The sequence below is a fragment of the Phreatobacter cathodiphilus genome (assembly GCF_003008515.1).
Taxonomy (GTDB): Bacteria; Pseudomonadota; Alphaproteobacteria; order Rhizobiales; family Phreatobacteraceae; genus Phreatobacter; species Phreatobacter cathodiphilus.
This window is the reverse complement of record NZ_CP027668.1, coordinates 1,141,493-1,252,405: the sequence shown is the minus strand read 5'-3', so window position 1 is coordinate 1,252,405 and position 110,913 is coordinate 1,141,493. Positions and strand designations below refer to the sequence as shown.

General features: G+C 69.3%; 110 protein-coding genes, 4 tRNA genes and 1 riboswitch (2 of these 115 only partly in view). Of the genes, 51 read left to right on the top strand and 63 right to left on the bottom strand.

Annotation, left to right across the window (positions count from 1 at the left end; translation table 11 throughout):
* From nusG to tuf, 4 genes are all read right to left on the bottom strand, one after another.
* Nucleotides 1-517 carry the 5' portion of a transcription termination/antitermination protein NusG gene (gene nusG / locus C6569_RS06065; RefSeq protein ID WP_106747998.1) on the bottom strand. The gene continues 14 nt to the left of window position 1, outside the view, so the window shows 517 of its 531 coding nt (coding positions 1-517); the start codon lies at nt 515-517; its stop codon lies beyond the left edge, outside the window.
* Between the two features lie 12 nt (nt 518-529).
* Complete coding sequence (gene secE / locus C6569_RS06060) at nt 530-727, bottom strand: preprotein translocase subunit SecE (protein ID WP_106747997.1); 198 nt, start codon at nt 725-727, stop codon at nt 530-532.
* A gap of 218 nt (nt 728-945) precedes the next feature.
* Nucleotides 946-1,021 (bottom strand) — tRNA-Trp (locus C6569_RS06055).
* A gap of 121 nt (nt 1,022-1,142) precedes the next feature.
* Nucleotides 1,143-2,333 carry an elongation factor Tu gene (tuf, locus tag C6569_RS06050; protein WP_106747996.1) on the bottom strand — a complete coding sequence of 397 codons (1,191 nt, stop codon included), beginning with the start codon at nt 2,331-2,333 and terminating at the stop codon, nt 1,143-1,145.
* Between the two features lie 242 nt (nt 2,334-2,575).
* On the opposite strand from tuf, the gene cysG reads away from it, so the two are divergent.
* Nucleotides 2,576-4,039: a siroheme synthase CysG gene (cysG, locus tag C6569_RS06045; protein WP_106747995.1), complete on the top strand. Its 1,464-nt coding sequence runs from the start codon at nt 2,576-2,578 to the stop codon at nt 4,037-4,039.
* Between the two features lie 58 nt (nt 4,040-4,097).
* Here cysG and C6569_RS06040 read toward each other — a convergent pair.
* A tRNA-Gly gene (locus C6569_RS06040) sits at nt 4,098-4,171 on the bottom strand.
* 157 nt (nt 4,172-4,328) lie between these two features.
* Between C6569_RS06040 and C6569_RS06035 the strand changes: the two genes are divergently transcribed.
* On the top strand, nt 4,329-5,555 hold the full coding sequence (locus tag C6569_RS06035; protein ID WP_106747994.1) for an MFS transporter: 1,227 nt from the start codon (nt 4,329-4,331) through the stop codon (nt 5,553-5,555).
* 91 nt (nt 5,556-5,646) lie between these two features.
* A complete protein-coding gene (gene hmgA / locus C6569_RS06030) occupies nt 5,647-7,011 on the top strand; it encodes a homogentisate 1,2-dioxygenase (protein WP_106747993.1) in 1,365 nt (454 codons plus the stop codon).
* Nucleotides 7,012-7,066: 55 nt separating this feature from the next.
* Here hmgA and C6569_RS06025 read toward each other — a convergent pair whose 3' ends face one another.
* Nucleotides 7,067-7,747 (bottom strand): DUF2848 domain-containing protein, encoded by a 681-nt coding sequence (locus tag C6569_RS06025; RefSeq protein ID WP_106747992.1) that lies wholly within the window; start codon nt 7,745-7,747, stop codon nt 7,067-7,069.
* A 187-nt stretch (nt 7,748-7,934) separates the two neighbouring features.
* Here C6569_RS06025 and C6569_RS06020 point away from each other — a divergent pair, with 187 nt between their 5' ends.
* On the top strand, nt 7,935-8,390 hold the full coding sequence (locus tag C6569_RS06020; RefSeq protein ID WP_106747991.1) for a cupin domain-containing protein: 456 nt from the start codon (nt 7,935-7,937) through the stop codon (nt 8,388-8,390).
* On the opposite strand, the gene C6569_RS06015 is transcribed toward C6569_RS06020, so the two are convergent.
* Nucleotides 8,391-9,314: a DMT family transporter gene (locus C6569_RS06015; protein WP_146144745.1), complete on the bottom strand. Its 924-nt coding sequence runs from the start codon at nt 9,312-9,314 to the stop codon at nt 8,391-8,393.
* A 26-nt stretch (nt 9,315-9,340) separates the two neighbouring features.
* Nucleotides 9,341-10,588 (bottom strand): flavin-dependent oxidoreductase, encoded by a 1,248-nt coding sequence (locus C6569_RS06010; protein WP_106747989.1) that lies wholly within the window; start codon nt 10,586-10,588, stop codon nt 9,341-9,343.
* A 186-nt stretch (nt 10,589-10,774) separates the two neighbouring features.
* On the opposite strand from C6569_RS06010, the gene C6569_RS06005 reads away from it, so the two are divergent.
* Nucleotides 10,775-11,419, top strand: a complete 645-nt coding sequence (locus tag C6569_RS06005; RefSeq protein ID WP_106747988.1) for a hypothetical protein — start codon at nt 10,775-10,777, stop codon at nt 11,417-11,419.
* A 6-nt stretch (nt 11,420-11,425) separates the two neighbouring features.
* Here C6569_RS06005 and C6569_RS06000 read toward each other — a convergent pair whose 3' ends face one another.
* The 7 genes from C6569_RS06000 to C6569_RS05970 form a co-directional block, all read right to left on the bottom strand.
* A complete protein-coding gene (locus C6569_RS06000; protein WP_106747987.1) occupies nt 11,426-12,424 on the bottom strand; it encodes a YcjF family protein in 999 nt (332 codons plus the stop codon).
* Nucleotides 12,421-13,857 carry a YcjX family GTP-binding protein gene (locus tag C6569_RS05995; protein WP_106747986.1) on the bottom strand — a complete coding sequence of 479 codons (1,437 nt, stop codon included), beginning with the start codon at nt 13,855-13,857 and terminating at the stop codon, nt 12,421-12,423. The genes C6569_RS06000 and C6569_RS05995 overlap by 4 nt, the downstream gene beginning before the upstream one ends.
* Nucleotides 13,858-14,394 (bottom strand): SixA phosphatase family protein, encoded by a 537-nt coding sequence (locus tag C6569_RS05990; protein WP_245898251.1) that lies wholly within the window; start codon nt 14,392-14,394, stop codon nt 13,858-13,860.
* Nucleotides 14,395-14,441: 47 nt separating this feature from the next.
* Complete coding sequence (locus C6569_RS05985; RefSeq protein ID WP_106747985.1) at nt 14,442-15,326, bottom strand: DMT family transporter; 885 nt, start codon at nt 15,324-15,326, stop codon at nt 14,442-14,444.
* A 99-nt stretch (nt 15,327-15,425) separates the two neighbouring features.
* Entirely contained in the window at nt 15,426-15,746 is a 321-nt protein-coding gene (locus tag C6569_RS05980) for a 2Fe-2S iron-sulfur cluster-binding protein (RefSeq protein WP_106747984.1), read from the bottom strand.
* Nucleotides 15,747-15,908: 162 nt separating this feature from the next.
* Nucleotides 15,909-16,277 (bottom strand): Hpt domain-containing protein, encoded by a 369-nt coding sequence (locus C6569_RS05975; RefSeq protein WP_181313932.1) that lies wholly within the window; start codon nt 16,275-16,277, stop codon nt 15,909-15,911.
* Between the two features lie 187 nt (nt 16,278-16,464).
* On the bottom strand, nt 16,465-16,767 hold the full coding sequence (locus C6569_RS05970; RefSeq protein WP_106747982.1) for a hypothetical protein: 303 nt from the start codon (nt 16,765-16,767) through the stop codon (nt 16,465-16,467).
* 193 nt (nt 16,768-16,960) lie between these two features.
* Here C6569_RS05970 and C6569_RS05965 point away from each other — a divergent pair, with 193 nt between their 5' ends.
* Complete coding sequence (locus C6569_RS05965; RefSeq protein ID WP_106747981.1) at nt 16,961-23,338, top strand: apolipoprotein A-IV repeat region-like domain-containing protein; 6,378 nt, start codon at nt 16,961-16,963, stop codon at nt 23,336-23,338.
* A gap of 85 nt (nt 23,339-23,423) precedes the next feature.
* Here C6569_RS05965 and C6569_RS05960 read toward each other — a convergent pair whose 3' ends face one another.
* The 4 genes from C6569_RS05960 to C6569_RS05945 all read right to left on the bottom strand — a co-directional run bounded on the left by C6569_RS05960 (nt 23,424) and on the right by C6569_RS05945 (nt 27,332).
* Nucleotides 23,424-24,035 carry an ABC-type transport auxiliary lipoprotein family protein gene (locus tag C6569_RS05960; protein WP_245898250.1) on the bottom strand — a complete coding sequence of 204 codons (612 nt, stop codon included), beginning with the start codon at nt 24,033-24,035 and terminating at the stop codon, nt 23,424-23,426.
* A 36-nt stretch (nt 24,036-24,071) separates the two neighbouring features.
* Nucleotides 24,072-25,409 (bottom strand): MlaD family protein, encoded by a 1,338-nt coding sequence (locus C6569_RS05955; protein ID WP_106747980.1) that lies wholly within the window; start codon nt 25,407-25,409, stop codon nt 24,072-24,074.
* Nucleotides 25,410-25,428: 19 nt separating this feature from the next.
* Entirely contained in the window at nt 25,429-26,139 is a 711-nt protein-coding gene (locus C6569_RS05950; RefSeq protein WP_106750920.1) for an ABC transporter ATP-binding protein, read from the bottom strand.
* Nucleotides 26,140-26,222: 83 nt separating this feature from the next.
* On the bottom strand, nt 26,223-27,332 hold the full coding sequence (locus tag C6569_RS05945; protein WP_245898248.1) for an MlaE family lipid ABC transporter permease subunit: 1,110 nt from the start codon (nt 27,330-27,332) through the stop codon (nt 26,223-26,225).
* A 172-nt stretch (nt 27,333-27,504) separates the two neighbouring features.
* On the opposite strand from C6569_RS05945, the gene dgcN reads away from it, so the two are divergent.
* Nucleotides 27,505-28,563 (top strand): N-acetyltransferase DgcN, encoded by a 1,059-nt coding sequence (gene dgcN, locus C6569_RS05940; RefSeq protein WP_106747979.1) that lies wholly within the window; start codon nt 27,505-27,507, stop codon nt 28,561-28,563.
* Nucleotides 28,564-28,576: 13 nt separating this feature from the next.
* Nucleotides 28,577-29,560, top strand: coding sequence for an N-acetyl-D-Glu racemase DgcA (gene dgcA, locus C6569_RS05935; RefSeq protein ID WP_106747978.1), 984 nt, complete (start codon nt 28,577-28,579; stop codon nt 29,558-29,560).
* Here the strand turns inward: dgcA and C6569_RS05930 are convergent.
* Complete coding sequence (locus tag C6569_RS05930) at nt 29,530-30,732, bottom strand: MFS transporter (RefSeq protein WP_106747977.1); 1,203 nt, start codon at nt 30,730-30,732, stop codon at nt 29,530-29,532. The two genes, dgcA and C6569_RS05930, sit on opposite strands and share 31 nt — an antisense overlap.
* Before the next feature lie 76 nt (nt 30,733-30,808).
* Between C6569_RS05930 and C6569_RS05925 the strand changes: the two genes are divergently transcribed.
* A complete protein-coding gene (locus C6569_RS05925; protein ID WP_106747976.1) occupies nt 30,809-31,804 on the top strand; it encodes a hypothetical protein in 996 nt (331 codons plus the stop codon).
* Between the two features lie 19 nt (nt 31,805-31,823).
* Here C6569_RS05925 and C6569_RS05920 read toward each other — a convergent pair whose 3' ends face one another.
* Entirely contained in the window at nt 31,824-32,798 is a 975-nt protein-coding gene (locus C6569_RS05920; RefSeq protein WP_106747975.1) for a threonine ammonia-lyase, read from the bottom strand.
* Nucleotides 32,799-32,974: 176 nt separating this feature from the next.
* On the opposite strand from C6569_RS05920, the gene C6569_RS05915 reads away from it, so the two are divergent.
* Entirely contained in the window at nt 32,975-34,171 is a 1,197-nt protein-coding gene (locus C6569_RS05915) for an MGDG synthase family glycosyltransferase (RefSeq protein WP_181313931.1), read from the top strand.
* 7 nt (nt 34,172-34,178) lie between these two features.
* On the opposite strand, the gene C6569_RS05910 is transcribed toward C6569_RS05915, so the two are convergent.
* Entirely contained in the window at nt 34,179-35,084 is a 906-nt protein-coding gene (locus C6569_RS05910) for a LysR family transcriptional regulator (RefSeq protein ID WP_181313929.1), read from the bottom strand.
* Nucleotides 35,085-35,226: 142 nt separating this feature from the next.
* On the opposite strand from C6569_RS05910, the gene C6569_RS05905 reads away from it, so the two are divergent.
* Nucleotides 35,227-35,853 carry an FMN-dependent NADH-azoreductase gene (locus C6569_RS05905; protein ID WP_106747973.1) on the top strand — a complete coding sequence of 209 codons (627 nt, stop codon included), beginning with the start codon at nt 35,227-35,229 and terminating at the stop codon, nt 35,851-35,853.
* Between the two features lie 47 nt (nt 35,854-35,900).
* Here the strand turns inward: C6569_RS05905 and C6569_RS05900 are convergent, their stop codons facing one another.
* Nucleotides 35,901-36,944 (bottom strand): LacI family DNA-binding transcriptional regulator, encoded by a 1,044-nt coding sequence (locus C6569_RS05900; protein ID WP_106747972.1) that lies wholly within the window; start codon nt 36,942-36,944, stop codon nt 35,901-35,903.
* A 134-nt stretch (nt 36,945-37,078) separates the two neighbouring features.
* Between C6569_RS05900 and C6569_RS05895 the strand changes: the two genes are divergently transcribed.
* The 3 genes from C6569_RS05895 (at nt 37,079) to map (ending at nt 39,529) form a co-directional block, all read left to right on the top strand.
* Nucleotides 37,079-37,978, top strand: a complete 900-nt coding sequence (locus tag C6569_RS05895; RefSeq protein WP_106747971.1) for an NAD(P)-dependent oxidoreductase — start codon at nt 37,079-37,081, stop codon at nt 37,976-37,978.
* Nucleotides 37,979-38,043: 65 nt separating this feature from the next.
* Nucleotides 38,044-38,619 (top strand): DUF3916 domain-containing protein, encoded by a 576-nt coding sequence (locus C6569_RS05890; protein WP_106747970.1) that lies wholly within the window; start codon nt 38,044-38,046, stop codon nt 38,617-38,619.
* A gap of 109 nt (nt 38,620-38,728) precedes the next feature.
* Nucleotides 38,729-39,529 carry a type I methionyl aminopeptidase gene (map, locus tag C6569_RS05885; protein WP_106750917.1) on the top strand — a complete coding sequence of 267 codons (801 nt, stop codon included), beginning with the start codon at nt 38,729-38,731 and terminating at the stop codon, nt 39,527-39,529.
* On the opposite strand, the gene C6569_RS05880 is transcribed toward map, so the two are convergent.
* Together C6569_RS05880 and C6569_RS05875 are read right to left on the bottom strand one after the other, a co-directional pair.
* Nucleotides 39,530-39,985, bottom strand: coding sequence for a hypothetical protein (locus tag C6569_RS05880; protein ID WP_106747969.1), 456 nt, complete (start codon nt 39,983-39,985; stop codon nt 39,530-39,532).
* Nucleotides 39,986-40,065: 80 nt separating this feature from the next.
* Nucleotides 40,066-40,755: a cation efflux transmembrane domain-containing protein gene (locus tag C6569_RS05875; protein ID WP_106747968.1), complete on the bottom strand. Its 690-nt coding sequence runs from the start codon at nt 40,753-40,755 to the stop codon at nt 40,066-40,068.
* A gap of 76 nt (nt 40,756-40,831) precedes the next feature.
* On the opposite strand from C6569_RS05875, the gene C6569_RS05870 reads away from it, so the two are divergent.
* Nucleotides 40,832-41,254 carry a MerR family transcriptional regulator gene (locus C6569_RS05870; RefSeq protein ID WP_106747967.1) on the top strand — a complete coding sequence of 141 codons (423 nt, stop codon included), beginning with the start codon at nt 40,832-40,834 and terminating at the stop codon, nt 41,252-41,254.
* Between the two features lie 4 nt (nt 41,255-41,258).
* Here C6569_RS05870 and C6569_RS05865 read toward each other — a convergent pair whose 3' ends face one another.
* Entirely contained in the window at nt 41,259-42,131 is an 873-nt protein-coding gene (locus tag C6569_RS05865; protein WP_106747966.1) for a sterol desaturase family protein, read from the bottom strand.
* A gap of 53 nt (nt 42,132-42,184) precedes the next feature.
* The gene (locus C6569_RS05860) at nt 42,185-42,982 is read right to left on the bottom strand and encodes a transglutaminase-like domain-containing protein (RefSeq protein ID WP_106747965.1); all 798 of its coding nucleotides are present in this window, start codon (nt 42,980-42,982) and stop codon (nt 42,185-42,187) included.
* Between the two features lie 105 nt (nt 42,983-43,087).
* Between C6569_RS05860 and C6569_RS05855 the strand changes: the two genes are divergently transcribed.
* From C6569_RS05855 to C6569_RS05805, 11 genes are all read left to right on the top strand, one after another.
* A complete protein-coding gene (locus C6569_RS05855) occupies nt 43,088-43,855 on the top strand; it encodes a FadR/GntR family transcriptional regulator (RefSeq protein ID WP_106747964.1) in 768 nt (255 codons plus the stop codon).
* A 223-nt stretch (nt 43,856-44,078) separates the two neighbouring features.
* Nucleotides 44,079-45,425: an ABC transporter substrate-binding protein gene (locus tag C6569_RS05850; protein WP_342750255.1), complete on the top strand. Its 1,347-nt coding sequence runs from the start codon at nt 44,079-44,081 to the stop codon at nt 45,423-45,425.
* Nucleotides 45,426-45,492: 67 nt separating this feature from the next.
* Nucleotides 45,493-46,389, top strand: coding sequence for a branched-chain amino acid ABC transporter permease (locus C6569_RS05845; protein WP_106747963.1), 897 nt, complete (start codon nt 45,493-45,495; stop codon nt 46,387-46,389).
* Nucleotides 46,389-47,351 (top strand): branched-chain amino acid ABC transporter permease, encoded by a 963-nt coding sequence (locus C6569_RS05840; protein WP_106747962.1) that lies wholly within the window; start codon nt 46,389-46,391, stop codon nt 47,349-47,351. The genes C6569_RS05845 and C6569_RS05840 overlap by 1 nt, the downstream gene beginning before the upstream one ends.
* A complete protein-coding gene (locus C6569_RS05835; RefSeq protein ID WP_106747961.1) occupies nt 47,348-48,109 on the top strand; it encodes an ABC transporter ATP-binding protein in 762 nt (253 codons plus the stop codon). Before C6569_RS05840 ends, C6569_RS05835 begins: the two co-directional genes overlap by 4 nt.
* Nucleotides 48,106-48,777: an ATP-binding cassette domain-containing protein gene (locus C6569_RS05830; protein ID WP_106747960.1), complete on the top strand. Its 672-nt coding sequence runs from the start codon at nt 48,106-48,108 to the stop codon at nt 48,775-48,777. Before C6569_RS05835 ends, C6569_RS05830 begins: the two co-directional genes overlap by 4 nt.
* Nucleotides 48,767-50,413, top strand: a complete 1,647-nt coding sequence (locus C6569_RS05825) for a class I adenylate-forming enzyme family protein (protein WP_106747959.1) — start codon at nt 48,767-48,769, stop codon at nt 50,411-50,413. Before C6569_RS05830 ends, C6569_RS05825 begins: the two co-directional genes overlap by 11 nt.
* 162 nt (nt 50,414-50,575) lie before the next feature.
* Nucleotides 50,576-51,598, top strand: coding sequence for an ABC transporter substrate-binding protein (locus C6569_RS05820; RefSeq protein WP_106747958.1), 1,023 nt, complete (start codon nt 50,576-50,578; stop codon nt 51,596-51,598).
* A 79-nt stretch (nt 51,599-51,677) separates the two neighbouring features.
* A complete protein-coding gene (locus C6569_RS05815) occupies nt 51,678-52,430 on the top strand; it encodes an ABC transporter permease (RefSeq protein WP_425440712.1) in 753 nt (250 codons plus the stop codon).
* Nucleotides 52,418-53,185, top strand: coding sequence for an ABC transporter ATP-binding protein (locus C6569_RS05810; RefSeq protein ID WP_106747956.1), 768 nt, complete (start codon nt 52,418-52,420; stop codon nt 53,183-53,185). Before C6569_RS05815 ends, C6569_RS05810 begins: the two co-directional genes overlap by 13 nt.
* A gap of 96 nt (nt 53,186-53,281) precedes the next feature.
* On the top strand, nt 53,282-55,642 hold the full coding sequence (locus tag C6569_RS05805) for a DUF3772 domain-containing protein (protein WP_146144744.1): 2,361 nt from the start codon (nt 53,282-53,284) through the stop codon (nt 55,640-55,642).
* Between the two features lie 59 nt (nt 55,643-55,701).
* On the opposite strand, the gene C6569_RS05800 is transcribed toward C6569_RS05805, so the two are convergent.
* Nucleotides 55,702-55,786: transfer RNA gene (locus C6569_RS05800), tRNA-Tyr, on the bottom strand.
* Nucleotides 55,787-55,919: 133 nt separating this feature from the next.
* Here C6569_RS05800 and rlmB point away from each other — a divergent pair.
* Nucleotides 55,920-56,753 carry a 23S rRNA (guanosine(2251)-2'-O)-methyltransferase RlmB gene (rlmB, locus tag C6569_RS05795; protein WP_106747954.1) on the top strand — a complete coding sequence of 278 codons (834 nt, stop codon included), beginning with the start codon at nt 55,920-55,922 and terminating at the stop codon, nt 56,751-56,753.
* Here the strand turns inward: rlmB and C6569_RS05790 are convergent, their stop codons facing one another.
* From C6569_RS05790 to C6569_RS05765, 6 genes are all read right to left on the bottom strand, one after another.
* Nucleotides 56,754-57,200 carry a hypothetical protein gene (locus C6569_RS05790; protein WP_146144743.1) on the bottom strand — a complete coding sequence of 149 codons (447 nt, stop codon included), beginning with the start codon at nt 57,198-57,200 and terminating at the stop codon, nt 56,754-56,756.
* A gap of 124 nt (nt 57,201-57,324) precedes the next feature.
* Nucleotides 57,325-57,696 carry a hypothetical protein gene (locus tag C6569_RS05785; protein ID WP_106747952.1) on the bottom strand — a complete coding sequence of 124 codons (372 nt, stop codon included), beginning with the start codon at nt 57,694-57,696 and terminating at the stop codon, nt 57,325-57,327.
* A gap of 102 nt (nt 57,697-57,798) precedes the next feature.
* Nucleotides 57,799-58,140 (bottom strand): hypothetical protein, encoded by a 342-nt coding sequence (locus C6569_RS05780; protein ID WP_106747951.1) that lies wholly within the window; start codon nt 58,138-58,140, stop codon nt 57,799-57,801.
* 1 nt (nt 58,141) lies between these two features.
* Complete coding sequence (locus C6569_RS05775) at nt 58,142-58,444, bottom strand: YggT family protein (RefSeq protein WP_106747950.1); 303 nt, start codon at nt 58,442-58,444, stop codon at nt 58,142-58,144.
* A gap of 97 nt (nt 58,445-58,541) precedes the next feature.
* Entirely contained in the window at nt 58,542-60,527 is a 1,986-nt protein-coding gene (locus C6569_RS05770; protein ID WP_106747949.1) for a sodium:solute symporter family protein, read from the bottom strand.
* 10 nt (nt 60,528-60,537) lie between these two features.
* Complete coding sequence (locus C6569_RS05765) at nt 60,538-60,792, bottom strand: DUF4212 domain-containing protein (protein ID WP_106747948.1); 255 nt, start codon at nt 60,790-60,792, stop codon at nt 60,538-60,540.
* A 395-nt stretch (nt 60,793-61,187) separates the two neighbouring features.
* Here C6569_RS05765 and C6569_RS05760 point away from each other — a divergent pair, with 395 nt between their 5' ends.
* From C6569_RS05760 to C6569_RS05750, 3 genes are all read left to right on the top strand, one after another.
* Nucleotides 61,188-62,864: an MFS transporter gene (locus tag C6569_RS05760; RefSeq protein ID WP_181313928.1), complete on the top strand. Its 1,677-nt coding sequence runs from the start codon at nt 61,188-61,190 to the stop codon at nt 62,862-62,864.
* A 190-nt stretch (nt 62,865-63,054) separates the two neighbouring features.
* Nucleotides 63,055-63,873, top strand: a complete 819-nt coding sequence (locus C6569_RS05755) for a CoA transferase subunit A (protein WP_106747947.1) — start codon at nt 63,055-63,057, stop codon at nt 63,871-63,873.
* A complete protein-coding gene (locus tag C6569_RS05750) occupies nt 63,870-64,640 on the top strand; it encodes a CoA-transferase (RefSeq protein ID WP_106747946.1) in 771 nt (256 codons plus the stop codon). The genes C6569_RS05755 and C6569_RS05750 overlap by 4 nt, the downstream gene beginning before the upstream one ends.
* A gap of 3 nt (nt 64,641-64,643) precedes the next feature.
* Here the strand turns inward: C6569_RS05750 and C6569_RS05745 are convergent, their stop codons facing one another.
* Both C6569_RS05745 and C6569_RS05740 read right to left on the bottom strand, forming a co-directional pair.
* Entirely contained in the window at nt 64,644-65,843 is a 1,200-nt protein-coding gene (locus C6569_RS05745; RefSeq protein ID WP_106747945.1) for a CaiB/BaiF CoA transferase family protein, read from the bottom strand.
* Nucleotides 65,844-65,857: 14 nt separating this feature from the next.
* Nucleotides 65,858-66,343: a MaoC/PaaZ C-terminal domain-containing protein gene (locus C6569_RS05740; protein WP_106747944.1), complete on the bottom strand. Its 486-nt coding sequence runs from the start codon at nt 66,341-66,343 to the stop codon at nt 65,858-65,860.
* A gap of 103 nt (nt 66,344-66,446) precedes the next feature.
* Between C6569_RS05740 and C6569_RS05735 the strand changes: the two genes are divergently transcribed.
* Nucleotides 66,447-67,163, top strand: a complete 717-nt coding sequence (locus C6569_RS05735; RefSeq protein ID WP_181313927.1) for an enoyl-CoA hydratase/isomerase family protein — start codon at nt 66,447-66,449, stop codon at nt 67,161-67,163.
* A 24-nt stretch (nt 67,164-67,187) separates the two neighbouring features.
* On the opposite strand, the gene C6569_RS05730 is transcribed toward C6569_RS05735, so the two are convergent.
* From C6569_RS05730 to C6569_RS05720, 3 genes are read right to left on the bottom strand one after another with little or no spacing between them, the layout of a single operon-like run.
* Nucleotides 67,188-68,165 carry a Bug family tripartite tricarboxylate transporter substrate binding protein gene (locus tag C6569_RS05730; RefSeq protein ID WP_106747942.1) on the bottom strand — a complete coding sequence of 326 codons (978 nt, stop codon included), beginning with the start codon at nt 68,163-68,165 and terminating at the stop codon, nt 67,188-67,190.
* Between the two features lie 47 nt (nt 68,166-68,212).
* Nucleotides 68,213-69,772, bottom strand: a complete 1,560-nt coding sequence (locus C6569_RS05725; RefSeq protein WP_106747941.1) for a class I adenylate-forming enzyme family protein — start codon at nt 69,770-69,772, stop codon at nt 68,213-68,215.
* A complete protein-coding gene (locus tag C6569_RS05720) occupies nt 69,769-70,908 on the bottom strand; it encodes an acyl-CoA dehydrogenase family protein (protein ID WP_106747940.1) in 1,140 nt (379 codons plus the stop codon). Before C6569_RS05720 ends, C6569_RS05725 begins: the two co-directional genes overlap by 4 nt.
* Before the next feature lie 112 nt (nt 70,909-71,020).
* Between C6569_RS05720 and C6569_RS05715 the strand changes: the two genes are divergently transcribed.
* The gene (locus C6569_RS05715; protein WP_106747939.1) at nt 71,021-71,788 is read left to right on the top strand and encodes an IclR family transcriptional regulator; all 768 of its coding nucleotides are present in this window, start codon (nt 71,021-71,023) and stop codon (nt 71,786-71,788) included.
* Nucleotides 71,789-71,795: 7 nt separating this feature from the next.
* Here the strand turns inward: C6569_RS05715 and C6569_RS05710 are convergent.
* Nucleotides 71,796-71,870 (bottom strand) — tRNA-Thr (locus tag C6569_RS05710).
* Between the two features lie 321 nt (nt 71,871-72,191).
* Between C6569_RS05710 and C6569_RS05705 the strand changes: the two genes are divergently transcribed.
* From C6569_RS05705 to C6569_RS05690, 4 genes are all read left to right on the top strand, one after another.
* Nucleotides 72,192-73,436 (top strand): DUF2778 domain-containing protein, encoded by a 1,245-nt coding sequence (locus C6569_RS05705; RefSeq protein WP_106747938.1) that lies wholly within the window; start codon nt 72,192-72,194, stop codon nt 73,434-73,436.
* A 120-nt stretch (nt 73,437-73,556) separates the two neighbouring features.
* Entirely contained in the window at nt 73,557-74,537 is a 981-nt protein-coding gene (locus tag C6569_RS05700) for an MBL fold metallo-hydrolase (protein WP_106747937.1), read from the top strand.
* 89 nt (nt 74,538-74,626) lie between these two features.
* Nucleotides 74,627-74,844, top strand: a riboswitch (cobalamin riboswitch).
* Between the two features lie 130 nt (nt 74,845-74,974).
* On the top strand, nt 74,975-77,011 hold the full coding sequence (locus tag C6569_RS05695; RefSeq protein WP_181313926.1) for a TonB-dependent receptor plug domain-containing protein: 2,037 nt from the start codon (nt 74,975-74,977) through the stop codon (nt 77,009-77,011).
* Between the two features lie 119 nt (nt 77,012-77,130).
* On the top strand, nt 77,131-77,877 hold the full coding sequence (locus tag C6569_RS05690) for an SDR family oxidoreductase (RefSeq protein ID WP_106747935.1): 747 nt from the start codon (nt 77,131-77,133) through the stop codon (nt 77,875-77,877).
* A gap of 4 nt (nt 77,878-77,881) precedes the next feature.
* Here C6569_RS05690 and cutA read toward each other — a convergent pair whose 3' ends face one another.
* Nucleotides 77,882-78,217, bottom strand: a complete 336-nt coding sequence (gene cutA / locus C6569_RS05685; protein WP_106750914.1) for a divalent-cation tolerance protein CutA — start codon at nt 78,215-78,217, stop codon at nt 77,882-77,884.
* Nucleotides 78,218-78,248: 31 nt separating this feature from the next.
* Between cutA and C6569_RS05680 the strand changes: the two genes are divergently transcribed.
* Genes C6569_RS05680 through C6569_RS05670 form a run of 3 tightly spaced genes read left to right on the top strand, consistent with a single transcriptional unit; the run spans nt 78,249 to nt 80,240 of the window.
* Nucleotides 78,249-79,031, top strand: a complete 783-nt coding sequence (locus C6569_RS05680; protein ID WP_106747934.1) for an NAD kinase — start codon at nt 78,249-78,251, stop codon at nt 79,029-79,031.
* Nucleotides 79,032-79,090: 59 nt separating this feature from the next.
* Nucleotides 79,091-79,636: a response regulator gene (locus tag C6569_RS05675; RefSeq protein WP_106747933.1), complete on the top strand. Its 546-nt coding sequence runs from the start codon at nt 79,091-79,093 to the stop codon at nt 79,634-79,636.
* Between the two features lie 10 nt (nt 79,637-79,646).
* Nucleotides 79,647-80,240: an Hpt domain-containing protein gene (locus C6569_RS05670; protein ID WP_146144742.1), complete on the top strand. Its 594-nt coding sequence runs from the start codon at nt 79,647-79,649 to the stop codon at nt 80,238-80,240.
* 30 nt (nt 80,241-80,270) lie between these two features.
* On the opposite strand, the gene C6569_RS05665 is transcribed toward C6569_RS05670, so the two are convergent.
* Together C6569_RS05665 and C6569_RS05660 are read right to left on the bottom strand one after the other, a co-directional pair.
* Nucleotides 80,271-81,461 (bottom strand): DUF2336 domain-containing protein, encoded by a 1,191-nt coding sequence (locus C6569_RS05665; protein WP_106747931.1) that lies wholly within the window; start codon nt 81,459-81,461, stop codon nt 80,271-80,273.
* Between the two features lie 130 nt (nt 81,462-81,591).
* Complete coding sequence (locus C6569_RS05660) at nt 81,592-82,641, bottom strand: lytic transglycosylase domain-containing protein (protein WP_106747930.1); 1,050 nt, start codon at nt 82,639-82,641, stop codon at nt 81,592-81,594.
* Between the two features lie 92 nt (nt 82,642-82,733).
* On the opposite strand from C6569_RS05660, the gene C6569_RS05655 reads away from it, so the two are divergent.
* Nucleotides 82,734-83,228, top strand: coding sequence for a MaoC family dehydratase (locus C6569_RS05655; RefSeq protein ID WP_106747929.1), 495 nt, complete (start codon nt 82,734-82,736; stop codon nt 83,226-83,228).
* A 5-nt stretch (nt 83,229-83,233) separates the two neighbouring features.
* Nucleotides 83,234-84,103 (top strand): HpcH/HpaI aldolase/citrate lyase family protein, encoded by an 870-nt coding sequence (locus C6569_RS05650; protein ID WP_106747928.1) that lies wholly within the window; start codon nt 83,234-83,236, stop codon nt 84,101-84,103.
* Nucleotides 84,104-84,180: 77 nt separating this feature from the next.
* On the opposite strand, the gene proB is transcribed toward C6569_RS05650, so the two are convergent.
* A complete protein-coding gene (proB, locus tag C6569_RS05645) occupies nt 84,181-85,317 on the bottom strand; it encodes a glutamate 5-kinase (protein ID WP_106747927.1) in 1,137 nt (378 codons plus the stop codon).
* 99 nt (nt 85,318-85,416) lie between these two features.
* Nucleotides 85,417-86,514, bottom strand: a complete 1,098-nt coding sequence (locus tag C6569_RS05640) for a BMP family ABC transporter substrate-binding protein (protein ID WP_106747926.1) — start codon at nt 86,512-86,514, stop codon at nt 85,417-85,419.
* Nucleotides 86,515-86,626: 112 nt separating this feature from the next.
* Between C6569_RS05640 and C6569_RS05635 the strand changes: the two genes are divergently transcribed.
* Complete coding sequence (locus C6569_RS05635) at nt 86,627-87,430, top strand: potassium channel family protein (RefSeq protein ID WP_181313925.1); 804 nt, start codon at nt 86,627-86,629, stop codon at nt 87,428-87,430.
* A gap of 24 nt (nt 87,431-87,454) precedes the next feature.
* Here C6569_RS05635 and C6569_RS05630 read toward each other — a convergent pair whose 3' ends face one another.
* Both C6569_RS05630 and C6569_RS05625 read right to left on the bottom strand, forming a co-directional pair.
* Nucleotides 87,455-88,084, bottom strand: a complete 630-nt coding sequence (locus C6569_RS05630; RefSeq protein ID WP_106747924.1) for a flavin reductase family protein — start codon at nt 88,082-88,084, stop codon at nt 87,455-87,457.
* A gap of 10 nt (nt 88,085-88,094) precedes the next feature.
* Nucleotides 88,095-88,667 carry a nitroreductase family protein gene (locus C6569_RS05625; RefSeq protein WP_106747923.1) on the bottom strand — a complete coding sequence of 191 codons (573 nt, stop codon included), beginning with the start codon at nt 88,665-88,667 and terminating at the stop codon, nt 88,095-88,097.
* A 166-nt stretch (nt 88,668-88,833) separates the two neighbouring features.
* On the opposite strand from C6569_RS05625, the gene C6569_RS05620 reads away from it, so the two are divergent.
* Complete coding sequence (locus C6569_RS05620) at nt 88,834-89,916, top strand: hypothetical protein (RefSeq protein ID WP_106747922.1); 1,083 nt, start codon at nt 88,834-88,836, stop codon at nt 89,914-89,916.
* Nucleotides 89,917-90,006: 90 nt separating this feature from the next.
* On the opposite strand, the gene thrS is transcribed toward C6569_RS05620, so the two are convergent.
* Nucleotides 90,007-91,977: a threonine--tRNA ligase gene (gene thrS / locus C6569_RS05615; RefSeq protein ID WP_106747921.1), complete on the bottom strand. Its 1,971-nt coding sequence runs from the start codon at nt 91,975-91,977 to the stop codon at nt 90,007-90,009.
* A 236-nt stretch (nt 91,978-92,213) separates the two neighbouring features.
* Here thrS and C6569_RS05610 point away from each other — a divergent pair, with 236 nt between their 5' ends.
* Entirely contained in the window at nt 92,214-92,378 is a 165-nt protein-coding gene (locus tag C6569_RS05610) for a DUF3309 family protein (protein WP_106747920.1), read from the top strand.
* A 39-nt stretch (nt 92,379-92,417) separates the two neighbouring features.
* Here the strand turns inward: C6569_RS05610 and yidD are convergent, their stop codons facing one another.
* Together yidD and C6569_RS05600 are read right to left on the bottom strand one after the other, a co-directional pair.
* Complete coding sequence (gene yidD, locus C6569_RS05605) at nt 92,418-92,681, bottom strand: membrane protein insertion efficiency factor YidD (RefSeq protein ID WP_215905818.1); 264 nt, start codon at nt 92,679-92,681, stop codon at nt 92,418-92,420.
* Between the two features lie 104 nt (nt 92,682-92,785).
* Nucleotides 92,786-93,235, bottom strand: a complete 450-nt coding sequence (locus C6569_RS05600; RefSeq protein WP_106747919.1) for an iron-sulfur cluster assembly scaffold protein — start codon at nt 93,233-93,235, stop codon at nt 92,786-92,788.
* Between the two features lie 229 nt (nt 93,236-93,464).
* Between C6569_RS05600 and folE the strand changes: the two genes are divergently transcribed.
* Complete coding sequence (gene folE, locus C6569_RS05595; RefSeq protein ID WP_106747918.1) at nt 93,465-94,094, top strand: GTP cyclohydrolase I FolE; 630 nt, start codon at nt 93,465-93,467, stop codon at nt 94,092-94,094.
* 111 nt (nt 94,095-94,205) lie between these two features.
* Here the strand turns inward: folE and C6569_RS05590 are convergent, their stop codons facing one another.
* Nucleotides 94,206-94,904, bottom strand: a complete 699-nt coding sequence (locus C6569_RS05590) for a metal-dependent hydrolase (RefSeq protein ID WP_106747917.1) — start codon at nt 94,902-94,904, stop codon at nt 94,206-94,208.
* An 86-nt stretch (nt 94,905-94,990) separates the two neighbouring features.
* Between C6569_RS05590 and C6569_RS05585 the strand changes: the two genes are divergently transcribed.
* Together C6569_RS05585 and ruvX are read left to right on the top strand one after the other, a co-directional pair.
* Nucleotides 94,991-95,395, top strand: a complete 405-nt coding sequence (locus C6569_RS05585) for a hypothetical protein (RefSeq protein WP_106747916.1) — start codon at nt 94,991-94,993, stop codon at nt 95,393-95,395.
* Nucleotides 95,392-95,868: a Holliday junction resolvase RuvX gene (ruvX, locus tag C6569_RS05580; RefSeq protein WP_106747915.1), complete on the top strand. Its 477-nt coding sequence runs from the start codon at nt 95,392-95,394 to the stop codon at nt 95,866-95,868. Before C6569_RS05585 ends, ruvX begins: the two co-directional genes overlap by 4 nt.
* Nucleotides 95,869-95,911: 43 nt before the next feature.
* On the opposite strand, the gene C6569_RS05575 is transcribed toward ruvX, so the two are convergent.
* Both C6569_RS05575 and C6569_RS05570 read right to left on the bottom strand, forming a co-directional pair.
* Nucleotides 95,912-96,835 carry a bifunctional helix-turn-helix transcriptional regulator/GNAT family N-acetyltransferase gene (locus tag C6569_RS05575; RefSeq protein WP_106747914.1) on the bottom strand — a complete coding sequence of 308 codons (924 nt, stop codon included), beginning with the start codon at nt 96,833-96,835 and terminating at the stop codon, nt 95,912-95,914.
* Nucleotides 96,836-96,888: 53 nt separating this feature from the next.
* A complete protein-coding gene (locus C6569_RS05570) occupies nt 96,889-97,131 on the bottom strand; it encodes a FliM/FliN family flagellar motor switch protein (protein ID WP_106747913.1) in 243 nt (80 codons plus the stop codon).
* A 62-nt stretch (nt 97,132-97,193) separates the two neighbouring features.
* Here C6569_RS05570 and lipB point away from each other — a divergent pair, with 62 nt between their 5' ends.
* On the top strand, nt 97,194-97,910 hold the full coding sequence (gene lipB / locus C6569_RS05565; RefSeq protein WP_106747912.1) for a lipoyl(octanoyl) transferase LipB: 717 nt from the start codon (nt 97,194-97,196) through the stop codon (nt 97,908-97,910).
* Between the two features lie 17 nt (nt 97,911-97,927).
* Nucleotides 97,928-98,500, top strand: a complete 573-nt coding sequence (locus C6569_RS05560) for a DinB family protein (RefSeq protein WP_106747911.1) — start codon at nt 97,928-97,930, stop codon at nt 98,498-98,500.
* 28 nt (nt 98,501-98,528) lie between these two features.
* On the opposite strand, the gene C6569_RS05555 is transcribed toward C6569_RS05560, so the two are convergent.
* A complete protein-coding gene (locus C6569_RS05555; protein WP_106747910.1) occupies nt 98,529-100,253 on the bottom strand; it encodes an IlvD/Edd family dehydratase in 1,725 nt (574 codons plus the stop codon).
* 225 nt (nt 100,254-100,478) lie between these two features.
* Between C6569_RS05555 and C6569_RS05550 the strand changes: the two genes are divergently transcribed.
* Complete coding sequence (locus C6569_RS05550; RefSeq protein WP_106747909.1) at nt 100,479-101,405, top strand: AEC family transporter; 927 nt, start codon at nt 100,479-100,481, stop codon at nt 101,403-101,405.
* Between the two features lie 50 nt (nt 101,406-101,455).
* On the opposite strand, the gene C6569_RS05545 is transcribed toward C6569_RS05550, so the two are convergent.
* From C6569_RS05545 to C6569_RS21680, 5 genes are all read right to left on the bottom strand, one after another.
* A complete protein-coding gene (locus C6569_RS05545) occupies nt 101,456-101,788 on the bottom strand; it encodes a hypothetical protein (protein ID WP_106747907.1) in 333 nt (110 codons plus the stop codon).
* Between the two features lie 150 nt (nt 101,789-101,938).
* Nucleotides 101,939-102,355: a holo-ACP synthase gene (gene acpS / locus C6569_RS05540; protein WP_106747905.1), complete on the bottom strand. Its 417-nt coding sequence runs from the start codon at nt 102,353-102,355 to the stop codon at nt 101,939-101,941.
* Complete coding sequence (locus C6569_RS05535; protein ID WP_106747903.1) at nt 102,352-102,810, bottom strand: hypothetical protein; 459 nt, start codon at nt 102,808-102,810, stop codon at nt 102,352-102,354. The genes acpS and C6569_RS05535 overlap by 4 nt, the downstream gene beginning before the upstream one ends.
* The gene (pyrE, locus tag C6569_RS05530) at nt 102,807-103,400 is read right to left on the bottom strand and encodes an orotate phosphoribosyltransferase (protein WP_106747902.1); all 594 of its coding nucleotides are present in this window, start codon (nt 103,398-103,400) and stop codon (nt 102,807-102,809) included. The genes C6569_RS05535 and pyrE overlap by 4 nt, the downstream gene beginning before the upstream one ends.
* A gap of 152 nt (nt 103,401-103,552) precedes the next feature.
* On the bottom strand, nt 103,553-104,737 hold the full coding sequence (locus tag C6569_RS21680; RefSeq protein ID WP_245898317.1) for a PIN domain-containing protein: 1,185 nt from the start codon (nt 104,735-104,737) through the stop codon (nt 103,553-103,555).
* A gap of 405 nt (nt 104,738-105,142) precedes the next feature.
* Here C6569_RS21680 and C6569_RS21900 point away from each other — a divergent pair, with 405 nt between their 5' ends.
* Nucleotides 105,143-105,550: a hypothetical protein gene (locus C6569_RS21900; protein ID WP_181313924.1), complete on the top strand. Its 408-nt coding sequence runs from the start codon at nt 105,143-105,145 to the stop codon at nt 105,548-105,550.
* Here C6569_RS21900 and C6569_RS05520 read toward each other — a convergent pair.
* The 4 genes from C6569_RS05520 to rpoZ all read right to left on the bottom strand — a co-directional run.
* Nucleotides 105,448-106,701: a ricin-type beta-trefoil lectin domain protein gene (locus tag C6569_RS05520; RefSeq protein ID WP_181313923.1), complete on the bottom strand. Its 1,254-nt coding sequence runs from the start codon at nt 106,699-106,701 to the stop codon at nt 105,448-105,450. The two genes, C6569_RS21900 and C6569_RS05520, sit on opposite strands and share 103 nt — an antisense overlap.
* A gap of 62 nt (nt 106,702-106,763) precedes the next feature.
* Nucleotides 106,764-107,720 carry an RICIN domain-containing protein gene (locus C6569_RS21895; RefSeq protein ID WP_181313922.1) on the bottom strand — a complete coding sequence of 319 codons (957 nt, stop codon included), beginning with the start codon at nt 107,718-107,720 and terminating at the stop codon, nt 106,764-106,766.
* A 533-nt stretch (nt 107,721-108,253) separates the two neighbouring features.
* Nucleotides 108,254-110,419, bottom strand: coding sequence for a RelA/SpoT family protein (locus tag C6569_RS05515; protein ID WP_106747899.1), 2,166 nt, complete (start codon nt 110,417-110,419; stop codon nt 108,254-108,256).
* 162 nt (nt 110,420-110,581) lie between these two features.
* Nucleotides 110,582-110,913 carry the 3' portion of a DNA-directed RNA polymerase subunit omega gene (gene rpoZ / locus C6569_RS05510; protein WP_106747897.1) on the bottom strand. It continues 58 nt past the right edge of the window, so the window shows 332 of its 390 coding nt (coding positions 59-390); its start codon lies beyond the right edge, outside the window — the gene reads right to left on this strand; it ends in the stop codon at nt 110,582-110,584.

The window sequence follows — 110,913 nt, the reverse complement described above, 5'->3', positions numbered from 1 at the left end:
CCTGACCGAATTCCAGTTCCACCGGCGTCGGCCGGCCGAAGATCGAGACGGCGACCTTGACGCGGGCGCGGCCGTCGTCGACCTCCTCGATGAAGCCCTCGAAGGAGGCGAAGGGACCGTCGTTGACGCGCACCTTCTCCCCGACCTCGAAGGTGATCGTCGTCTTGGGACGATCGACGCCCTCCTGGACCTGCTGGGCGATACGCATCGCCTCGGCCTCCGGGATCGGCATCGGCTTCTTGTCGGCGCCGAGGAAGCCGGTGACCTTCGGGGTGTTCTTGATCAGGTGGTAGGCCTGATCGGTCATGTCCATCTTCACCAGGACATAGCCGGGGAAGAACTTGCGCTCGGTGTCGATCTTGCGGCCGCGGCGCACTTCCGTGACGCGCTCCTTCGGCACCAGGATGTCCTCGAAGAGCTCGGACAGGCCGCGCTGGGCCGCCCCCTCACGGATGGCCTCGGCCACCTTGTTCTCGAAGTTCGAATAGGCGTGGACCACGTACCACTGCTTCGCCACGGACGGGCTCCCTCAGCTGCCGAGCGACAGGAGCGCCTGGACGCCCCAGCGGATCACCGAATCGGCGACGAAAAAGAAGATCGCCGAAACGATCATGAAGATGACCACCATCAGCGAGGAGATGCCGACTTCCTTGCGCGTCGGCCAGGTGACCTTGTTGGCCTCCTGGCGGACCTGCTGCATGAACTCGACAGGGTTGGGTTTCGCCATGGTGAGAATCCGGACAGGGCCGCACACCGCCCTCACCCATGGCGGGTGAAAGCCGGCGCGTCGGCCCGGAAAAAGGAAACGCGTCCCGCCGGATGTCCGTCACCGGGCCGGCAGGGAGTGGCGTCTGCTACCCGATACGGAACGGATCGTCAAGGAACGGAGGGCCGCCGCGGCAACGAGAAAGGCCCGGCGCATGGTCGCACCGGGCCTTTCGAAAGTGGCAGGGGCTGGGGGATTCGAACCCACGACCTGCGGTTTTGGAGACCGCCGCTCTACCAGCTGAGCTAAACCCCTAGAGGAGAGCCGAGGATATAGTCTGCCCCGGCGCTCCGATCAATCACCGATCACGCGATGATGGAGGCGACGACGCCGGCGCCCGCATCAGGAATGCGGCTCGCCGCATTCCGTCGTTCAATCACTCGATGATGGAGGCGACGACGCCGGCGCCGACGGTGCGGCCGCCCTCACGGATGGCGAAGCGCAGCTTCTCCTCCATGGCGATCGGCACGATCAGGCTCACCGTCATGGCGATGTTGTCGCCCGGCATCACCATTTCCGTGCCCTCGGGAAGGGTCACGATGCCCGTCACGTCGGTGGTGCGGAAGTAGAACTGCGGACGGTAGTTGGTGAAGAACGGCGTGTGGCGGCCGCCCTCCTCCTTCGTCAGGATGTAGGCCTCGGCCTTGAACTTCGTGTGCGGCTTCACCGAGCCCGGCTTGCACAGCACCTGGCCGCGCTCGACGTCCTCGCGCTTCGTGCCGCGCAGCAGCGCGCCGATGTTGTCGCCCGCCTGGCCCTGGTCGAGCAGCTTGCGGAACATCTCGACGCCGGTGACCGTCGTCTTCTGCGTGTCGCGGATGCCGACGATCTCGATTTCCTCGCCGACCTTCACGATGCCGCGCTCGACGCGGCCGGTGACCACCGTGCCGCGGCCCGAGATCGAGAACACGTCCTCGACCGGCATCAGGAAGGGCTGGTCGATCGGGCGCTCCGGCTGCGGGATGTAGGCGTCCACCGTCTCCATCAGCTTCAGGATGGCGTCACGGCCGATCTCCGGCGAACGGTCCTCGAGGGCGCAGAGGGCCGAGCCCTTGGTGATCGGAATGTCGTCGCCCGGGAACTCGTATTTCGACAGCAGCTCGCGAACCTCGAGCTCGACCAGCTCCAGGAGCTCGGCGTCGTCGACCATGTCCACCTTGTTCATGAACACGACCAGAGCCGGAACGCCGACCTGGCGGGCCAGCAGGATGTGCTCGCGGGTCTGCGGCATCGGGCCGTCGGCGGCCGACACGACCAGGATCGCGCCGTCCATCTGGGCCGCGCCGGTGATCATGTTCTTCACGTAGTCGGCGTGGCCGGGGCAGTCGACGTGGGCGTAGTGGCGGTTCTTCGTCTCGTACTCGACATGCGCCGTCGAGATCGTGATGCCGCGCGCCTTCTCTTCAGGCGCCTTGTCGATCTGGTCATAGGCCGTGAAGGTCGCGCCGCCCGACTCGGCCAGCACCTTCGTGATCGCAGCCGTCAGCGACGTCTTGCCGTGGTCGACGTGACCAATCGTGCCGATGTTGCAATGCGGCTTCGTGCGTTCGAACTTTTCCTTGGCCATCGGTCGTGGTCCTTCGGCTGCCAAAATACGGGCGTGCCCGCGGTGGGCGGTCGGTTACGGGTTTTCGCAGTTCTGTTCAAGTGCAAATTGGAGACGGGGGCGCGACATGGCGCGCGGGCCGGCCGGACGGGCGCCGTTGCGGCGCTGCGGGAGAGGCTCTTGCGCTGCGGCGGAGCTCTCCTAAGATCGCTGCGCCGGCTCGGGCCGGTCCAGGATCCCGTCCGCCACCGTCAGGGAGCGCCATGACCACGTCCGCCGCGCCCCGCGGAACAGAGCCTGCCCGCATCGGCGCCATCGCGACCCTGCCGCTCTTCCACAAGCTGCGTGGGCGCCGCGTGGTTCTCGCCGGCGACAGCGAGGGCGCCTCCTGGAAAGCCGAACTGCTCGCCGCGGCCGGCGCCGATCTCCACGTCTTCGCACCCGCCTCCCCCGGCCGATTCCATCATGTCGCAGCCTCGGACGGGGGCGGCGTCCATGTCCACGAGCGGGCCTGGACGCCCGGCGATCTCGACGGCGCGGCACTCGCCGTGGCCGACGTCGAGTCGGACGAGGAGGCAGCGGCCTTCGCGGCGGCCGCCCGTGCCGCCGGCGCCGTCGCCAACGTGGTCGACCGCCCGGCCTTTTGCGACGCCCAGTTCGGCGCCCTGGTCAACCGCTCGCCGCTGCTCGTCGCCATCTCGACGGACGGGGCGGCGCCGGTCTTCGGCCAGGCGGTCCGCGCCCGCATCGAGGCGCTGCTGCCGCGGGGCCTGCAGGCCTGGGCCCAGGCGGCGCGCGACTGGCGCCCGCTGGTGCAGGCGCGCGGCGCCGCCTTTTCCCTCCGCCGCGCCTTCTGGCAGCGCTTCACCGACCTCGCCTTCTCAGCGCCCGAGCGCGCCCCCGCGGAGGCCGACCGCGACGCCCTCCTCGCCGGCCTCGACCGCCAGCAGGCGGCGCCGCCCGAGGGGCGCGTGCTGCTGGTCGGCGCCGGCCCCGGCGATCCCGACCTCCTGACGCTGAAGGCGCTGCGGGCCCTGCAATCGGCCGACGTCATCCTGTACGACAATCTCGTCACCGAGGGCGTGCTGGAGCTCGCCCGCCGCGAGGCCCGCCGCGTTGCCGTCGGCAAGGTCGGCCACGGCCCCTCGGTCAGCCAGGCCGACATCAACGAGCTCATGGTTTCGCTCGCCCGCGAGGGCCGCACGGTGGTGCGCCTGAAGAGCGGCGATCCCGCCATCTTCGGCCGCGCCAACGAGGAGATGGCGGCCTGCCGCGCGGCGGGCGTGCCCTTCGCCATCGTGCCTGGAATCACCGCCGCCCAGGGGGCCGCCTCGGCGCTCGGCCTGTCGCTGACCGACCGCGACTTCGCCCAGCGTCTGCAATTCGTCACCGGCCACAGCCGCAAGGGCGAATTGCCGGAGAGCATCAACTGGTCGGCCATTGCCGATCCCGCGGCGACGACAATCATCTACATGCCGCGCCACACGCTGCGCCGCTTCGCCGCGCGGGCCCTCGAATCGGGGCTCGCCGGCACCACCCCCGCCCTCGCCATTGCCGCCGCGACCCGGCCGGACGAGGTCCACGTCGCCGCCGCCATCGCCGACCTGCCCGACCGGGTGGAGGATCTGCCGGCCGCCCTCCCCGTCCTCGTCGTCATCGGCGAGGCGGTGCGGGGCGTGCGCGAGGCGGCTGCGACGCGCGCGGCCGAGGTCGATGCGCCGGCGTGAGAGGCACGGCGAGCCACCGCCGGGCTTCGGCAGGCGAACGCTGAAGAGGCTTGGAAGCTGGAGCGGGTAGCGGGAATCGAACCCGCGTATTCAGCTTGGAAGGCTGCTGCTCTACCATTGAGCTATACCCGCGCCGAGACGGCGAGTGACCACATTTGCGCGGCGGGATCAAGAGGCGCCGGTCTGCCGTGCACACGCCCCCCTTGTCGCGCGGCCGCGTTGCCGGCTTGATCCTCGGCCCCGCATCGGTGCCCGTGCGGATCCACGACCGACAGGGTCCGCCCGCTTCATGCCCGATCCCGCCCTGCTCAAGCCCGACAGCATCCGCCTCCTGCCGCTGGCGACGCCGCTGGCGGTGACGCAGATCATCGGCTGGGGAACGACCTTCTGGCTGCCGCCCATGCTCGCGGGACCGCTGGCACGCGAACTCGCCATGCCGACCGAGGCAATCTTCGGCGGGGTCACGGTGATGCTGCTGGTTGGCGCGGCGGTGGCGCCGCGCTTCGGCCGCCTGGTGGACGCCTACGGAGCCCGCTGGCCGATGGTGGCGGGATCGCTGTTCCTCGCCCTCGCCTTGCTCGCCATCGCCCATGCGCAGGGGACGACGACGTATCTCCTCGGCTGGATGCTGATCGGCCTCGGCATGCCGCTGGTGCTTACCCAGGCGCCGGCCGCCGCCATCGCGCAGATGGCGGGCCCGAAGGCGCGGCAGGCGATCGGCCTGCTCATGCTGCTGGGAGGCCTCTCCTCCAGCGTGTTCTGGCCGCTCGGCACCTGGCTTGAGCCGACCCTCGGCTGGCGCGGCATGTGCCTCGTCTTCGCCGCCCTCAACCTCGCGGTCTGTGCCCCCGTCCACGCCATCTTCGTGGCGCCACTGACGCGGGAGGAGGACCGCCCGGCGCGCCATGTCGCGGGAACGGCGCCGGCCCCGGCCCTGGCCCCGGAGCGGCGGCGTGCCGCCTTCGTGCTCATGGCCGGCACCTTCTCGCTGACCGGTTTCATCTCCTGGGGCCTGCCGCTGCAACTCGTGGAACTGCTGCGGATGTCGGGCCATCCCCTGGCCTTCGCCGTCTTCGTCGGCAGCCTGATGGGACCGGCACAGGTCGCCTCGCGCCTCGCCGAGATGATCTTCGGCCGCGCGGTCGGTATCCTGACCGTCGGCCTCATCGCGACGGGGCTGATGCCCTTCGCCATGCTGCTGCCGGTGCTCGGGCCGGCCTCGGCGCCGGCTGCGGTGGCCTTCGTCCTGGCCTTCGGCCTGTCGGCGGGTGCCATGACCGTGGTGCGCAACGTCGCTCCCCTCGCCCTGTTCGGCAAGGAGACCTATGCGACCATGAGCGGGCGGCTGAACCTGCCGCTCAACGTCGCCTTCGCCATGTCGCCCATGGTGTTCGCCTTCCTGATGCGGCAGGCCGGACCGAACGCGACGCTGCTGTTCGCCTTCGGCACGGCGCTGGTGGCGCTCGGCATCATGGCTATGCTGCAGCGGCGCTTCGGCCGCGACGCCCTCGCCTGAGCCGAAGACGCGAAGCGCCACGGGGACACCCGTTTGACGATAGTTGCAACTGCAACTAAATGAATGAGGCGACAAGAACCGGAGGAACGCCATGACCCTGCAATATGTGACGGGCTTCGTGCCCACCGACGGCCGCGGCGGCGGCACGCTCCAGTACATGTCGGGCTTCGGAAATTCCTTCGAGACGGAGGCCCTGCCAGGCGCCCTGCCGATCGGCCGCAACTCGCCGCAGAAGTGCAATTACGGGCTCTATGCGGAGCAGCTCTCCGGCTCGCCCTTCACCGCCCCGCAGGCGACCAACCAGCGCTCCTGGCTTTACCGCATCCGCCCCTCGGTGAAACATTCCGGCCGCTACCGGAAGGTCGACAAGGGGCTGATGCGCACCGCGCCCGAGGCCCGGAACGAGAGCGACCTGCCGATCAACCAGCTGCGCTGGGACCCCACCCCGATCCCCGCCGACCCCGTCACCTTCGTCAACGGCCTGTGGACCGTGACGACGGCGGGCGATTCCGACACCCAGGTCGGCATGGCCGCCCATGTGCTGGTCGTCACCCGCTCCATGGCCAACGAATACATGTTCAACGCCGACGGCGAGTTCCTCGTCGTCGCCCAGGAGAATCGGCTGCGCTTCTGCACCGAGTTCGGGATCATCGAGATCGAGCCGGGCGAGATCTGCATCATTCCGCGCGGCGTGGTCTTCAAGGTCGAGCTCGTCGACGGGCCGGCCCGCGCCTATGTCTGCGAAAATTACGGCGGCGCCTTCACCGTGCCGGACCGCGGGCCCATCGGCGCCAACTGCCTGGCCAATTCACGCGACTTCCTCACCCCCGTGGCGGCCTACGAGGATCGCGAGGAGCCCTCAACCATCTATGCCAAGTGGGGCGGCGAGCTCTATGCGGCGCCGATCGACCAGTCGCCGCTGGACGTCGCCGCCTGGCACGGCAACTACTACCCCTACAAATACGACCTCAGGCACTTCTCGCCCGTCGGCCCGATCCTGTTCGACCACGCCGATCCCTCGATCTTCACGGTGATGACGGCGCCCTCCGAGACGCCCGGCACCGCCAATGTCGACTTCGTCATCTTCCCCGAGCGCTGGATGGTGGGCGAGAACACGTTCCGCCCGCCCTGGTACCATCGCAACCTGATGAGCGAGTTCATGGGGCTCATCTACGGCGTCTACGACGCCAAGCCGGAGGGCTTCGTGCCGGGGGGCATGAGCCTGCACAACTGCATGCTGCCGCACGGGCCGGACATGACCGCCTTCGAACATGCCAGCAACGCGGAGCTGAAGCCCACCAAGCTGACGGGCACCATGGCCTTCATGTTCGAGACGCGCTTTCCGCAGCGCGTGACGAAGTGGGCCAGCGAACTCTCCACCCTGCAGCCGAACTACACCGACTGCTGGAAGGATCTGAGGAAGCACTTCGACCCGACGCGCAAGGAGCCGAAGTAGGGCGGGCGGCGGGCGGGAGCAACCGGCCCCGTTCGCCACCCTTCGCTTCGCCTGATCAGCTCACCACGGGCAGGTCCACGATGTCGTAGGCGTGGGCGATCGTCCTGTTCAGCACCGGGTCGATCAACTCCATCTCGAAGCGCGCCGCCGGCCGGATGCCGCCGATGGCGCCGAGCGTGCCGCCGAACATGAGGGTCGCCGGCAGCAGGGTGTCGCGGCCGGTCCACTTGGCGATGAGGTCCGGGGGCGGGCGGAGCTGGGCGAGCGGCCCTTCTTGGTAGAGCACGCGCTCGCCGCCGATCACCGCATGGGCGCGCAGCATGAGCTGGTCCCAGTGGGGCGCGACCTCCTCGTATTTCCACAGGATGGTGCCGACCGGCTTGGCGCACATCTGCTTGGACAGGGCGATGCCGTAGGTCTCGGCCTTGCGGTCGGTATGGTCGGAGCCGACCGTCACCCAGAGCCCGTCGGCGAGCGACAGGACGACCGGCTCGATCTCGCCGGAGGAATCGGGGCCGAGCACCTCGACGCGCCGGCTCTGCGTGACCAGCGCGGCGGCGCCGCGGTAGAAGACCGGCACGGAGGACGGCGGCGGCACGCCGATGGCGGCGAGTTCGTGGATATGGTGCTGGATCGCGGCCTCGTCGCGGCCGGCCCAGCCGGCGACGACCAGGGTCTCGAGTTCGACGGCGATGCGGTCGGAGCGGCCGGCGGCGTGGCGGGTGAAGGTCAGCATGGCGGGAAAGATCCTCGAGGGCGACGAGGAGGGATAGCGCGAGTGAGGCCGCGCCGCCATGGCCTGCTGCGGCCGGGCCCGTCGCAGGGCTGCAAGGCAGGCCCGCTAAGCTTAACGCGGGGCGGCGGTTGCCGTCGCCCGATGCATGCGGTTTGATCCGCGCCGACGTCTTTCAGAGGGGACAATCATGCAGCCGATGAGCGCCGGCATCACCAAGGCCGGAACCGGGATTGACGGGATCGTCTGGAACATTCTCGGCCAGACCTATGTGCCCAAGCAGGTCAGCGAGACCTCCATGTCCTGGCACGCCACCTTCCCGCCCGGCACCTTCGTGCCGCCGCACATCCACCCGACCCAGGACGAGTTCATCTACATGCTCGAGGGGCGCTTCGACCTCGTGCTGGAGGGCAAGGAGTTCGTGGCGACCGCCGGCGACCTCATCCGCCTGCCCATGGGCCTCGCCCACGGCATCTTCAACAAGACCGACCAGACGGTGAAGTGCTTCTTCTGGGTCTCGCCGACCCGCAAGCTCTACGACCTGTTCTGGGGCATCCATTCCCTGCCCGAGCAGAACCCGGACGCCGTGGTGGCGCTCTCGGCCAAGCACGAGGTGGTCTTCCTGCCGCCGCCGCCCGGCGCGTGATCAGGACGGCGTCGCCCGCGCCTGCGCATAGGTGACGAGGGCGACGCCGACGACGACGACGACAGCGCCCGCCCATGTGGCGGGCGCATAGGTTTCGCCGAGGATCAGCGTGCCCGCGACGAGCCCCACGGCCGCGGCGGCATAGCCGATCTGGCTGAGATAGACCGGCCCGCCCACCTGCTGCAGGCGGAAGAACATGGCGAGGTTGGCGCCCGTGGCGATGATCTGCGCGATGATGAGACCGGGCACGCCGAGAACCCCGGTAAGGCCCTGGACCCCCTCCCCCGACGCGAAGACGGCCGTCAAGAGCAGCGCCGCCGCCACGATGTTGATGGCCGAGGCGAGCGAGAGCGAATCCGCGCCCGCCGGCCAGTTGTGCGACCGGTAGACGTTGCCGGAGGCCAGGCAGACCGGGATGCACAGGGCCAGCAATACCCAGCGCAGCGAGGTGTCGCTGCCGGCGCCGTCGCCGCGAAAGGCGATGATGACGAGGACGCCCGCCAGACCCACGACGATGCCGACGACGCCGAGAAGCGGCGGCACGCGCCGCGCGACGATGGAGGCGACCGTCAGCGTCAGGATCGGCGAAAGGGCGAACATCATGCCCGCCAGACCGGCGCCGATCTTCGGAATCACCACGTAGATGATGAGGTTGGGGATGACGAAGGAGACCAGCGCCGCGATCAGGTAATAGACCCGGTGGCGCGGCGACGGCGCACGCCCCCTCGCCACCGCGCCGATGGTGAGGAGGATGCTGGCGCCGAGCGTCGAGACGAAGACCCAGGAGGCCGGCTGCACGCCGGCCGCAGCCGCCAGTTTCTGCAGCGGCAGGGTCGCGCCGAGACAGATCCCGCAGCCGAGAAGGAGAAGCGCGGCCTCGCGCATGCGGGCATTGGCGATCATCGGGAAACCGTCCGGGGGCACGGCGGCCCCCGACCGTGTCGAGGAGGTCAGGCCGCCTTACGGTTGACCTTGTCCTGCGAGAAGCCCGCCGTCGAGGCATAGCCGCGCACGATGGCCTTGCGCTCCTCGAAGGACAGCACCGTGTCGATGTCGGTGAAACCCTCGGGCGCGCGCTCCTCCACCGCGTCGATGACACCCTCCGGGCCGCCCTTGCGGTTCATGCGCACGATCTGGGCGGTCGCCGGCAGACGTTCCTGGTCATAGGCCCACAGCGCCTGGACCGGATGGTCGGCGGACACGAGGAGGTCGGCGAGGCAGCGCGCGTCGAGGATCGCCTGCGAGGCGCCGTTGGAGCCGACGGGATACATGGGATGCGCAGCGTCGCCGAGGAGCGTCACGCGGCCGTGGCTCCAGCGCGGCAGCGCGTCGCGATCGCACATCGGATATTCCCAGAACTCGGGCGTCGCCTCGATCATCCGCTGCGCGTCGAGATAGGGCAGCGAAAAGCGCTTGAGATAGGGCATGATGTCCTCGAACCGGCCGGGACGCGACCAGTCCTCGCGGCGCGGCGGCGTCGCGTTGTTCTCGCCGATCTTGGCGGCGATGGCCCAGTTGGTCAGCTTCCGCCCCGGGGCGAGGCCCTCGGCGATCGGATAGATCACCAGCTTGGCGCTCATGCCGCCGGCGATCACCATGGAGCGGCCGGTGAGGAAATCCGGCCAGTCCAGCGCGCCGCGCCACAGCATGATGCCGTTCCAGGCGGGCGGGCCCTCTTTCGGGAAGAGCGAGCGGCGCACGGTGGAGTGGATGCCGTCGGCACCGATCAGCACGTCGCCATGGGCGGTGCGGACATGGCGGCCCTCGCGGTCGAAGAACCAGGCGGTGACGCCGCCGTCGTCCTGCTTCCAGGCGCCGAGCCGGTGGCCGGTGAAGATGCGGCTCTCGCCGAGCCGCGCACGGACCGCCTGGTGGATGACGGTCTGCAGCCGGCCGCGATGGATGGAGAACTGCGGCACGTCGAAGCCGGCCTCCACACCGCGCGGCTCGCGCCAGATCTCCTGGCCGAAGCGGTTGGTGTAGATCAGTTCGTGGGTGCGGATGGCGACGTCGTCGAGGCGCGGCAGCAGGCCGAGCCCGGCCAGTTCCTTGATCGCGTGCGGCAAGGTGTTGATGCCGACCCCGAGCTCGCGGATTTCGGAGGCCTGCTCGTAGACCTCGCAGCCGATGCCGCGCTCGGCGAGCATGAGGGCGGTGGTCAGTCCCCCGACACCGCCGCCGACGATGATGGCCTTCATGGAACACTCCCGACGCGAAGGCGAAAAAACGTGCGGGGATCATGGCTTGGGCCGGCCGGCGAGGCAAGGCCGCAGGCCCCGGCGGAGGGCGCGCGGCGGCCCTGCGGCGATGCGACCTCGCGGTAAGGTTACGCTGGGCGCGCTCGCCGCCTTCCGCTGCGTCCAAGCCGCGTGTAGAGACGCGCCATGACCCGTTCCGCCGCCCCTGCCGACGCCACCCCGGACGACACCGCCCTGTGGCGCGACGCCGAGGGGCGGCCGACCTTCCGCCATCGGCCCAAGCTCATCGGGCCGGAGATCAGCTTCACCATCGAGGAGCGCGATCTCGCCTGGTCCGACGGGCGCTCCTCCGGCCGGCTGCCGCTGCACCAGATCGAGAGCGTGCGCCTCGTCTTCCGCCCGGCCAATCTCTACACCCGCCGTTACCGGCTGGAGGTGCGCCAGCGCCTGGGCAAGACGATCTGGTTCTCCAACGTCTCCTGGCGCGGCATGGTGGAGATCGAGGCCCATGACGCGCCCTTCGCCGCCTTCGTGCGTGTCCTCTGCGCCACCATCGCGCGGACCTCGCCCAAGGCGCGGTTCATCGCCGGAGAACCGGCCTGGCGCTACGTGATCATCGCCGCGACGACCGCGGGCCTCGCCGTCTCGCTCGCCTATCTCACGGTGCAGGCGATCCGCGCGGTCAACTGGGGCCTGATGGGTCTCGTCGTCTTCATCGGCGGCTACACGGTCTGGCAGATGTCGCTGTGGCTGACCAAGAACCGGCCCGACGACTTCGACCCGCTGGACCCGCCGGCCATTCTCCTGCCCGCCGCCAAACCCCGGCCTTGAGCCGCCTCAGCCCTTGTCGCCGCGCAGGGTGATGGCGTCGCCGACGAGGTCGCGCACGTCCGGCCGCGGCGCGCCGATATAGGGCAGCGGGCGCGACACGGCGATGGCGGTGATGCCGAGGCGGGCGGTGAGCAGCCCGTTCAGCACCCCCTCCCCCAGTTTGGCGGAGAGCTTCGCCGCCAGGCCGTGGCCGACGATCTGGTCGAGCACTGTGTCGCCGGCCGCCATGCCGCCGGTCACCGCCATGTGCGCGAGGACGTGGCGGATGAGCTTGACCATGCCCAGCGTGCCCGGCCGGCCGCCATAGACCTCCGCGATGCGCCGGATGAGCCTGACGGCGGTGGCGAAGACCATGGCGAGGTCGACCGCCGCGCGCGGACTGACGGCGGTGACGACAGAGACGCGCCGCGCCGCCTCGGCCACGAGCCGCGTCGCCTCGCGGTCGAGCGGCTCGATGAGCTCGCGCTCGACGATCCGCAGGCGCTGGACGCCGTCGATGATGCCCTCGGCGAATGCGGCCTGGACGGCCGTGCGACCACGGGCTGTGCGGGCGTTGACCGCCATGGCGGCGAGAAGGTCGCTCGCGACACGGGCGGCGGCCCGGTCGTCCTTGTCGAGGAGCGCCCGCGCCGCGCGTTCGCGCAGCGTGTCGAGGCGGGCGAGGCTGCGCAAGGCGAAGACCTCGCGCCCGAGCAGGGCGAGGCCACCGATCAGGAAGAGCACGAGCGCCGCGACGCCGGCCCAGCCGAGCCAGGCGGCGCGGTTGAACAGGTCGTCGATGAGCGTCGACACGGCAATGCCGAAGGCCAGCGAGACGAGGCCGCCGAGGCCGGTCCAGAACAGCCGCGTCCACAGGCTCGGCCCGGCGGGCGGCGGCGCCGCCTCTTCGGCAATCACCGACTCCGCCGGCCGGTCGACCACCGGCGCGTCGCTGGGCGGGGCGATCTCGACCTCATCGGAATCGAGGCGGAAGACCTGCGGTTTCAGGGGCGGGGCCTTGCTCATGCCAGCCGGTCTCCGATGAGGAACTCCACCGCGCGGTCGAGGCGGATATGCGGCAGGGCCTGGGTCGGATCGGCCTTGGGCGGCAGGAAGCGGACGAAGCGATAATCCTCGCCGCGGAAGGCGTCCGGCCCGGCGAAGAGCCCCGTGGGGTCGGCCGGCAGTTCGCCCGGGAATACCGCCACCTCGCGGGAGCCGTCGAAGGTCTCGCCGCCGGCCTGCTCGCCCGGCATGGGCGTGCCGACGATGCAGGGCAGGCTCTGGCCGCGTCGGGTGACGGTGGTTTCGCGGGTGGCGCGGAGGGAAGCCAGCGCGACGGGCTCGACGCGCGCGCCGGCGAACTCGGCGCGGCGGATCGCCCGGTCGGTCAGGCGCTTGAGCAGCGCCTCCAGCCGGTCGTGGCTCGTCTGGTGCAGGTGGTCGGCCTTGGTGGCGGCGAAGAGGATGCGGTCGATGCGCCGTGCCAGCATGGAGGACAGGATGGAATTGCTGCCCGGGCGGAAGGCGGTGAGCACGTCGGCGAGCGCCAGTTCGAGATCAGCGAGCGCCGCCGGCCCCGCATTGAGCGCCGCGAGCGCGTCGACCAGCACCACCTGACGGTCGAGCGTGGCGAAATGGTTGGCGTAGAAGGGCATCACCACCAGCCGCTTGTAGCTCTCGAAGCGCTTCTCCATCAGCGCGGCGAGGCTGTCGCCGGCGGGTTCGCGGCCCGCGAGGTCGAGAGGCGCGAAGGTGAGCGCGGGCGAGCCCTCCATCTCGCCGGGCAGCAGGAAGCGCCCGGGCGGCAGGGTGGAGAGCGAGACGCGCTCGTCGCGGCAGGATTTGAGGTAGCGGGTGAACTTGTCGGCGAGGCGCCGGGCCTCGGCTTCCCCGCCCTTGCCGAAGGGCTCGACCTCGTCGGTGGCGGTGAGCCACTCTTCGGCGAGTGCGGCGCGCGGCGGGCGGCGGGCCGCCTCGATGCTGCGCCGCGACCATTCGGAATAGGACTGCGCCAGCAGCGGCAGGTCGAGAAGCCACTCCCCGGGATAGTCGACGATGTCGAGGGTGAGGGTCTTCTCGGTTCCCCGCATGAACCCCGCATTCGATGCGAAATCAATGGCCAGGCGGATTTCGCTGATGCGCTTTGTCCCCTCCGGCCATTCCCGCGGGCCGGTGAGCGTGGCCAGGTGATCCTCGTAGGGAAAGCGGGGAATGCCGTCGTCGGGCTGCGGCTCCAGGCGCACGCGCGCGATGCGCCCCTGCGCCTGTGGCTCGAAGACCGGCCAGCGCGAGGCCGTGAGCAGGCCGTGCACCAGAGCGGTGATGAAGACGGTCTTGCCCGAGCGCGACAGGCCGGTGACGCCGAGCCTCAGGGTCGGATTGACCCAGTCCGTCGCATAGGCCGCGATGGACCGCGCCGCGAGCCGCGTCTCGTTCACCCAGCCGGTCCAGACCATCTATTCGGCCTCGCTGTCGAGGTCGCGCGGCACGGTGAACGAGACCAGCGTGCCGCAGCGGGGAGCAAGATCGGCCCAGCGGTCGATGGCGCAGTCGATGACGGCGAGCCCGCCGGTCGGGTATTTGCGCGACAGGCGGCGACGCTGGTCCGGCGGGCCGCCGCCGACGATCTCCTCGCAGAGGCTCTCGATCCCGGGATTGTGGCCGACGAGGAGGAGCGTTCCGACCTCGTCCGCCGTCTCGCGGATGACGGCGGCCAGCAAATAAGCCGGCGCCTCGTAGATCCGGCCGTCTTGCTCGCCGGGGGGAAGCTGGACGAGGCCGGCGCTGGCCAGGGCCCAGGTCTCCACCGTGCGCGCAGCGGGGGAGACGACCACCCGGTCGGGAACCAGGCCTCGGTCGAGGATCATCCGACCCATGAGCGGCGCGGCGCGGCGTCCGCGCGGGGCGAGCGGGCGCTCGAAATCGACCATGCCGGCCGGCCAGTCCGATTTCGTATGCCTGAACAGGATCAGCCGGCGCATCGTGGTTCCCATCGCCCTTCATGTGCCCCCTCCCCGACGCAGGGGCAAGGGCCGCGGCCTCAGCCGGCGCGTCGGGAGCGCCGCTCCGACCAGATGAGATAGAGGCCGCTCGCGACGATGATCGCCGCCCCGAGAAAGACCTGCGGGCCGGGAATGACCGAGAAGACGAACCAGCCCGCGGCGACCGACCAGAGGAGCTGGGTATATTGCACCGGCGCCGAGACGGAGGCCGAGGCGAAGCGGAAGGCCATCAGCATGAAGGACTGGGCGACGAGCTGGATCACCGCGTTGAGGGCGATGACGCCGAGGAGCCAGAGCGGCACGGGCTGCCAGCCCGGCAGGGCGAAGCAGAGCGAGATCAGGCAAATGAACAGGTTGAAATAGAAGAGGACCGAGAGCGTCCCCTCGGTCTTGCCGAGCGCCCGGATAGCGACCATGGCGCCGCCCCAGGTGGCGGCCGAGAGCACGGCGAGGAGCGCGGCGACGGAGACGCCCTCCGGCCCCGGCCGGATGATGACGAGGGCGCCGAGGAAGCCGACGGCGACGGCGATCCAGCGGTTGAGGCCCACCGGCTCGCGCAGGACGAGGCCGGAGAGCGCCACGACGAAGAAGGGCGTGACGAAGAGGATGGCGGTGGCGACCGGCAGGTCGAGTTCCCGCAGGGCCTCGAAATAGGCGAAGACGGAGACCGCGGAAAGGCTCGCCCTGAACAGGTGGGCGAAGGGGCGGCGCGTGACGATGGTGCCGCGGCCGCGCAGCATCTGGACGAGGACGATGGGCGTCAGGATGGCGAGGCCGGAGCCGCTGCGCAGCGCCATGATCTGCCAACTCGGCAGTTCGGTGACGATGATCTTGAGGATCGTGTCGGCGACCGAAACGAGCGTGAAGCAGACGAACTGGGCGGCGATGGCGGCGAGCGGCCGTTCGGCCGTCTGGGGGGGCATGCGCTTGTCTCCGCGCGTCTGCCCGCCATCAACCGGGTTCGGCGTCTCTTGCCAAGACCGATCGGCACATGGCGCCCCTGCCGGAGCAGGGGCGGCGCCTCAGCCCTGCCGCTCGGGGGTGTGGATGATCAGGCCGGCCATGGCGTCGGTGATCTTGATCTGACACGACAGGCGCGAGGTCGGCTTCACGTCGAAGGCGAAGTCGAGCATGTCCTCCTCCATGTGGGAGGGCTCGCCCGTGGCTTCCTTCCAGGCGTCGTCGACATAGACGTGGCAGGTGGCGCAGGCGCAGGCGCCGCCGCATTCGGCGACGATGCCGGGAACGCCGTTCTTGATGGCGGCTTCCATGACGGTGGAGCCGGCAGCGGCGTCCACCGGCCGCTTCTCCCCGGCGTGGTCGATGAAGATGATCTGAGGCATCGGCTCCCTGCCCTTCCCGTGACGTCGGCGGACCCGGCACAGGTCCCGACACGAAGAAACCGCCGCTACGGCCGCGCGGCGGTTCCCATGGACGTCACATAGCGAAAGGCATGCCGGTCCGCCAGTGGCGGGCGGGCATTCCTTCCGCGCGAGCGGGCCGGTTCAGGCCGCGCGCAGCAGCGTGGCGATGAAGCCGTTGGCCTCGGCCACCGCGCTCTCGAGACGGGCGAGGTCGTCCCACGCGCGCGAGGAGAGATGGTCGACCTGATCGCATTCGACCGCCTCGGCCGCCTGGGCGACGCCGAAGGCGCCGATGCCGAGGGCCGAGCCTTTGAGCGTGTGGGCGGCCTCGGCCCAGGTCTTGGCGTTGGTGGCGTTGCGCAGGCGCTCCAGCATGGTGCGCGACTGACGCTCGAAGAGCACCAGTACCTCGCGCTCCAGGTCGTGGTCGCCGAAGGTCTGCCGCGACAGATGGGTGAGGTCGACGGGCAGGCTGCTGCCCAGATGTTCGTCCGACATGATACGCGCCATGGTCATTGTGTCCCCTGTTGACGAAGGCCGCCCCTCAGCGGCCGTTGTGCCAGTGGAGGAGGTTGTGCCTCCCCTCGTCCCTATGCGCCGACCATGGCGGCGGGCGGGCCAAAGAGGGGTTAAAGCCGGACGGTTTATCCGCGAATTCGAACCGTTCGGTTGACCGAAGGTAAAAGGATAGGGGACCTCAGACGGTGGCCGGCGGCTCGCGGCCGACGGCGCGATAGCCCTCCGCCGTCAGCTTGCAGACGAGCCAGTCCGGCTTCACAGGATTGGCGAACCACGGCTCCGCCCAGCCTGCGGCGAGGCAGGCGCGGATGGTCGCCTTCGGGACCTCGCGCCCGTCGGTGTCGAAGAGGGGAAGTTTTCCACCGGGCTGGTCGGCACCGCGGGCGAGCCAGCGGCGCTGAACCGGGCTCGGCCCGGCCGAGGAAGACGCGACGGCACCCGGCTTGCCACGGCCTTTGGCGGGACGCCCTTCGTCGGTCATGGTTACCTATCCGTTAACGATGAATCCGAAACTGCGGCTCCGGTAGGTTTCAATCCTTAGGACCCCCCGGTAGATTACATGCTGCGGCGGACTGTTGTCTGCCATCCGCGTTGGTTGCGTCCAAGAGGCACTTGGGGCGCAGGCACCGGGTGGATTGCAGGACGGTCGGCAGTCAAAGGATGCGGGCGACACCATGGCGAACACTCCGAAGAAGGCGCAGGATCCGGCCGAGGCGGCCCTCGCGGCCATCCAGGACGCACTGAACCTGGCCAGCGAAGACCAGGCGAAGACGGCGACGCGGACGGGCGGACGCGACGGCGCATCGCGCAGCTCCAGCGAGGCGATGCGGGTCGACGAGGACCTGTTCGCCGATGCCCGGCGGTCCGACCAGGTGGTTTCGCCCTCGCAGCCGCCGGCGAACGACGACCGCCGTGATCTCGCCCAGATGCTGGAGCGGCTGTCGCGCCGGCCCTCCACCACGCCGCTGTGGGTTGCCGCCCTCCTCTCCATCGGCTGGCTCGGCGCAGGCCTCGCCATCGCCTCCCGCGTCTACGGCACCACCCTGCCCGACCCGCTGGCGCCGCAGACGCTCACCCTCGCCGCCGTGCTGCTGCTGCCGGTGATGTTCTTCTTCGTCATGGGCGCGCTCATCCGCCGCTCTCAGGAAATGCGGATCGTCGCCCAGGGGATGGGCGAAGTGGCGCTCCGCCTCGCCGAGCCGGAGACGGTGGCGCGCGAGGCCGTCGTCTCGGTCGGCCAGGCGATCCGCCGCGAGGTCGCCGCCATGGGCGACGGCGTGGAGCGGGCGCTGGCCCGCGCCGGCGAGCTGGAGACGCTCGTCCACAACGAGGTCGCCTCGCTCGAGCGCGCCTACAGCGACAACGAGCTGCGCGTGCGCGCGCTCATCGAGGAACTCGTCACCCAGCGCGAGGCCATCGTCACCAATGCGGAGCGCGTGCGCTCGTCCATGACCGGCGTCCACGAGCAGGTCGCCAGCCAGATCGCCGATGCCGGCGACCAGCTCGCCCGCCGCATCGACGAATCCGGCATGCGCGTCACCTCCTCGCTCGGAGAGAAGGCGGAGGCCATCACCCTGGCGCTCGGCCGCGCCGGCGACACGATGATCGACCAGATCCAGCTGCGCGGCTCCGACATCGTCGACCGCCTAGCCTCCACCAGCGACGAGGTCACCCGCGCCCTGTCGACGACCGGCGACCGCGTCACCTCGGTGCTGACCGACACCGGCAACATCGTCACCGTCACCATGGCGGAGACGGGCACGAGCATGGCGGCCAAGCTGTCCGAGACCGGCACGGCGATGACCAACCACCTAGCGCTCACCAGCGCCGAGATCACCCAGGCCATCGCCTCCCGCTCCGACGAGGTGTCGGCGCGCCTGAAGGAGACCGGCGACAGCCTGGTAACCGAGCTGACGGCCCGCACCGGTGAGGTGTCGCAGACGCTGCGCATCACCGGCGAGACGCTGATATCCGAACTCGCCGCCCGCAGCAGTGAGGTCTCCTCCACCCTGCGCGAGACCGGCGATGCGCTGATCGCCGAGCTGTCGGACCGCGGCGGCTTCGTCACCTCCACCCTGAAGGAGACCGGCGAGAACATCATCACCGAGCTGTCGACCCGCGGCGACTATGTCGCCTCGACGCTGCGCGACACCGGCGAGAACCTCATCGGCGAGCTCTCCACCCGCGGGGATTACGTCGCCTCGACGATCCGCGACACCGGCCTCACCCTGGTGGGCGAGCTCTCCACCCGCGGCGGCGAGGTCACCACCACGCTGCGCGAGACGGGCGAAGCCTTCGTCTCCGAACTGTCGCTGCGCGGCAACGAGGTCACGAGCCGCCTGAAGGATACCGGCGAGAGCCTGGTCTACGAACTCTCCACCCGCGGCGGCGAGGTCAACGCCGTGCTCAAATCGACGGCCGAGACGCTGGTCTACGAGTTGGCGACGCGGGGCGGCGAGGTCACCACCACCCTGCGCGAAACGGGCGAAGCCTTCGTCTCCGAGCTGTCGCTGCGCGGCAACGAGGTCACCACGCGCCTGCGCGACACCGGCGAGCGCCTGGTGGGCGAGCTCACCGAGCGCGGCTCCGAGGTGGTCAGCAAGCTCGACTCCACCGGCAGCTACGTCGCCGAGACCATCACCGTGCGCGGCGGCGCCCTCGCCGACCGCATCGCCGAGACCGGCGACAAGCTGCACCAGACCGTCACCACCCACGGCGACGAGCTCGACAAGCGCCTGGCCGTCACCGGCCAGCTCATCGCCGAGGCGATCACCCAGCGCACCGCGGAAGCCAAGAACGCCATCGGCGACGTCGGCATCCAGGTGGTCGAGAGCCTCACCGAGAAGGCGCAGGACGTGCAACTCGCGCTGCACCGCGCCAGCGAGACCGTCACCACCGCCATTTCGGAGCGGACCGCCAACCTGCGCGAGGAGATCGAGCTCGCCGGCACCGACGTGCTCTCGACCTTCGCGACCCAGGGCACGGACCTCACCCAGCGCATCGGCGACATCGGCGCCCAGGTGACCAACGCCCTCGCCCTCCGCGGCGAGGAGGTCACCAGCCAGTTGCAGCGCGTGGCCGGCGAGATCACCGAGACCGCCACCGCCCAGGGCGAGGCCGTCGTCACCCGCATCGCCCAGAACGTGGTGGCGCTCGACGACGCCATCAATCGCCACACGTCCGGCTTCGAGAGCCGCGTCGCGGCCCATGCCGCCAGCCTCGAGGACTCCATCAGCCGCTATACCAGCAGCTTCGAGACGCGCGTCGCCGCCCACGCGACCGGGCTCGAGGATGCCTTCAACCGCTATACCAGCGGCTTCGATACGCGCATGGGCGAGCAGGCCGCGAGCCTCGAGGAGGCCTATGCCCGCTACACCAGCGGCTTCGAGACGCGCATGGGGGCCCAGGCCGCCAACCTCGAAGACGCGTTCATCCGCTACACCTCCGGCTTCGACACCCGGATCGGCCAGCACGCGGCGAACCTCGAGGACGTCATCGTCCGCAACACCTCGCAGTTCGAGGTCCGCGTCGGCCACTACGTGTCGACCCTCGACGAGACGATGGGCCGCCACACCACCCAGTTCGAGGGCCGCGTCGGCCACTACGCCGCCGCCATCGACGAAACCATGGGCCGCCACACCGCCCAGTTCGAGGGCCGCGTCAGCCACTACGCCGGCGCGCTCGAAGAGGCGATCGGCCGCCATGCCGCCGAGTTCGAGGGCCGCGTGTCGCAGCACGCCACCGGCCTCGACGAGGCGATCCTGCGCCACACCTCCTCGTTCGAGGGCCGGGTCGCGCATTACGCCACGATGCTGGAGGATTCGGTCAGCCGCCACGCCATCAACCTCGAGGATGCGGTGGGCCGCCTGACCGGCGACTTCGAGAGCCGCGTCGGCGCCCACGCCTCTCTGCTGACCGAGCAGGTCGCCAATCACACCGCCCTGCTCGACCACAAGCTCACCGGCCACATCTCGGCCCTCGACGAGACCATCTCGGGCAAGGGCACGGCTCTCGCCGACCGGATTGCCGGCGATGCCCGTGAGTTCGCCGAGCGCGTCGCCCGCCAGTCCGGCGAGATCACCGAGGCCCTGGACGGGCGCCTGGCGCGCATCGACCAGGCGCTCGACACCCGCGCCCAAGCCTTCAACGAGACGCTGGCCAACCGCACGCTCGAACTCGCCAAGGTGCTCGGCGAGGGCGGCAAGGCGGTGACCGAGGCGCTGGAGAACAAGTCGGCCGAGATCACCTACAACCTCACCTCGAAGTCGGACGAGATCACCCAGACGCTGACCTCCAAGTCGGACGAGATCGCCAACAACCTGGCGACGCGCTCCTACGAGATCGCGTCGAACCTGACGTCCAAGTCCGACGAGATCGCCTCGAGCCTCACCTCGAAGTCGGACGACCTCGCCCGCCTGCTCAACGACAAGTCGGACCAGATCGTCTTCAACCTGACGACCCGGTCGGAGGAAATGGCGCGCAACCTCGCCACCACCTCCGAGGACATCGCCCAGAACCTGGCGACCCGCTCCGAGGAGATGGCGCGCAATCTCGCCACGACCTCCGAGGACATCGCCCAGAATCTCGCGGCGCGGTCCGAGGACATCACCCGCATCCTCTCCGACAAGTCGGCGGACGTGACCTATACGCTCGCCTCCAAGTCCGGCGAAATCACCCGCCTGCTCACCGACAAGTCGGAGGAGGTCGCCTATGCGCTGGCGGCCAAGTCCGACGAGATCACCCGCCTCCTCTCCGACAAGTCGATCGAGGTGACCTACACGCTGACCTCCAAGTCGGACGAGATCACCCGCCTCCTCAGCGAGAAGTCGGACGAGGTAACCTACACCCTCACCTCCAAGTCCGACCTCATCACCGCGACGCTGTCGGACAAGGCCGAGGAGATCAACCGCACCCTCGGCGGCCGCGCCCTGGAAGTGGCGGAGACGCTCGACACCCGCGTCGCGCGCTTCGAAGAGGTGGTGGTCGGCCGGCTCGAACTCGTCTCCCAGACGCTCGACGCCCGTGGCTCGCACATTGCCGAGACCCTCACCGAGAAGGTCGAGGCGGTCACCCAGACCCTGCGCGCCAATGCCGACGACGTGGAGCGCACGCTCTCCGTCATCTCGACCGACATCACCCAGGGCCTGTCGACCCGGGTGAACGAGATCAACGCGGTGCTCGGCGCCCGTTCCGCCGAGCTCGCCTCGCTGCTCGACGACCGCGGCAACAACCTCGTCAACCGCCTCGGCGACAACGGCATGCAGATCACCAACGAGGTCAGCCGTGTCGGCGACATCGTGGTGCGCGCGCTGGAGAACCGCGGCGGCGCGATCGCCGAGGTCATTGGCCAGAAGGGCGCGGAGATCACCCGCGTCCTGTCGCAGACCGGCATCGACGTCACCCGCGGCATCTCCGACTCCAGCGAGCAGGCCGCCCGCATCCTGTCGGAAAGCTCGGAGCTGCTGCGCAACCAGATCGAGACCGACACCCGCGAATCGGTGGTCGCGCTCACCACGACCAACGACCAGCTTCGCGGCGAGATCGCCTCGATCCTCGCCCGCCTGGGCGAGACCAACGGCTCGATCCGCGAGGTCGCGTCCCAGACCGAGCAGTCGCTGGCGGCGATCAACGACCAGCTCGCCGAGCGCATCAGCCAGTTCGCCTCCTCGGCCGAGACGGCGTCCACCGCCGCCGAGACCTCGACGCGGATGCTCAACGGCCAGATCGGCCAGCTCACCAATGTGGCCGGCGCCGTGCTGCGCGACGTCTCCTCGCTCACCGAGAGGTTCGACGCGCAGGCGCGGCTCCTCGGGGCGGCGGCGGAGCAGGTGGAGGAGATGCAGCAGCGTCTCGACGCCTCCTTCGACGCCCGTCGCGAGGTCATCGAGGCGCTGGTCCACCACCTCGCATCCAAGACCGAGGACATGGACAATCTGGTGAAGAGCTTCACCGGGCTGCTCGACGACAATCTCGGCCTCGCCGAGAACCGCGCCCGCGAGATCGGCCGCGTGCTGGTCGAATCGACCAACCAGACGACCCAGGCCATCGGCGAGCAGGCGGAGACGCTGCGCCTCGCCACCGGCAAGGAGCGCGAGCGCACCACCCACGCCATGCGCTCGGCCTACGAGCAGGCGACGCACGAGATGCACGCCCTGTTCCGCGAGGCCGCCGAGCGCTTCGAGACCCTCACTTCGGGCATGAAGGCGATGAGCAGCGAGATCCAGCGGGAACTGGCGGAGACGCGGGACCAGCTGTCGCGCGGCATGATCGAGATTCCGAAGGAGACCCAGGAGAACGCCGCCGCCATGCGCCGCGTCGTCGCCGACCAGATCAAGGCCCTGGCCGAACTCAACGACATCGTCGCCAAGTCCGGCCGCGCCTTCGACGTGAGCGAGCCCGCCCCGGCGAGCCGCCGGACGGTCCGCGAGGAGGCCCCGCTGCCGCTGCGCGGTGCGGTCGCCGAGCTGCAGCGGCCCGAAGAGCGGTCGGAGCCGGTGCGCGAGGCGCCCAAGGCCCGCATCGCCGAGCCGCGGACGCCCGAGCCCCGTGCCGCCGAGCCGCGCCGCGAGGCCCCTCCCCGCGCCGAGGCGCCGAAGGCGGCCGACCGTGCCGGCGGCTGGCTGTCGGACCTCCTCGCCCGCGCCTCCACCGAGGAGCAGGCGGACCAGCCGCTGCGGCCGGCCCAGCGTCGGACTCCCGCCCCGGCTGCGGCCCTCGACAATCTCGACGCCCTGTCCTCGGACATCGCGCGGATGGTCGACCACGAGGCGGTGGCGGACTTGTGGGACCGCTGGCGCCGCGGCGAGAGGAACGTCTTCTCGCGCCGGCTCTACACGACCCAGGGCCAGCAGACCTTCGACGAACTGCGCCGCCGCTACCGCCGCGACGCCGACTTCCGGGCGACCGTCGACCGCTATGTCGACGAGTTCCAGCGGCTCCTGGCCGATGTCGACCGCAACGACCGGGACGGGTCGCTGGCGAAGTCCTACCTGACCTCGGAGACGGGCAAGGTGTTCACCCTGCTCGCCCATGCGAGCGGCCGCTTCGACTGAAGCGGCCGGCCTCGGGCCTGAATGCGAAAAGGGCGCCCGCGAGGCGCCCTTTTTTCGTCTGAGTGAGGAGGACTGAGGAGCGCGGTCAGACCTGGCCGGTCGACCAGAGCACGATCTCGCGCATGACGCTCTGCACGGCGCCGTTGAAGGCGGTGGAGACGTTCACCGCGTCGGTGCCGCCGGCCGGGGCACGGGCGGAGAAGACCCGGCCGGCCAGGATGCGGCCGGAGCGGTCGTTGACGATCTTCACCGACAGTTCGACGACCACCTCCGTGGCGCCGGAGGCCACGACCTCGAAGGAGCGGATCTCGGCCAGGAGCTGCCAGTCTGACGCCAGGCGGTCGCCGGGACGGCCGACGGAGCGCAGCCGGTTGGCATTCTCGAAGGACTGGATGAGGCGGGCCTGCAGCAGCTTGGGCAGGCGGTCGGCCCAGGCGCCGTCGGTCAGGTAGGAATAGGCCCCGCCGGGGCCGCGCACCGCGATGCGCTCGGTGTCGAGACTGGCGATGGCCTTGGGCTCGACGACCAGAAGCTGGCCGCGGACGGCGCCGGCGCGGGCGGGAAAGGTCGTCGGCGCGATGATGTCGAAACCGCGCGGCACGTTGGAGGACGAGCATCCGGCGAGCGCCAGCGTCATCAGCGCCGCCAGCGCAACGCTGCCGCGGCGCCCTGCCCGCTTCGATCTCTTGTCGGCCATCGTGGTGTGCTGCACGCCCGAACCTTCAGTTTCGCCCTAGCGGCGATTGTATTCGGGCACGCCCGAGCCGCCGAAAATGAACCTCTGGGGGTTGCGCTCCAGCGAGCGCAGGGTCCGTTCGAGTTCCGTCAGCGTCCGCCGACCATCGGTCGACAGGGATTGAATATCGCGGATCGTCCGATCCGTGAAGCCGGAGATGGACGTCGTGAGCTGCGCCGTGCGGGTATCGAGCCGCTCGGCGAGCGTGCGGACCGACCTCGCCGTTGCAGTGAACTCGGCGAACATGTTGTTCGTTCCATCGCCGGTGAAGCTCTTCAGCAGGCCGTCGATTCGGTCAGCCATGGCGTTGAGCTTGCCCGAGACCTCGCCGGCGTTCTTCAGCAGGAGGTCGACGTTGGCCGAGTTGTCGCCGAGCGCCTGGGTGAAGCGGTCGATATTGGCCATGGCCCGGCCGATACGCTCGCTGTCGAGCGACTGAATGACGCGGTCGGCGCCGGCAAGCGTGCGGTTCAGCGCGCGCACGTCGAAGCTCGCCGCCACCTCGTTGACGGTGCCGAGCGTCTGGGTCAGCGAGCTCGCGGCCGTGCGTGCGTCGCGCAGCAGATCGGCGAAGTTGTCGCGCTGCGCGTTGAGGCCACCGGTCAACTCGTCGATGTTGCGCAGGATGGAGGTGATGCGGCCGGGCTGGGCGCCCTCCATCATGCCCTCGATCTGGGTCGTGACGCGGTCGAGCCGCTGGGCGAGCGCCGCGATCTGCTTGGCCGCCTCGCCGGTCTGGCCCAGAAACTCGCGAACTCCGTCGGAATTGTCGCCGAGCGCGGCTGTGAACTTCTCGACGTTGCGCAGGCTCTGCTGGAAGGATCCCTGACCCTCGGCAATCACCGCATCGAGGCGGTTCACCAGGCCGTTCAGGGTGTTCATGGTCTGCTGGGCGCCGGACATGATGTCCGAGCCGCCGGGCACGTCCGGGCCGATCTGGGGCGGCGGCGCGCCGGCCGTGCGCTGCAGCGGCTGGGCGGGGTCCGGTCCGTTGACCAGGCCGAGGGAGGCGATTCCCGACAGGAGCTGCACGTTCAGGTTGGCGCGGGTCGCGGTGGAGATGGGCGTTCCCGGCTGCAGACCGATGATCGCGACGACCTTGCGCGGATCGCTCGGGTCGATGTCGATCCGCTTCACCTCGCCCTTGCGGATGCCGTTGAAATAGACCGCCGAGCCGGTGCGCAGGCCACTCACAGGACCGGTGAAGACGACGCGGAAATCCTCGCGGTTGCTGCTGTCCCCGACGCGCAGGAACCACCACAGGAACAGGCCGAACGCCGCCAGCACCCCCAGAGTGAACAGGCCGATCAGGGTGGTGTTCGCCTTGGTCTCCATGCGCGTCAGCTCACGTCCTTCACGCCTTGACCCGGGCGGCACGGGCGCGTTCGCCGCCGAAATACTGCTTCAGCCACGGATGGGGATGGCGAACCATGTCCTCCATCGTTCCCGTGGCGATGACCTTGCCCTCCGCAAGAGCCGCGATGCGATCGCAGATTCGCGCCAGGCTATCGAGGTCGTGGGTCACCATATACACGGTCAGCCCCAGGGTGTCGCGTAACGTCCTGATGAGCGTGTCGAATTCCTCGGCGCCGATGGGATCGAGGCCGGAGGTCGGCTCGTCGAGGAAGACGATCTCGGGATCGAGGGCGAGCGCGCGGGCGAGCGCGGCGCGCTTGATCATGCCGCCGGAGAGTTCGGAGGGGAACTTGTCGGCCGCGTCCGGCTTGAGGCCCACCATGGCGATCTTGAGCCGGGCGATCTCGTCCATCAGCGGCTCGGAGAGCTTGAGATATTCGCGCAGCGGCACCTGGATGTTCTGCTTCACGGTCAGCGAGGAGAACAGCGCGCCGTGCTGGAACAGCACGCCCCAGCGCCGCTCGATGGCCTTGTGTTCGGCACGCGTCAGGCCGTCGAGGTCCTGGTCGAAGACGCTGATCGTGCCGCGGCGCTTCGGCACGAGGCCGATGATGCAGCGGGTGAGCACGGACTTGCCCGTTCCCGAGCCGCCGACCACGCCGAGGACTTCGCCCGCCCGGACGTCGAGGTCGAGGCCGTCGATGATCATCCGCTCGCCGAAGCCGATGGCGACGTCGCGGACGGAGATGATGACGTCACCGGTCTCGTAATCTCCCACGGACGATCCTTCCCTCAGTAGCCGAGGCTGGCGAACAGGATGGCGAACAGGCCGTCCAGAACGATGACCAGGAAGATCGCCTTGACCACGGAGGCGGTAGTTTGCTGGCCGAGGCTCTCCGCCGAGCCCTTGACCCGCATGCCCTCGATGCAGGCGACGAGGCCGATGATCAGCGCCATGAAGGGGGCCTTGAAGAGCCCCACCCAGATATGGCGCTGGGAGACCTCCTCCTGCATGCGGGTGAAGAAGATGTCGAGGGGGATCTGCCCGTAGAACTGCGCCACCATGGCGCCGCCCATGATGGCGGAGATGTTGCCGATGAAGGTCAGCAGAGGCAGGCCGAGGACGAGCGCGATGAGCCGCGGCAGGACCAGGACCTCGACGGGATTGAGACCCATGACCTTCAGCGCGTCGATCTCCTCGCGCATCTTCATCGAGCCGATCTCGGCGGTGAAGGCCGAGCCGGTGCGCCCCGCCACCATGATCGAGACGATGAGGACGCCGATCTCGCGAAGAGTCAGAATCGACACGAGATCGACCACATAGGTGTCGGCGCCGAAGTCGCGGAAGAAGAAGATGCCCTGCTGGGCGATGATCCCGCCGATGAGGAAGGTGATCAGCGCCATGATGGGCACGGCGCGGAAGGCGACCCGGTCGAGCTGGGTCACCACGGCGGCCAGACGGAAGCGACCGACGCCGGTGAAGAGCGAGCCCGCGGCGGCGACCACCTCGCCGAAGAAGGACACGAGCGCCACGACGTCGCGGCCGGCCTCCACCATCTGCTCGCCGACCTTGTCGAGCGCCTGGATCACGGCCGGCTTCTGCTTCGCCGGAACCGGCGCGGCCTCAGACAGCCCTTCGGATATCTCGCCGTAGATGGTGGCGGCCGCCTTGGACAGGCCCGTCCGCTCCACCGGAATGCCGCGGGCGCCGAAAGCCATTTCGATGCCGCGCACCAGCGTGCCGCCGAGCGTGTCGAGGCGCTGGACGCGGGAGAAGTCGAGAAGGACGGACTGCGGCGAGCCGCCCTCGGCGATGAGGCCGGCGACCTTCGGCTCCATGTCGCCGGCCGTCTCCGCCGTCCACATGCCGGCCAGCGCCACCGTCAGGCGGCTGCCGTCCACTCTGCTCGCCAGTTGGGCTTCAGGCACGAGGCGCTTCCCACTCACGGCCGCGAATTTCGATTAAGTCGCATGCGCCGGTCCGGCTTGGCACGCGCGCTCGGTCTCTCCATAAAGGAGCCGTCCGGCGCCGTCGAGGTCGCCGCCCCTCTCATTCTCCGCTGCAGGCCGTCTCATGGAACTCGCCAAGCCCTATCTCCTCTTCCTCGGGGACGTCCACGACCAGCTCGCCGCCAAGACGGCGCAGGGCATCGTCGACTGGCGCCGCGACTGGTGCGTCGGCCAGGTGCGGCTGGAAGGCTGCAAGGCCGATACGGGTCTGGACGACCTGTCGATCACCCAGGGCGCCAAGGCCGGCGCCAAGACCCTGGTGGTGGGCGTGGTCAATGCCGGCGGCGTGCTGCCCGACCACTGGATCGCCAGCATCGTCGAGGCGATCGAGGCGGGCATGGACATCGCCACCGGCCTGCACGCGAAGCTCTCGGACATCCCGAAGATCGCCGCCGCCGCCAAGAAGCACGGCCGCCAGCTTCACGACGTGCGCCATCCGACCCAGACCTTCGCCACCGGCAAGGGCGGCCTGCGCTCGGGCAAGCGGCTGCTGATGGTCGGCACCGACTGCTCCGTCGGCAAGAAGTACACGGCGCTGGCCATGGAGAAGGGCATGCGGGAGCGCGGCTTCGACGCCGATTTCCGCGCCACCGGCCAGACCGGCATCTTCATCTCCGGCCGCGGCGTCGCCGTCGACGCGGTGGTGGCCGACTTCATCGCCGGTGCGGCCGAGTGGCTCACCCCCGCCGCCGACCCGCTGCACTGGGACGTGGTCGAGGGCCAGGGCTCGCTCTTCCATCCCTCTTTCGCCGGCGTGACGCTGGGCCTGTTGCACGGCGCCCAGCCGGACGCCTTCATCGTCTGCCACGAGCCGACCCGGCGCACCATGCGCGGCGTGCAGACGCCGCTCCCCTCCATCGACGATGTGATCGAGCAGACGGTCGCCCTCGGGCGCCTCACCAACCCGGCCATCATCTGCACGGGCCTGTCGATCAACACCGAGCACCTCTCGGAGGACCAGGCCTTCACCTATCTTGACCGCCTGTCGCGCGAATACGAGCTGCCGGCCACCGACCCGGTGCGCTTCGGCGTCGAGCCCCTGGTGGACGCGCTCGCCGAGCTCTACGGCGAGCCGGAGCCGCGGCCGAAGAAGGCCAAGACCTCCGCCCGCCGGGCGAACTGAGGCTTCCCGCATCATGGCCTCCCGTGAACTGACCGTCCGCACCGAGCGCTGGCCGATCGCCGGCACCTTCACCATCTCGCGCGGCTCGCGCACCGAGGCGGTGGTGGTCGTGTGCGAAATCCGCGAGGGCTCGGCCATCGGCCGGGCGGAATGCGTCCCCTATCCGCGCTACGGCGAATCGGTGGACGGGGTCGCCGCCGACATCGAGGCCATGGTCGACGCGCTCGACAACGGCCTCGACCGGCAGGGCCTGCTCACCGCGATGAAGCCGGGCGCGGCGCGCAATGCGGTGGACTGCGCGCTGTGGGACCTCGAGGCCAAGCTCGCCGGCAAGCGCGCCTGGGACCTCGCTGGCATGCCGACGCCGAAGCCGCTGACGACGGTCTATACGATCTCGCTCTCCTCGCCGGAGGAGATGGCCGAGCAGGCGGCGCGGTGCGGCCGCCCGCACCTCAAGATCAAGCTCGGCGGCGAGGGCGACGCCGACCGGCTCGCGGCCATCCGCGCCGCCGTGCCGGATGCGACCCTCGTCATCGACGCCAACGAGGGGTGGACCCCGGCCAATCTGGAAGCGAACCTCGCGGTCTGCGAACGCTTCCGCATCGCGCTGGTGGAACAGCCCCTGCCCGCCTCCGACGACGAGGCGCTGCGGCACGTCCGCCGTCCGATTCCGATCTGCGCCGACGAGAGCGTCCACGACCGTCCGTCGCTGGCCAAGCTCGCCGGCAAGTACGACGCCATCAACGTCAAGCTCGACAAGACCGGCGGCCTCACCGAGGCCTTCCTGCTGGTCGCCGAGGCGGAGAAGCTGGGTCTCAAGATCATGACGGGGTGCATGCTCGGCACCTCGCTGTCCATGGCGCCGGCCACCCTGATCGCGCAGAGGGCGTTTCTCGTCGATCTCGACGGCCCGCTCCTCCTGCGCGAGGACCGGCCGGAAGGCCTGCGCTACGAGGGCGCCACCGTCTATCCGCCGACGCCCTCGCTCTGGGGCTGAGCCGGAACCGCCGGGCGCGGCACCGGCATGGCCCTCGCCACCGCGGTGACGAGGAGCCCGGCGGCGCAGAGCGAGCCCATGGCGAGATAGGCCGAGGCACCGACCCGGGCATAGAGATAGCCGGCGATGAGGGTCGCCAGCGCCATGGCTCCGCCGATGGCGACCGAGACGGTCCCCTGCCCGCTCGCGCGCTGGTGGGCGGGAAGGCGTGCGGCGAGATAGGACATGGTGCCGAGGTGGACGAGGCCGAAACCGGCCGCGTGCAGGATCTGCAGCGGTGCGTTGATCCACAGCGGCGGGTCGAGGGCCATCAGCACCCAGCGCAGGAGGCCCCCGGCGCCGCCAATCAGCAGGAAGGTGGTGGGGCGCCAGTCGCGGGTGAAGCGCGTCGCCAGCCAGAACATGGCGATCTCGGCGAGGACGGCGACGGCCCAGAGCATGCCGACGGTGAAGCCGGAATAACCGAGCGCCTTCCAGTGGATGGAGGCGAAGCCGTAATAGACCGCGTGGCTCGCCTGCAGCAGGGCGGCAGCGATCATGATGAGCACGAAACGCTGGTTGAAGAAGCCCGGGCCCGAGGGCGCGACGGACCGGTCGCGGCGATCGTGGACCAGCATGACGGATGCCACGACGAGGGGAATCATGCTCGCCCAGATCATCCAGACGATCCATTGGGGGGCGATCAGGGTGAGGATGATGCCGCCGGCGATGTTGGCCGCCATGAAGGCCACCGAGCCCCAGACCCGAATGCGGCCGTAGTCGAGGGTGCGCTTGGCGACGCCGGCGAGGCCATAGGCGTCGACCAGCGGCACGAGCGGGCTCCAGACGAGGCCCGTGATGACGACGCCGACGAGGATCATGACGAAGCTGTCGGCGAGCCCGACGCCGATGAAGGCGACGGCGGTGGCGAAACAGCAGATGACGATGGCGTAGGAGAGGATGCCCGCCTTGTCGGCGAGATAGGTCACCACCGGCGTGGCGATCAGACGGATGAGCTGGCCGCCCGCCAGCACCATGCCGATCTGGCCGTCGGCGAGACCCTTGGCCTTCAGCCAGACGGGAAAGAAGGGTTGATGAAGTCCGAAGCCGATGAACAGCGCTGCGTAAAACAGCGCCAGCCGTGACGCAAATCGCTTGGAATCGTCCGATTTTGCGGAAAGGTCACGGACCATTAAGATTTCATCAGAGAATCGTTTCCTCGTTCCGTTCTAGACCGGGACGATCCATCCTGCGAGAGCGGACCGACGGATGACAGACGACATCACGCCCCCGTCACGGCTGGCGCCCGTGTCCCTCGCCGAGGCCGATTACGAGGCCATCGAGCAGGCGGTCATGGAAACGGCCCGCGGGCGCTGGTTCCTGGCGGAATATGCCAAGCGCAACCGCCATTCCGATACCGTCGCGGTGCTCGACGCCATCGGCAAGCTGGAGAGCGCGGTGGCTGTGCCCCGTTCGGCGCCGGACGTCGACCGGGTCCGCATGGAGATCCGCGAGATGGCCCACGCCATCGCCCGCACCAAGGCGGAAATCGCGGCGATCAAGCCCGAGGGCGTCGATGCCGGCACCGGCCATTTCGAGGACGCCTCCGTCGAGCTCGACGCCATCGTGCAGGCGACCGCCACCGCGACCGGCGACATTCTCGGCGCCGCGGAGACCATCCAGGAGATCGCCTGGACGCTGCGCGAGATGGGGGCCGAGGGCGAGGTCTGCGACCTCATCGACACCAAGACGACCGACATCTACACGGCCTGCTCGTTCCAGGACATCACCGGACAGCGCACCCGCAAGGTGATCGGCGTGCTGCGCTTCCTCGAGGACCGGATCGATTCGATGATGGCGATCTGGGGCGAGGGCCGCGCCCCCGCAGGTCCGGCCCCGCGCCCGGTCTCGGAGGAGGCCTCGCTGCTGAACGGGCCGGCCAAGCCCGGCGAGGGCCTCATCCAGTCCGACGTCGACATGATGCTGGACGACGGGCTCTTCGCCGATGCGGCGCCGCAGCCGGCCGCGCCGGCTCCGGCCGCTCCGGTGGTGCGCGAGCCCGCTCCGCCCCCGGCCGCAGCAGAAGAGGACGTGCCGGCGACCGCCCGCGCCACGGCGGCGGCGGCGCTCTCCACCTCGGAGATGCCGCTGGCCGAGACGCCGCGTGCCCCGCGCGAGGCGGAGGCACCGCTCGTCCCCGGCCTGCCGCGCATCGAGGACATCGAGAAGCTCAGCTTCGTGGAAAAGGTGGCGCTGACGAGCTGAGGCGCCCGCCCCGCCTCCCTCAGGCGATGAGTTCGGCGAAGAGCGCCGGATCGACGTTGCCGCCGGAGACCACCGCGGCGACCACCTGGCCCTTCACGTCGATGCGGCCGGCGAGCAGCGCCGCCAGCGGCACAGCGCCCGAGGGCTCGATCACCAGCTTCAGCTCGCGGAAGGCGAAGGCGACGGCGCTCCTCACCTCGTCCTCGGACACGACGAGGCCGCCGGCGACCAGCGGCTTGTTGACGGCGAAGGTGAGCTCGCCCGGCATGGCGGCGAGGAGACCGTCGCAGAGCGAGCCGGTGCGGCGCTCGTTGGCCACGCGCTCACCGCCGGAGAAGGACCGGGCATGGTCGTCGAAGCCCTCGGGCTCGACGGAATAGATCTTCGCCTGAGGCGCCTTCTCGCTCACCGCCAGGGCGATGCCGGCGAGGAGGCCGCCGCCGGAGCAGCAGACGAGCACCGTGTCGGGTGAGAGGCTCGCCGCGCCGAGGTCTTCCATGATCTCGCGGCCGACCGTGCCCTGCCCCGCCATGATGTGGAAGTCGTCGTAGGGCGGCACGACGATGGCGCCGCGCGAGGCGGCGATGTCGCGGGCCATGGCCTCGCGGTCGTCCTTGGCCCGATCGAAGAGCACGACCTCGGCGCCGGCCGCGGCGGTGCGCTCGCGCTTCAGGGCGGGCGAATCCTTCGGCATGAGGATGGTGGCGCGGATGCCGAGAAGCTGCGCGGCGGTGGCGACGCCCTGGGCGTGATTGCCGGAGGACATGGCGACGACGCCGACCGCCTTGCGGTCCTCGGGGATGCGGGCGAGACGGTTGTAGGCGCCGCGGAACTTGAAGGAGCCGGTGCGCTGGAACGGCTCGGCCTTGAGGAAGACGCGGCCGCCGGTGACGGCATCGAGCTCGTGCGAGGTGAGGAGCGGGGTGCGCCGCGCCACGCCGGCGATGAGGCGGGCGGCGTCGGCGACGTCGGCGGCGGTGGGCAGAACGGGCATCGGCGGTCTCCTCGCGGTCACCATCGCCTTATGCGGGAGGCTGCGGCCTTGCCGCAAGTGAGCCCTTGTGGCGCGCGCGATCAAGCGGCGTGATGGATGGCGCGGCGAAGGACCGCCATGGGGCGCCCTCGCCTTCCTGCCGGACTGCCGCTAGACACGCGGGCGGAGACTTTCGCGTGACCGACGCCCCTGCCCGCCACACCGACGCCGACGGCCCGGCGCACCACCCGCCCCACGTGCTCATCCTGATGAGCCGCACCGGCGGTGGCCACATCGCCAGTGCGCGGGCGCTGGAGGCCGAACTCCACGCCCAGCGGCCGGGCTGCCGGGTCACCATCGTCGACCTCCTCACCGACCACGTCGCCTTTCCCTTCTCGCGCATGCCGGCGACCTACGATTCGGTGGTGAACCGCACGCCGCGCCTCTGGCACGCCATGTGGCGGCTGACGGCGATCGCGCCGGTCGGCCGGTCCTCGGCGGCGATCGTGCGGCGCCTGTCGCAGAGCCGCATCGAGGCCCTGCTGCGCGGCGAGCAGCCCGACCTCGTCATCTCGGTCCATCCGCTGGTGAACCACCTCGTCATCCCGGTGCTGGAGCGGGTGGCGCCGCGCACCCCCTTCGTCACGGTGGTGACCGATCTCGGCGGCATCCACCCGCTCTGGCTCCACCCGCGCAACGCCGCGGTCTACCTGCCGACCGAACGCGCTGTGGAGCTCGCCGTGTCGCGCGGCCTGCCGCGCCGGCGCCTGCACGCCCACGGCTTGCCCGTCCGCGCCGATTTCGCCTGTGCCGCTGCGGCGCGCCGCGACACGCGCGCCGCCTTCGGGCTCGATCCGGAGCTCCCGGCCATCCTCGTCATGGGAGGCGGCGGCGGAATCGGCCCGATCGAGGCCATCGTGTCGCGGATGGTGGCCGCCCTGGCCACGGCGAGCCCCGGCGGACCGGCCGCACAGATCGTGGTGGTCTGCGCCAGCAATGTGAGGCTCAAGGCGCAGCTCGCGGCGGAGGCCTGGGCGGTGCCGGTGACGACGCTCGGCTATGTCGACCGGATGAGCGACCTGATGGGGGCCTGCGACCTGCTCGTCACCAAGGCCGGACCGGGCACCATCGCCGAAGCCAGCATCCGCGGCCTGCCGATGATCCTCTACGGCTTCATCCCCGGCCAGGAAGCGGCCAATGTCGACCACGTGGTGGATGCCGGCGCCGGGCTGTTCGAACCCGACGTCGCCGCGCTGGCGGCTAAGGCGGCACGGCTGGTGACCGAAGGGCGCGACGACCTCGCCGCCATGGCGGGACGCGCGGCCTCGCTCGGCCGGGCCGACGCCACGCGCGCCATCGTTGCCTCGATCCTGACCGAGGTGCTGGAGGCCTGACGGCCGTTCAGCCCTGCGCGACGCCCTCGATCTGGCTGCGCCGCCTGGCGACCTCGCTGCCGACATGGTCCATGAAGACCCTGACGCGCGCCGTGGAGCGCAGGTCCGGATGGGTGAGGATCCACAGCGAGCCGGGAATCTCGGCGATGGGACCCGACAGCGGCACCAGGTTGGGGAAGGTTCGCGCGATGAAGCACGGCAGGAGGCCGATGCCGGCGCCCTCGGCCACCGCTTCGGCGAGGCCGAGCACGGTATTGATGCGCCAGCCGATCCGGTCCTCCCCGACGTGCTGGACGAGCCAGCGGCTCGGCTTCAGCGCGGCGAGGTTGTCGCCGAGGCCGATCCAGGCGTGGGAGCGGTAGTCGACCGGATCGAGTTCGGCGAGGCCCATGCTGTCGGCCGCGTAGATGGCCCAGGGGATTTCCGCGAGCCGGCGACCGACCAGCGTCTCCGGCGGATCGGCCGTCGCGCGGATCGCGACGTCGGCGTCGCGCTTCGACAGGTTCAGCGACTGGTTGCCCACCACCACGTCCAGAGTGATCTCCGGATAGGCCTTGCGGAACGAGGCGAAGATCGGGGTGAGCAGGTGGACGACGAGCGTGTCGTTGGTCGTCACCCGCACCTCGCCCTGGGGCCGCAGGTCCTGCCCCGTCAGGCGCCGCTCGAACTCGATGATGTCCTCGGACATGCGCTCGGCGAGCTTGACCATGCCCTCGCCGGCGGCGGTGAGGGAATAGCCGGTGCGGCTGCGTTCGAAGAGCCGCGCGCCGAGACGCTCCTCCATGGCGCCGAGACGGCGGAAGACGGTGGACTGGTTGACGGCGAGGAGTTCGGCGGCGCCCGCCAGCGAGCGCGCCGAGGAGACGGCGAGGACGGTGCGGTAGTCGTCCCAGGAGACCAGCGGCTGCGTCATGTCTGTCAAGGCTCCGGCTGCTTGCGTCCGCGCAAGCATCTCATGGCATTATCGTTTATTTATTTGCGGGAAGCGACGGCGCATATGGGGCTTCGAGCAAGGCTGCTCCCCGGTTTTCGTCCCTCACGCAAGGACCTCCCCCATGGCCAAAGTGCTGTTCATCGAAGCGAGCCCGCGCAAGGGCCGCTCCTATTCGACCCAGGCCGCTCAGGCCTTCCTCGACGCCTACCAGGCCGCCCATCCCGGCGATACGGTGGAGACCCTCGACCTCTGGGCCGCCGACCTGCCCGCCTTCGATGGCGCAACCCTGGACGCCAAATACGCCGTGATGGGCGGCAAGGACTTCACCGCCGAACAGGCGCAGGCCTGGGGAAAGATCGTGGCCGCCGCCGACCACTTCAAGGCCGCCGACAAGATCGTCATCGCGACGCCGATGTGGAACTTCTCCGTTCCCTATGTGCTCAAGCACTATATCGACGTCATCGCCCAGCCCGGCCAGACCTTCGGCTGGTCGCCGGACCAGGGCTATTTCGGCCTGGTGAAGGGCAAGCCGGCCCTCGTCGTCACCGCCTCGATGGGCGCCTATGGCCCGGGTTCCGGCGCCGAGGCCATCGACTTCCAGAAGCCCTATGTGGAGTGGATGCTGAAGTTCTTCGGCTTCGAGACCATCCATTCCCTGCAGGTGATCAATACCGGCATGCCGGATTCGGCCGAGGCGTCCCTCGCTGAGGCGAAGGTCAAAGCCGAGGCGCTGGCGAAGGCCTTCTGATCCGCCTGACCTTGAGGGGACGGGCGGGCGCCCGCCCGGCGCCCGTCCTACCGCTGTGCCGGCCCCGTGCTCCCCCGCACGACGAGGGTCGGCGGAAGAATGATGCGCGCCGCCGGCAGGGCCGGGTTGACCGTGCGAACCAGCACACGTTCGCAGGCCCGCCGCCCCTGCTCGCTCGGGTGGGTGGAGACGGTCGTCAGCCCCGGCGCCCACATGGCGGCCTCGCGCACGTCGTCGGCGCCGACCACCGAAAAGTCGCGCCCCGCCTCCCGCCCGCGCTGACGCAGGCCCATCATGACGCCGAATGCGATGAGGTCGTTCATGCAGACGGCGGCGGTCGGCGGCTCGGCGAGGTCGAGCAGCGCCTGGATGCCGGCAAAGCCGGTGTCGCGCGTGCCGAGCCCGGTCACCAGCAGCGCGGGATCCAGCGGCAGCCCCTTCTCGGCAAGCCAGGCCCGGTAGGTGATTCGGCGGTTGCGGCCGGTCGACATGGTGTCGTTGCCGCCGACCACTGCGATGCGGCGATGGCCGAGCTCGTGGAGATGGTCGAGAGCGAGACGGGTGGCGACGCCGTCGTCGGAGGCGACGACGTCGAGGCCGATGCCCTCGATCTCGCGGGTGATCTGGACCACGGGAATGCCGGCGGAGGCGATCATGGCGAGGGCCTCTCCCGTCGAGCCGTTGGCGGGGCAGAGGATCATGCCGTCGGGGCGGTATTCCTTGAGCGTCGCCAGAACCCTGTCCTGCTTGGCCGGATCGTCGGAATAGGTGCCGAGGAGGACGGTGTGGCCGGAGCCCGCCAGCGTTTCCTCGATCGCCGCGAGAATCTCGCCGAAATAGGGGTTCACGACGTCGTTCACGCCCACCGCGATCATGTTGGTGCGGGCGGTGCGCAGGCTGGCGGCCGAGCGGTTGTAGACATAGCCAAGGTCGCGGGCGAGATCCTGGACCTTCTGCCGCGTCGCCTCCGCCACCAGGGGGCTCGCCCGCAGGGCCAGCGAGACGGTGGCCGTCGACACGCCGAGGCGCTCGGCGATCTGCTGCAGCGTCACCCGTCCGGGACGCGCCGGCTCGCCCATCATGTCGTTCATCTTAGGCCCCCTCAAAACCCGAGACTAAATATCTAATTCAACTTTTGAAAGCACAATTCAATCGTTTTACCTCTCGTCCGTCCGGTGGAGTGAGGATAGGCTCCCCACCAAACAAACATGATCGGGAGGATCACATGACCAAGGCACGGATCGGTTTCGTCGGCGTCGGCCTGATGGGCCACGGCATGGCGAAGAACATCGTCGAGAAGGGCTATCCCCTCACCGTCGTCGCCAACCGCAACCGCGAGCCGGTTGAGGACCTGGTGAAGCGCGGCGCCGTGGAGGCGAAGAGCATCCGCGCCGTCGCCGAAGCGAGCGACGTGGTGTTCATCTGCGTCACGGGTTCGACGCAGGTGGAAGCGGTGGTGAACGGCTCCGACGGGCTGCGCGCGGGAGCCCGCAAGGGGCTGATCATCGTCGACTGCTCGACCTCCGAACCGACCCTTACCCGGCGCCTGGCGGAGGAGCTCGCCCCGCTCGGCATCACCTTCCTCGACGCGCCGCTGTCGCGCACGCCGAAGGAAGCCTGGGAGGGAAAGCTCGACGTGATGACCGGCGGCGCCGAGGCCGATCTCGCCCGCGTCCACGACGTCATCGCCTGTTTCGCCGGCCGCATCGTCCATGTCGGCCCGACGGGGGCCGGCCACACGATGAAGATCGTCAACAACTTCGTGTCGATGGGCTATGCGGCGCTCTATGCCGAAGCGCTGGCGGTCGCCAAGGCCAACGGCGTGGCGCCGAAGGCGATGAACGCCGTGCTCTCGGGCGGGCGGATGGATTGCGGCTTCTACCAGACCTTCTTTAAGTACGTCATCGAACGCGATGAGAACGCTCACAAATTCACGCTCGCCAATGCCCACAAGGACATGCGCTACTGCGCCTCGATGGCGCAGGCCTCCGGCATCGCAAATCCGATGGGCAATGCCGTGAAGAACTATTTCGCCATGGCGGAAGCCCAGGGGAACGGCGGCAAATATGTCCCGATGCTCTCCGACGAGGTGGCTCGCTGGAACGGCGTGAACCTTGTGGAGTGACGGAGCGACGAAGGGAGCCCGCACCTCCGCGCGGGCTCCCTTGTCCTACCTGCCCGTTCTTCGCTATGACCACGCCCGTTCCCCGCCTCGCCCTCGGCAAGACACGACCGGTCCGCAACGCCGGGAAACACCTCAAGGCGGTCGACAACTGGGCGGCCGGGTTTGCCGGCTTCTTTCCGCCGCCAGGCGACCAGTACAGACCCTGCGACCACTGGCACCCGCCCGTCGACCAGCGGCTCGTCGACCCGCCCAGCGCCCGTCCTGACAACCAGCGTCGGGTCCTGCAGGCCATGATCCATGCCGCAGCCCATCTCGCCGCAGCCCGCCCGGTGAACCGCGCCAGGGAGAAGATCTATATCCTGACCCGGTGGCCCAACCTGTTCATGGCCGAGGTCGGCGTGTTCCTCGATCCCGCCTATGGGAAACGCTTCGAACGCCGCGCCCACCGCTACCAGACCTGGACGCCCCTGGACCGGCGCCACCGCAGCATCGTGCGCGATCTCGACCTCGTCCTTCCCGAGGGCTGGACGGAGCGCGGCTATCACGAGCGCCAGGAGGACCCCGACGACGAGGAGCCCGGCGGCGGCCGGATCTTCGAGAGCGAGGTCTGGATGATCGGTGAGCCGATCGCCCGGCGCTGAGAGCCCCGTCGGCGGCGCCGGACTTGCCCCGCCGACGCAAATTCCCTATCTCGGACCAAACTCCGGGAACGTGCCAGTGGTCACCTATGTCGAGGCCGGTTCGGCGCAGATGCGCAAGAACGGCCAGATCAAACTCTATGGCGAGGAAGCCTTCGTCGGCATGCGCAAGGCCGGCCGCCTCGTCGCCGAATGCCTCGACATGCTCGTGGAGGAGGTGAAGGAAGGCGTTCCGACCGAGCACATCGATCGCCTCGTCTTCGAGTTCGGCATGGACAACGGGGCCTATCCGGCCACCCTCGCCTATCGCGGCTATGAGTTTTCCTGCTGCACGTCGCTGAACCACGTGGTGTGCCACGGCATGCCGAACGACAAGCCGTTCCGCGACGGCGACATCGTCAACATCGACGTGACCTTCATCCTCGACGGCTGGCACGGCGACGCCTCCCGGATGTATGCGGTGGGCGACATTCCCCGCCGGGCCGAGCGGCTGATCGACGTGACCTACGAATCCCTGCTGCGCGGCGTCGCCGCGGTGAGGCCGGGCAACACGGTCGGCGACATCGGCCACGCCATCCAGAGCTATGTCGAGCCGCAGCACATGAGCGTTGTGCGGGACTTCTGCGGCCACGGCGTCGGCAAGCTGTTCCACGACGAGCCGAACATCGTCCACCTCGGTAAGCCCGGCGAGGGCAGCCTCCTGAAGCCCGGCATGATCTTCACCATCGAGCCCATGGTGAACCTTGGCCGTCCGCACGTGAAGGTGCTCTCCGACGGCTGGACCGCGGTGACGCGCGACCGTTCGCTCTCCGCCCAGTTCGAACATACGGTGGGCGTGACGCGCGACGGCGTCGAGGTGTTCACGCTGTCGCCGAAGGGTCTGGACAAGCCGCCGGTCGGCCGCGCCGCCTGATCAGAGCCGCCGCTCGGGCAGCGGATTGTCCTCGCTCTCGCGGATCATGGAGCGCAGCCGCCGCCAGATGCGCTCGGCGAGGCTCAGCGCCCGGTCGACTTCCGCGTCGCTCGGCAGCGTCATCCCCTCGCCCCCCGGCTGGGCCGGACGGGCGGCTTGTACGCCGCCGCGCCTCAGCGCCTCGTTCTCCGCCTTGAGCCGCTCGATCTCCTGGGCCAGCGCCGTCCGGTCGTCGGCGGCGAGCCGGCAGGTGACGGCGCCGTCGGCGCGGGTGCAATAGGAGACGGCGCCCGTGCGGGTGTCCATCCGGAGCACGCCGTCCGGATAGTCGCGCAGGACGAAGCGGCCGGTCTCGGCGCCGACCGCCGAGGGCACGGTCCCCGGCGACTGGGCGAAGAGCGGCGTGGCGGTGACGGCGAGGACGGCGAGGACGGCGAGAGCGTGACGGGTGCGCATGGGAGCCTCCCTGTGAGCCCCGCCATCATGGCCACCAAGATGTCGCGACGATGGCCGCCGGATGAACATCGGCCGAACGGTCAGTGGCGGTGACCGGCATGGTCGTGATGATCGTCGCCGCCGTGATCGTGGCCGTGGCCCATCAGCGCGCCGCGGTCGACGCCGCTGCGCCATTCGCCCCAGGCCTGGCCGAGGATCAGCGTCGCCGAATGGAGGAATAGCGCCGCCATGACGAAGGCGACCACGAGGTCCGGCCAGGGGCTCGCGAGCCACCAGACCAGACCGGCCGCCACCATGACGACGACATTGCCGATGGCGTCGTTGCGCGAGCAGAGCCACACCGACCGGACGTTGGCGTCGCCGTCCTTGTAGCGGGCGAGGAGCAGCACGCTGGCGAGATTGGCGGCGAGCGCCAGGAAGCCGACGATCCCCATGAACTCGGCGCGCGGCAGGCCGAGCACCAGCACCTGCCAGAGGGTCGAGCCGAACACCCACAGGCCCATGACCAGGAGACTGGCGCCCTTGGCGAGCGCCGCAGCGGAGCGGACCCGCAGCGGCCGGCCGATGACGGCGAGCGACAGGCCGTAGGTGAGGGTATCGCCCAGGAAATCCAGCGCGTCGGCCTTGAGGGCTTGCGAGCCCGCGAGATGGCCGGCGAAGGTCTCGACGGCGAACATGACGCCGTTGATGGCGATGACAATCCACAGAATGGCGCGGTAGCGCGGGTCGGTGCCGTCGAAACCGGCGGGCGAAGGGGCGGGTGCGGACATGGGGCTTTCCTGCTTGGATCCTGTCGCCTCAGCCCCTAATTCCTCTAGTCACTAGAGGATCAAGCGGAGGACAGCCATGCGCGACCTGACCATCGGCGCCCTGTCGAAGCAGACGGGGGTCAAGGTGCCGACCATCCGCTACTACGAGCAGATCGGCCTGATGCCGCCGGTGCCGCGGACGGAGGCAGGGCGACGCAGCTATGGCGGGGAGGATCTGAAGCGCCTCGGCTTCATCCGCCATGCCCGCAATCTCGGATTCGAGATCGAGGAAATCCGCCAGCTCATCGCACTTGCCGGAGAGCCGGAACGGCCTTGCGCCGATGCCGACGCCATCGCTCGGCGCCACCTCGCCACGATCGACGACCGCATCAGCCGGCTGTCGGCCCTGCGGGCGGAAATCGCCCGCATGGTCGATCAAGGCCCGCACGGGGCCATCGGCGAATGCCGGGTCATCGAGGTGCTCGCCGATCACGGCCTCTGCGCCGACTCGGCGCATTGAGGCGTCAGGCCGCCGGTCCGCGCCTCGGCCACCGGCGGGCGAGCGCCGCCTTGCCCTGCCGCCACCACAGCGTGAAGGGTAGCGTGACCAGTTTCGCGGCGTCGGTGTCCGGCACGCCCTCACGAAGGGCGCCCATGGGTGCGTCGCATCTGTCGTGGCGGTGATAGGTGCCGAACATCAGGTCCCAGATGGGGATCATGTTCGCGAGATTCTTGCCGTAGGCCTCGGGGACGTCGGCATGGTGCCAGCGGTGGAAGCGCGGCGACGCGACCAGCCAGTTCAGCGGACCGTGGTCGATATCCAGCTCGAGATGGACATAGGCGGTGTGGAGCGAGGCGACCACATAGGCGGCGACGATGGCGCCGGCGGGAATGCCCAGCCAGGTGAGCAGCGCAATGTAGAAGACCTTCATCGTCACCACCTCCAGCAAGTGGATGCGGAAGGCGGTGAAGCCGTTCACATGGGTATCGGAATGATGGACCGCATGAACCGGCCAGCCGAGCGGCGTGTGGAGGGCGCGGTGCGACCAGTAGTCGGCGAAGTCCTTGCCGAGGACGCCGACCACCGCCATCACCAGCCAGGGCACGCCGTCCCAGGCGCTCTCCGGGATGGAGGGGATGCCGAGGCGGCCATAGCCGGCGCCGGCGAGACCGGCGACCACGTAGACGACCGGCGCCATGAGGATGTTGACCGCCAGCGTGGCCAGCGAGGCGGCTGAATTGCGCAGCGCGAGCGGCGAGAGCACGCGGCTGCGCCAGCCGATGGCGACGGCCAGCAGGGTGAAGGCGACGACGAAACTCAGCACCGCCAGATTGGCGGGGCTAAACAGATGCGCGCGGTAGATGGCGACGAGCGTCGCGCCGGATTCGGCGAGCATGACGGGCTCCGCGGCGCGGTCGAAGCGCCCCCCGCCATGTAAGCGCGCCGTGCTTACGGATTGGTTGACGCTCGGTCCGGCGCCGTGGCCGTCACCGTCTGCTCCACCAGCTCGCAGGCCTGGTCCGTGGTCAGGAAGGCGATGTCGGCGGCGTCGCGGCCGTGGCAGATGCGCACCATGCCCTCGACGGGGGCGAGCCGCGTCAGGTCGACGATCCACCAGGCGCCGTCGAGGAAGACCTCCATCACCGCGTGGAAGTCGGGCGGTGCGAGTGCGGCGGCGTAGCAGCTCACGGCACGGGCGGGGATGCCGAGGGCCCGGCACATCGTGATGCCGAGATGGGTGAAGTCGCGGCAGACACCCGCGCGCAGCGTGAAGGTGTGGGCGGCGTCGCTCTCCGGGGTGCTGACGCCCGAGACGTAGTCGACGTGGGCGGCGATCCAGTCCGCGATCGCCATGACCCGGCCGACGCCGTCCTCGATGCCGCCGAACTCCCGGCAGGCGAAACGGACGAAGAGGTCGGAGGGGCAGAAGCGGCTGGGCAGGAGGAAGGGCAGCACGGCCAGCGGCAGTTCGGTGCGGTGCCACTGGCGCCCCTCGGCCGGCAGCAGCAACCGCGCGCCGTTGTCGACCTCGGCCTCGTAGCCGAGTTCGAACCGTTCGGGCACCTCCCCGCGCAGCCAGCGGATGCCCTCGGCGTCGGCCTCCTCGGCGAGGCGCGTGCCCGCGCCGAGGGTCAGCCGTTCGCCCAGAACGCGCTGGTCGTGGGAGCGTGCCGCCTGGACGACGGCTGTGACATGGGTGCCGGGCCGGCAGGCATAGACCAGCCGGGTCGCTACGGTGATTTTCATGGAGACCGCCCTCTTCGCACCCGCACAACGAGGCAGACGGTGTCATGTTCCCGCCGGGTCGCGGCCACGCTGACAAATCCGACTTTGTCGGATAAACCGACAGGCATGGAACCCAACCGTTTCGAGCGACTGGCGCCGACACCGACCTACCAGCGGGTGGCCGAGGCGATCGAGAACGACATTCTCGGCGGCAAGCTGCAACCGGGCGACCGGATCGGCACCGAAGCCGACCTGGTGCGCCAGTTCGGCGTCAACCGCTCGACCGTGCGCGAGGGCATCCGCCTGCTGGAACAGGGCGGCCTCATCCGCCGCGACCAGAGCCGCCGGCTCTATGTCAGCCTGCCGCGCTACAACCGGCTGGCGACGCGCGTCAGCCGGGCGCTGGTGCTGCACCAGGTCACGTTCCGCGAGGTCTGGGAGGCGGCGATGACGCTGGAGGCGGCCACGGCCGAGGCGGCGGCGGCGCGGGCGACGCCGGAAGACATCGCCGCGCTCGAGGACAATCTCGCCCGCATGGCGGGGATTACCGACCACCAGGCCTTCTGCGAGGCCGACAGCGACTTCCACGCCCTCCTCGCCCGGGTGTCGAAGAACCGCGTGCTGGAACTGGCGCGTGAGCCGGTGGGCCTGCTGTTCACCCCCACCCTGAAGATGATCATGGACCAGGTGGACACGGCCGGGCCGCGCAATCTCGAGGCGCACCGCCACCTGATCGAGGCCTGCCGCTCCCACGACCCCGCGACGGCGCGCGACTGGATGCGACGCCACATCGCCGACTGGCGGCGCGGCTTCGAGATCGCCGGAAAGTCCCTGGACGACCCGATCGAACGGACCTTCGCGACCCATCTCGCCCTGCCCGGCGCCTATCGCTGAGGCACGACCGCCCGCCACTCTCTCCTTCGACGGATGCGGCGCGAGGCCCTTCCTGGCCGTGCGAGGCTTGACCTCGGAACCCATTGGCGGCCAGTGTTCGATTGTCCGACAAAGTCGGTCGCCAAACCGCCGCGCCAGCGGCGCCGGCACCCAAGACGGCCTTCAAGGCCGCGCCCATTCGAGGAAACCGTCACCGCCGCCGGCGGACCCAGGGAGCAGATCCATGTCGCCAAACCCCATGCCTTCCATCGGCCTGCGCCGTCTCGCCGGGCGCATGCTGGCCGCCGCGGCGGCCCTGACCGTCGGCCTCGTCGCCGCCCCGGAGAGCCGGGCGCAGGAGACCTTCCGGGTCGGCATCGTCACCTTCCTGTCGGGCCCCGCCGCCGAGAGCTTCGGCGTGCCGGCGCGCCACGGCGCCGAATTCCTCATCGAGCAGCTCAACAAGGGCGCCGCGCCGGCGCCTTACAATCAGGTCGGCTTCGGCGGCATGCGCATCGAGCCGGTCATCGTCGACGAGAACGGCGGCGCCACCAAGCAGGTCCAGGAGCTGCGCAACCTCTACCAGCGCGAGAACGTCGACGCCGTCGTCGGCTATATCGGCTCCGGCGACTGCCTCGCCGTCGCCCCGGTGGCGGAGGAGCTGAAGAAGTTCCTCATCCTCTTCGACTGCGGCACGCCGCGCATTTTCGAGGATTCGAGCTACCGCTACGTCTTCCGTACCGCGGCCCACGCCACTCAGGACAACGTGGCGCTCGCCCGCTACATGCGCGCCCGCAACATCAATGCCGGCAGCTTCAGCCTGATCAACCAGGACTATGCCTGGGGCCAGGACTCGCGCGGCGACTTCATCGCCGCCATGCAGCAGCTCTATCCGCAGGCGACGATGAACGCCGACCTGCTGCCGAAGTTCGGCGCCGGCCAGTACGGCACCGAGATCTCGGCGCTGGCGCGGGCCAATTCCAACGTCATCTACTCCTCGCTCTGGGGCGGTGACCTCCAGGCCTTCATCCTGCAGGGCGCCCCGCGCGGGGTGTTCCAGCGCTCGCAGCTCGTCCTCAGCGCCGCCGACCACGTGCTGCAGCCGCTGGGTGAGCGGATGCCCAACGGCACGATCATCGGCGCCCGCGGTGCCTATGGCCTGATGTCGCCCGATACGCCGCTGAACCGCTGGTTCTTCGACGGCTACAGCCAGGCGCGCGGCGGCGTCTATCCGGTCCAGGCCGCCTATCGCATCACCCAGGCCCTGCTCGGCCTGAAGACGGCGGTGGAGAAGGCCATGGCGGCGAACGGCGGCAAGAAGCCGACGCCGGAACAGCTCGCCGACGCGATGCGCGGCAGCGAATGGCAGAGCCCGGGCGGCCTGATCCAGATGAAGCTCGGCAACGGCCACCAGGCGATCCAAAGCATGGCGATCGGCCGCACTCGCTGGGATGCCGCCCGCCGCCAGGTGGTGATCGAGGACATCCAGCGCTTCGCCGCCGAATGCGTCAATCCGCCGGCCAACATGCGTTCGCTCGACTGGATCAAGGCCGGCTTCCCCGGCGCCAAGTGCGACACGCCCGCCAATTGAGGCAGCCAGTCCGAGGCCGCGGTCCCGATGGGGCCGCGGCTTCGCCCGACGCCCTGCGGAGACCCCCGTGCAGCTCGCCCTCACCATCCTCATGGACGGCCTGATCTATGCCTCCTGGCTGTTCGTCGTCGCCCTCGGGCTGACGCTGGTCTTCGGGGTCCTGAAGATCCTCAACATCGCCCATGGCAGTCTCTACGCGGTCGGCGCCTATGTGGCGGCGAGCCTCGTCACCCTCTTCGCCTCCTGGGGGCTCGGGGGCCATTTCGCCCTCGTCGCCATGCTGCTGGCGGCCGTCGGCGTGGCGCTGGTCATGGGGCCGCTGATGGAGCGCTATCTCCTCAGGCTGTTCTATGCCCGCGACGAGGTGGTGCTGCTGCTCGTCACCTACGCCCTCTTCCTGATCCTCGAGGACGCGTTAAAGCTGATCTGGGGCGTCAATCCCTACTACGTCTCCGAGCCCTACCAGCTCTTCGGCAACGTCGCCTTCGCCTCGCTCTTCTATGTCGGCTACGACTTCGCCCTCATCGGCCTCGCCATCGCCTGCGGCATCGCGGTGTGGTTCGCGCTGAACCGCACGCGCTCCGGCAAGGTGGTGCTGGCGGTGATCTTCTCACGCGAGATGAGCGCCTCGATGGGGGTCAACGTCGACAAGGTCCACATGGTCGCCTTCACCCTCGGCGTCTTCCTCGCCGCGCTCGGCGGTGCCTTCACCGCGCCGATGATCTCGGTCCAGCCGGGCATCTCCGTCTCGGTGATCATCGTCTCCTTCGCGGTCATCATCATCGGCGGCCTCGGCTCCATCGAGGGGGCGGCCATCGGCGCCGTCATCGTCGGGCTCGCCCGCGCCGCGGCAGTGCATCTCCTGCCGGAAGCCGAGCTCTTCTCCATCTATCTGGTCATGGCGGCGGTGCTCATCTTCCGCCCCGAGGGCCTGTTCCAGCGCGCCGCGGCGAGGAAGATCTGATGTCCCGCCTCGCCCTCGTCCTCGGCGCCGCCGGCATCATGGCGGCCCTGCTGCTGATCGGCCTCGCCCTGCCCCGCTGGCTGCTGTTCCTCGTCACCCTCGCCGCCTCGCACGGCATCGTCTCGGTCGGCATCCTCGTCATCATGCGCGGCGGCCTCGTCTCCTTCGGCCAGGGCCTGGTCTTCGCCATCGGTGGCTATGCAGCCGCCCTCGCCTTCACCCAGCTCGGCATCACCGACGTGATCGTCCTCATCCTCATCGGCACGGCGGCCGCCGCGCTGGTCGGCGCGGCCGTCGGTCCCCTCCTCGCCCGCTACACCGGCATCTTCTTCGGCATGCTGACCCTCGCCCTCTCGATGGTCGCCTACGGCGTGCTGATCAAATCGCCGGCGGTGGGCGGCTCCGACGGGTTCAACATCCCGCGCGGTACGCTGTTCGGCGTCCGGCTGGAGGGCGCCGGCGGCGACTATGCGCTCTACGCCCTCGCCATCCTGCTCACCGGGCTCGCCGCCACGGCGGTGGCGCTCCACACCCGCTCGGCGCGCGGCCTGATGACCCGCGCCATCCACGGCAACGGCCTGCGGGTCGAATATCTCGGCACCTCGGTCCAGGCGGTCATGGCCATCAACTTCACCATCGCGGCGGCCCTCGGCGGGCTCGGCGGGGCACTCACCATCGTCGCCCTCGGCCATATCGAGCCGACCTTCGCCTACTGGACCCAGTCGGGCGAGTTCGTCTTCGTCGCCATCCTCGCGGGCTCGCAGAGCGTCACCGCCGTGTTCATCGCCTCGCTGGCGCTGGAACTCGTGCGGTCGTTCTCGAACCTCTACTTCCCCAACACCTGGCAGATGGCGCTCGGCCTGTTCCTGCTCGCCATCATCCTGTTCCTGCCCGCCGGCATCGGCTCGCTGTGGGCGGGCCGGCGCAAGGCGCCGGCGACCGGCGGGGAGACGCAGGCATGACCTCCGAGACCCGCCCGGTCCTCTCGGCCCGCGGCCTCGCCAAGAGCTTCGGCGCCGTCGTCGCCGCCTCTGACGTCACCATCGAGGTGCCGGCGGGGCAGAAGCTCTGCCTGATCGGCTCGAACGGCGCCGGCAAGACCACCTTCGTCAACATGGTGACGGGCTATCTGAAGCCCGATTCCGGCGCGATCGAGCTGGACGGCGAGGCGATCACCGGTCTCGCGCCCCGCGCCATCGCCCGCAAGGGCATCTGCCGCTCGTTCCAGATTCCGCAGCTCTGCATCGAGCTGACGGCGGAGGAGAACATGCTGGTGGCCATCGCCGCCGCCGAGCCGCGCGGGTTGTCGTTCTGGTCGGATCCGGCGGCGGGCGGGCGCGACGCGCGGGCGCGCGAGCTCCTCGACCGCTTCGGCCTTCTCGCCATGGCCGACAGGCCGGTGAGCGAGATGCCCGGCGGCATGCGCAAGCTCCTCGACATCGCCATGGCGCTGGCACGCCGGCCGCGGCTGCTCCTGCTCGACGAGCCGACCTCGGGTGTCAGCGCCGAGGAGAAGTTCCCGGCCATGGACCGGGTCATGGAGGCGGTCTCGGGCCAGGCTTCCACCATCGTCTTCGTGGAGCACGACATGGACATCGTGCGCGGCTATGCCGACCGGGTCATCGCCTTCTATTCCGGCCGCGTCATCTCCGACGGCACGCCGGACCACGTGCTCAGCGACGGCGAAGTGAAGCGCTACGTCAGCGGAGGCGCGGCATGACGGCCCCGAACCTGCTCGAGGCGACCGGGCTCGCCGTCTCCATCCAGTCGATGCAGGCCCTGCGCGGCTTTTCCATCGCCGTGCCGCAGGGGGCGATGATCGGCATCGTCGGGCGCAACGGTGCCGGCAAGACGACGCTGATGCGCACCATCATGGGCCACCTGCCGCTGGTCGAGGGGCGCATCGCCTTTGCCGGCCAGGACCTCGCGGGCGTGCCGCGGCACGGCCGGGCGCCGCTCGGCATCGGCTACATGCCCGAGGACCGCCAGCTCGTGCCGGAACTCACCGTGGAGGAGAACATCCTGCTGCCGGTCTGGGTGTCGAAGACCCTGAAGGCGGAGGAACGCCTCGCCTTCGTGTACGGCATGCTGCCGGAGGTCGAGGCGATGAAGGACCGCAAGGCCCTGCTCCTCTCCGGCGGCCAGCAGAAGCTGGTGGCGCTGTGCCGTGCGATGGCGGTCGGCACGCGGCTGCTCCTGCTCGACGAGCCCTTCGAGGGCGTCGCCCCCGCTCTGTCGCACCGTCTCTCCGAGGTCATTTCCGGCCTGAAGGGCACCGAGCTCTCGGTGCTCATCTCGCAGTCCGACCTCAACCATTCCCAGTCCCTGTTCGACCGGCAATATGTGATCGAGCGGGGCGCCAACGTGGCCGCCTCCCATGCCGTCTGACACCTCCTCCGCCGCGCCGAGCTGGATCGGCGAAGACGGCCCGCAACTCCGCCTCGAGGCGCATTTCGGCGACCGGGTCGTCGCCTGTTTCCCGGACCGCCCGGAAAGCCTCTACGCGCTCCTCGCGGAGGCGGCGGCCCGCCGGCCCGGCGGCGAGGCCGTGGTCTGCGGAGACGCCAGGCTGACCTATGCCGACCTCGCCGCCGCGGTGGAGCGGCTGTCCGCGGCGCTCGCGGCCGAAGGCGTCACCGCCGGCGACCGCGTCGCCATGCTCATCGGCAACCGCACCGAATTCGTCACCGTCCTCTTCGCCCTCGCCCGCCTCGGCGCCATCGCCGTGCCGATGGGCCTGAGGTTGCAGGGGCCGGAGATCGCCCATGTCCTCGGCGATTGCGGCGCGGGCCTGCTGATCCACGAGGCCGACCTCGCCGACCGCCTGCCGCCGGCGGCCGAGGCGCCAGGGCTGTCCCGCCGCATCACCGTGGGAGGGACGGCCGCGGGCGCCGAAACCCTCGAGACGGTGCTGGTGCGCCATGCGGGCGCTCCGACGCCGGCCGTGGCGCCGGTGGCGGAGGAGGACACGGCCGTCATCCTCTACACGTCGGGCACGACCGGACGGCCGAAGGGGGCGATGCTCACCCATCTCGGCATCGTCCATTCCTCGCTGGTCTACGAGCACTGCATGGCGCTGACGTCGGCCGACCGCTCGCTCGCCGCCGTGCCGCTCAGCCATGTCACCGGGCTCATCGCCAACGTCACCTGCACCGTCAGGGCGGCGGCGACCCTCGTCATCATGCCCGCCTTCAAGGCCGCCGATTTCCTCGTGCTGGCGTCCCGCGAGCGGATGACCATGTCGGTGCTGGTGCCGGCCATGTACAATCTCTGCCTGCTGCAGCCCGATTTCGCCGCCCACGACCTCTCCGCCTGGCGCATCGGCGGCTATGGCGGCGCGCCCATGCCGACCCCAACGATCGAGAAGCTCGCCGAGCGCTGCCCCGGCCTGAAGCTGATGAACGCCTATGGGGCGACGGAGACCACCTCCCCGACCACGATCATGCCGCCGCGCTTCACGCCGACCCACGGCCACAGCGTCGGCATCGCCGCGCCGGGCGTCGACATCATCGTCGTCGACGATGCGGGCCGAGAGGTGCCGCGCGGCGAGGTGGGCGAGATCTGGATCCGCGGGCCGCACGTCGTCCGGGGCTACTGGAACAATCCGGAGGCGACGCGAACCGGCTTCACCGCCGGCTTCTGGCATTCCGGCGACATCGGCAGCATCGACGCCGAGGGATTCGTCCAGGTCCTCGACCGCAAGAAGGACATGATCAACCGCGGCGGCTACAAGATCTTCACCGCGGAGGTGGAGACGATCCTCATCGCCTGCCCGGGGGTCGTCGAATGTGCCGTCGTGGCGGTGCCTTGCCCCGTGCTCGGCGAGCGGGTGCATGCCTTCGTCGTCACGGACGCGAGCGACCCGGCGCCGGAAACCCTGCACGCCTGGTGCGCCGCGCGGCTCTCCGACTACAAGGTGCCGGAGACGCTGACGATCCAGAGCGAGCCGTTGCCGCGCAACGCCAACGGCAAGGTGATGAAGCGCGTGCTGCGCGACGGACTGGGGGCGCCGGCTCCCCGCTGAGGCGGGGAACATCGGCCCCGCCGCATCCAGCCTGCCGCGACAATTCTTCTCCTCTCCAAGTCACACTGGAGACTTTTTCTTTTATTTTCCCGCGCCAATTGCCGCTTAGAGAGAATTTTCTTATTCCTCCGACCTCGTTTTCCGTCCGAAACAGGTCGTGCCATGTCCTTCCCCCTGACCCGCCGCACCGTGCTCGGCGCCGCGCTCGCCGCCCCCGCGTTCACCTCCGCCCGCGCCCAGAGCGCCAGGGCCCGGGTCGGCGTCATCCCGATCGTCGGTGCCGCACCACTCTTCGTCGTCGACCGGCAAGGCTGGGCCCGCGAAGCCGGCCTCGACCTCGCCATCACCACCTTTGAATCCGGCCCCAACATGATCCAGGCGCTGGCCTCGGGAACGATCGACATCTACGTCGCCGGGGTCGCGCCGCTCGGCGTCGCCCGGTCGCGCGGGGTGGACGTCAAGGTGGTGGCCAGTACCGCCACCGGCGAGAACGTCTTCGTGGCGACGCCGCGCCTCGCCGCCTTCTTCAAGCCCGGCACCTCCCATGCCGAGGCCTTCCGCGCCTATCGCGCCCAGACCGGCAAGCCGGCGCGGCTCGCCACCCAGCCGCCGGGTTCCGTGCCCAACACCACGCTGCAGTACTGGCTCTGGGAGCAGATCAAGGCCGACCGGGCCGATGTCGAGATCGTCGCCATGGGCATCGACGCGACCCAGCAGGCCATCCTCGCCGACGCCGTCGAGGGCGCCACGATCCGCGAGCCGGCGCTGACCATCGTGCAGAAGCGCAACCCGGCCATCAAGCTGATCGCCGTCGGCGACGAGCTGTTCCCGGGTCAGCCGGGGTCGGTGGTCGCGATCTCCGGCGCCTTCCTCGCCCGCAACGAGGAGCGGGTGCAGGGGCTCGTCAACGGCCTCGTGAAGGCGGGGCGGCTGCTGACGCAGGACCCCGACAAGGCGGCACCGGACGTCGCCGCCAACCTCGCCAAGGGCATCGTCGATCCCGCCATCATCCGGGCGGCTCTGAAGTCGCCGGCGAGCAAGTTCAGCATCGATCCGCGCGCCATCATCGCGCCGACGGCCGCCATGCAGGACTACCAGGTGAAGCTCGGCTCGCTGCGCGAATCCGTGTCGCTCGACGGGCTGTTCGAGACCCGCTTCTTCGAGCGGGCGCCGGCGGCCAGTTGAGGCCGCGGACGGGACCGACGCCATGACCGATACCACCCTTTCCGTCGCACCGCCGACAGCCGTGCCTGCCCGACCCGCGCTGGACGGACTGAGGCGCACCGGCCTCGCCGCGGCGGGCCTCGCCCTTTTCGTTCTCGTCTGGGAGGCGCTGCCGCGGCTCGGCCTGTTCAATCCCATGCTGCTGCCGGCGCCGAGCGTCATCCCGGCCGCCTTCTGGGCGGAGCTCCAGTCGGGCGCCTGGAGCGCCGCGGTCGGCGCGAGCCTCGGCCACTACACGATCGGCCTCGTGACCGGCGCGGTGCTCGGCCTCATCGCCGGCGTCGCCACGGGCATGTCGCGGCTCGCCGAGGACATGAGCTCCTGGGTGGTGCGGGTGCTGCGCCCGATCCCCGGCCTCGCCTGGGTGCCCTTCGCCATCATCTGGTTCGGGGTGAGTCCGGCTGCGGCGGTGTTCATCATCGCCATCGGCGTGTTCTGGATCGTGTTCTTCGCCGCCCACGGCGCCATCCGCGGCGTCGACCGCGACCTCGTCGAGGTGGCCGAGGCCTTCGGCTTCCGCTCGGCCCGGGAGCGGCTCACCAAGATCCTGTTGCCGGCGGCCATGCCGGGCATCCTGGTCGGCCTGCGCACGGCCCTCGGCCAGGCCTGGATGGCGGTGGTGGCGGCCGAGATCTTCGGCGTGCCGGGCCTCGGGCAGAGGATGATCCAGGCCTCCAGCCTGCTCGCGACCGAACTCGTCGTCGTCTACATGCTGACCATGGCGGCGCTCTACGGGATTCTCGACACAGTCTTCGTGGCGGTTCAGGGGTGGGTGCTCAGATGGAAAGCGTGATCGACATCGAGGATCTGGGCCTCACCTTCGCGCGCGACGGCCAGCGCAACGAGGTTCTGCGCGGCCTGGACCTGGCCGTGCCGCGCGGTGCCTTCATCGCCATCGTCGGCTCGTCGGGCGTCGGCAAGTCGACGCTCCTGCGCGTGCTGATCGGGCTCGCCACGGCGAGTTCCGGCTCCGTGCGGATCACGCCGCGGCCGGGCCAGCGCCAGCCGCTCGCGCTCGTCTTCCAGGACTCGCGCCTGCTGCCCTGGCGGACGGTGATCGACAACGTCGCCTTCGGCCTCGAGGGCGGCGGCCTCAGCCGCACGGAACGCCGCCACAAGGCCGGCGCCGCGCTGGAGATCGTCGGCCTCGCGCACCTCGCAGAGCGCTGGCCGCACCAGCTCTCCGGCGGGCAGCGCCAGCGCGTCTCCCTCGCCCGCGCCCTCGCCGTGGAGCCGGAAGTGCTGCTGATGGACGAGCCCTTCTCGGCGCTCGACGCCATCACCCGCGAGGGGCTGCAGGACGAACTCGTCCGCATCTGGCAGCTCACCGGCAAGACCGTGCTCTTCGTCACCCACGACATCGAGGAGGCGACCTATCTCGCCGACCGGGTGGTGGTGCTGGCCGGCAGCCCCGGGCGGGTGGTCGCGGACACCATCGTCGACGCACCGCGGCCACGCCGGCGAAGCCAGTCCCAGGTTCCGGACCTGGTCGCCGGCATCCGCCAGCACATCGTCGGCGAGACGCTGGTGGACGGCACGGGCATCTGACGCGCGGCGGGCGGCGGCCCGCCGGTTCGAGTGCGGGTTGTCATCCGGCAGGCGGTCGGCTAGCGGTGCCTCGCCACCTTTCCCGGAGTGTCACCCGTGCGCCGCCTCTTGCCGCTGTTCCTGACGCTGGCCCTCGCCCTGGCTGCGGCCGCGCCGCTCGCGCTGCGGGCCGAAACCATCACGGTGGAGGAGAGCCAGAAGGTCGCCGAGGCCCGCCGCATCATCGCGGAGGTCGAGCGCGATCAGGAGGCGCAGGCGGAGAATTTCGCCGGCCTTCTGGACCTGCGCGAGAAGATCGAACCGGTGCGCGACACGTTGCGCGAGATCGTCGGCGCCCTGCAGCAGCGCCTGACGGCCGAGAACGCCCAGCTCAGCGAACTCGGGCCGGCGCCGGCCGCGGGCGCACCGGCCGAAGCGGCCGACGTCGCCGCGTCCCGGCGACAGAAGCAGGACACGGTCGGCGAGATCGAGCGGCACCTCAGGGCGACGCGGGCCCTGCTCGTCCAGGCGGAGCAGATATGGGGCGAGATCAACGAGGCGCGGCGCGAACTCTTCACTTCGCGCATCTTCGCGCACCAGAACTCCATCCTCTATCCGCGGTTCTGGCGCCAGCTCGTCGAGATCAGCCTGCCCAACCTCAGGGCGCGGCTCGGCTTCAAGGCGGAGGAACTGTCCCGCGGCATGTCGCGCGGCGACGCCTGGCCGGTCATCGGCGGCCTCGCCGGTCTCTCGCTGGTGACCGCGGGGCTGCTCACCTGGGCGAGGCGGCGCTTCGAGCGGTTTCGGGCCAGCGCCATCGCCGGGGGCGAGGAGGCCCCCAGCAAGGCGCGCATCGTCGCCCTCGCCTACCTCGTCCTGGCCATGCGCGCCCTGCCCTATCTGGCGGTGAGCCTGCTCATCTGGATCGCCGTCGCCCGCTTCGACGTCGGGCCGGAGGACATCCAGACCTTCCTGCTCGGGCTCGCCGGGGCCGTCCTCGTCTATGGCCTCGCCACCGGCGCCACCCACGCCGTGTTCTCGCCGCGGCACGCGGCGTACCGCGTGCTGAAGACCGACGACGGGACCGCCGGCCGCTCGGTCCTGTTCCTCGACGTGGTGCTGGCCACCTATCTCGTCGGACTGGTCATGCTCGGCGTGGTCCAACTGGCGGAGACCCACCTGTCGGTCACCGTCGCGGTCACGGCGCTGGTGTCGCTCTGGGTGACGGTGACGGGCGCGGCATTGCTGCTGCGCTACAAGCCGCGCTTCGCCGATCCGCCGGTGTCGGGTCTCATCGCCCTGCCGCTCCACCTGATGCGGCCGTTCTTCTGGGTCCTCGCCCTGGTCATCATCGGCTCGCTGCTGATGGGATTCATCGCCCTCTCGGGCTTCGTGGTCGGGCGGACGCTGGCGACCGCCATCATCCTCTGCCTCGCCGTGCTGATCTACGTCGCCATCGACACGGTCTTCTACGATGCCGTGGCGCCCGGCGCGAAAGCCAATGCCACGCTCTCCTCGGCCTTCGGCGTACGGCCGGCGACCGTCGACCTCGCCGGCACGGTGATCGGCGGCATGCTGCGGGTGGCGACGGTGCTCTTCACCATCCTCGTCCTGTTCAGCCCCTGGGGACTGGAATTCGGCAATCTCAACCCGTTCGAGGACGTGTTCTTCGGCGTCCGCTTCGGCGAGGTACGCGGCTGGCTCGGCGCCGCCGGCATCGCCGTCATCCTGTTCAGCGCCGGGCTCCTGGTGACGCGGCTCTTCGTCTCCTGGCTCGACGGACAGCTCCTGCCCCGCACCGGCCTCAACGACGGCGTGCGCCATTCCGTCACGACGGTCGCGGGCTATGCGGGCTTCCTCGTCGCCATGACGGTGGCGCTCGCGGTGGCCGGCGTGCAGTTGCAGAACGTCGCGCTCGTCGCCGGCGCCCTGTCGGTCGGCATCGGCTTCGGCCTGCAGCAGGTGGTGCAGAATTTCGTCGCCGGGCTGATCGTGCTCGCCGAACGGCCGATCCGCGTCGGCGACACCATCGTGGTCAAGGGCGAGGAGGGCAAGGTCACCAAGATCAGCGTGCGCGCCACCGAACTGACGCTCGGCGAGAACTCGACGGTCATCGTGCCGAACTCGGACATCGTGTCGTCGATCGTGAAGAACCGCTCGCTGGTGGATGCCACGCACCGGGCGACGGTGCGGCTCTCGGTCGCCCGCGACAGCGACCTCGACAGCGTCTTCGACATTCTCCGCCGCGCCGGCGAGGAGCACGCCAACGTGCTGAAGACCTCGGCGCCCTCGGTGTCCATCGTGCGCGTCAGCGAGGTCGGCATCGATTTCGATCTGTCGGTCCTCTGCGACCGGGTGTCGAATCTCGACCGGGTGCGCTCCGACCTCTACCGCGCCATCCTCACCGCCTTCCGCGCCGCGGGGATCGGCCTCGCCGAGGCACGGACCATCGTCATCCCGTCGGGCCCGTCGTCCTGAGGGGCCGGCCGCGGGAGCGACGACGACTTCGACTCTCGTATGAAACGCCGGGGGTGGGATGGTGGGGGAAGTAGGACTCGAACCTACGAAGGCGTAGCCAGCGGATTTACAGTCCGCCCCCTTTGCCGCTCGGGACATTCCCCCGTCCCAGTCCCGTGCGGCCGTGGCCGCAGGGCGTGGCGGGCTTGATAGGGACGCCCCCCCTCCCTGTCAACCGGCAAAGCTTCATCGTGGCGTGGCCCATTGCGAAGCCGGGCGGCGCGTGGGAAGAGGACCCATGACCACACCGCCTCCCAAGGGCCCGAAAAAGCCCTTCCGCCCCTTCTCCAAGCCCGGCAAACCGTTCAAGGGCCGCGGCGGCCGCGTGCTGCGCGAGCCGGCACCGGAATTCGCCACCGGGACCGTGCTGCTCTACGGCTGGCACACCGTGTCCGAGGCGCTGCGCAACAAGGACCGGCGGATTCGCCTGCTGCTCGCCACCGAGAACGGCGCCAAGCGGCTCGACGAGGAGGGCATCGCCCACCAGGCCACCATCGTGCCGGTGCGCGACATCGACCGCCGCCTCGCCGCGACGCCGGACGCGGTGCACCAGGGTCTCTTCGCCGAAGCGGATGCGCTCGACCCGCCCCATCTCGACACCATGCCGGCCGAGGGCGTGCTGCTGCTGCTCGACCAGATCACCGATCCGCACAATGTCGGCGCCATCGTTCGTTCGGCCGCCGCCTTCGGCGTGAAGGCCATCGTCACCACCAACCGGCATTCGCCGGAGGCGACCGGGGTGCTCGCCAAGAGCGCCTCGGGCGGCCTCGAGCATGTTCCCTTCGTCACCGTGCAGAACCTGTCGCGCGCCATGACGGAGCTCAAGGACCGCGGCTTCCAGGTGATCGGCCTCGACAGCGAGGGCGAGACGGATCTCGACGCGGTGACGCTGCGCGAGCCAGTGGCGCTGGTGCTCGGCGCCGAGGGCAAGGGCCTGCGCCAGCTCACCCGCGATACCTGCGATACGCTGGCGCGCATCGACATGCCCGGCGCCATCAAGAGCCTCAACGTCTCCAATGCCGCCGCCCTGGCGCTCTACGCGGTGACGACGCGGCTCGGCCTGCGCCGCTGATCAGGGCCGGCCCGGCGGCCGCCGGCGTGGCGCCCCCGCGGCCGGGCCGTCGAGGGTGATGACCCGCGCCTCGGAGCCGCTCGGGTAATAGGGCTGGCGCGGCGCCATGGCGGGCCGCGCCGGAGCGCCCGTCACCGGATAGGCTGCCGAGCCCGGGCCGACCGGCCGCAGCGGCATGACGTGCGGCGGGTGCGTGTAGATCGGCGGCTGGTAGATGGGCAGTGCCTGGCGATAGTCGACGACGGGCGGGCGTTCGCGCCAGACACCGGCGCGGGTCCGGCGCACGGCACAGCCCGCGCAGTGATAGAGGTGGCGCGTGACGATCTCGCCGCCCCTGCCCCGCTCCTCGACGATGGCGACGCTGCGGGTCTGGGCGCCGGCCGTGCCACCGAGGGCGGCGAGGATCGGCAGCGCCAGCAGAGCCGGCATGGATGACCAACCGCGCATCGCGGACCTCTCGCGTTCAGGCGCCTTCCCCAACCCTGAGACTAGCGCCGCGCGCGAGGCCGCGGAAGGCTCCGGCCCCCGTGCCGGCCCCTTGTCTGCAAGCGTGGTGAACGGCGGCGGGGTTTCAGTCGACCATGAGCCCGGCGAGCAAGGCCCCGGTGAGCAGCACCGCGGCGATGGTCGCCGCCATATGGGCGAAGCGGTAGAAGGCCTCGACCCGCGCGCCCGATATGGCCGTCTGGGCGAAGCCGGGGCTCGGCCTGTCGGCGTCGTCCAGCAGCAGCCAGACCTCGGTGGAGCGGAACGGCATGCGCGGCGCGCGCCAGGCCTTGAGGATGAGAATGGCGGCCGCGAGCAGGAAGGCGACGCCGCCGATCCTGAGAGCGAGAGCCGGCTCGGAGGCGAAGCCGATCATCGCAGTGACGATGGCGAGGGCGGCGAACCCGCAACCGCGGGAGGTGGAAACGATGGCGGCACGCCTGATCTCTGGCGACATGGACACCCGGCGACGAGGACGACGAAGCCCGGAGCCTAAACCATGCCGGGTGCGACATGCGAGCGCAGGCAGCCACGGCTCACGCGCTGTTGAACGCGCCGCTCAGAAGGCTCCGAGGAGCCGCCCGAAGGCCGGCAGCGCCAGAAGACCGGTGCCGGCGAGCCAGATGGTCAGCGAGGTGGCGTCGCTCGTGGTGCGCCCCGTCATGCGTTCGAAGACGGCGGCCGGAATGCCGGCGAGAAGCACCGATCCGACCGCCAGTAGCAGGGACGACAGGTAGAACTGGACCACCGGCGAGGTGATGAACAGCGTCGCCAGGATGGGGCGCAGCAGCACGAAGGCGCCGTCATAGAGCGGCGAGAAGTGCATGCCGTTGACTAGGCCGAGGGTGGCGATGCCGAGGATGAAGCCGTCCTGCCGGAGGGCTGTTTCGCGCTCGTCCATGTCAGGCCCCCACGCGCGGCAGGAAGCCCCACATGGCGGCGACGAGGAGCCACAGCATGCGCAGGATGATCAGCCAGAAGATGGCGGCGATCATGACGAGGCCGTTGGGAACGACGGCGGGCGTGATGGCCCTGACGGCGCCGAGCACGGGATCGGTGACCTGGGCGAAGACGCGCCAGATGACCTTGTCGCTGTCGGGCTTGAACAGCAGGGACAGGATGTATCGGCCGATCAGCGTGTAGAGCAGCGCGGCGATCACGAGATTGGGGCCGTGGTAGAGCCAGTCGGCGGCAGAGGGGGTCATGGTGCCTCAGGCCAGGCGCGGGATGCGCCGGGGACGGGAACGGGCGGGGGAGTTGAAGCCCCCGCCCGGTGACATCGTGATGAAGCGAAGAGCGCCGTCAGGCCGTCTTCTCTTCCATGAGGGTCTGGCCCTTCGGGCGACGGCAGGCGTCGATGAAGTCCTGCATCTCCTTGGAGGGAGCCGGGGTCATCAGCGACACGACATACATCACCAGGAACCCGACGGGCAGACCGAAGAGAGCCGCCGAGATGTTGTTGATGTTGAACCAGCCGACCTTGGAGGCGAGCGGGTGCGAGGCGGCGACCCAACCCTGCATGGCGTTCGGAGCCGCCATGGCCGCATTGAGATCGACGACGGGCGCCCCCGTGACCGGGTTGAGCAGCGACGACATGGCCAGGAACTTCACGCCGAAGCCCGGGAAGTAGCGCGTCACCACCAGGTAGAGCATGCAGACGCCGAAGCCGGCGAGCATGCCCCAGATCGCACCCTGCTTGGTCGTCCGCTTCCACCACACACCGAGGACGAGTGCAGGGAAGAGGCCGGCCGCCGCGATCGAGAAGGCCCATGCGACCATCGAGAGGATGTCCGCCGGTCTCTGCGACGCCGTCCATGCCGCCGCCACGGCGACGAGGACGAGGAAGATGCGGGACACGATGAGCCGGCGCGCGGTGGGCGCGTTCGGATCGATCATCTTGTAGTAGATGTCGTGCGACAGGGCGTTGGCGATGGCCAGCAGCAGGCCGTCGGCGGTCGAGAGCGCGGCGGCGAGGCCACCGGCGGCGACGAGGCCGGCGATCACATAGGGCAGGCCGGCGATTTCCGGCGTCGAGAGAACCACGACGTCGGTGTTGATGCCGAAGTCCTGCAGGCGCAGGATTCCGGCATGGCCGGCCACCGCGCTGCACGCCGCCCGCACCGCTTCGGCCGAGGCTGCCGCCTTGCCGCAGATGGTGACGAGGCCGAGCGAACCCCAATTGTAGACCCACTGCGGCATGTCCGCGATGTTCTTGCCGATCAGGGTCGAATAGACCTCGAGCTTGGAGAACGCCGCATAGGCCGGAGCGGTGAAGTAGAGCAGGAAGATGAAGAGCAGCGACCAGGCCACCGAGATGCGCGCTTCCTTGACGCTGGGCGTCGTGAAATAGCGCATCAGAACGTGCGGCAGCGAGGCCGTGCCGACCATCAGGCAGAGGATCAGCGCGAAGTAGTTCGCCGGCGAGTAGCTGTTGAACGGCGTGACGTGCGCCCTCGCCGCCATGGCCTCGGCCGAAGCCAGGCCCTGAGCGACGAAGCTCTGCTCCAGCGAGGTGATCTGGGCGATCGCCTGGCCGTAGGTGAGCTGCGGGATCGGGATGCCGAACTTCTTGGCCGACAGGATGACGACGGGGATCAGGTAGGCGACGATCAGCACGATGTACTGCGCCACCTGGGTCCAGGTCACCGCCCGCATGCCGCCGAGCATGGAGCAGACGAGGATGCCGAGCAGGCCGACATAGACGGCCACCACGAAGTCCATGCCCAGGAAGCGCTGGGCGATCAGGCCCGTCGCGAAGATCTGCGCCACCACGTAGGTGAAGGAGCAGGCCATGAGCACGATGACGCCCATGAGGCGGGCGCCGTTGCCCTCGTAGCGGGCCGCCAGGAAGTCGGGCACCGTATAGGCACCGAACTTGCGCAGGAACGGCGCGACGAGGATGGCCACCAGCACGTAGCCGCCGGTCCAGCCGAGCACGAAGGCGAGGCCGTCGTAGCCGAGCAGGAAGAGCGAGCCGGCCATGCCGACGAAGGAGGCGCCCGACATCCAGTCGGCGCCCGTCGCCATGCCGTTGTAGAAGGCCGGAACGCGTCGGCCCGCCACGTAATATTCCGACACCTGCATGGTGCGCGAGATGATGCCGATGAAGGCATAGACCAGGATCGTGAAGCCCACGAACATGTAGCCGAGCACGCGGTTCGGCACGCCGAGCTGCTCGAGGATGGCGATCAGCACGATGAAGGCGGCGAAGCCTCCCGTGTAGATCCCGTAGACCCTGCCCAGATTGTTGAGAAAATCGCCGCCGCCGGCGGATTCTTGAGTCGCCATGACAGCCCCCTTATTCCTCTTCCGCCACGCCCTCTTCGACGTCGATGCGGTCCTGGGCCTTGGCAAACCAGAAGAGCATCGCGACGAAGGCGATCAGTGAGCCCTGCGCGGCCATGTAGAAGCCGAGCGGAAAGCCCAGGATGACGATCTTGTTGAGCGGAACCACGAACATGTGGACCGCAAAGCTGAAGAAGAACCACAGCCCCAGCATGACGTACATGAGGGAACTGGTCTTGGCCCAGTAGGAATCGTGTTGTTCAGGCATCCAATCATCCTCCCTGATCTTCTTCACGCCTCTAACGGGCGCTTGGGGCCGGGTTGGCCCGGTCGATTGGCGTGCGAGCCTGAGTCCCGCCGCTGCCATCAGAGTAGTAGTGCTTACATCTTTCGTCGCTTCAACTTTCGACTAACCATGTCGACGCCGGAAAATCGGCACAGGATCGCCACTTTTCGGCGTCTTCGCGCGCCGGGGCCTCAGCCGGCCTAGGCCGAAGTGCCGATCGACCAAAGTTTCATCGACCAATGTCCAAGCGACAGCGCGTCCGGGCCGTCCTAGCCCTGTGCGCCTGTGTCGCACCCTCGGCACTCCGATCCAAAGAAACGAAGCTACGAAGCGGCCTCCCCCGCACACGTGCTCACCTCCCAAGGAAGGAACGTCCCATGACGATGGCAACCGCCGTCGCGGCGCCGGCAACCCCGCGCCCCATGACCAAGGAAGAACGCAAGGTCATTCTCGCCTCCTCGCTCGGCACCATTTTCGAATGGTACGATTTCTACCTCTACGGCTCGCTCGCCGTGATGATCGGCGCGCAGTTCTTCGCGCCCTTCGACGCCAACACCCGCGCCATCTTCGCGCTGCTGGCCTTCGCCGCCGGCTTCCTCGTCCGCCCTTTCGGCGCGCTGGTGTTCGGCCGGCTCGGTGACCTGGTCGGCCGCAAGTACACCTTCCTCGTCACCATCCTGATCATGGGCATCTCGACCTTCCTGGTCGGCCTGCTGCCCTCCTATGCCACGATCGGCTGGGCCGCCCCGGTGATCCTCATCGTGCTGCGCATGCTGCAGGGCCTCGCCCTCGGCGGCGAGTATGGCGGTGCCGCCGTCTATGTCGCCGAGCACGCTCCGCCCGGCCGCCGCGGTTTCTACACGTCGTGGATCCAGACGACGGCGACCGTCGGCCTGCTCCTGTCGCTGGTAGTCATCCTCAGCATCCGCCTCTATCTGGGCGAGGAGGCCTTCGCGTCCTGGGGCTGGCGTCTGCCCTTCCTGCTCTCGGTGTTCCTGCTCGGCATCTCGGTCTGGATCCGTCTCCAGATGAACGAGAGCCCGGCCTTCAAGAAGATGAAGGAAGAGGGAACCCATTCGAAGGCCCCGCTGTCGGAAGCCTTCGGCCAGTGGAAGAACGCCAAGATCGCCCTGCTCGCCCTGTTCGGCCTCACGGCCGGCCAGGCCGTGGTCTGGTACACCGGCCAGTTCTACGCGCTGTTCTTCCTGCAGAGCATCCTGAAGGTCGATCTGTTCACCGCCAACGTGCTGATCGCCTGGTCGCTCATCCTCGGCACCGGCTTCTTCATCGTCTTCGGTGCGCTGTCCGACAGGATCGGCCGCAAGCCGATCATCCTCGCCGGCTGCCTCATCGCCGCGGCGACCTTCTTCCCGCTGTTCGCGTCGCTGACCAAGGCCGCCAACCCGGCCCTGCACCGCGCCCACGAGCAGGTGAAGGTGGTGCTCACCGCCGATCCCGCCGGCTGCGGCAACGTCTTCAATCCCGTCGGCACCCGCGTCTTCACCGCACCCTGCGACGTCTCCCGTGTCGCGCTCGCCAACCAGGCGATCAAGTACGAGACGGTGGCCGGACCGGCCGGTTCGGGCGCCACGCTGACGGTCAACGGCACGGCGATCCCGATCGACGCCGCCTTCGCCCGCAACCTCGCCGCCGCCACCGTGGCGGCGGGCTATCCGGCCGCCGGCAATGCCGAGATCATCAAGGTCAACGGCTTCTTCTCGGCGCTCGGCAGCGGCAGGTCGCTCTGGATCATCGGCATCCTGACGATCCTGGTCATCTACGTGACCATGGTCTACGGCCCGATCGCCGCCGCGCTGGTGGAACTCTTCCCCACTCGCATCCGCTACACCGCCATGTCGCTGCCCTATCACATCGGCAACGGCTGGTTCGGCGGCCTGCTGCCGGCCACCTCCTTCGCCATGGTGGCCGCCACGGGCGACATCTACTACGGCCTCTGGTACCCGATCGTGATCGCGCTCATGACCTTCGTCATCGGCCTGCTCTTCGTTCCCGAGACCAAGGACCGCGACATCTTCACCTACGACACCAAGTAGGTCGCGAATCCCGATCCCAGCGGCGGCGCCGGAGACATCTCCGGCGCCGTTCGCGTTTTTGCGGAGCCACGAAACTCCCATGCGCGCCCGCCGGGCAGCCCCGCCGTCCGGCGGATTGCCAGCGCCTCTCCCGCCCCGCGATACTCGCGCGCAAGAGCCGAAACGGCCGACGCACCGCGGAGGAGCCACCATGCAGACCCATAGCCTGGACGATCTCGCCCGCATGGTGCCGAACGGCGCCAAGCTCGCCCTGCCCGTCGACTATGCGGGCGTCTCCATGGCGATGACGCGGCCGCTCATCGCCCGCGGCCTCACCGGCCTGCACGTGGTCTGCCTGCCCACCGGCGGCATGCAGCCGGACATGCTCATCGGGGCGGGCTGCGTCGCCACCATCGAGACCAGCGCCATGACCCTCGGCGAGGCGGGCGGCGCGCCCTGCTTCGCCCGAGCCGTGCGCGAGGGATCGGTGAAGGTGATGGACGCCACCTGCCCCGCGGTCCACGCCGGCTTCCTGGCGGCGCAGAAGGGCGTTCCCTTCGCGACGCTGCGGGGCATGATCGGCACCGACCTCCTCGCCAACCGGCCCGACTGGCGGGTGATCCAGAACCCCTTCGCGGAGGAGCCTGACCCGATCGTCGCCATCCCCGCGATCCGGCCCGACGTGACCATCTTCCACTGCCCCATGGCCGACCGGGACGGCAATGTGTGGATCGGCCGGCGGCGGGAGCTCGCCAGCCTCGCCTATGCCTCCGAGCGCACCCTCGTCACCGTCGAGCGCATCGTCGAGACGAGCCTGCTGGCCGACGAGGTGATGGCGGCGGGCGTGCTGCCCGCCCTCTACGTCGAGGCGGTGGCGGTGGTGCCGCAGGGCGCGGCCCCCATCGGCCTCTGGGGCGAATATCCCGCCGACATGGCCGAGATCGGCCGCTATGCCCGCGAGGCGCGCAGTCCGGAAGGCTTCCGCGCCTATCTCGACGGCGCCGACCGGGCGCTCGAGGCGGTCTCGTGAGCGCCGTGCTGCCGCGCGAGCGGCTGATCGTCGCCATCGCGCGGCTGCTGGAGGGCGTGCGCCACGTGGCGGTGGGCGCCTCCTCGCCCATTCCGGCGGCGGGCGCTATGCTGCTCAGGGCGCTCGCCGAGCGCGACGGCAAGCCACGGGTGCGCATCTCCATCCTCGGCTCGCGCGAGCACAACTTCTTCACCAACGGCTCGGCGGAGCTGTTCGACTGCGCCGGACAGGGCCGGATCGACGCCTTCTTCCTCGGCGGTGGCCAGATCGACGGCGAGGCCAACATCAACCTGGTCGGCACCGGCGACTATCCGCAGACGCCGGTGCGTTGGCCGGGCTCCTTCGGCTCGTCCTATCTCTATTTCGTGGTGCCGCGGGTCATCCTGTTCCGCGAGGAGCACACGCCGCGGGTCTTCGTGGAGAAGGTCGACTTCATCTCCGCCCCCGGCACCAGCCCCGAGGGCGTCCACCGCTCGGGCGGCCCCCATGCCCTGCTGACGAGCCTCGGCCTCTTCTCCTTCGACAAGGCGGCCAAGCGCTTCCGGCTGGAGAGCGTCCATCCCGGTCACACGCTCTCCGAGATCACGGCGGCCACGGGCTTTGCCTTCGACCATGAGGCGGAGGTGCCCGAGACGGCCGGGCCCGACGCCGCGACTCTCGCCCTGTTGCGCGGCCGGGTTCTCACCGAACTCGGGGAGACCTATCCGGAATTCGCCCGGCAGATCACGGCCGACATCGCCGGCCTCGACCTTAAGCGGGCCGGCTGAGTTTCAGCCTTCCGCCTGGACGGCGCCGGAGGCGATGAGGCCGTCGATCTCGGCGGCGGCCAGGCCCGCCTCGGCCAGGAGTTCGCGGCTGTGCTCGCCGAGCCGGGGCGCCGGCCGGTGCGGCTCGGCCTGGGTCTTCGACCAGCGGCTCGCCGGCTGGATCTTGCGGATCGCACCCTCGCTCGGATGCTCCACCACCGGCATGAAACCGACGGCCTTCAGGTGCGGGTCCTGCATGATCGATTCGAAATCGTGCAGCGGTACGAAGGGGATGTCGGCCTTCTCGAGCAGTTCCATCCATTCGGCCGTGGTGCGCCCGGCGAAGGCGGCGGAGACCTCGGCATAGAGCGCGTCGATATGCTCGGTGCGCGTTTTGATGGAGGCGAGGCGCGGATCGGCGTCATAGTCCGCGGCCCGACCGGTCGCCGCGTAGAAGCTCCGCCACTGCTTGTCGTTGTAGACGAGGGCGCAGATGTAGCCGTCCTTCGTGCGGTAGGGCCGGCGCTCGGGCGACAGCAGGCGCTGGTAGCCCCCCTCCCCGACCGGCGGCTCGAAGGTGAGGCCGCCGAGATGGTCGGCGAGCGTCAGGCTCACCATGGTCTCGAACATCGGCACGTCGACGCGCTGGCCCTCGCCGGTCTTCTCCCGGTGATAGAGCGCTGCGTTGATGGCGCCGACCGCGGCTAGACCGACGATGCGGTCGGCGATGGCGGCAGGGACGTAGCGCGGCGTGCCGTCGCTGGCGCGGGCGATGAGGAAGGGCAGCAGAGCCGCGCCCTGGATCAGGTCGTCATAGGCCGGGCGGGCGGCATAGGGCCCGTCCTGGCCGTAGCCGAACATGCCGGCATAGATGATGTCCGGCCGGACGGAGCGGACGTCCTCGTAGCCGAGGCCGAGGCGGGACATCGCCTGGGGGCGGATGTTGTAGGCGAGGATGTCGGCGCTTTCGCAGAGCTTCAGCAGGGCCCGCCTGCCGCCCTCGCTCTTCAGGTCCATGACGATGGAGCGTTTGGAGCCATTGGCGTTGAGGAAGAGCGCGCCCATGCCGTGGTGGCGGGCGGGGCCGATGTAGCGGACGGGATCGCCGCCGGGCGCCTCGACCTTGACGACGTCGGCGCCCATCTCGGCGAGCACCTGCGTCGCCGAGGGGCCCATCATGACGGTGGTCAGGTCGAGGATGCGGATGCCCGCCAGCGGTCCCACGGCGCGGCCCCCGCTCAGCTCTTGGGCGAGTAGTCGCGACCCTTGACCAGGCGCGTCGGGCTGTAGGTCATCACCGTCTCGCCGCGCTGGTTGACGACGCGGTTGACCGTCTTGACGATGCCGCGTCCGGGCTTCCGCGTGGCGCGGGACTCCACCACCTCGCATTCGACGTGGATCGTGTCGCCGGCGAAGGTCGGGCCCGCGACGTTGAGGTCCATGCCGAGGAACGACAGGCCGACGCCCTGAACGACCGACTGCATCAGCAGGCCCTCGGCGAAGGAATAGACCAGCGCGCCCGGGCAGAGGCGCTTGCCGGCGAAGAGCGATTCCTCCTCGAGATATTCGAGGTTGGTGAAGAGCACCTCGACCATGCCGGTGACGCCGACGAAGAGGGTGATGTCGGCCTCGGTGATCGTCCGCCCGATGGTGCGGAACTTCATTCCGACCGGGGTATCCTCCCAGCGCAGGCCGAGGCCCACCGTCTGCATCGTCTCCGCCATGGTCATCTCCCGTTCTTTCTCCAAGCTTTGTTCGGTGCTAGTTCACAGGCCAGAATTCGTCAATACGATTAACTTGATCACATATATGATCATTGAGGTCCCCATGCCGTCCACCATCACCGTCACCCGCGAGGGCCCGGCCGCCATACTGACCTTCGACCGGCCGGACGCCCTCAACGCCTGGCATGCGGCGATGCGGGCCGAGATCGTGGAGGCGCTCGAAGCCCTCGATGCCGATCCCGAGGTGCGGGTGGTTATCGTCACGGGGGCCGGCGCGCGCGCCTTCGGCGCCGGGCAGGACCGCGACGAAGCGCCCCCCGCCGACGGCGCAATCGAGGCCTGGGTCGCCGCCTGGGGCCGCTTCTTCGGCGCCTTCCGGAACCTTTCCAAACCGAGCATCGCGGCGCTGAACGGGGTCGCCGCCGGCTCCGCTTTCCAGGTGGCGCTGCTCTGCGACTTCCGCGTCGGCCATGACGGGGTGCGGATGGGCCAGCCGGAGATCCGCGCGGGCATCGCGTCGAGTTCGGGGCCGTGGATCATCTCCTCGGCCCTCGGCCTGACGGTGGCGACCGACCTCTGCCTCACCGGCCGCATGATGGACGCGGCCGAATGCCGGCGGCTCGGCCTGTTCAACCGCGAGGCCGAACCCGGCGAGGTGCTGGCCGAAGCCCTGCGCCTCGCCGGCGACCTGTCGAAGCTTTCGCCCGTGGCGCTGGAACTGACCCGCCGGCGCCTGAAGCGGTTCGACGAGGAGGCCTTCACCGAGACGCTGGCTCTCTGGCCGTCCATGCTGCGCGCGGTGCGCGACCGACGGAGCTGAGGGCCCCGCCGGCCGGCTCCCACCTCAGTTCATGGTGATGCCGTTCTCCTTCACCACCTTGTCCCAGCGGGCGAGCTCGGCGAGGATGTACTTGCCGTAGTCCTCCGGCGTGCTGCCGAGCGGCGTCGTCTGCTGGGCCTCGAGGCGCGACAGGAATTCCCGGTTCTTCAGCGCCGTCATCATGGCGCCGTTGACCTTCTGCACCACCTCCGCCGGGGTGCCGGCCGGGGCCACGATGCCCTGCCAGGCGCCGATCTCCAGATCCTGCAGGCCGAGCTCGGTGAGGGTCGGAATGTTGGGCAGGGCCGCGAGGCGCTTGGTGCTGGTGACGGCGAGCGGCTTCAGGCGGCCGTCCTGGATGAAGGGCAGCGAGGAGTTGATCGTGTCCGTCATGAAGTGGACCCGGCCGCCGGCGAGGTCGACGAGAGCCGGGGCGCTGCCGCGATAGGGCACGTGGGTGACCTTGGCGCCCATGCGGCCGAGGAGCAGCGCGCTGCCGAGATGGGTGATGGAGCCGTTGCCGGTGGAGGCGTAGGACAGCTTGTCGGCATTGGCCTTCACGTAGTCGGTGAACTCCTTGACGTTGTTCACCGGCATCTGCGGATGGACCTCGAGCACCATCGGCACGGTGGCCGTCAGCCCGATCGGCACGAAGGCCTTGGCGTCGTAGCCGAGGCGGGGATAGAGCGCCGGGCTGATGGCGATGGCCGAGGTGTTGTAGAAGAGGTTGTAGCCGTCGGGCTGCGACTGGGCGATTTCCTGCGCCGCGATGTTGCCGTTGGCGCCGCCGCGGTTCTCGATGACGATGGACTGGCCGAAGGATTCCGCCATGTACTGGGCGAGCTGGCGGGCGACGATGTCGGTCGGGCCGCCGGCGGCGAAGCCGACCAGCATGCGGACCGGGCGGTTCGGGTAGCCGGCCTGGGCGCGGGCGACCGCGGGTGCCGCCAGCGACAGGCCGAGGGCCGCCGTGCCGAAGGCGAATGTGCGACGATCGATCATGAAGTTCCTCCGTTTGGATGGCCGGTTCGGAACGCCGCCGGGGCGGCTCATCCCTCGCCTGCGGTACCCGATACCACGCCCCCATGACGCGGCTGGATCCGCCTCTCGGCGGACGCCATGTCGTGCACGCGGGCATCGACATAGGCGATCTTGTGGCGCTGTACCTTCTCGGTCTCGGTCTTGGGGACCGAGGCGGCGAATTCGACATAGCGCGGGATCATGAAGGACGGCACGCGGCCGTCCAGAAAGGCGAGGACGTCGGCCGGGGCGAGCGGCGCCGCATCGGGCACGACGAGGACCTTGATCTCCTGGCCGAGCACCGCGTCGTCGATGCCGACCACGGCGCAGTCGGCGACGCCCGGCATCTTGCGCAGCACCGTCTCCACCTCGACGGGAGAGACCATCTCGCCGCCGCGGCGGATCAGCTCCTTGATGCGGCCGTGGAAGTGCAGATAGCCGTCGGCGTCGATATGGCCGCGGTCGCCAGTGTGGAACCAGAGATTGCGGCTGGCCTCGACCATCTTGTCGGGCTGGCGCCAGTAGCCGGAGAGGATGACGCCGGGTTTCCGCGGCCGCACGACGATCTCCCCCTGGGCGTCGGCGGGCAGCTCCTCGTCCTCGGCATCGACGATGCGCACGTCCATGTCGGGGCGGAGCCGGCCGCAGGAGCCGATGCGGGTGGCACCTTCGGTGTTGAGGGAGACGAAGCCGCCGATCTCGGTCATCCCATAGAGCTCGCGCACCTTCACGCCGAAGCGCTGCTCGACCTCGCGCCAGACCTTTTCGGGCGCGCCGCCGCCGGTGCAGAAGCGCAGGGCGTGGTCGCGATCCTCGTCGTGACGCGCCACGAGGATCGACAGGATGGTGCCGACATAGGTGAAGCAGGTGGCGCGGAAACGGCGGGCATCGGCGAAGAAGCTGGTGGCCGAGAACTTCTCGCGCAGCACCAACGCATAGCCGACCTGGAGCGCCGACATGACCGCGTACATCTGCGGGTTGGCGTGGAAGAGGGGCAGGACCACCATGCAGCGGTCTTGGGGGCTGAAGCCCAGCGCCGCCACGATCTCGGCGCCCGCGGCCTCGTAGGCGGCGTGGCTGTTGACGACGCCCTTGGGCAGGCCCGTCGTGCCGGAGGTGTACATCATGGTGGCGGGGGCGAGCGGCGGCAGGCGGACCGGCCGGAGTTCGGCGCCGTCACTGCCGGCCATGAGGTCCGTGTCGGCCGCGAGCTCAATGAGCGGAATGCCGTGGAAGGCGCCCTGCCCCACCGCGCCCTGGCCTGAGAGGAAGGCGCGATCGGCGACGATGAGCTTCGCCTCGGACTGGGCAACGACATAGGCGAGGCCATCGCCGACGAGCTGGATATTGACGGTGACCGCCACGGCGCCGGCGAGATTGATGCCGAACCAGGCGACGAGGAAGCCGGCGGAATTGCCGGCGATCAGCGCCACGTGGTCGCCGGGGGCGACGCCGCGCGCCTGCAGCATGGCGCCGAAGCGGCGGGCCGCGGCGTCCACCGCGCCGAAGGACCATTCGGCCCCATCCGTCACCACGAAGGTGCGGTCGGGATGCTCCTCCGCGTGGCGGGCGAGAAGGTCGGTGATCATGACGCCGCCAGCACCCGGGTCAGATACTTGCCGAGGGTGTTCTTCAGGATTTCTGCCGAGCCGCCGGCGATCTCATAGGCCTTGGCGTCGCGCAGGAAACGTCCGAAGGGGGCGTTCTCCATGACGCCGTAGGCACCGCACACCTGAACCGCGAGGGCGGCGACGTCGGTGGCGACCTTCGCCGCCTTGAGCTTGGCGGCGCTGGCATAGCGGTCCTGGTCGACGCCGGAATCGAGCGCCTCGGCGGCGCGATAGACCAGCAGGCGCGCCGCCTCGATCTCCGCCAGCATCTCGGCGAAGTACCACTGGATGCCCTGGAACTCGATGACGCGCTGGTCGAAAGCCTTGCGCTTGCCGACGAAGGCCAGCGCCGCGTCGAAGGCGGCGCGGGCGATGCCGATGCTGATGGCGCCGGCGAGCGTGCGGGAATAGTTGAGCGTGCCCACCGCCTGGCGCACGCCCTTGCCCTCGACGCCGATGAGCGCGTGGCCGGGGAGCCGCACCCGATCGAGCACGAGGTTGACGTGCGGACCGTTGCGCAGGCCGAAGGTCGCGGAATTGGTGCCGATATAGGAGGAGAGCCCGTCGAGCCCGGCCGGCACGGCGAAGGTGGAGACCCCCACCGGCGTCTCGGCGAGGATGATGAAGAACTCGGCGGCCGAGCCTGAGGTGATGAAGGATTTCTCGCCCGTCAGCACCCAGCCCTCGCCGTCGCGCACCGCCTTGGTGTCGAGGCTGCGGATGTCGCTGCCGTGGTTGGCCTCGGTGAGGGCGTAGGAGGACAGCAACCCCTGCCCGAACTGCGGCAGCCATTCCCGCTTCAGCGTGTCGTTGCCGAAGATGCGGATGATGGTCTGCGCCTGAAAAATCGTGATCAGCGAGATGCCGACGGCGGCGCTGGCATAGGACACCTCCTCGAAGACCGCCGCCGCGTGCCCGTAGCCGAGCCCGGCGCCCCCGTCTTCCACCGGCAGGGCGACGGCGTTGTAACCCGCCTTCGCCATGGCTTTGAGGATGTCGCGGGGATAGACGTCGCGGCGGTCGATGTCGTCGGCCTGGGGACTGATCTCACGGCGCGCGAAGTCGCGGACTCCCGCGACATAGTCGGCGTCGATACAGGCCGGCCAGAGTTCCATCCGCTCTCGTTTCCTCATTTTTTGGTGTTGCGGGCAAACTGGCAGCATCCCCCATATTCGTCAATTTGATTTTATTTATCACATATGCGATGTAGTTCGACTGGAGGTGTTGATGCCGAGGCCGCGCAGATCGTTCGACACGGGCGGGGTGAAATCCGCGACGCGGGTGCTGGCGCTGTTCGAACTCTTCGACCGGCTGGAGCGGCCGGCGAGCGTCACCGAGATCGCCCGCGAGATGGGCATCCCGCAGTCCTCCACGTCCATGCTGGTCAACGGCCTCATCGACCTCGGCTACCTCACCGCCCTGCCCGACCGGCGCGTGCAGCCGACGGCGCGCGTTTCCATGCTCGGGCGCTGGATCGACGGGCGCGTCACCGACGGGCGCGTCACGCGGCTGATGCGCGAGCTCGGCGAGGAGACCGGCGAGACCATCCTGCTCGGCATCGCCAGCGACATCCATGTCGTCTACATCGCGGTCATTCCGGCGACGCGGGCCATGCGCCTTCACATCCCCGCCGGCACGCGCCGCCCCATCGCCGGCTCCGGCATGGGGCTGATGCTGCTCTCGGCCATGGACGACGCCGAGATCGCCCGGCGCATCGCGCGGGTGAACCTCGCCCGCGAGCCGGAGACGGCTCCGGTCGACCTCGACGCGGTGATGGCGGAGGTCCGTGCCATCCGCGCCCTTGGCCATGCCGTCTCGGCGAGCCGCATCGTGCCCGGCGCGGGAATCGTCTGCACGCTGCTGCCCACCGCCGACCAGTCGCAGCCCATGGCCGTTGGCATCGGCGGCCAGGCCTTCGAGGTGGTGGAGAAGGAGAAAGTCTTTGCCGCGCTGCTGCGGGGGAAGATCGAACGCCATTTCGGCGCGGGCGGCTGAGAGGAACTGGTGCCGGCGGAGAGGATCGAACTCCCGACCTTCGGTTTACAAAACCGCTGCACTACCGCTGTGCTACGCCGGCACGGACCGGCTCTTTCGGGCCCTGTCCATGGGCGCCTTCTACCCGCTGGCGACGGCGATTTCAAATCGCAAGGCGCCGCGCCGGCATCGGTAGCGGAATGGGGAAACCAGCGTGTGCGGGCCTTTGCCGGCCGGACATGGCGACCGGCTTCACCGGGCGTTAACCCCATCGGCGCCTTATGGTCGCCCAAGTTCTTTGGCTCATGCGTCGCCAACGTCCGGTCGGTCGGACCCGCGTCGAACTCCTTGAGGGGTTGCGCGAGTCGGTCGCCCTGGCACATCTTCGGGGGACCATGTGCCAGGCGTTCCAAGGCTCTTGCGTATGCGTGACCTGACCCGCGGCCGTTCCGGCAAGCCTGCCCGCCCTGCCCGGCAGGACGGGCCCCGTTTTCCCTGGCTGACCGTCCTCGCCGTCTCCGCCGGGCTCGCAGGCCTCGCGACCTATTCGCTGCGCGGCGACAAGGGCGCCGTGGCGCTCGCCGCCATCACCGCGGTGGAAACCGGCTCGCTCGCCGACCCCAAGCCCGCCTTCGCAGCCCTCGGCTCCTTCGCCCCGCTGCTCGACCCGGCGCTCTCGCTGGGACAGCGGCCTGCGACGCTCGCCGAGAGCCGGCCGCTCGGCGCCCACTGGCAGCCGGCCGCGCCTGTCGCCGTCGCACGTGCCTTGCCGGAGGCCGCCCCCGCCCCTGCGGCCCGTCCGAACGTCCTCGCCCTCGCCAGCCTGCCCGGTCGCGAAGCCGGACTTCCCGAGGTCAGCAGCCTGGTCCAGCCGGCGCCGCTGCCGCCCATGAGGCCCGGGACCCAGGCCGAGGCGGAGACCGACGGGCCCGACACCACCATGGTCGCGCCGCTGCCGCTGCGCCGCCCCGCGCAAGCTTCCGCCCCGGCGACCCCCGAGACGCCGCGCGTCGCGTCGCGCCGCCCCGCCGGCGAGACTCAGGCCGCGGCACCTGCCACCCAGCCCGACGGGCGCAACTTCTTCGAGCGCATCTTCGGCCAGCGCCGCGAGGCCGACGGACCGCAGCTCGCCTATGCCCCGTCCAGCGGCGGCGCGGTGGACAGCAGCGCCGGGACGGGCGGCGGCTTCGGCGGCAGCCTCGGCCTGAGCTTTCCCGGCATGGCGGCGCCCAAGCCCCCGATTGGCCTCGCCATCTACGACATCGGCTCGCGCATGGTGTACCTGCCCAACGGCGAGCGTCTCGAGGCCCAGTCCGGCCTCGGCGAGATGCGCAACGATCCGCGCTACGCCCATGTGCGCATGCGCGGGCCCACCCCGCCCCACACCTATGACCTCACCGAGCGCGAGGCGCTGTTCCACGGCGTGCGCGCCATCCGCCTCAATCCCGTGGGCGGATCCCAGGCGATCCACGGCCGCGCCGGCCTCCTCGCCCATACCTACCTGCTGGGGCCGAACGGCGATTCCAACGGCTGCATCTCGATCAAGGACTACAACCGCTTCCTGCAGGCTTTCCTGCGCGGCGAGATCCGCCGGCTGATCGTCGTGCGCACGCGGTCCGAGGCGGTCGCGGCGGTGGCGCGGGCCAATCTCCAGGTGTCCCAGCGCTGAGCCTGCGACCAGCGGTCACATTCATGTGACAAGGCTGGACGGGGGCCGGATTCCGGCAATGTAATCGCCTGCGCGTGGCGGCTGCCATGGCCGCGTGCGTCCTGCTGCCGGAGGAACCCCATGACCACCATCGACCGCCGCACCGCCCTCGCCGCGGGCGCCGCAACGCTCGCCGCGCCCGCCTTCCTGACCGGCGCCACGACGCCGCTCTTCGCCCAGGCCGCGGCCGCTGCCGCTCAGGCGCCGGGCTTCTACAAGTACAAGGTCGGCGACATCACCGTCACCGCCATCAACGACGGCTTCTTCGCCCGCCCGGTCGAGGGCTTCATCCGCAATGCCGAGCTGCCGGCCGTCCAGGCGGCGCTGGGCGCGGCCTTCCTGCCGACCAATGCGGTGCCGATCCCCTTCAACACCCTGGTGGTCGAGACCGGCGGCAAGGTGGTCCTGCTCGACACCGGCAACGGCAATGTCGGCGCGCCGACCTCGGGCACCTGGATGACGAACTTCAAGGCCGCCGGCTTCGACCCCGCCAAGGTCGACTCGGTCGTCATCAGCCACTTCCACGGCGATCACATCAACGGCATCCGGCTGCGTGACGGCACGGCGGTCTTCCCCAATGCGGAGATTTCCGTGCCGGCGCCGGAATGGGCGTTCTGGATGTCGGACGAGCGGATGAACGCCGCGCCCGAGGCCATGCGCGGCGCGTTCCAGAACGTGCGCCGCGTCTTCGGGCCGATCGCCGCCAACGTGAAGCGCTTCGAGCCCAGCACGGAGGTCGGCAACGGCATCACCTCCATGGCCGCCTTCGGCCATTCGCCGGGCCATACGGTCTTCGTCATCGCCTCGGGCAATGCCAAGCTGACCTACATGGCGGACGTGACCAACCACCCCGCCCTCTTCGTGCGCAATCCCGACTGGTCGGCGATCTTCGACATGGACGCGGACGCCGCGCGCGCGACCCGCCGCAGGCTGCTCGACATGGCGGCGAGCGAGAAGACCCGGGTGCACTTCTACCACGCGCCCTTCCCCTCCAACGGCTTCATCGCCAAGGAGGGCAACGGCTACCAGCTCGTCCCGGCGCAGTGGACCCCGGCGATCTGAGCCGAGGGCACCAAGGGGCCCGCCGGTGACGGCGGGCTTCCACACCCGTCCGGCGCGCGTTCCTTGACAGGGCGGTCGCACGCGGCGCATTCATGAGGCCTCGCGACGGCGGCCGCCCTCACCAGGGACGGCCACGGGAATGCGGTGCGCGGCGGGCGTCACAAGCCCTCCGCAAAGCCGCAGCTGCCCCCGCAACTGTAAGCGGCGAGCCCTTCCCCAGATGCCACTGAGGCCGACAAGGCCTCGGGAAGGCGGGACCGGGCGACGACCCGCAAGCCAGGAGACCGGCCGCCGCGACGTCACTGTCCGTGCGTGCGGGATGGCGCGTTCGGGAGCGGTTCGTTCCGCTTGATCCGTGACACCGAATGTCGCGGATTCCTGCTCTCGCCCGGCGAGACACTCCGCGACCCCGTGTGGTCCCGAGCGGAGTTCCGCCCATGTCGTTCCCATCTTCCTCCCCGTCCTTCCAACGCCGTCTTCGCGCCGGCCTCCTCGCCGGGGCGGCCCTCGCCGTGACGCCCGTCCTCGCCCAGCAGCCGCCACGCGAACTGCCGGAGATCACCGTCTTCGGCGCCAGCAACGTGCCGCTGGAGGCCCCGCGCGTCGGCGCATCCGTCACGGTGATCACCGCCGAGGACATCGCCAGTCAGGGCGCCGCCTCGGTGCCGGACGTGCTGCGCCTCGTCCCCGGTGTCGCCGTCAACCAGTCCGGCGGGCGCGGCGGGCTCACGCAGACCCGCGTGCGCGGCGCCGAATCCAACCAGGTTCTGGTCGTCGTCGACGGCATTCCCATCAACGACGTCAATTCCGGCGACGCCGACCTCGCCAACGTGCCGGTCGACAACATCGCCCGGATCGAGGTGATCCGTGGCCCGCAGTCCGGCATCTGGGGGCCGAACGCCCAAGCCGGCGTCATTTCCATCACCACCAAGTCGGGCCGTGGCCTCGCCAAGCCCGAGGTCTCGGCGCGGATCGAGGGCGGCTCCTTCGGCACGGTGCAGGGCTCTGCGCTGGTGCGCGGCGCGCAGGGGCCGTTCTACGGTTCGCTGTCGGTCTCGGGCCTGAGGTCCGGCGGTTTCGTCGTGGCGCCGGGCACCACCCGGCCCAACGGCTCGGACATGGGCGCCTTCACCGCCAAGATCGGCGCCGACCTGACCGACTGGTTCAACGTCGAGGGTGTCGTCCGCATGGTCAGCCGCGGCGGGTTCTACAATCCGGGGAACACCGCCTATGGACCCGGATTCGTGACCGATCCGGCCTACGGCTTCCTCTCGGACGGTAGCGGCCGCAACACCGCCAACGACCTGCAGGGCCGCTTCGTCGCCAACCTGAAGCTGCTCGACGGCGCCTGGACGCACCGTTTCTCGGCGGACGCCTCGCAGCAGTCCACCAATGCCCGCGACAGCTATGTCTCGGCCTTCGGCTTCCTCGAGTCGCAGGGCTTCTGGTCGCGCACCCAGCGCACCCGCGCCGACTACCGCACCGCCTATACGTTCGAGACCCCCGGCCTCCTCGGCGCGCGCCACACGATCGTCGGCGGCGCCGACGCGAGCCGCGAGCATTTCCGCTACTATTACGAGAGCGACGGCTTCTTCGGCCCCTATGTCAACGACAGCTACGCCACCGCCGGCCGCTCCCGTGAGCGGAAGGGCCTCTACGGCGAATATCTCGTCGCCCTGCCGACCGGCCTCTCCCTGTCGGCGGCGCTGCGGCAGGACTGGAACTCGACCTTCCGCAATGCCCTGACCTGGCGGGCGACCGCCGCGCAGACCTTGTCGACCGGCACGCGGCTGCACGCCTCGGTCGGCAAGGGCGTCACCAATCCGACCTTCTTCGAGCTCTTCGGATTCCTCGCCAACTTCACCGGCAACCCGACGCTCCGGCCCGAACATTCCATCGGCTGGGACGCCGGCATCGAGCAGCGCTGGCTCGGCGGCAGGCTCGTCACCGACGTGACCTATTTCCGCGCCAGCGTGCGGGACGCCATCGTCCAGTCGAACGGCACTGCGATCAACCTGCCCTTCGAGACCACCCGCCAGGGCGTCGAGGTGTCGGTGACGGCACGGCCGACGGACTGGCTCGCCATCACCGGCTCCTACACCTACACGGACAGCCGCTCGGCGGAACTCGTCGGCCTCACCTATGTCGCCAAGGAGGCGCTGCGCCGGCCGCGCCACGCGGCGAGCCTCTCGGCGGTGGCAACCCTGCCGGACGACAAGACGAAGATCACGCTGACCCTCGCCCACAACGGCAATATGCGCGATTCCTTCTTCGGGCCGTTCGGCACGACCGATGTCCGCCTCGGCGCCTATACGCTGGTGGGCGCGCAGATCTCCCACGACCTGACGAAGGCCGCGACCGTCTATGTGCGCGGCGAGAACGTCTTCGGCCAGCGTTACCAGGAGGTCTACGGCTACCAGGGGCCGGGTGCCGCTGTTTACGCGGGCATGCGGGTAAAGCTCGGCGGCGAATAGGGCTTTTCAACCGTTTCGCATCGCAGCCTTGCCGCGCCCCCGTCGACAGGGGCGCGGCTTTCGGCCAGTCTCCGGGCCTCAAGAGCGGGCCGCAGCGCCCGCCGGACCGGGAGGAAGACATGTCGCAGCGGATCGCAATCGTCACGGGCGCGGGATCGGGCATCGGCCGGGCCTCGGCCCTCGGCCTCGCCAAGGCGGGCTATGCGGTGGCGGTCGCCGGACGGCGCAAGGACGAGCTGGAGAAGACGGTGGCCATGGCCGCAGGCGCCACGGTCATCGCCGTGCCGACCGACGTGTCGGACGAGAACTCCGTCGCCGCCCTGTTCCAGACGGTGAAGGAGCGCTTCGGCCGCCTCGACGTGCTGTTCAACAATGCCGGCATGGGCGCGCCCGCCATTCCGATGGACCAGCTCTCCGTCGCCCAGTGGAAGCAGGTGGTGGACGTCAACCTGACGGGCTCCTTCCTCTGCGCCCGCGCCGCTATGGCGATGATGCGCGCCCAGGACCCCAAGGGCGGTCGCATCATCAACAACGGCTCCATCTCCGCCTATGCGCCGCGGCCCTATTCGGCCCCTTACACCGCCACCAAGCACGCGGTGCTCGGCCTCACCAAGGCGATCTCGCTGGACGGGCGCGCCGACCGCATCTCCTGCTCGCAGATCGACGTCGGCAATGCCGCGACCGAAATGACCGAGCGCATGACCAACGGCGTGCTGCAGGCGGATTTCTCGGTGAAGGTCGAGCCGCGCATGGACGTGCGCCATGTGGCCGAGGCCGTCGTCCACATCGCCAACCTGCCCCTGGACGTGAACATCCTCACCATGACGGTGATGGCCAACGACATGCCCTTCGTTGGCCGCGGCTGAGGCTTCAGGCCGTCTCCGCCCTCAGCCAGGCGATGTAATCGGGGTCGCCGCCGGGCGCCTCGATCACCAGTAAGGCCGGGGTGTCGTAGGAATGGGCCTCGCGAAAGCGCTGGCGCGCCGGTTCGACCAGCCGGCGCACCGTCTTGACGATCATCACCACCTCGTCGGCGCGCTCCACCACGCCATTCCAGCGGTAGAGCGAGCGCATGTGGGGCAGGATGTTGACGCAGGCCGCCAGCCGCCGCTCGACCAGATCGGCGCCGATGGTCTCCGCCTCGACAAGGCTCGCCGCCGTCGTATAGACCAGAACCACGTCGTCCGGCGCTTCGGTCCGCGTCATCATTTGTCCCTGTTCCGATCGGTCGCCCGCCATGCCGGATCATCGACCCGACCCGAAGAAGATCGCCTTCGTCGCCTCGCCGGCGCCGGAGGCACAGGAGGCCTGGAAGCGCCTCACCGCCCGCTACGGCCAGGTGCCGGGCGACGAGGCGGAGGTGGTCGTGGCTCTCGGCGGCGACGGCCTGATGCTGCAGACGCTGCACAAGTACATCTCCAGCGGCAAGCCGATCTATGGAATGAACCGCGGCTCCGTCGGGTTCCTGATGAACGAATATGCCGAGGAGGCCCTCGTCGAACGCATCTGGAACTCCGAGCGCTCGGTCATCCATCCGCTGCTGATGACGACGGTGGACATCCACGGCGAGCGGCAGGATGCCCTCGCCATCAACGAGGTGTCGCTGCTGCGCCAGACCTCGCAGGTGGCGAAGCTGCGGATCAGCGTCGACGGGCACCCGCGCATGGACGAGCTCATCGCCGACGGCGTGCTGATCGCCACCCCTGCCGGCTCGACCGCCTACAACCTTTCGGCCAACGGGCCGATCCTGCCGCTCAACGCGACCCTCCTCGCCCTCACCCCCATCTCGCCCTTCCGGCCGCGGCGCTGGCGCGGGGCGCTGCTGCCCGACCGGGTGGCGATGACGATCGAGGTGCTGGAATCGGCCAAGCGCCCGGTCAGCGCCACCGCCGACCACCACGAGGTGCGCGACGTCGCCACCGTCTCGGTCGCCATGGACCACACCCGCTCGATGATCCTCATGCACGATCCCGGCCATTCGCTGGACGAGCGCATCCTGCGCGAGCAATTCGGCGCCTGAACCTGAAGGGTCATCAGCCTTAACGGAGCGCTAACGCCCGTCCGCTAATGTTGCGGGCGATGATCCGCATCGACTTCAACCGGCTGCGATTCCTGGTGATCGACGACAACGCGCACATGCGCCGGATCGTCCGGACCCTGCTGCACGGCTTCGGCGCCCGCGAGGTCTACGAGGCGGAGGACGGGGCGGCCGGCCTCGAGGCCTTCACCCACTACATGCCCGACATCGTCATCACCGACTGGTCCATGCCCATCTTCGACGGGCTGGAGCTCACCAGCATGATCCGCCAGCCCGGGGCCAATGCGAACCCCTATGTGGCGATCATCATGCTGACCGGCCATTCGGAGAAGAAGCGCGTGCTGGAATCCCGCGACGCCGGGGTCACCGAGTTCCTCGCCAAGCCGATCTCGGCCAAGGCGCTCTACCAGCGCATCCTCAACGTGGTGGTCAATCCGAGACCGTTCATCAAGACCAAAACTTTTTTCGGCCCGGACCGCCGCCGCAACCACGGTTCGAGCTATGTGGGTCCCGAGCGCCGCAAGGGCGAGAAGGCCGAGATGATCAAGGTCCAGCCGCTGCTGGACAAGACCAAGAGCACGATGTGAGGGGAGCGGCATGACGAAGACACCTGTGAAGAGCCCCTCGCGCATCGGCTCCAAGGGCGGCCTGGACGAAGCCTCCGTCTCCGCCTTCGCCGACCACGAGGTCGTCACCCCGAAGCGCAACCTGAAGGGCTACGGCAAGAAGGCCAAGATCAAGGTCGACGAGTTCGGCTTCGACATGGAGGCGATCGAGCGCGCGGAAGCCGCGCTGGCCGACCTCTCCTCCGAGTTCGACGACTGGATGGCGAAGGAGGTCGAGCGCCTCACCCGCGCCCGCGACGCGGTGGCCGCCGAGGGCATCACCGCGGGCACGCGCGCCAACATCTACATCGCCTCCCACGACATCAAGGGCGAGGCGGCGACCTTCGGCTATCCGCTGGCCGCCCGCGTGGCGGAGAGCCTCTGCCACCTGCTCGACGGCATCGCCGACGACGACAAGGTTCCGGCCGACCTCGTGATCCAGCACGCGGACGCCATCCGCGCCATCGTGCGCGAGAGCGCCAAGGGCACGGACCATCCGCTGGCTCTCACCCTGTCGGACCGGCTGGGCGAGGCGACGACGCAGATGCTCGTCACCATCAACGGCGCGCCGTCGATCGCGCCCTGAGGCCTTTCAGGACCGGACCTGCATCCGGGCTCAGGCCGCGGCCACCATGGGGAAATCCACCTGCTCGTCGTCCAGCGCCTCGTTGCCGGCGATGAGGTCGCGGGTGAAGGCGCGGGCCTCGTCGCGGGCCGCCTCGGCGGCGAAGCGGCGGAGCTGGGCGAGGAGCTGGTCGAGCTCGCCATCGGCGAGAGGCGCATAGGCGGTGAGAACACGCTCGACCATGCGGCGGCGCAACTGGGCATGGCCGCCACGCTGGCTGCCGCCACCGTCTTCGTGCCACGCGTCGAGGGCGGCGCGGAAGGCCTGCCAGGTGGAGGCGGGCAGGCCCGCCCGGTCGTAGAGGGCGCGGAAGCCGGCACCGCGGCGGTCGTGAACGAGGCCGGAGGCCTGGCGCAGGGTCAGACCGGCGAGTTCGGCGAGCGCCTCCTCGAACAGGCGGACGTTGCCGGACAGCAGGGCCCGGAGGACCAGGCCGGTGGAGAGCTGGCCGGACTGGCGCAGGTGGCGCACCAGCGGGCTCAGCCCCTCGCCGCGGCAGGCGGCGGCGATGGCGACGGTGGCCTTGTCGGAGGCCTCGCGGGCGACGCGCTTCGCACGGTCCTCCGGCAGCCAGGCACGGCCGGCGACGAAGGCCGAGAGCGCCGAGGACAGCTTGACCACCAAGGCCTGACGGGCGCCGGGCGACAGGTCGTCGCGGGCGAAGAGCGCCTCGCGGATGTCCGGATCCTCGCCGAAGCGCTCGATGATGCGGTCGATCGAGAAGGCGGGCACGTCGGCCGTGTCGAGGGAGACGACGGCGAGGCAGGCCTCGAGGCAGCCGACCTCGGCGATGGCGGCTGCCACCGGCGCGGGCACGTGGTCGCGGCGGGAGACGGCATATTGCACCTGCGGATCGCCGCCGCCGACGAGGTCGACCAGTTCAGCGTCGAACAGCAGCGGCGAATGGCGGGCGATGATGGCGGCGATCTCTGGCTGGTCCTGCAGCAGGCCGACGACGACCGTGTGCGGCGCCTCCTCGGAGGTGGCGAGGGCATCGGCGAGAGCCCGCCGCACCAGCGGCGAGGGATCGTCCATCAGCGTGATCATCGCCGCCTCGGCAGCGGCCCGATCCTCACCCGCGAGATCGGAATGGAGATAGGCGCGGGCGAGGGCCGAGGTGGCATCCGCCCGGTCGCCGGCAGCGGCCGTCTGGATCCAACGCAGGAAGTGACGAACGATCATCGGATGCGCCTGAACCGAGGCAAAGGACTGGAACGACGAGAGCTTTCGCTCACGGAGACCAGCTTACCGGCGGCGCGCTTAACAAAGCGTTCACCATGGACGTTAAGCGTTTTTTATTGCGGCCCCCGCCTCAGCGGCGCGTGTCCGGACGCAGGAAGCTCGACAGGTCGAGCGGCTGGCCGCGGCGCGCCTGCTGGACCTGGACCGGAATGAAGGGCCCGCCGACGGCGGAACCGGTTGCGGTGCCGATCTGGCCGCCGGCGCTGCCGCCCGATGCGGCCGGGGTCATGACGGCGGCCATGTTGACGGGGCGCGAGGCGGTCGCCACATCGCGACCGAGCGAGGTCCAGGTGGCGGCCACGAAGGCATTGATCGGCCCGCCGCCATTGCCGGAGAACAGCGAGTGGAAGGGCCGGCCGGGGTCGGCGTTGATGCGCGGCACGGCAGACCACGAACTCGCCTGCTCCTGGGCGCTGGTGGCGGCGGCGAGCGTCGTCTGCCCGGCGGAGGTCGCGGCCGGCGCGCCGGCGACGGTGGAGGACTGGCCCGAGGCGAGGACCTGATAGACCTCGGCGACGGTGCGCGGCCGGCCCTGGTCGAAGAAGATTCGACGGTTGGCGCCGGCGGCGTCGGGGAAGAGCAGCGCGGCGCTGGCCTGCGGATTGGTCTGGTTGGAGTTGATGAGCCGCGCCGCCCCGCCGGAGCCGAGGAAATGGGCCATGTAGAGCTCGCCCTCGGTCGGGTCGCGGCCGGTGGCGGCGCGCAGATCGGCGGCGTTGCGGTTGGTGAAGGCCCCCGCCATCAGCGCGGCGACGGAAGGGTCGTCGCGCAGAGCGAGGATTTCCTGGCGCGTCGCGGGATCGGCCACCGTCGGCCGGCCGCTGGCGTCGCGGCCGATCTTCTCGGCATAGCTGCCGAGGCCGAGGTTGCGCCCCTCGTCGCGCACCATGGTCAGCCAGGTCGAATCGATGAACTGGTAGAGGCCGCGGGCGCTGGAGGTGGAGGCCTGGGCGGTGGGCTGGAGGCTCGATTCGCGCCGGGCGGTGCGCAGCAGGTAGTCGAAGCCGGCGCCTGTCTTCTGCGCCGCCGCCTGGATGGCGGAAACGACGCGGCTCACGCCGGCCTCGGCCGCCGTGGTCGGGCGGCTCTGCGGTTCGGCGGATGAGCGGAACAGAAACATCTCGGCTATGTCCCCGGAGAGGAGGCGTCGCCGGGAAGCCTCCTTCATTATGGTAAACGAAGTCGTAACGACCTGACCCAAGGGGACGCCCCATGACCGCCACGACCCTCATCACGGACGACAGGCGCCATCCGCGCGGCGGCATCTATTTCGACGATTTCGCCGTCGGGCAGCTCATCCGCCACCGCATCACCCGCTCGGTCACGCAGATGGACAACGTCCTGTTCTCCACCCTGACCATGAACCCGCAGCCCCTCCACATCGACCGGCAGTTCTCGGAAGCCTCCGAATGGGGCCAGCCGCTGATGAACTCGCTGTTCACCCTGGGCCTGCTCATCGGCATCTCGGTGCCCGACACCACCAACGGCACGCTCTTCGCAAATCTCGGCATGACCGACGTGAAGTTCCCTCACCCGCTGTTCGAGAACGACACCATCCACTGCGAGAGCACGGTGACGGCGACGCGCGAATCGAAATCGCGCCCGTCCATGGGCGTCGTCGAGTTCCATCACCGCGCCTATAATCAGAACGACAAGCTGGTGGCGGAATGCACCCGCCAGTCGCTCGTCCTGAAGCGCGGGGCCTGACGCCGATGCGCTCGCTGCTGTTCGTCCCCGCCGATTCGGAGAAGAAGCTCGCCAAGGGGCTGGAGAGCGGCGCCGACGCGCTGATCCTCGACCTCGAGGATTCGGTCTCGGCGGCGAACAAGCCCCTCGCCCGCGAAACCGCGCGCGCCTTTCTCGCGGCGCATGCCGCGGCGACGAACCGGCCGCTGCTGATGGTGCGGGTCAACGCACTCGACACCGGCCTGACCGACGACGACCTCGCCGCCATCGTCGGTGCGCGGCCCGACGCGATCATGCTGCCGAAGAGCGAGTCCGGTCGCGACGTCGCCCATCTCGACGCCAAGCTGACGGTGCAGGAGGCGCTCGCCGGCCTGCCCGACGGGCGGATCACCATCACGGTGGTGGCGACCGAGACGGCGAAGGCGATCTTCACCCTCGGCACCTACCAGGGTGCGAGCCCCCGCCTCGTCGGCCTCACCTGGGGCGCGGAAGACCTGTCGGCGGATATCGGCGCGGAAACCAATCGCGGCGAGGACGGCCGCCACACCGAGCCGTTCCGCCTCGCCCGGGCGCTCTGCCTGATGGGCGCGGTGGCAGCGGGGGCACAGCCCATCGACACGGTCTTTCCCGCCTTTCGCGACCTCGACGGCCTCAGGCGCGAATGCGAGGAGGCGCGGCGCGACGGCTTTACCGCGAAGATGGCGATCCATCCGGCACAGGTGCCGGTGATCAACCAGGTGTTCACGCCGACGCCGGAGGCCATCGCGGCGGCGCAGGCCGTGGTGGCGGCGTTCGCGGCCGAGCCTGCGGCCGGCGTCGTCAACATCGGCGGCGAGATGTTCGACCGCCCGCACCTGACGCGGGCGGAACGGCTCTTGAAGCGCGCGGGGCAGTAAGCGCAGCTTCTGTCGCGACACTCGCGGGAATGCCCCACCCTTACGAACCCAGGCAGACGCGCGGCACGGCCAAAGCCCTACTCCGCCGCGAGCACGAGGTCGTCGCGGTGGATCATCTCGCTGCGGCCCTTGTAGCCGAGCACGGCCTCGATGGCGCCGGAGCTCTTGCCCATGATCTGCACCGCCGCCACCGCGTCATAGGCGACGAGGCCGCGGCCGATCTCGGCACCGTCGGGACCGCGCACGACGACGCAGTCGCCGCGCTCGAATGAGCCGTCCACCTTGGCGACGCCGGCGGGCAGCAGGCTGCGCCCGAGCCGCAGCGCACCCACGGCGCCCGCATCCAGCCAGAGCACGCCGCGCGGCTCCAGCGAGCCGGCGATCCACTTCTTGCGGCTGGTAACGGGATGGGTGGGCGTCAGGAACCAGGTGCAGGGTCCGCCGGCCTCGATGCGCGCCAGCGGCGCGTCGTGCTTGCCGGAGGCGATGACCATGGTGGTGCCGGCCGTGGTGGCGATCTTGCCCGCCTCGACCTTGGTGGTCATGCCGCCGCGCGAGAGTTCGGAAGCCGCGCCGCCGGCCATGGCCTCGATCTCCGGCGTGATGCGCGGCACCACCGGGATCAGCGCCGCAGACGGGTCCTTCTGCGGCGGGGCCGTGTAGAGCCCGTCGATGTCGGAGAGGAGGACGAGGCAGTCGGCGCCGACCATGGTGGCGACGCGGGCCGCGAGCCGGTCGTTGTCACCGTAGCGGATCTCGTCGGTCGCCACCGTGTCGTTCTCGTTCACGACGGGGACGGCACGCACGGCGAAGAGCGTCTCCATCGTGTTGCGGGCGTTGAGGTAGCGGCGCCGCTCCTCGGTGTCGTGCAGCGTCACGAGGATCTGGCCGGCGACGATGCCGTGGCGGCCGAGCACCTCCGACCAGGCACGTGCGAGCGCGATCTGGCCGACGGAGGCCGCCGCCTGGCTCTGTTCGAGCTCCAGCGGTCCCTTGGGCAGCTTGAGGATGGTGCGGCCCAGCGCGATGGCGCCGGAGGAGACGACGAGGATGTCGGCGCCGCGGGCGGCGTGGCGCGCGAGGTCGGCGCCGAGCGTCTCCAGCCAGGCCTGCCGGAGCGCGCCCCTGTCGCCGTCGACGAGCAGCGAGGAGCCGACCTTCACGACGATGCGGCGGAAGGCGTCGAGCGCGGGCGTTGCGGCGGGAGCGGACATGGGACGGGCGGCCTGTCCCGCCGCGGGGTGCGGCGGGTGCCGGTTCTTAGACGAGGAGGACGGCGCGAGGCAATGAGCGGAGGCGCCGTTTCCCGCCCCTCAGTTCGCGCTGGGCACCCGCTCCTCGATGCCACGGATGTAGAAGTTCATGCCGAGGATCTGCTCGTCGGCCAGCACCCCGTTGCCCTTGCACTCCACCGTCTGGCCGTCCTGGCGGACGATGGGGCAGCGGAACGGGTGCAGCGTGCCGGCCTTGATGGCGGCCTCGGTCGCCTCCGCCATGGCCTTCACCTCCGCCGGCATGTTGGTGTAGGGCGCCATGTGGACGAGGCCGGTGTTGAGCCCGCCCCAGGTGTCGCCGGAGGTCCACTTGCCGTCGAGCATGGCCTGGACACGCTGGATGTAATAGGGCGTCCAGTCGTTGACGATGGAGGTGAGCTGCGCCTTCGGCCCGAAGCGGATCATGTCCGAGTCCTGCCCGAAGGCGAGGATGCCGCGCTGCTCGGCGATCTGCATGGCCGCCGGCGAGTCGGTGTGCTGGGCGAGGATGTCGGCGCCCTGGTCGGCGAGCGCCTTGGCGGCGTCCGCCTCCTTGCCCGGATCGTACCAGGAATTGACCCAGACGATGCGGATCTTCAGGTCGGGCCGGATCGACTGGGCACCGAGCATGAAGGCGTTGATGCCGGAGACGACCTCGGGGATGGCGAAGGAGCCGATATAGCCCACCGTCCCGGTCTTCGACATGCGGGCGGCGATCTGGCCGAGGATGTAGCGGCCCTCGTAGAAGCGGCCGGCATAGGTGGCGAGGTTCGGGGCCCGCTTGTAGCCGGTGGCGTGCTCGAAGCGGACGTTCGGATGGCGGCGGGCGACGCGCTCGGTCGGGTCCATGAAGCCGAAGGACGTGGTGAAGATCAGCCGGTGGCCGGTGCGGGCGAGCTGTTCGATGACGCGCTCGGCGTCCGGACCCTCGGCCACCTTTTCCACGAAGGTCGTCTCGACCCGATTGCCGAACTGGCGCTCCACCGCCTGGCGGGCGACGTCGTGCTGGTAGGTCCAGCCGTGGTCGCCGACCGGGCCGACATAGACGAAGCCGATCTTCAGCTTCTCCTGGGCCCAGGCACCGGCGGTGACGGCGAGGCCCCCGGCGGCGGCGAGCGCGGCGGCGGCGAGGGTCCTGCGATTGAACCAGACTGTCATGGTGACGCCCCTTGCGAATGGCCGGACCGGCCGTGAAGGCGAATGGTGGCGCGGCGGCTTGCGGCGATCAAGTGTTTCGGGCGAGATGGTCCGATACGTGCCGCCGGACCCCATGACCTCATCAGCAAGCCCCGCCGAAGGCCCCCTGCCCCGCCCCTGGAAGGAGCGGGTGCGGGCACTCTACGAGGACGACAACGAGGCGGGCGAGCGCTTCCGCTACGCCCTGCTCGCCTTCGACGTCACCACCATCGCCTTCGTCGTGGCGACCAGCTTCATGCCGCGTCACATCACCGTCGAGGTGGTGGATTTCATCGTCGGACTGGGGCTGCTCGCCGATTTCAGCGCGCGGCTGTGGATCGCCCGCCGCCCCTGGCGCGAATTGTCGCACCCGCTGACCTGGGCCGACCTCGTCGCCATCGTCTCCTTCCTCGCTCCCATCGTCGGTGAGGGCGGCGGCTTCCTGAGGGTGCTGCGCACGCTGCGCCTGATGCGCACCTACCAGCTCGTCAAGCAGCTGCGCGGCGACAGCGCCTTCTTCCGGCGCAACCAGGAGGTCATCTTCGCGGCGACCAATCTCTGCGTCTTCATCTTCGTCATGACCGGTCTCGTCTACGAGACGCAGCACCGCACCAATGCCGGCATCGCCAACTATGTCGACGCGCTCTATTTCACCGTCACCTCGCTGACGACCACGGGCTACGGCGACATCACCCTGCACGGCACGGGCGGGCGGCTCATCTCCGTGCTGATCATGATCTTCGGGGTGACGCTGTTCCTGCGCCTGGCGCAGGTCCTGTTCCGCCCGGTGAAGGTCCGCTTCGCCTGCCCGACCTGCGGCCTGCAGCGCCACGAGCCCGATGCCGTGTGCTGCAAGGCCTGCGGCACCGTGCTGAACATCCCCGACGAGGGCAGTTGAGGGCGCGGGAGCGCCCTCCCCGGCTCAGCGCCGCTCGTTGAAATTGCCGCCGCCGGGCGGGCGGGTCATCTTGAACATCTGCTCGGAGCCGACCTGGAAATACTGGTCGTAGCCGCCGCGCATGACGGGGTGCATGCGGCCGGTGTCGACGATGCCGTCCTTGATGAAGTCGTCATTGATGTAGATGCCGACCACCTGGCCGATGACGAGGTGATAGCTCGTCACGCCCTCGAGCGAGGTCAGCGGCACGGTCTGCAGCCACTTGCACTCGAGCGCGGCCGGCGAGGCCTTGACCCGCGGCGGCTTGACGAAGACCGAGGGCGCCGCCTCGATCCCGGCGAACTCCATCTCGTTCTCGCCGCGCGGCAGCGGCGCGGAGGTGGCGTTCATCGCGTCGCGGAGATCCCAGGAGACGAAAGAGCAGGTGAACTCGCCCGTCTCCTCGGCGAAGGCGAGCGCGTCCTTGCGGCCGCCGGAGCCGAAACAGACCATGTGCGGCTTGTCGGAGATGGCGTTGAAGAAGGAATAGGGCGAGCAGTTCACGCGCCCGTCCTTGTCGATGGAGGTGATCCAGCCGATCGGCCGCGGCGAGACGATCGCCTTGAAGGGGTCGAAGGGAAGACCGTGGTCGGCCGCGGTGACGTTGTAATGCATGGATCAGCCCTCAGAGACGTGTGACGATGGCGGCCATGTCCGGGCGCTGGCGGTCTTCCGCCTTCGCCTCGGGGGTGCCGATATGGACGAAGCCGGCGATCGTTTCGCCGGCCGCGAGGCCGAGACGGTCGAGGACGCGGCGGTCGTAGGCGGGCCATTCGGTGACCCAGTTGCCGCCGAAGCCGTAGGCGCTCGCGGCGTGGAGGAGGTTGAGGCAGACGGCGCCGGCGGAGAGCACCTGCTCCCATTCGGGGATCTTCGGGTGAGGCGCGGCGCGCGAGACGACGGCGACGCAGACGGGCGCGCGGGTGAAACGGCCGCGGTCGATCTCCACCCTCTTCGGGTCGGCGGCCGGATCGTCGGCGAGAACGAGACGCTCGATCTCGGCGCCGAGCGTCGCGCCGGCCGCCGCGTCGATGACGATGAAGCGCCAGGGCGCGAGCTTGCCGTGGTCGGGCACGCGGGCGGCGACGGTCAGCATGGCCTCGAGCGTCGCCGCGTCCGGGCCCGGCGCCTTCATGAGGGCGAAGGGCGTGGAACGGCGGGTCGTGAGGTGGTCGACGAGAGCGGATTGGACGGGCATGCTGATCCTCGGGGCGGGCCGCGTTCCCAACTAGGCAAGTTCCCCGCCTTCGCCAAGGGGACAAAGCGCAGGACTTGCCGGCAGGCCGCTTGCACCCGGCGGACGGGCGCACCAAAAAGAGCCATAATCGGACGCGAGATGATCGACGCATGAGCTGGATCGACGCATGACCCGGGCCCGGAGACCGCTCGTCGCCGCGGCCGTCGTCGCCGCGGTATTGGGCCTCGCCGCGGGCGAGGCGGCGGCGCAGGGATTCGAGCGCCCGCCGCTGCCGCGCATCACTCCCACGCCCCATTCCGACCTGCCGCCGATCGCCACCGAACCGCAGCAGCGCCGCCGCCGGCACATGCCGGGGGGCGCCGCCACCCCGTTCTTCACCCTGCCGGACGGCGCGACGCCCTTCACCCCGCAGATGGGCGGGCCGCCGGCGCTGATGCCGACCATGCCGGGCCTTCCCGGCAGCCCCGGCCTGCCGCCGCAATTCGCCGACCGCACGGCGGTGGCGCTCGACGCGCGCTACCGCCAGGGCGGGCAATATGTGCGGGACGGGCTGCACTGGCGCATCTTCTCCGACACGCCCGAGGCCAGCGGTGCCTTCGCGCTGGTGGCGGAATCCCGCGACGCCGCGCCGGTCTTCGCGCTCAGGCCGGGCAATTACATCATGCACGTCGCCTTCGGCACCTTCGCCCAGACGAAGCGCCTGCGGATCGGCACCGAGCCCTATCGCGAGAGCATCGTCATGAACGCCGGGGCGGTGCGCCTCGTCGGTAAGGTCGGCGAGAGCCAGATCCGCAACGCCCGGCTTTCCTTCGACATCTTCGCCGGCGGCCTGTTCGACGGCGGCGAGCCGAGGCTGGTGCTGCGCCAGGCGCCGGCGGGCGACCTGATCGCCCTGCCGGAGGGCACCTACCACGTCGTCTCCATCTACGGCGACGCCAACGCGACGATCCGCGCCGACCTGCGCATCCGCGCCGGGCAGGTGACGGACGCGACGATCCAGCACCGGGCCGCCAATGTCAGCCTCAAGCTGGTGCAGCAGCGCGAGGGGGGCGAAGCCATCGGCAACGCCGCCTGGACCGTGCTGACGCCGGGCGGCGACGTGATCAAGGAATCGATCGGCGCCTTCCCCTCCATGGTGCTCCAGGAGGGCGAGTACCTCGCCATCGCCCGCCACGAGGGCCGGGTGTTCAACAAGCGCTTCACGGTGGAAGCGGGCAAGGACCAGAACATCGAGGTCGTGGCGCGGTAGGCGCAGGCCAAAGCACTGCCCCACTTATCTCATGCCCGGGACAAGGCCGGGCATGACGACCAGGTCGGGCCTGGCGGCTGAATGCCCGCCCTACTCCGCCGCCTGGGCGCGCCGCACGTCCGGCGGGGTGGCCTCGTCCTTCAGTTGCGCCACCAGCACGTCGAGCGACAGCGTCTCCTGCGCCTGGCTGCCGAAGCGGCGGACGGAGACGGTGCGCTCGGCCGCCTCCTTCTTGCCGACGGCGAGGATGACCGGGATCTTCTGCAGCGAGTGCTCGCGCACCTTGTAGGAGATCTTTTCGTTGCGCAGGTCGGCATCGGCCCGGAGCCCCGCCTTGCGGCAGGCGGCGAGCACCTCCAGCGCGTAGTCGTCGGCCTCGGAGGTGATCGGGGCGATCACCACCTGCTTGGGCGCGAACCAGAAGGGGAAGGCCCCCGCATAGTTCTCGATGAGGATGCCGATGAAGCGCTCCATCGAGCCGCAGATGGCGCGGTGGACCATAACCGGCGGGGTCTTCTCGCCGTCGGCACCGATGTAGAAGGCGCCGAAGCGCTCGGGGAGGTTGAAGTCGACCTGGGTGGTGCCGCACTGCCAGTCGCGGCCGATGGCGTCGCGCAGCACATATTCGAACTTCGGCCCGTAGAAGGCACCCTCGCCCGGATTGATGGCGGTCTTGATGCGCCCGCCGGACTGGCTGGCGATTTTCTCCAGCACCTTGCCCATGACGCTCTCCGCGCGATCCCACAAGGCATCGGCGCCGACGCGCTTCTCCGGGCGGGTCGAGAGCTTCACGACGATCTCGTCGAAGCCGAAATCGGCATAGGTGGTCAGGATCAGGTCGTTGATCCGGATGCACTCGGCCTCGAGCTGCTCGTCGGTGCAGAAGACGTGGGCATCGTCCTGCGTGAAGCCGCGCACGCGCATCAGGCCGTGCAGCGCGCCGGAGGGCTCGTAGCGATGGACGACGCCGAATTCCGCAAGTTTCATCGGTAGATCACGGTAGGACTTCAAGCCATGCTTGAAGATCTGCACATGGCCCGGGCAGTTCATCGGCTTGATGGCGAACCAGCGCTTGTCCTCGGCCTCGTCGCCAGCGGACTGGGCCGCGAACATGTTCTCGCGGTACCAGCCCCAGTGTCCCGAGGTCTCCCACAGCGACTTGTCGAGGAGCTGCGGCGCGTTGACCTCGTCATAGCCGTGCTCGGCGAGGCGGCGGCGCATATAGGCCACCAGGGTCTGGAACATCGACCAGCCCTTGGGGTGCCAGAAGACGACGCCCGGCCCCTCCTCCTGGAAGTGGAAGAGGTCCATCTCGCGGCCGAGCCGGCGATGGTCGCGCTTCTCCGCCTCCTCGAGCATGGTGAGATAGGCCTTGAGCTCCTCGTCGGTGCGGAAGGCGGTGGCATAGATGCGGGTCAGCATCGGCTTGGTGGAATCGCCGCGCCAGTAGGCGCCGGCCACCTTCATCAGCTTGAAGGAATTGCCGATCTGGCCGGTGGAGGCCATGTGCGGGCCGCGGCAGAGGTCGAACCAGCCGCCCTGGTCGTAGAGCTTGATCTCCTGGCCGGCGGGGATCGCCTCGACCAGCTCGACCTTGAAGGCCTCGCCCTTGTCGCGGAAGATCTGCATCGCCTCCTCGCGCGACACAACGCGCTTGGTGAAGGGCTTGTTGGCGGCGATGATCTTGCGCATCTCCGCTTCGATGGCGGCGAAGTCCTCCGGGGTGAAGGGCTCGTTGCGGAAGAAGTCGTAATAGAAGCCGTTCTCGATGACCGGGCCGATGGTCACCTGGGTGCCCGGCCAGAGCTTCTGCACCGCCTCCGCCATCACGTGGGCGGCGTCGTGGCGGATGAGCTCCAGCGCCTCGGGGCTGTCGCGGGTGACGAATTCGATCTTGGCATCGCCGGGAATGGGGTCGGCGAGGTCGACGACGACGCCGTCGAGCTTGGCGGCGATGGAGCGCTTGGCGAGGGATGGCGCGATGGCCTTGGCGACGTCGAGGCTGGAGACGCCGGCGTCATAGGAACGCTGGGCGCCATCGGGGAAGGTCAGGACAGGCATGGATCTCTCCGCTCACTCCTGCCGACGGAGCAGGTAAGGGGCTGATGGTCGGGACGAAGACGCCGGCAGATTTGCCGTCACAGGGCGGCATCAGCCGGGCGCGTCACGGAGATAACCGAGCCGCGGGCCGATTGCAAAACCTCATCGGCGGGCCGGCGACGGGACCGGCTTACCGGGGGAGCGGGAACAAGCGGGCCAAATGGTGGGTTGATGCCGGCAACACGGAGGCACCACTCATGTCACTCGGCACCATCCTTCTCATCCTTCTCGTCCTCGCCCTGCTGGGCGGCTTCAGCGGCATCGGCGGCGGGCCCTTCTACGGCACCGGCTACTACGGCGGCGGCGGTCTCGGCCTGGTTCTGGTGATCGTGCTGATCCTGGTGCTGATGGGACGCCTGTAGGCCCGCAGGGCCGGAGCCGCCCCTCGGCGGATCCGGCCCTCACCGCGTCTTCGGCATGACGGCTTCGCAGATCGGGCCGCCGCGCCGCCAGCGCCACCGGCCGTAGCGCCAGGGCAGATACCAACGCACACCCTCAGGCTTCTCCGCCGGCGGATTGTCGATGCCGGACGTGCCGTAGGGATGGCAGCGGCAGAGCCGCGCGAGGCCCATCCAGCCCCCCGCCCACAGGCCGTGGCGCAGCACCGCCTCGTCCATATAGGCCGAACAGGTGGGCAGGTGGCGGCACCAGCGGCCGACCAGCATGGAAATCGTGAGCTGATAGGTGCGGATCAGACCGTGACCGGCGAGACGCGGCCATCGCTGCGGCCTGAGATCGCCGAACAGGCGATCGAGCTCACCGCCCGAATTCACTGTGCGGCGGCCGGAAGACGGGCCGCCTCGGCGCGGGCGATGGCGTCGACCACCGCATCGAAGGTGAGGAGCGTCGAGGCGTGGCGCGCCTTGAAGTCGCGCACCGGCTCGAGCACCGCGAGGTCGGCCCATTTGCCGGCGGGAGCCGGGCCGTTCTCCTTCAGCATGCGGCGGACGTCCTCGCGCAGCGCCCGCAACTCCCCGACCGTCGAACCCACCACGTGCCGCGCCATCAGCGAGGAGGAGGCCTGGCCGAGCGCGCAGGCCTTCACGTCGTGGGCGAAGTCGGTGACCACGTCGCCGTCGAGGGCGAGATCCACAGTCACCGTCGAGCCGCAGAGCCTGGAATGGGCGGTGGCCGACCCGTCCGGCGCGGCCAGCCGACCCAGCCGCGGAATGGTCGCGGCGAGTTCGAGAATGCGCTTGTTGTAGACGTCGTCCAGCACGGCGGGCGCTCCAGGGGCCAAGATGAACGGCTGTTCATGGCGCGTTCAGGCCTCCTCATCATATATGCGTCGCATCGAGGCATTAAAGCCCGGCACCAGACCGGGTTATCGATGGGCAGCGTCAAGATCGCGACACTCTGTCGCACCGTGTCCACGGGCTCGGAAGCCGGTCTGAAACGTTGTCACGAGGCGTAGCTGGGAAACGTTCCAAGACCGGAGTTTTAGTCTGATGGATGCCGTCGTCACGTCCCTTCCCCTCCAGAAGGGATCGGAGGCTCCGCGCCGCCGCCGTCCCACCCGCGAAGAGGCCGAAGCCGCCGTTCGCACCCTGATCGAATGGGTGGGTGACGATCCCGACAGGGAGGGACTGGTCGCGACGCCGCGGCGCATGGTCAAGGCCTGGGAGGATCTGTTCCGCGGCTATGGCCAGTCGGCCGCCAAGGAGCTCGGCACCGTCTTCGAGGAGGTCGGCGGCTACGGCGACGTCGTCCTCGTTCGCGACATTCCCTTCTTCTCCCATTGCGAGCACCACATCGTGCCGATCAGTGGCCGGGCGCACATCGCCTATTACCCGCGCGAGGGTGTGGTGGGCCTCTCCAAGCTCGCCAAGGTGGTCGACATCTATGCCCGCCGCCTGCAGACGCAGGAGAACATGACGGCGGAGATCGTCGGCGCCATCGAGGAGAGCCTCAAGCCCCGCGGCCTCGCCGTCCTCGTGGAAGCCGAGCACATGTGCATGTCGATGCGCGGCGTGCAGAAGCAGGGCGTCTCGACCATCACCACCGGCTTTACCGGCCTGTTCAAGGACGATGCGTCCGAGCAGGCGCGGTTCATGCAGATGATCCGCGGCTTCCGCTGAGGGGTGGTTTGCGGGTCGCCCCACGGCCCTCACCGCGAACGGGCGCCTCACCCTCCCCTCTCCCCGCCAGCGGGGAAAGGGTAAGGGTGAGGGGCACCCTGCCCCGATCCCTCAGAACATCACGCTCCCGCCCGACTTCGGCACCGCCACCTTGGTCTTCGAGCCCGCCATGCCCGCGACGAACTTGTCGGCCGTCTGGTCGAGCAGGCCGAAAGTCGCGTAGTGGCAGGGCACCACCGTGTCGAACCGGAAGAACTTCTTGCAGGCGAAGGCGGCGGCGTCGCCGCCCATGGTGAAGCGGTCGCCGATCGGCACCAGGGCGTGGGTCGGCTTGTGGTACTCGGCGATGAGGCCCATGTCCGGCATCATGTCGGTGTCGCCCATGGCGTAGAGCACCACCCCGCCCTTCTGCTTGACGATCAGCCCGTTGGGATTGCCGAGCGCATGGCTCACCCCGTCGTGGAAGTCGCAGGAGGAGTGCAGCGCATTGGTCAGGGTTACCGTGAAGTCGCCCTGGTCGGTGGTCCCGCCGCAGTTCATCGGGTCGAAGGCCTTGAGGCCCTTGTTCGCCAGATACATGCAGAGGTCGTAGTTGGTGACCACCTTGGCGCCGGTCTCCTGGGCAATGGCGAGGGTGTCGCCGACATGGTCGGCATGGCCGTGGGTGAGGAGGATGTGGGTCGCCCCGGCAACGGCCTCGGCCCGATCGCCGGTGAAGGACGGATTGCCGGTGAGGAACGGGTCGATCAGCACCACGGAGGAGCCGAAATCGAGACGAAAGGCCGAGTGGCCGAGCCAGGTGAGCTTCATGGTCGTTCCTTTCGAAAAAGCGCTGAGAAGTGCCGTCGGGCCCGTTGTAGAGTGAAGGCTTTCACAGGCAAAGCCGGAGAACGACCATGACCGCCTGGCCTTTCGCGCAGCTTGTCCCCAGCACCCTGAGCCAAAGCATCCTGCCGGGCTGGGGTGCATCGAACGTGACGATCAACTACCAGGGCTCGCCCGACATCGAGACCGAGGTGATCCGCGACGTCGCGAGCTTCGGGCGGCAGATCGGCTGGCTGACCGAGATGCTGCTCGCCCAGCGCGACGGCGATCCCGCGAAGGCGGCCGGCGCCGAGGCGAAGCTGCGGGAGGCCGCCGCCAAGATCGAGGCCGTCAAGGAGCGGCGCGCCGCGAGCGCCCGCACCGCCGCCGCCGAGGCGCTGGAGCGATTCCGCAGCGAGCATCCCGACCGCTACGCCCGTTTCGTCCTCGACCGCGCCGCCGAGGTGAAGGCCAGTACCGGGGAGGCGGCGTCTTGATCGCCGACATCGCCGACATCCGCGGCCTGGTCGGCACCGGGCGGCGCCTCATCGGCATCGACCTCGGCACCAAGACCATCGGCCTCGCGCTCTCCGACGTGATGTGGACCATCGCGACGCCGCTGGAGACCATCAGGCGGGTGAAGTTCACGCCCGACGTCGCGGCGCTCCTCGCCCTCGCCGAGACGCACGACGCCGGGGCACTGGTGATCGGCCTGCCGAAGAACATGGACGGCACGGAGGGGCCGCGCGCCCAGTCGACCCGCGCCTTCGTGCGCAACCTCGTGCCGAAGACCGCGCTGCCCATCGTCTTCTGGGACGAGCGCATGTCGACGGCGGCGGTGACGCGCACGCTGCTGGAGGCCGACGCCTCGCGGGCCCGGCGGGCCGAGCTCGTCGACAAGATGGCCGCCGCCTACATCCTCCAGGGCTTTCTCGACCGGCTGGGATACGGGGATTTCGAGGGGCGGTGAGGTGCGGCGTTTTGCCCGGGCGCTCGGGATAAAGGCTTTTCCGCTAATCCCTGCCGAAATCCAGCGTCCAGTTCTGCCCGACCAGGTCGACGCCGAAGGAATGGTGACGCTCCTCCGCCTGCAGCACGAAGCCCTCGTCCACATAGATGCGGCGGGCGGCGGCGAGGATGTCGTTGGTCCAGAGGGTCATGCCGCGATAGCCCGCTCCCTTCGCGAAGGCGATGCAGTCGCGCACCAGCCGACGGCCGAGGCCGGTGCCGCGCTGGGAGGCATCGACATAGAGCATTCTGAGCTTGGCGATCCCTTCCCCGCCGTCGACACAGAAGACCGAGCCGACCACCTCGCCGGCCCTCTCGGCGATGAAGGCGCGTTCTCGGGCCGGGTCGTTCGCCTTTAGGAAGGCCGCGGCGATCTCGGCTGCCAGCGCCTCGAACTCGTCGTTCCAGCCGTATTCCCGGGTGTAGATGCGCGCCTGCCCGGAAATGATGGCGCCCATGTCGCCGGGACGGTGGCGACGGACGACGAGGGGGGCGCCCTCCCCGGCGACGAGCCCCCGCACCGCCTCCATGCAGGCGACGAGGCGGTCGCGCTCGCCCGGAGCCAGCCGCTCCAGCATGGCGGCGACCTCGGCGCGCGAGGCGCGGTCATAGGGGGAGAAAGCCTCCCGGCCGGCGGCGGTGAGGCTGATGAGGCTGCGGCGGGCGTCCTCCGGCGCCGGCTGGCGGGAGACGAGGCCGTCGGCCTCGAAGCGGCGGAGCATGCGGGAGAGATAGCCGGCGTCGAGGCCCAGTTCGGCGCAGAGGTCGCTCGCCGTGAGGCCCTCGCGGGTGAAGAGCTCGTAGAGAACGCGGGCCTCGGTCAACGACCAGGAGGAGCCGAGATAGCGGCCGAGCAGGCCGATGGCGCGGGTGTAGAAGCGGTTGAAGCCGCGCACGGCGGCGATCTGGGCGTCGAGTTCGGTCGTCATCGGCAAGCCTCCCGACGGGAACGCTCGCCGATTTAGTTGACTGAGTCAACTATTCAGCGCAACTCGATCGGCCGCGGCAGCATCTCCGTGATCTGAACGCCGATGCGGTTGCCGTTGATGACCACCTGCCCCCGCGCGATGGGCATGTCGTTGGCGAGGATTTGCACCTCGTCGTCCTCCGTGGCATCGAGTTCGATGATGGCGCCGCGGGCCATGCGCAGCATCTGGTGGATCGGCATGACGGTCGTGCCGAGGACCACGGAGATGTCGAGGGATACTGTTTCGAGCTGGGCCATGTCGCCTTTTGCCAAATGCACGTCGCGGGTTCCCGAGCACCCTGACCAAACATGGTGAACGAGTGGTAAACGATCGTTCCAATCTGGTGCTGGGCCTCGCCGCGCCGGCCGACGCGCCGCCGGTCGAATGGGTGATCAGCGAGGGCCTCGTGCCCTATCCCGAGGCGCTGGCGGCCATGGAGGGCCATGTCGCGGCGATTTCGGCAGGAACCGCGCGGGAACGCGTCTGGCTGCTCGAACACCCCCCTCTCTACACCTCCGGCACCTCCGCGACCGCCGAGGGTGTGGTCGACGCGCGATTCCCCGTCTTCGAGGCCGGCCGCGGCGGGCAGATGACCTATCACGGGCCGGGCCAGCGGGTGGCCTATGTGATGCTCGACCTCAACCGCCGCAAGCGCGACCTCCGCGTCTTCGTGGCGGGGCTGGAGGACTGGATCATCGGCACGCTGGACGCCTTCAACATCCGCGGCGAGCGGCGCGAGGACCGCGTCGGCGTCTGGGTGAAACGGCCGGACAAGGGCGAGGGCTTCGAGGACAAGATCGCGGCCATCGGCATCCGCGTGAAGCGCTGGGTGACGCTGCACGGTATTTCGCTGAACGTCGAGCCGGACCTCTCCCATTTCGGCGGCATCGTGCCCTGCGGCATCGCCGACCCGCGCTACGGGGTCACGAGCCTGGTCGATCTCGGCCTGCCGGTGACCATGGCCGAGGTTGATGCCATCCTGCGGTCGACGTTCGAGCAACGTTTCGGCCCGACGGCGGCGATGGGGGCCGCCTGACCCAGGAGACGCCTGCCATGCCCGCCTCGAACGTCCAGACCTTCCGCGCCTTCGCCTACAACAACGCCTGGGCAAACCATCGCCTGCTGACGGCCTGCGCGGCGCTGACGCCGGAGGCGTTCGCCGCGGCCCGGACGGGCTTCTTCCCCAGCCTCCAGGCGACGCTGAACCACATCCTCGTCATCGACTGGTTCTACGCCGATGCGCTGGAGGGCGGCGACCTCGGGCCGAAGGCCTGGGAGAACGAGATCCCCTGCCCCGCCCTCGCGGACCTGAAGCGCGAACAGGCGGCGGTGGACCGCCGTCTCATCGCCATGTGCGACGCCCTGACCGACACGGCGCTCGACGGCGAAGTCAGGGTGAACCGGATCACCCGAGTCCAGGTGGAGCGGCGCGACCGGCTCCTGATGCACCTCTTCCAGCACCAGATCCACCATCGCGGCCAGGCCCACGCCATGCTGGCGGGAACGGCGGTGAAGCCGCCGCAGCTCGACGAGTTCTTCTCCATCGGCGAGGCGCCGCTGAGGGCCGCAGAGTTCGCGGAACTCGGCTGGACCGAGGAGATGGTGTGGGGGATGGACGGGGGTTGAGGCCGCGGGACGCCCGGCGGCCGCCCCCTCACTTCTCCAGGAAGTCGAAGTCGCAGCCCTTGTCGGCCTGGGTCACGTGGTCGAGGTAGAGCTTGCGGTAGCCGCGCTGGCGCTGGCGCATGTGCTTCGGCTTCTTCCATCCCTTGCGGCGCTCCGCGAGCTCGGCCTCGTCGACCAACAGGTCCACCCGCCGGTTCGGCACGTCGAGGCTGATGCGGTCGCCGGAGCGAACCAGGGCCAGCGGCGAACCCTCCGCCGCCTCGGGCGTCACGTGCAGCACGATGGTGCCGTAGGCGGTGCCGGACATGCGCGCGTCGGAGATGCGGATCATGTCGGTGACGCCCTGCTGCGCCAGCTTCTTGGGGATCGGCAGCAGGCCCGCCTCCGGCATGCCCGGATGGCCCTTCGGCCCGGCATTGCGCATGACGAGGATGTCGTCGGCGGTGACGTCGAGATCGGGGTCGTCGATGCGGTTGGTCATGTCCTCGACATCCTCGAAGACCACGGCCCGGCCGGTATGGACCATCAGCTTCGGGGTCGCCGCCGCGGCCTTGATCACCGCGCCGCCCGGCGCCAGCGAGCCGCGCAGCACCGCATGGGCGCCGGTCTTCTTCAGCGGCTGGCCGAGCGAGCGGATGATGGTCTGGCCCGGCACCTGCTCGGCCCGGTCCACCCAGTCGCCGAGCCGCTCTCCGGTGACGGTCGGGGCGTCGAGGTCGAGATGGTCTCTCAGCTCCTGGAGGAGGCGCGGCACGCCGCCCGACCAGTGGAAATGCTCCATGTAGTTGGAGCCGGCGGGCTTGAGGTCGAGGAGGACGGGCACCTCGCGGCCGAGCCTGTCGAGCTCTTCGAGGTCCCACGTCAGGCCGAGCCGTCCGGCGAGCGCCGCCAGATGGACGACCGCGTTGGTGGAGCCGCCGATGGCCTGCAGCACCACCATGGCGTTCCTGAGCGAGGCCTGGGTGATGACGTCCTTCGGCTTGCGGCCGGCCGCCGCCATCTTCACCGCCTCGCGCCCCGAGGCTTCCGCCGCGCGGATGCGGTCGGCATGGGTCGCGGGGATGGTGCCGGTATGGGGCAGGGCCATGCCCAGCGCCTCGGTGAGGCAGCCCATGGTCGAGGCCGTGCCCATGACCATGCAGGTGCCGACGGTGGGCGCGAGGCGCCCCGAGACGGCCTCGATCTCCTCTTCGTCGATCTTGCCGGCGCGGTGCATGGCCCAGAGCCGGCGGCAATCGGTGCAGGCGCCCAGCACCTCGCCCTTGTAATGGCCCACCAGCATGGGGCCGGTGATGAGCTGAATGGCCGGCACGTCGGCCGAGGCCGCGCCCATCAGCTGGGCCGGCACGGTCTTGTCGCAGCCGCCGATCAGAACCACCGCGTCCATCGGCTGGGCGCGGATCATCTCCTCCGTGTCGATGGCCATGAGGTTCCGGAGGAACATGGAGGTCGGGTTGGAGAAGCTCTCGTGGATCGACACGGTGGGGAAGGCGAAGGGCAGTCCGCCCGACAGCATGACGCCGCGCTTCACCGCCTCGACGAGCTGGCGGACATTGCCGTGGCAGGGATTGTAGTCTGAGAAGGTGTCGGTGATGCCGATGATCGGCCGGTCGAGGGCGTCGTCCGAATAGCCCGCCGCCTTGATGAAGGCCTTGCGCAGGAACAGGGAGAAACCGGGATCGCCATAGGCGGTGAGCCCCTTGCGCATGCCGCGCGGGGCCTTGCTGGTGGTGCCGGTGGGGCGTTTCGCCATGGTTGTTGTCCTCCCTTTGGAATCGCACCAAAGCACGGCGGCGTGATTTCCGGGAGGCACCGGCGCGAACGTCAGGGCCGCGCCGGACGCTCGTCCGCGCGCCTCGCGCAGCGACGTCGATGGCGCCAGGACCCTGCCCTGCGCCACCCCCTCATGCGCCCCGCGGCTTGCGCGCCGGCCCGCCACGTGATCGAAGACCCCTCCCCGCCTCTCGCGACCCGTCCCATGTTCCCCATCATCGCCAGCCTGACGCCAGTCTTCCTCATCATCGTGCTCGGCGCCTGGCTGAGAGCGCTGCCGCTGATCGACGAGGCGGGCTGGCGGGGGCTCGAGCGCGCCACCTACTACGTCTTCTTCCCGGCCATGATCATCATGACCATGGCCAAGGCGGACCTGCGCTCGGTGCCGGTTCTGGCCATGGGCCTGTCGCTGATCGCCGGCATCCTCGCCATGGCGGCGATCCTGCTGGCGCTGCGGCCGCTTCTCGCCCGCACGCTCGGCACCGACGGGCCGGCCTTCACCTCGGTCTTCCAGGGCGCGACGCGGTGGAACTCCTTCGTCGCCATCGCCACCGCCGGCGCGCTCTACGGCCAGATCGGCCTGACGCTGACCGCCATCTCGGTGGCGGCGATGATCCCGCTGCTCAACGTGCTCGCCGTGGTGGTCCTCCAGCGCTACGCCCAGGACAAGCCGGTGGTGATCGGCCCGACCGTCAAGGCGCTGGCCGCCAATCCCTTCATCTGGTCCTCGGTGCTCGGCATCGTCATCAACGTCGTCGGCATTCCGCTGCCGGTCATCGCGATGCGCTTCGGCGACATCCTCGGGGCCGCCGCGCTCGGCACCGGGCTCCTGCTGGTGGGCGCCGGGCTCGACGTCGGTGCGGCCCTGAAGCCGCGCGCCATCACCTGGGTCACGACGGCGCTGAAGCTGCTGCTCATGCCGGCCATGGCGGGCGGCATCGCCATGGCGCTGGGCGTCGACGGCGTGGCGCTGAAGGTCGCCATCCTCTCGGCCGCCATGCCGAGCGCGTCCGGCGCCTACATCCTGGCGCGACAGATGGGCGGCGACGCCCCGCTCATGGCGGAAATCCTCACCGTGCAGACGCTGATGGCCGTCCTCACCATCCCGCTGGTGCTCTCCCTCGTCGGCTGAAACGCAAACGGCCCCCGCGAGGGGGCCGCTGCATGAGACCGGCGCTCCGCTCAGTCGTAGTAGCGGAACGTGTGGGGGTAGCGGTCGTCCACCGCCGGGCCGCGGCGGTAGCGGACCCGCGGCGCCTCGTAATAATAGGCCGGCTCGTCGTAGTAGCGGTGGCGCGGGCCGTAATAGTCGTCATAGGCCTGGCGGCGCTGGTCGGCGGCGATGGCCGCGGCGCCGAGACCGATGATGCCGAGCGCGATGCCGGCGCCGATGGCGGCGCCACGGTCACCGCGGTAGTGGCGGCGATACTGGGCCTCGGCGGGAGCCGCGAGGGTGGCGACACCGGCGGCGACGACAACGGCGGCGACGGTGGCCTTGAAGGAACGGGAAAGCATGAGAATGCCCCTTTCTGTCCGTCCGGGATCTCGTGGCGCGACGCGCCTCGCTGCGGACCCCTTAAGAACGTGGGAGCTGTGTAGCGGTTCCCCGTTGAACCGGTTCTGAACGCAAAATGGCGGCATCGTGGCACCGCCGTGAACGGGCGTTCATCCCGCCGCGGCGGGCGTCTCCGCCAAGGCCTCGAGGATGACGAAAGCCTGCGCCATCGGGAAATCGTCGGTGATGGTCAGGTGGATGACGAGGCGATGGCCGGCGGGGGTGAGCGCCTTCGCCCGCTCAAGCGCGCCGCCGGTGAGGATCATGGTGGGCGCGCCGGAGGGCATGTTGGCGACGCCCATGTCCTTCCAGAAGACCCCGCGGCGGATGCCGGTGCCGAGCGCCTTGGCGCAGGCCTCCTTCGCCGCGAAGCGCTTGGCATAGGTGGCGGCGCGGTGCGCCCTCCCCTCCGCCCGCGCCCGCTCCACATCGGTGAAGAGGCGGTGGGTGAAGCGCTCGCCGTGGCGCTCCAGCGACTTCTCGATGCGGCGGATGTCGCAGAGGTCGGAGCCGATGCCGATGATCACGCCGGCCGCCTCCGCGCCAGGAGGGTCAGCCACAGCCCGCCGCCGAGCACGGCGAGGCCGAGGAGGATGAGCGGCAGGCGCTCGCGCGGCGGATCGTTGAGCACGACCAGGTCCTCGCAGCGGGTGCCCGGCACCACCTGCAGCGTCTCGTGCAGGGGCTTGCCGCCCGGCGCGTGGCGATACTGCACCAGCGGCACGCGGCATTCCTGCGGCATGGGGCCGATGCGCCGCTCGAAGACGAAGGTCGGCACGCCCACCGTGTCGCGGCTGGACGTGGCGGTTTCCGAGCCGACCCAGCGGGCGGTGACCGCCTCGCCGCGGCTCGCCTGCCACCAGGTGAGGACCGGCAGGGCGTTGGGCACGAGGATGACGAGCCCGGTCAGCACCACGAAGAGGCCGACCAGCAGGCGCGAGCGCCCCGGCGAGAGCTCGTCCGACGGCCCCGGCACGCTCAAGGCTTGGCTCCCTGGATGCCGCGCGAGCCGGGCTTCACCGCCGGCAGGGCCTCGAGCTCCGGCGGCAGGGCGTCGGCGGCATAGTCGGGCACGTACCAGGAGAGGAGCGAGACCAGCGGCACGCCGACATCGACCTTGCCCCCCGAGCGGTCCACCAGCACCGCCGCGCCCACCGTCTCGCCGGGATGGCCGGCAATCGCCGCGAGGCATTCGCGGGTGGAGAGGCCCGTGGTGACGATGTCCTCGACCACCAGCACGCGGGCTCCTGAAGGGATCTCGAAGCCGCGGCGGAGCGTGAACTCGCCGTTCTCGCGCTCGACGAAGATGGCCTTGGCGCCGAGCTGGCGGGCCGTCTCGTAGCCCGGCACGATGCCGCCGACGGCCGGCGAGACGACATAGTCGATGCGGCCGAACTGCGCGCGCACCTTCTCGGCGAGGGCCGCGCAGAGCCGCGCCGTTCGCTCCGGGTCCATGAACACGAACATCTTCTGCAGGAAAACCGGGGACCGACGGCCCGAGGACAGGATGAAATGGCCTTCGAGCAGGGCGCCCGCGGCGCGGAATTCGGCGAGCACGTCGTCAGGGGTCATGGGTGGTGCATCCGTCTGGGGTCGACGGGAGAGACGACGAATGGGGTGGGTGAGTCAATGCGGGGGGTGGCAGACACCACCTCGCCCCAGCAATCGGAACATTTTTCTTCCGCGCGCAGCTAATCAGGAACGACTAAAGGGCTCTCCTAGCTTCATTCATAGTCTGGCTCTTCAAACTCAAAAATGTCCACCTCTCCTAGACTAACGCTAATCCGATCCAAATCATATTCAATAGATTCGATCTCGAATTCGTATTTATTTTCCGCTACGCTCCTTGCCTTAATGACGATCGTAGCAAGAATGTCTTTACTTTTCTCTAACTCCACTGATCGACCCGCCAGCGGCACAGACTCACGATCTACCGAATCCCAAATCGAAAAAGCCAAATCTAATGTCGTCTTAATTTTCGCCGTCAGCGGCACCGTTACAGTTAAAACTGTACCGACATCCCCCTTTCCGATCTCGATAATATCAATATCAACTTCAGAAGGCCAGACCAGATCCACCAATTCAGGAGACCACGCTTCGATATCCACTTCCCCAGAACTTGGGAAGGCGTATGCATCCACATCGCGTGTTTCTACATATTCTGTCAGTTCAGCACGCAGAACATCTCTTCCCTCTCCAGTTCTGCCCAGCCAATCAAGCACTGACCTACGCAGAGCAATTGGGGCGCTTTGAATGATTGCGAGCGCTTTCTCCAATCTGTCGACTATATACAAATGCTTGGACTCTTCACAGAAATCACGCCAATCTCTGTCTTCGGAAACGATCAGATACCGAGTGTCTAGCTTTACCGCAGCCTGCTCCAGTCCAAATAGCGCTAGAGCATCTGGAAACTCGGTCTTCTTACCGCGCTTAAAGGGGGGCTTGCCATCAAAATAGGCTGAAAAAATCGCGGACGTCGCCACGATTCTAGTATCGTCAATCAAATACGCATTTGTGTTCTTTATGAAATCCCGAAGCCGCTTATCTGCGATATCTGCAGGATTCCTTCCTCCAGTGACCTGAGACAGCATTTCATCTCGACTAGGAGACATTGTACCAAACACAAATATAGCATGGCCCAACGCTTCTTTCACATTCCGCAGCGCCTCACTAGCCGCTTTCTCGATATGCCGCTGCACTTCGTTTTTTACAGTACTCGAGATGACAACAGAGAACGGTATTGATGGTAGCCGCTCAAGAGCACGAAAACTTGGACTACTAAAATTTAGCTTATGGCTGTCAAATACATTTGTATCCAGTGATACAGCTGATATTTTCCCCTGCGACACAAGCTGTTTGATTTTTTCCTCGTCCTCCACAGGCACAGCAATCCCTGCTCCCTGATACACGCTCAACGCGATACAATGATCATTTAGTCAACAGCGAAGCGAAGCGGATGGCAAGGTAGCGGCACGGAAAAATCCCCCGCTTGCACTCGTCTGTGCGCTTTAGCCGTGTTCTGCGGGGTCTGAGCCCGGTTATGATGACGTTCAGGCAGGAGGTGTCATACCTTGAGACCAATAACGACATCCCTGTCATACGCCGCGAAGCGCAGCAGGCGCAGGTGATTGGCTTCATCCATTTACGGCACTGCCGCGAACGGGCCCGGCGCGTTTCATGACTTCACCGCGATACGGGCGGGGTAGCGGGCGCGCCGCGCCTCTTGAACGTCCCAGCGCCCGTCCCCACGTATCCCCCCTCCCGCCGCTAAAACCATAGGCTCTCCCCACCCCCACAACCCGTCAGGCGTCGTTTTGTCCTTCAGCCACTGGACGCCCGACAGCCTGCGCCGCGCCATCCACGCTGCCGGCGTCGCCCTGTGGTCGTGGAACGTGGCAGAGGACGGCTTGGCCATGGACGAGCAGGGCTTCGCCCTATGGGCGGTGGAGGCGACCGGCGCGCTGACGTTCGAGGACCTGTCGGCGCGCATCCATCCGGCCGACCGCGACGGGGTCCGCGCCGCCTTCGCGGCGACGCGCGGCGTCGAGGGCGACTGCGAGACCGATTTCCGCATCATGGTCTTGAAGGGGCCCCGCCGCCGCGGCGGGGCCCCTCCCCGTCACATCTGCACGTCGAAGCGCTGGTTGGCGACGTTGGGCCGGCAGGGCGTGCCGACGATCTTGGTGCCGGGCCGGGCCGGGCCGGCCAGGGACCAGCAGTAATTGTCGCCGTTGCGGATCTGGCCGGTGCCCTCGTTGAAGCGCCAGCGGTCCTGCGTGTCGCGGCACGGGATCATCATGACCTCCTCCGGCGGCTCCGGCATGCGGTTGACGCTGGCGCAGGTGCCGTGGCGCTCCGACAGGCGGATCGCGTCGCCGGTGGTGACGAAGTTGAACATGGTGGCGGCGTCGCAGCGGGCCAGCACGAGATCGGCGGACCCGGGGCCGTTGCCGCCGACATGGCGCACGCAGAGCCCGGTATTGGAGCGCAGGGCGAAGATGGTCGGCGCATTGACCACCGCCGGCTGGCGCGGCGGCTGGGCCTGGGTCTGGCGCGGCGCCGGCGCATCGAACTGCGGCCGCGAGGGGGCCTGCCCCCCGGCCGAGGCGGGCGTCGCGCGGCCGAGGCGCTGGCGGCACTCCTCCACCTTGGTAATGGCGGCGGCGATGCCCGCGAGGCTGAAGTCGTAATCGGCGCGGCCGACCCCCATGACGGCCTGCTGGCCGTTCCGCAGCGCGTCCACCTGGCCCATGTTCAGCCAGGCGATGGTCCAGTCGAAGACGGCCGTGCCGCTGACGTCGGCGCCGGCGCGGCCGGCGGGCTCACTGCCGTCTATCTCCAGGCGCCCCTGCCAGTCCGGGTTCGACTTGACCGGCACGGCCAGCTGCCACTGCATGCCGTCGCCGGGCATGGCGCGGTCGACGCCGATGCGCACGGTGCTGTCGCCGATCCGGGTCTCGGCCACGCAGTACATGAACAGGCGGCCGCTGAAGGCGGCGTTCACCTGCCACTGGCGGGCGCGGCCGTAGGGCTGTTCCATCTGGCCGTCGCCGACGATGGCATAGCCGCCGTAGTCCTGCGGCGCCACGAGCAGGGCGCCGCAGCGGGCCGCGAGCCGGCGGACGTGCACAGACGCGCTCTCCACGCGATCCTGCGGGGTGCGGGCGCACCACTGGCGGTGCATGTCGCGGTCGCCGTGAACGCCGCGGCCGGGGTCGAGACAGGCGGGATTGGAGCGGATCGCATCCTCGGCGGCGGTGGCGACCGTGTCGGCATATTGCCGGCAAAACGTGGCGTCGCCGGGCGCGCCCTGGGCGAAGGCGGCACCGGAGACCAGGAGGGCTGCGAGGGTCAGGAGGGGCGTTCTTGCCATGGCGGGGGTTCCGGAATGTCGGGCCGGCGCGCCGGCGGAGGGTGGAAGAGGGCGGAGCGGCCTCACGGCCGCGCCAGGGGCGCCGCGATCGGCGCGTTGAGAACCCAGCGCTGGCCTGGCGCGCTGGCCGAACAGGGCTGCATCTTGAGCTTTGCGAAGTCCCTCAGGCCCCCCTCTGCGCCGACGCAGACATTGCCCTGCGGGCTGCGGATCTGCATCGAGGCGCGGTCGTAGACGAGGTCGACCGTGATGCGGTCGCAGGGGGCGACCATCAGGTCGTTGATCTGGGCGAAGGTGCCCACCGCGAAGCTGAGGCAGAGGTTCGGCTGGTCGCCCAGCCGGATGCGCCGGGCGGCGGCATCGATCCTGAGCCGGGCGGGCGGCTTCCGGCATTCGGTGACGAGGCCGATGTTCAGCATGCCCGCGGCGGCGCCGAGACACAGGCCGCCTTCAGACTGCGAGAAGAGCGACACGACGCCGCCGCTCTGTCCCTGGGGCTGGACCGGACGCGGCGGTTGCGGCGAGGGCGCCGCCGCGGAACGGTTGGCGGCGAGGCAACGGCCGAGTTCCGCGATGGCCTGGCCGACGTCACCCGACAGCCCCACCGATCCGGAGACGATGCCGCCTCCGGGCCCCGAGACGCGCCACTGGAACCCCCTCGCCCGCGTCAGCGCGGGATAGAGGCCGGCATCGATGAAGAAGAGAAGGCGTCCGCCGCTCTGGCGGTCGGCATCCACCGGCTCCGCCTGGCCGCCGACGACAACCGACGCTCGCCCTTCGGTGTAGCGCCCCACCGGCAGATTGGCCGGTGCCGGCACCGACAGATAGGTGCGGCCCGTGCTCACCCGCGAGATGACCGTCGAGCCCTGGACGGCGCGGCAATTGACGGCATTGCGCGCCTCGGCGCCTTGCGAGAACGTCCAGCCGGGGACATTGCCACCCCAAGGCTCCACCTGGGCGCGCGCAGGAGAACTGGCGGCGAGCCCCGCCAGCACGACGACGAGATGACCGTAACGCATCGAAAGTCCCCCTGGGTGATGTTTCACCCGACTGCCCCGCCGTCGAGGCTACCGCAGATCAGAAGACCGGACTAGCGTCATCCCGCAACGGAATGACGACACCGGAGTCTCGACCCGACGCGAACGTCCAACAACATTGCCGCGGACCGTTGTCTTGCCGCAGGTCCGACAGGATCAATGCGCACGCCATCCAACGCCGATGCTTCGGCGCCACGCCATTCTACAGATGACATCTATAACACTTCGGAGTGGCGACTGTGTTCGTCGTAACCGCCTTGCGGCAGGTCGTGTGTCGACTGTCGACGTTCCCGCCTGAATGGCAGGTGAATACCTCTGCTGCCGCAGCCATCTCTTGGGGAACAGCCGGTCGCCGGCCGCAGCGTGACCGGCAACCAGCCGGGTCCGCCCGCCCCTTCCCCGCGGAGGCACATCGGATGCAGCACGATCCCCCGCGACGTAGGCTCGAAGCCGCCGGTCATGGCGCGGCGCATGGCAGTTCGCGGAAGGCGGGTGGCGCCGTGACGGGCCGAGCCCTACTCGAACACCCGCTGCGCCTCGGCCGTCATGGGCAGGGTCCGGATCCCCGCGATGATGGCGTTCAGGTGCTTGAGGTCCCAGACCTCGAGGTCGATGGCGACGTTGGTGTAGTCCGCCGTGGTGCGCTGCATCCTGAGGTTGTCGATGTTGCCGTCATTGTCGGCGATCACCTGCGTCACCGCGGCCAGCGAGCCCGGTGCGTTGCGCGACTTCACGGCGATGCGGGCGGGGTAGCGGGCGCGGCGGGCCTCGTCCACGTCCCAGCGCACGTCGAGCCAGCGCTCCGGCTCGTTGTCGTAGGCCGCGAGGGCCGGCGACTGGATGGGGAAGATGGTGATCCCCTCGCCGGGCGTCATGATGCCGACGATGCGGTCGCCCGGCACGGCACCGCCCTCCTTGGAGAAGCGCACGGGCAGGTCGAGATTGATGCCGCGGATGGGGATGGCCCCCTCCGATTCCGGCACCTGGAATTTCAGCGAGGTCTCGCCGGTGACGCCGAACCAGCCCTCGCCGGGCTTGGGGCCGAGGGGCATCTCGCCCTTGAAGTCCGGATGGACGGCCTTCAGCACGTCGTCCGCGGGGATCTCGTTGCGGCCCACCGCCCAGAACACGTCCTCGACACCGGCGCGGGCGAGGCGCTTCAGGCCGGCGCGGATGATGTCGTCGGAAAAAGGCTTGCCGGCGCGGGTGAAGAGGGTCTGGACGATGCGGCGGCCGAGTTCGAGATATTGCGCGCGGGTCGCCATGCGGGTGGCGCGGCGGATGGCGGAGCGGGCGCGGCCGGTGACGACGATGCTCTCCCAGGCGGGGGACGGCGTCGCCTTGGGATCGGTGATGATCTCCACCTCGTCGCCGTTCTGCAGCTCGGTGACGAGCGGCCGCTCGACGCCGTTGATGCGGGCTCTGGCGCAGTGGTTGCCGATGTCGGTGTGCACCGCATAGGCGAAGTCGATGCAGTTGGCCTTGCGCGGCAGGGCGATGAGCCGGCCCTTCGGCGTGAAGCAATAGACCTGGTCGGAGAAGAGCTCGAGCTTGGTGTGTTCGAGGAATTCCTCGGGGTTGTCGCCGTGGGCGAGCATCTCCACCGTGCGGCGCAGCCAGGCATAGGCGCTGCTCTCGGTATGCTCGGCGCCGTCCTTGTAAAGGGCGTGGGCGGCGATGCCGTATTCGGCGATCTCGTGCATCTGGCGGGTGCGGATCTGCATCTCGACGCGCTGGCTCTGCGGGCCGATGACGGTGGTGTGGATGGAGCGGTAGTCGTTGCCCTTCGGCGTGGAGATATAGTCCTTGAAGCGCAGCGGCACGGCCGGCCAGGTGGTGTGGATGATGCCGACGGCGGCGTAGCAGTCGGCGATGTCGTCGACGAGGATGCGGAAGGCGACGATGTCGGAGAGCTGCTCGAAGGAGACCGACTTGCGCTCCATCTTGCGGTAGATCGAATAAGGCTTCTTCAGCCGTCCGGTGACCTCGGCGCTGATGCCCTCCCCCGCCAGCTTGCGGGCGAGCTGGGTCTCGATCTCCTCGATGACGGCGGCGGCGGCCTCGCGCTGGCGGCCGAGGCGCTGCTCGAGGGCCTCGTAGGCCTCGGCATTGATCTGGCGGAAGGCCAGGTCCTCCAGCTCCTCGCGCATGTCGTGCATGCCCATGCGGCCGGCGAGCGGGGCGTAGATGTCCAGCGTCTCCTGGGCGACGCGGTCGCGCTTGGCCTGGGGCACGTAGTGGAGCGTGCGCATGTTGTGCAGGCGGTCGGCGAGCTTCACCAGCAGCACGCGCACGTCGGAGGTGATGGCGAGGAGGAGCTTCCTCAAATTCTCCGCCTGCACGGCCTGTTTGGAGACGAGGTCGAGCTTCTTCAGCTTGGTCAGGCCGTCGACGAGCTCGGCGATGGCGGCGCCGAACTTCTCGCGGATGTCGTCCTTGGTGGCGGCGGTGTCCTCGATCGTGTCGTGCAGCAGGGCCGAGACGATGGTGGCGTCGTCCACCTTGAGGTCGGTGAGGATGGCCGCCACTTCCAGCGGATGGGAGAAATAGGGGTCGCCGGAGGCGCGCTTCTGCGTGCCGTGGGCGAGCATGGCATAGACATAGGCGCGGTCGAGCAGGGCCTCGTCGGCCCTGGGGTTGTAGCGCTTGACGCGCTCCACCAGCTCGTACTGACGCATCATGGGAAAAGGATCACCGGCGCGAATTCGTTCGAGAGCCCATCAGGATAGCATCGCGGCGGGGCGATGCGGCAAGGGCCGAGGCGGTCTAGGCCTGGTCGAGGCCGCCATGCAAAAGGGCGGCCCGCCGGGGCCGCCCTCGTGAGGCAGACGACTCGGGACGGCTCAGAGGCCGTCGTCGTCGTCGGTGTCCTCCGGCGGCTTCAGGCCTTCCAGGCCGCGCAGCAGGTCTTCCTCGCTCATGCGGTCCATGGCGACGTCGGCGTCGTCGGCGGTGGCGCCGGGGGCGGCGATCATCGGCACCATGTCCGGCTCGGGCTCGTCCACCTCGACATACTTCTGCAGCGAGTGGATCAGGTCCTCGCGCAGGTCGTCGGGCGAGACGGTAGCGTCGGCGATCTCGCGCAGGGCGACGACGGGGTTCTTGTCGCGGTCGCGGTCGATGGTGATCGGCGAGCCGGCGGCGAGCATGCGCGCGCGGTGGCTGGCGACGAGCA

Bases quoted from the DNA above. Each gene is read 5' to 3' on its own strand.
- secE (WP_106747997.1), bottom strand. From the start codon at position 727: ATGGCGAAACCCAACCCTGTCGAGTTCATGCAGCAGGTCCGCCAGGAG.
- tuf (WP_106747996.1), bottom strand. From the start codon at position 2,333: ATGGCCAAGGAAAAGTTCGAACGCACGAAGCCGCATTGCAACATCGGC.
- cysG (WP_106747995.1), top strand. From the start codon at position 2,576: ATGACCACGTCCGCCGCGCCCCGCGGAACAGAGCCTGCCCGCATCGGC.
- C6569_RS06035 (WP_106747994.1), top strand. From the start codon at position 4,329: ATGCCCGATCCCGCCCTGCTCAAGCCCGACAGCATCCGCCTCCTGCCG.
- hmgA (WP_106747993.1), top strand. From the start codon at position 5,647: ATGACCCTGCAATATGTGACGGGCTTCGTGCCCACCGACGGCCGCGGC.
- C6569_RS06025 (WP_106747992.1), bottom strand. From the start codon at position 7,747: ATGCTGACCTTCACCCGCCACGCCGCCGGCCGCTCCGACCGCATCGCC.
- C6569_RS06020 (WP_106747991.1), top strand. From the start codon at position 7,935: ATGCAGCCGATGAGCGCCGGCATCACCAAGGCCGGAACCGGGATTGAC.
- C6569_RS06010 (WP_106747989.1), bottom strand. From the start codon at position 10,588: ATGAAGGCCATCATCGTCGGCGGCGGTGTCGGGGGACTGACCACCGCC.
- C6569_RS06005 (WP_106747988.1), top strand. From the start codon at position 10,775: ATGACCCGTTCCGCCGCCCCTGCCGACGCCACCCCGGACGACACCGCC.
- C6569_RS06000 (WP_106747987.1), bottom strand. From the start codon at position 12,424: ATGAGCAAGGCCCCGCCCCTGAAACCGCAGGTCTTCCGCCTCGATTCC.
- C6569_RS05995 (WP_106747986.1), bottom strand. From the start codon at position 13,857: ATGGTCTGGACCGGCTGGGTGAACGAGACGCGGCTCGCGGCGCGGTCC.
- C6569_RS05990 (WP_245898251.1), bottom strand. From the start codon at position 14,394: ATGGGAACCACGATGCGCCGGCTGATCCTGTTCAGGCATACGAAATCG.
- C6569_RS05985 (WP_106747985.1), bottom strand. From the start codon at position 15,326: ATGCCCCCCCAGACGGCCGAACGGCCGCTCGCCGCCATCGCCGCCCAG.
- C6569_RS05980 (WP_106747984.1), bottom strand. From the start codon at position 15,746: ATGCCTCAGATCATCTTCATCGACCACGCCGGGGAGAAGCGGCCGGTG.
- C6569_RS05975 (WP_181313932.1), bottom strand. From the start codon at position 16,277: ATGGCGCGTATCATGTCGGACGAACATCTGGGCAGCAGCCTGCCCGTC.
- C6569_RS05970 (WP_106747982.1), bottom strand. From the start codon at position 16,767: ATGACCGACGAAGGGCGTCCCGCCAAAGGCCGTGGCAAGCCGGGTGCC.
- C6569_RS05965 (WP_106747981.1), top strand. From the start codon at position 16,961: ATGGCGAACACTCCGAAGAAGGCGCAGGATCCGGCCGAGGCGGCCCTC.
- C6569_RS05960 (WP_245898250.1), bottom strand. From the start codon at position 24,035: ATGGCCGACAAGAGATCGAAGCGGGCAGGGCGCCGCGGCAGCGTTGCG.
- C6569_RS05955 (WP_106747980.1), bottom strand. From the start codon at position 25,409: ATGGAGACCAAGGCGAACACCACCCTGATCGGCCTGTTCACTCTGGGG.
- C6569_RS05950 (WP_106750920.1), bottom strand. From the start codon at position 26,139: ATGATCATCGACGGCCTCGACCTCGACGTCCGGGCGGGCGAAGTCCTC.
- dgcN (WP_106747979.1), top strand. From the start codon at position 27,505: ATGGAACTCGCCAAGCCCTATCTCCTCTTCCTCGGGGACGTCCACGAC.
- dgcA (WP_106747978.1), top strand. From the start codon at position 28,577: ATGGCCTCCCGTGAACTGACCGTCCGCACCGAGCGCTGGCCGATCGCC.
- C6569_RS05930 (WP_106747977.1), bottom strand. From the start codon at position 30,732: ATGGTCCGTGACCTTTCCGCAAAATCGGACGATTCCAAGCGATTTGCG.
- C6569_RS05925 (WP_106747976.1), top strand. From the start codon at position 30,809: ATGACAGACGACATCACGCCCCCGTCACGGCTGGCGCCCGTGTCCCTC.
- C6569_RS05920 (WP_106747975.1), bottom strand. From the start codon at position 32,798: ATGCCCGTTCTGCCCACCGCCGCCGACGTCGCCGACGCCGCCCGCCTC.
- C6569_RS05910 (WP_181313929.1), bottom strand. From the start codon at position 35,084: ATGACGCAGCCGCTGGTCTCCTGGGACGACTACCGCACCGTCCTCGCC.
- C6569_RS05905 (WP_106747973.1), top strand. From the start codon at position 35,227: ATGGCCAAAGTGCTGTTCATCGAAGCGAGCCCGCGCAAGGGCCGCTCC.
- C6569_RS05900 (WP_106747972.1), bottom strand. From the start codon at position 36,944: ATGAACGACATGATGGGCGAGCCGGCGCGTCCCGGACGGGTGACGCTG.
- C6569_RS05895 (WP_106747971.1), top strand. From the start codon at position 37,079: ATGACCAAGGCACGGATCGGTTTCGTCGGCGTCGGCCTGATGGGCCAC.
- C6569_RS05890 (WP_106747970.1), top strand. From the start codon at position 38,044: ATGACCACGCCCGTTCCCCGCCTCGCCCTCGGCAAGACACGACCGGTC.
- map (WP_106750917.1), top strand. From the start codon at position 38,729: ATGCGCAAGAACGGCCAGATCAAACTCTATGGCGAGGAAGCCTTCGTC.
- C6569_RS05880 (WP_106747969.1), bottom strand. From the start codon at position 39,985: ATGCGCACCCGTCACGCTCTCGCCGTCCTCGCCGTCCTCGCCGTCACC.
- C6569_RS05875 (WP_106747968.1), bottom strand. From the start codon at position 40,755: ATGTCCGCACCCGCCCCTTCGCCCGCCGGTTTCGACGGCACCGACCCG.
- C6569_RS05870 (WP_106747967.1), top strand. From the start codon at position 40,832: ATGCGCGACCTGACCATCGGCGCCCTGTCGAAGCAGACGGGGGTCAAG.
- C6569_RS05865 (WP_106747966.1), bottom strand. From the start codon at position 42,131: ATGCTCGCCGAATCCGGCGCGACGCTCGTCGCCATCTACCGCGCGCAT.
- C6569_RS05860 (WP_106747965.1), bottom strand. From the start codon at position 42,982: ATGAAAATCACCGTAGCGACCCGGCTGGTCTATGCCTGCCGGCCCGGC.
- C6569_RS05855 (WP_106747964.1), top strand. From the start codon at position 43,088: ATGGAACCCAACCGTTTCGAGCGACTGGCGCCGACACCGACCTACCAG.
- C6569_RS05850 (WP_342750255.1), top strand. From the start codon at position 44,079: ATGTCGCCAAACCCCATGCCTTCCATCGGCCTGCGCCGTCTCGCCGGG.
- C6569_RS05840 (WP_106747962.1), top strand. From the start codon at position 46,389: ATGTCCCGCCTCGCCCTCGTCCTCGGCGCCGCCGGCATCATGGCGGCC.
- C6569_RS05835 (WP_106747961.1), top strand. From the start codon at position 47,348: ATGACCTCCGAGACCCGCCCGGTCCTCTCGGCCCGCGGCCTCGCCAAG.
- C6569_RS05830 (WP_106747960.1), top strand. From the start codon at position 48,106: ATGACGGCCCCGAACCTGCTCGAGGCGACCGGGCTCGCCGTCTCCATC.
- C6569_RS05825 (WP_106747959.1), top strand. From the start codon at position 48,767: ATGCCGTCTGACACCTCCTCCGCCGCGCCGAGCTGGATCGGCGAAGAC.
- C6569_RS05820 (WP_106747958.1), top strand. From the start codon at position 50,576: ATGTCCTTCCCCCTGACCCGCCGCACCGTGCTCGGCGCCGCGCTCGCC.
- C6569_RS05810 (WP_106747956.1), top strand. From the start codon at position 52,418: ATGGAAAGCGTGATCGACATCGAGGATCTGGGCCTCACCTTCGCGCGC.
- rlmB (WP_106747954.1), top strand. From the start codon at position 55,920: ATGACCACACCGCCTCCCAAGGGCCCGAAAAAGCCCTTCCGCCCCTTC.
- C6569_RS05790 (WP_146144743.1), bottom strand. From the start codon at position 57,200: ATGCGCGGTTGGTCATCCATGCCGGCTCTGCTGGCGCTGCCGATCCTC.
- C6569_RS05785 (WP_106747952.1), bottom strand. From the start codon at position 57,696: ATGTCGCCAGAGATCAGGCGTGCCGCCATCGTTTCCACCTCCCGCGGT.
- C6569_RS05780 (WP_106747951.1), bottom strand. From the start codon at position 58,140: ATGGACGAGCGCGAAACAGCCCTCCGGCAGGACGGCTTCATCCTCGGC.
- C6569_RS05775 (WP_106747950.1), bottom strand. From the start codon at position 58,444: ATGACCCCCTCTGCCGCCGACTGGCTCTACCACGGCCCCAATCTCGTG.
- C6569_RS05770 (WP_106747949.1), bottom strand. From the start codon at position 60,527: ATGGCGACTCAAGAATCCGCCGGCGGCGGCGATTTTCTCAACAATCTG.
- C6569_RS05765 (WP_106747948.1), bottom strand. From the start codon at position 60,792: ATGCCTGAACAACACGATTCCTACTGGGCCAAGACCAGTTCCCTCATG.
- C6569_RS05760 (WP_181313928.1), top strand. From the start codon at position 61,188: ATGACGATGGCAACCGCCGTCGCGGCGCCGGCAACCCCGCGCCCCATG.
- C6569_RS05755 (WP_106747947.1), top strand. From the start codon at position 63,055: ATGCAGACCCATAGCCTGGACGATCTCGCCCGCATGGTGCCGAACGGC.
- C6569_RS05740 (WP_106747944.1), bottom strand. From the start codon at position 66,343: ATGGCGGAGACGATGCAGACGGTGGGCCTCGGCCTGCGCTGGGAGGAT.
- C6569_RS05735 (WP_181313927.1), top strand. From the start codon at position 66,447: ATGCCGTCCACCATCACCGTCACCCGCGAGGGCCCGGCCGCCATACTG.
- C6569_RS05730 (WP_106747942.1), bottom strand. From the start codon at position 68,165: ATGATCGATCGTCGCACATTCGCCTTCGGCACGGCGGCCCTCGGCCTG.
- C6569_RS05725 (WP_106747941.1), bottom strand. From the start codon at position 69,772: ATGATCACCGACCTTCTCGCCCGCCACGCGGAGGAGCATCCCGACCGC.
- C6569_RS05720 (WP_106747940.1), bottom strand. From the start codon at position 70,908: ATGGAACTCTGGCCGGCCTGTATCGACGCCGACTATGTCGCGGGAGTC.
- C6569_RS05715 (WP_106747939.1), top strand. From the start codon at position 71,021: ATGCCGAGGCCGCGCAGATCGTTCGACACGGGCGGGGTGAAATCCGCG.
- C6569_RS05705 (WP_106747938.1), top strand. From the start codon at position 72,192: ATGCGTGACCTGACCCGCGGCCGTTCCGGCAAGCCTGCCCGCCCTGCC.
- C6569_RS05700 (WP_106747937.1), top strand. From the start codon at position 73,557: ATGACCACCATCGACCGCCGCACCGCCCTCGCCGCGGGCGCCGCAACG.
- C6569_RS05695 (WP_181313926.1), top strand. From the start codon at position 74,975: ATGTCGTTCCCATCTTCCTCCCCGTCCTTCCAACGCCGTCTTCGCGCC.
- C6569_RS05690 (WP_106747935.1), top strand. From the start codon at position 77,131: ATGTCGCAGCGGATCGCAATCGTCACGGGCGCGGGATCGGGCATCGGC.
- cutA (WP_106750914.1), bottom strand. From the start codon at position 78,217: ATGACGCGGACCGAAGCGCCGGACGACGTGGTTCTGGTCTATACGACG.
- C6569_RS05680 (WP_106747934.1), top strand. From the start codon at position 78,249: ATGCCGGATCATCGACCCGACCCGAAGAAGATCGCCTTCGTCGCCTCG.
- C6569_RS05675 (WP_106747933.1), top strand. From the start codon at position 79,091: ATGATCCGCATCGACTTCAACCGGCTGCGATTCCTGGTGATCGACGAC.
- C6569_RS05670 (WP_146144742.1), top strand. From the start codon at position 79,647: ATGACGAAGACACCTGTGAAGAGCCCCTCGCGCATCGGCTCCAAGGGC.
- C6569_RS05665 (WP_106747931.1), bottom strand. From the start codon at position 81,461: ATGATCGTTCGTCACTTCCTGCGTTGGATCCAGACGGCCGCTGCCGGC.
- C6569_RS05660 (WP_106747930.1), bottom strand. From the start codon at position 82,641: ATGTTTCTGTTCCGCTCATCCGCCGAACCGCAGAGCCGCCCGACCACG.
- C6569_RS05655 (WP_106747929.1), top strand. From the start codon at position 82,734: ATGACCGCCACGACCCTCATCACGGACGACAGGCGCCATCCGCGCGGC.
- C6569_RS05650 (WP_106747928.1), top strand. From the start codon at position 83,234: ATGCGCTCGCTGCTGTTCGTCCCCGCCGATTCGGAGAAGAAGCTCGCC.
- proB (WP_106747927.1), bottom strand. From the start codon at position 85,317: ATGTCCGCTCCCGCCGCAACGCCCGCGCTCGACGCCTTCCGCCGCATC.
- C6569_RS05640 (WP_106747926.1), bottom strand. From the start codon at position 86,514: ATGACAGTCTGGTTCAATCGCAGGACCCTCGCCGCCGCCGCGCTCGCC.
- C6569_RS05635 (WP_181313925.1), top strand. From the start codon at position 86,627: ATGACCTCATCAGCAAGCCCCGCCGAAGGCCCCCTGCCCCGCCCCTGG.
- C6569_RS05630 (WP_106747924.1), bottom strand. From the start codon at position 88,084: ATGCATTACAACGTCACCGCGGCCGACCACGGTCTTCCCTTCGACCCC.
- C6569_RS05625 (WP_106747923.1), bottom strand. From the start codon at position 88,667: ATGCCCGTCCAATCCGCTCTCGTCGACCACCTCACGACCCGCCGTTCC.
- C6569_RS05620 (WP_106747922.1), top strand. From the start codon at position 88,834: ATGACCCGGGCCCGGAGACCGCTCGTCGCCGCGGCCGTCGTCGCCGCG.
- thrS (WP_106747921.1), bottom strand. From the start codon at position 91,977: ATGCCTGTCCTGACCTTCCCCGATGGCGCCCAGCGTTCCTATGACGCC.
- C6569_RS05610 (WP_106747920.1), top strand. From the start codon at position 92,214: ATGTCACTCGGCACCATCCTTCTCATCCTTCTCGTCCTCGCCCTGCTG.
- yidD (WP_215905818.1), bottom strand. From the start codon at position 92,681: ATGCTGGTCGGCCGCTGGTGCCGCCACCTGCCCACCTGTTCGGCCTAT.
- folE (WP_106747918.1), top strand. From the start codon at position 93,465: ATGGATGCCGTCGTCACGTCCCTTCCCCTCCAGAAGGGATCGGAGGCT.
- C6569_RS05590 (WP_106747917.1), bottom strand. From the start codon at position 94,904: ATGAAGCTCACCTGGCTCGGCCACTCGGCCTTTCGTCTCGATTTCGGC.
- C6569_RS05585 (WP_106747916.1), top strand. From the start codon at position 94,991: ATGACCGCCTGGCCTTTCGCGCAGCTTGTCCCCAGCACCCTGAGCCAA.
- C6569_RS05575 (WP_106747914.1), bottom strand. From the start codon at position 96,835: ATGACGACCGAACTCGACGCCCAGATCGCCGCCGTGCGCGGCTTCAAC.
- C6569_RS05570 (WP_106747913.1), bottom strand. From the start codon at position 97,131: ATGGCCCAGCTCGAAACAGTATCCCTCGACATCTCCGTGGTCCTCGGC.
- C6569_RS05560 (WP_106747911.1), top strand. From the start codon at position 97,928: ATGCCCGCCTCGAACGTCCAGACCTTCCGCGCCTTCGCCTACAACAAC.
- C6569_RS05555 (WP_106747910.1), bottom strand. From the start codon at position 100,253: ATGGCGAAACGCCCCACCGGCACCACCAGCAAGGCCCCGCGCGGCATG.
- C6569_RS05550 (WP_106747909.1), top strand. From the start codon at position 100,479: ATGTTCCCCATCATCGCCAGCCTGACGCCAGTCTTCCTCATCATCGTG.
- C6569_RS05545 (WP_106747907.1), bottom strand. From the start codon at position 101,788: ATGCTTTCCCGTTCCTTCAAGGCCACCGTCGCCGCCGTTGTCGTCGCC.
- pyrE (WP_106747902.1), bottom strand. From the start codon at position 103,400: ATGACCCCTGACGACGTGCTCGCCGAATTCCGCGCCGCGGGCGCCCTG.
- C6569_RS05520 (WP_181313923.1), bottom strand. From the start codon at position 106,701: ATGGCAAGAACGCCCCTCCTGACCCTCGCAGCCCTCCTGGTCTCCGGT.
- C6569_RS21895 (WP_181313922.1), bottom strand. From the start codon at position 107,720: ATGCGTTACGGTCATCTCGTCGTCGTGCTGGCGGGGCTCGCCGCCAGT.
- C6569_RS05515 (WP_106747899.1), bottom strand. From the start codon at position 110,419: ATGATGCGTCAGTACGAGCTGGTGGAGCGCGTCAAGCGCTACAACCCC.